Annotated in this window: 114 protein-coding genes and 3 tRNA genes (2 of these 117 only partly in view); 57 read left to right on the forward strand and 60 right to left on the reverse strand. The window is 65.2% G+C overall.

Annotated elements, in window-relative coordinates; genetic code table 11:
• Both groL and groES read right to left on the reverse strand, forming a co-directional pair.
• Positions 1 to 498 carry the 5' portion of a chaperonin GroEL gene (gene groL, locus ACQR50_RS14010; RefSeq protein ID WP_056431576.1) on the reverse strand. 1,143 nt of this gene lie to the left of the window's left edge, so only the first 498 of its 1,641 coding nucleotides appear in the window; it begins with the start codon at positions 496 to 498; the stop codon falls past the left edge of the window.
• Positions 499 to 551: 53 nt separating this feature from the next.
• A complete protein-coding gene (gene groES / locus ACQR50_RS14015; protein ID WP_007405746.1) occupies positions 552 to 839 on the reverse strand; it encodes a co-chaperone GroES in 288 nt (95 codons plus the stop codon).
• Positions 840 to 1,064: 225 nt separating this feature from the next.
• Between groES and sppA the strand changes: the two genes are divergently transcribed.
• The 6 genes from sppA (at position 1,065) to ACQR50_RS14045 (ending at position 7,923) form a co-directional block, all read left to right on the forward strand.
• Positions 1,065 to 3,026 (forward strand): signal peptide peptidase SppA, encoded by a 1,962-nt coding sequence (gene sppA, locus ACQR50_RS14020; protein WP_428968776.1) that lies wholly within the window; start codon positions 1,065 to 1,067, stop codon positions 3,024 to 3,026.
• A gap of 148 nt (positions 3,027 to 3,174) precedes the next feature.
• Entirely contained in the window at positions 3,175 to 3,765 is a 591-nt protein-coding gene (locus ACQR50_RS14025; protein ID WP_058745876.1) for a GNAT family N-acetyltransferase, read from the forward strand.
• A gap of 32 nt (positions 3,766 to 3,797) precedes the next feature.
• Positions 3,798 to 4,511 carry a GNAT family N-acetyltransferase gene (locus tag ACQR50_RS14030; RefSeq protein WP_428968777.1) on the forward strand — a complete coding sequence of 238 codons (714 nt, stop codon included), beginning with the start codon at positions 3,798 to 3,800 and terminating at the stop codon, positions 4,509 to 4,511.
• A gap of 106 nt (positions 4,512 to 4,617) precedes the next feature.
• A complete protein-coding gene (gene pgi, locus ACQR50_RS14035; protein ID WP_428968778.1) occupies positions 4,618 to 6,111 on the forward strand; it encodes a glucose-6-phosphate isomerase in 1,494 nt (497 codons plus the stop codon).
• A 139-nt stretch (positions 6,112 to 6,250) separates the two neighbouring features.
• On the forward strand, positions 6,251 to 7,600 hold the full coding sequence (gene gor / locus ACQR50_RS14040) for a glutathione-disulfide reductase (protein WP_428968779.1): 1,350 nt from the start codon (positions 6,251 to 6,253) through the stop codon (positions 7,598 to 7,600).
• A 158-nt stretch (positions 7,601 to 7,758) separates the two neighbouring features.
• On the forward strand, positions 7,759 to 7,923 hold the full coding sequence (locus ACQR50_RS14045) for a hypothetical protein (protein ID WP_156361023.1): 165 nt from the start codon (positions 7,759 to 7,761) through the stop codon (positions 7,921 to 7,923).
• 3 nt (positions 7,924 to 7,926) lie between these two features.
• Here the strand turns inward: ACQR50_RS14045 and ACQR50_RS14050 are convergent, their stop codons facing one another.
• The 7 genes from ACQR50_RS14050 to ptsP form a co-directional block, all read right to left on the reverse strand.
• Complete coding sequence (locus ACQR50_RS14050; protein ID WP_428968780.1) at positions 7,927 to 8,547, reverse strand: glutathione S-transferase family protein; 621 nt, start codon at positions 8,545 to 8,547, stop codon at positions 7,927 to 7,929.
• Between the two features lie 31 nt (positions 8,548 to 8,578).
• On the reverse strand, positions 8,579 to 9,475 hold the full coding sequence (locus ACQR50_RS14055; RefSeq protein ID WP_428968781.1) for a dienelactone hydrolase family protein: 897 nt from the start codon (positions 9,473 to 9,475) through the stop codon (positions 8,579 to 8,581).
• 456 nt (positions 9,476 to 9,931) lie between these two features.
• Positions 9,932 to 11,899 carry an ATP-dependent zinc metalloprotease FtsH gene (gene ftsH / locus ACQR50_RS14060; protein WP_076717328.1) on the reverse strand — a complete coding sequence of 656 codons (1,968 nt, stop codon included), beginning with the start codon at positions 11,897 to 11,899 and terminating at the stop codon, positions 9,932 to 9,934.
• Positions 11,900 to 12,117: 218 nt separating this feature from the next.
• Entirely contained in the window at positions 12,118 to 13,110 is a 993-nt protein-coding gene (gene tilS / locus ACQR50_RS14065) for a tRNA lysidine(34) synthetase TilS (RefSeq protein ID WP_428968782.1), read from the reverse strand.
• A gap of 205 nt (positions 13,111 to 13,315) precedes the next feature.
• Entirely contained in the window at positions 13,316 to 14,245 is a 930-nt protein-coding gene (locus tag ACQR50_RS14070; RefSeq protein ID WP_428968783.1) for a hypothetical protein, read from the reverse strand.
• Positions 14,246 to 14,333: 88 nt separating this feature from the next.
• Entirely contained in the window at positions 14,334 to 15,284 is a 951-nt protein-coding gene (locus ACQR50_RS14075) for a helix-turn-helix domain-containing protein (RefSeq protein ID WP_428968784.1), read from the reverse strand.
• Between the two features lie 91 nt (positions 15,285 to 15,375).
• Positions 15,376 to 17,649 carry a phosphoenolpyruvate--protein phosphotransferase gene (gene ptsP, locus ACQR50_RS14080; protein WP_428968785.1) on the reverse strand — a complete coding sequence of 758 codons (2,274 nt, stop codon included), beginning with the start codon at positions 17,647 to 17,649 and terminating at the stop codon, positions 15,376 to 15,378.
• Positions 17,650 to 17,826: 177 nt separating this feature from the next.
• Here ptsP and ACQR50_RS14085 point away from each other — a divergent pair, with 177 nt between their 5' ends.
• Positions 17,827 to 18,342 (forward strand): DUF4142 domain-containing protein, encoded by a 516-nt coding sequence (locus ACQR50_RS14085; protein WP_428968786.1) that lies wholly within the window; start codon positions 17,827 to 17,829, stop codon positions 18,340 to 18,342.
• 433 nt (positions 18,343 to 18,775) lie between these two features.
• Here ACQR50_RS14085 and ACQR50_RS14090 read toward each other — a convergent pair whose 3' ends face one another.
• The gene (locus ACQR50_RS14090) at positions 18,776 to 19,879 is read right to left on the reverse strand and encodes an RICIN domain-containing protein (RefSeq protein ID WP_428968787.1); all 1,104 of its coding nucleotides are present in this window, start codon (positions 19,877 to 19,879) and stop codon (positions 18,776 to 18,778) included.
• A 427-nt stretch (positions 19,880 to 20,306) separates the two neighbouring features.
• Between ACQR50_RS14090 and ACQR50_RS14095 the strand changes: the two genes are divergently transcribed.
• The 15 genes from ACQR50_RS14095 to ACQR50_RS14165 all read left to right on the forward strand — a co-directional run bounded on the left by ACQR50_RS14095 (position 20,307) and on the right by ACQR50_RS14165 (position 31,635).
• On the forward strand, positions 20,307 to 21,539 hold the full coding sequence (locus ACQR50_RS14095) for a tyrosine-type recombinase/integrase (RefSeq protein WP_428968788.1): 1,233 nt from the start codon (positions 20,307 to 20,309) through the stop codon (positions 21,537 to 21,539).
• Between the two features lie 26 nt (positions 21,540 to 21,565).
• Positions 21,566 to 22,228, forward strand: a complete 663-nt coding sequence (locus tag ACQR50_RS14100; RefSeq protein ID WP_428968789.1) for a hypothetical protein — start codon at positions 21,566 to 21,568, stop codon at positions 22,226 to 22,228.
• A 118-nt stretch (positions 22,229 to 22,346) separates the two neighbouring features.
• Positions 22,347 to 22,532, forward strand: a complete 186-nt coding sequence (locus tag ACQR50_RS14105; protein WP_230482321.1) for a hypothetical protein — start codon at positions 22,347 to 22,349, stop codon at positions 22,530 to 22,532.
• Positions 22,533 to 22,768: 236 nt separating this feature from the next.
• Positions 22,769 to 23,056: a hypothetical protein gene (locus ACQR50_RS14110; RefSeq protein ID WP_428968790.1), complete on the forward strand. Its 288-nt coding sequence runs from the start codon at positions 22,769 to 22,771 to the stop codon at positions 23,054 to 23,056.
• The gene (locus ACQR50_RS14115; RefSeq protein WP_428968791.1) at positions 23,053 to 23,319 is read left to right on the forward strand and encodes a hypothetical protein; all 267 of its coding nucleotides are present in this window, start codon (positions 23,053 to 23,055) and stop codon (positions 23,317 to 23,319) included. Before ACQR50_RS14110 ends, ACQR50_RS14115 begins: the two co-directional genes overlap by 4 nt.
• Positions 23,316 to 23,603 (forward strand): hypothetical protein, encoded by a 288-nt coding sequence (locus ACQR50_RS14120; RefSeq protein ID WP_428968792.1) that lies wholly within the window; start codon positions 23,316 to 23,318, stop codon positions 23,601 to 23,603. Before ACQR50_RS14115 ends, ACQR50_RS14120 begins: the two co-directional genes overlap by 4 nt.
• Complete coding sequence (locus ACQR50_RS14125; RefSeq protein WP_428968793.1) at positions 23,593 to 24,603, forward strand: DUF7146 domain-containing protein; 1,011 nt, start codon at positions 23,593 to 23,595, stop codon at positions 24,601 to 24,603. The genes ACQR50_RS14120 and ACQR50_RS14125 overlap by 11 nt, the downstream gene beginning before the upstream one ends.
• 11 nt (positions 24,604 to 24,614) lie before the next feature.
• Positions 24,615 to 26,129 carry an AAA family ATPase gene (locus tag ACQR50_RS14130; protein WP_428970709.1) on the forward strand — a complete coding sequence of 505 codons (1,515 nt, stop codon included), beginning with the start codon at positions 24,615 to 24,617 and terminating at the stop codon, positions 26,127 to 26,129.
• A 13-nt stretch (positions 26,130 to 26,142) separates the two neighbouring features.
• On the forward strand, positions 26,143 to 26,559 hold the full coding sequence (locus ACQR50_RS14135) for a hypothetical protein (protein ID WP_428968794.1): 417 nt from the start codon (positions 26,143 to 26,145) through the stop codon (positions 26,557 to 26,559).
• Positions 26,546 to 26,986, forward strand: a complete 441-nt coding sequence (locus ACQR50_RS14140) for a DUF5681 domain-containing protein (RefSeq protein WP_428968795.1) — start codon at positions 26,546 to 26,548, stop codon at positions 26,984 to 26,986. The genes ACQR50_RS14135 and ACQR50_RS14140 overlap by 14 nt, the downstream gene beginning before the upstream one ends.
• Complete coding sequence (locus ACQR50_RS14145; RefSeq protein WP_428968796.1) at positions 26,983 to 27,180, forward strand: hypothetical protein; 198 nt, start codon at positions 26,983 to 26,985, stop codon at positions 27,178 to 27,180. Before ACQR50_RS14140 ends, ACQR50_RS14145 begins: the two co-directional genes overlap by 4 nt.
• Before the next feature lie 401 nt (positions 27,181 to 27,581).
• Positions 27,582 to 28,040, forward strand: a complete 459-nt coding sequence (locus tag ACQR50_RS14150) for a hypothetical protein (protein ID WP_428968797.1) — start codon at positions 27,582 to 27,584, stop codon at positions 28,038 to 28,040.
• A complete protein-coding gene (locus tag ACQR50_RS14155; RefSeq protein WP_428968798.1) occupies positions 28,040 to 28,918 on the forward strand; it encodes a hypothetical protein in 879 nt (292 codons plus the stop codon). Before ACQR50_RS14150 ends, ACQR50_RS14155 begins: the two co-directional genes overlap by 1 nt.
• Before the next feature lie 2 nt (positions 28,919 to 28,920).
• Positions 28,921 to 30,975, forward strand: coding sequence for a hypothetical protein (locus tag ACQR50_RS14160; protein ID WP_428968799.1), 2,055 nt, complete (start codon positions 28,921 to 28,923; stop codon positions 30,973 to 30,975).
• 54 nt (positions 30,976 to 31,029) lie between these two features.
• A complete protein-coding gene (locus ACQR50_RS14165) occupies positions 31,030 to 31,635 on the forward strand; it encodes a hypothetical protein (RefSeq protein ID WP_428968800.1) in 606 nt (201 codons plus the stop codon).
• A 386-nt stretch (positions 31,636 to 32,021) separates the two neighbouring features.
• Here the strand turns inward: ACQR50_RS14165 and ACQR50_RS14170 are convergent, their stop codons facing one another.
• The 4 genes from ACQR50_RS14170 to ACQR50_RS14185 form a co-directional block, all read right to left on the reverse strand.
• The gene (locus ACQR50_RS14170; protein ID WP_428968801.1) at positions 32,022 to 33,047 is read right to left on the reverse strand and encodes an extracellular catalytic domain type 1 short-chain-length polyhydroxyalkanoate depolymerase; all 1,026 of its coding nucleotides are present in this window, start codon (positions 33,045 to 33,047) and stop codon (positions 32,022 to 32,024) included.
• Between the two features lie 238 nt (positions 33,048 to 33,285).
• Positions 33,286 to 33,687, reverse strand: a complete 402-nt coding sequence (locus ACQR50_RS14175) for a GNAT family N-acetyltransferase (protein ID WP_428968802.1) — start codon at positions 33,685 to 33,687, stop codon at positions 33,286 to 33,288.
• Between the two features lie 94 nt (positions 33,688 to 33,781).
• Entirely contained in the window at positions 33,782 to 35,746 is a 1,965-nt protein-coding gene (locus tag ACQR50_RS14180; RefSeq protein ID WP_428968803.1) for an ATP-binding protein, read from the reverse strand.
• Between the two features lie 222 nt (positions 35,747 to 35,968).
• Positions 35,969 to 36,217, reverse strand: a complete 249-nt coding sequence (locus tag ACQR50_RS14185; RefSeq protein ID WP_428968804.1) for a helix-turn-helix domain-containing protein — start codon at positions 36,215 to 36,217, stop codon at positions 35,969 to 35,971.
• Between the two features lie 159 nt (positions 36,218 to 36,376).
• Between ACQR50_RS14185 and ACQR50_RS14190 the strand changes: the two genes are divergently transcribed.
• The 8 genes from ACQR50_RS14190 to ACQR50_RS14225 are packed head-to-tail and all read left to right on the forward strand — an operon-like array spanning position 36,377 to position 39,470.
• A complete protein-coding gene (locus ACQR50_RS14190) occupies positions 36,377 to 36,589 on the forward strand; it encodes a hypothetical protein (protein WP_428968805.1) in 213 nt (70 codons plus the stop codon).
• Positions 36,590 to 36,591: 2 nt separating this feature from the next.
• Entirely contained in the window at positions 36,592 to 36,810 is a 219-nt protein-coding gene (locus ACQR50_RS14195; protein WP_428968806.1) for a hypothetical protein, read from the forward strand.
• Positions 36,811 to 36,813: 3 nt separating this feature from the next.
• A complete protein-coding gene (locus ACQR50_RS14200; RefSeq protein ID WP_428968807.1) occupies positions 36,814 to 37,437 on the forward strand; it encodes a hypothetical protein in 624 nt (207 codons plus the stop codon).
• Positions 37,438 to 37,440: 3 nt separating this feature from the next.
• Entirely contained in the window at positions 37,441 to 37,818 is a 378-nt protein-coding gene (locus ACQR50_RS14205) for a hypothetical protein (RefSeq protein WP_428968808.1), read from the forward strand.
• Between the two features lies 1 nt (position 37,819).
• A complete protein-coding gene (locus tag ACQR50_RS14210) occupies positions 37,820 to 38,383 on the forward strand; it encodes a hypothetical protein (RefSeq protein WP_428968809.1) in 564 nt (187 codons plus the stop codon).
• Position 38,384: 1 nt separating this feature from the next.
• Complete coding sequence (locus ACQR50_RS14215) at positions 38,385 to 38,615, forward strand: hypothetical protein (RefSeq protein ID WP_428968810.1); 231 nt, start codon at positions 38,385 to 38,387, stop codon at positions 38,613 to 38,615.
• Positions 38,612 to 38,881, forward strand: coding sequence for a hypothetical protein (locus ACQR50_RS14220; protein WP_428968811.1), 270 nt, complete (start codon positions 38,612 to 38,614; stop codon positions 38,879 to 38,881). Before ACQR50_RS14215 ends, ACQR50_RS14220 begins: the two co-directional genes overlap by 4 nt.
• Positions 38,865 to 39,470 (forward strand): hypothetical protein, encoded by a 606-nt coding sequence (locus ACQR50_RS14225; protein ID WP_428968812.1) that lies wholly within the window; start codon positions 38,865 to 38,867, stop codon positions 39,468 to 39,470. The genes ACQR50_RS14220 and ACQR50_RS14225 overlap by 17 nt, the downstream gene beginning before the upstream one ends.
• 222 nt (positions 39,471 to 39,692) lie before the next feature.
• Here the strand turns inward: ACQR50_RS14225 and ACQR50_RS14230 are convergent, their stop codons facing one another.
• On the reverse strand, positions 39,693 to 40,799 hold the full coding sequence (locus ACQR50_RS14230; protein ID WP_428968813.1) for a hypothetical protein: 1,107 nt from the start codon (positions 40,797 to 40,799) through the stop codon (positions 39,693 to 39,695).
• Between the two features lie 136 nt (positions 40,800 to 40,935).
• On the opposite strand from ACQR50_RS14230, the gene ACQR50_RS14235 reads away from it, so the two are divergent.
• The 3 genes from ACQR50_RS14235 to ACQR50_RS14245 are packed head-to-tail and all read left to right on the forward strand — an operon-like array spanning position 40,936 to position 42,895.
• Positions 40,936 to 41,199 carry a hypothetical protein gene (locus ACQR50_RS14235; protein ID WP_428968814.1) on the forward strand — a complete coding sequence of 88 codons (264 nt, stop codon included), beginning with the start codon at positions 40,936 to 40,938 and terminating at the stop codon, positions 41,197 to 41,199.
• On the forward strand, positions 41,196 to 41,630 hold the full coding sequence (locus tag ACQR50_RS14240) for a LexA family protein (protein WP_428968815.1): 435 nt from the start codon (positions 41,196 to 41,198) through the stop codon (positions 41,628 to 41,630). Before ACQR50_RS14235 ends, ACQR50_RS14240 begins: the two co-directional genes overlap by 4 nt.
• Entirely contained in the window at positions 41,627 to 42,895 is a 1,269-nt protein-coding gene (locus ACQR50_RS14245; protein ID WP_428968816.1) for a Y-family DNA polymerase, read from the forward strand. Before ACQR50_RS14240 ends, ACQR50_RS14245 begins: the two co-directional genes overlap by 4 nt.
• Before the next feature lie 456 nt (positions 42,896 to 43,351).
• On the opposite strand, the gene ACQR50_RS14250 is transcribed toward ACQR50_RS14245, so the two are convergent.
• The gene (locus ACQR50_RS14250) at positions 43,352 to 44,821 is read right to left on the reverse strand and encodes an SGNH/GDSL hydrolase family protein (protein ID WP_428968817.1); all 1,470 of its coding nucleotides are present in this window, start codon (positions 44,819 to 44,821) and stop codon (positions 43,352 to 43,354) included.
• A gap of 697 nt (positions 44,822 to 45,518) precedes the next feature.
• Here ACQR50_RS14250 and ACQR50_RS14255 point away from each other — a divergent pair.
• Positions 45,519 to 45,764 (forward strand): hypothetical protein, encoded by a 246-nt coding sequence (locus tag ACQR50_RS14255; protein ID WP_428968818.1) that lies wholly within the window; start codon positions 45,519 to 45,521, stop codon positions 45,762 to 45,764.
• Here the strand turns inward: ACQR50_RS14255 and ACQR50_RS14260 are convergent.
• From ACQR50_RS14260 to ACQR50_RS14270, 3 genes are all read right to left on the reverse strand, one after another.
• Positions 45,761 to 46,417, reverse strand: coding sequence for an SOS response-associated peptidase family protein (locus ACQR50_RS14260; RefSeq protein WP_428968819.1), 657 nt, complete (start codon positions 46,415 to 46,417; stop codon positions 45,761 to 45,763). The genes ACQR50_RS14255 and ACQR50_RS14260 overlap by 4 nt on opposite strands.
• Positions 46,418 to 46,537: 120 nt before the next feature.
• On the reverse strand, positions 46,538 to 48,358 hold the full coding sequence (locus ACQR50_RS14265; protein ID WP_428968820.1) for a methyl-accepting chemotaxis protein: 1,821 nt from the start codon (positions 48,356 to 48,358) through the stop codon (positions 46,538 to 46,540).
• A 522-nt stretch (positions 48,359 to 48,880) separates the two neighbouring features.
• Positions 48,881 to 49,795 (reverse strand): endonuclease/exonuclease/phosphatase family protein, encoded by a 915-nt coding sequence (locus tag ACQR50_RS14270; protein ID WP_428968821.1) that lies wholly within the window; start codon positions 49,793 to 49,795, stop codon positions 48,881 to 48,883.
• Positions 49,796 to 50,379: 584 nt separating this feature from the next.
• On the opposite strand from ACQR50_RS14270, the gene ACQR50_RS14275 reads away from it, so the two are divergent.
• Positions 50,380 to 50,634 carry a hypothetical protein gene (locus ACQR50_RS14275; protein WP_428968822.1) on the forward strand — a complete coding sequence of 85 codons (255 nt, stop codon included), beginning with the start codon at positions 50,380 to 50,382 and terminating at the stop codon, positions 50,632 to 50,634.
• 153 nt (positions 50,635 to 50,787) lie between these two features.
• On the opposite strand, the gene ACQR50_RS14280 is transcribed toward ACQR50_RS14275, so the two are convergent.
• The 3 genes from ACQR50_RS14280 to dapB all read right to left on the reverse strand — a co-directional run bounded on the left by ACQR50_RS14280 (position 50,788) and on the right by dapB (position 52,313).
• Positions 50,788 to 50,864: transfer RNA gene (locus ACQR50_RS14280), tRNA-Arg, on the reverse strand.
• 46 nt (positions 50,865 to 50,910) lie between these two features.
• Complete coding sequence (nth, locus tag ACQR50_RS14285; protein ID WP_428968823.1) at positions 50,911 to 51,579, reverse strand: endonuclease III; 669 nt, start codon at positions 51,577 to 51,579, stop codon at positions 50,911 to 50,913.
• 5 nt (positions 51,580 to 51,584) lie between these two features.
• Positions 51,585 to 52,313: a 4-hydroxy-tetrahydrodipicolinate reductase gene (dapB, locus tag ACQR50_RS14290; RefSeq protein ID WP_428968824.1), complete on the reverse strand. Its 729-nt coding sequence runs from the start codon at positions 52,311 to 52,313 to the stop codon at positions 51,585 to 51,587.
• 228 nt (positions 52,314 to 52,541) lie between these two features.
• On the opposite strand from dapB, the gene ACQR50_RS14295 reads away from it, so the two are divergent.
• Positions 52,542 to 53,192: a hypothetical protein gene (locus tag ACQR50_RS14295; RefSeq protein WP_240456540.1), complete on the forward strand. Its 651-nt coding sequence runs from the start codon at positions 52,542 to 52,544 to the stop codon at positions 53,190 to 53,192.
• A gap of 16 nt (positions 53,193 to 53,208) precedes the next feature.
• A complete protein-coding gene (locus tag ACQR50_RS14300; protein WP_428968825.1) occupies positions 53,209 to 53,910 on the forward strand; it encodes an NAD-dependent deacylase in 702 nt (233 codons plus the stop codon).
• Here the strand turns inward: ACQR50_RS14300 and ACQR50_RS14305 are convergent.
• Positions 53,900 to 54,691 carry a 3'(2'),5'-bisphosphate nucleotidase CysQ gene (locus ACQR50_RS14305; protein ID WP_184104764.1) on the reverse strand — a complete coding sequence of 264 codons (792 nt, stop codon included), beginning with the start codon at positions 54,689 to 54,691 and terminating at the stop codon, positions 53,900 to 53,902. The two genes, ACQR50_RS14300 and ACQR50_RS14305, sit on opposite strands and share 11 nt — an antisense overlap.
• The gene (locus ACQR50_RS14310; protein ID WP_428968826.1) at positions 54,678 to 56,024 is read right to left on the reverse strand and encodes a TldD/PmbA family protein; all 1,347 of its coding nucleotides are present in this window, start codon (positions 56,022 to 56,024) and stop codon (positions 54,678 to 54,680) included. The genes ACQR50_RS14305 and ACQR50_RS14310 overlap by 14 nt, the downstream gene beginning before the upstream one ends.
• Positions 56,025 to 56,161: 137 nt before the next feature.
• On the opposite strand from ACQR50_RS14310, the gene ACQR50_RS14315 reads away from it, so the two are divergent.
• Positions 56,162 to 56,368 carry a hypothetical protein gene (locus ACQR50_RS14315; protein WP_428968827.1) on the forward strand — a complete coding sequence of 69 codons (207 nt, stop codon included), beginning with the start codon at positions 56,162 to 56,164 and terminating at the stop codon, positions 56,366 to 56,368.
• A gap of 16 nt (positions 56,369 to 56,384) precedes the next feature.
• Here the strand turns inward: ACQR50_RS14315 and ACQR50_RS14320 are convergent, their stop codons facing one another.
• From ACQR50_RS14320 to ACQR50_RS14330, 3 genes are all read right to left on the reverse strand, one after another.
• Positions 56,385 to 56,693, reverse strand: coding sequence for a polyhydroxyalkanoic acid system family protein (locus tag ACQR50_RS14320; RefSeq protein ID WP_042484120.1), 309 nt, complete (start codon positions 56,691 to 56,693; stop codon positions 56,385 to 56,387).
• Between the two features lie 116 nt (positions 56,694 to 56,809).
• Positions 56,810 to 56,883 (reverse strand) — tRNA-Gly (locus tag ACQR50_RS14325).
• A gap of 43 nt (positions 56,884 to 56,926) precedes the next feature.
• Positions 56,927 to 57,012, reverse strand: a tRNA-Tyr gene (locus ACQR50_RS14330).
• A gap of 168 nt (positions 57,013 to 57,180) precedes the next feature.
• On the opposite strand from ACQR50_RS14330, the gene ACQR50_RS14335 reads away from it, so the two are divergent.
• Positions 57,181 to 58,791 (forward strand): M20/M25/M40 family metallo-hydrolase, encoded by a 1,611-nt coding sequence (locus ACQR50_RS14335; RefSeq protein WP_428970710.1) that lies wholly within the window; start codon positions 57,181 to 57,183, stop codon positions 58,789 to 58,791.
• Positions 58,791 to 59,534 carry a 23S rRNA (guanosine(2251)-2'-O)-methyltransferase RlmB gene (rlmB, locus tag ACQR50_RS14340; RefSeq protein WP_056437068.1) on the forward strand — a complete coding sequence of 248 codons (744 nt, stop codon included), beginning with the start codon at positions 58,791 to 58,793 and terminating at the stop codon, positions 59,532 to 59,534. Before ACQR50_RS14335 ends, rlmB begins: the two co-directional genes overlap by 1 nt.
• A 423-nt stretch (positions 59,535 to 59,957) precedes the next feature.
• Here rlmB and ACQR50_RS14345 read toward each other — a convergent pair whose 3' ends face one another.
• Positions 59,958 to 60,275 carry a 2Fe-2S iron-sulfur cluster-binding protein gene (locus ACQR50_RS14345; RefSeq protein WP_042484328.1) on the reverse strand — a complete coding sequence of 106 codons (318 nt, stop codon included), beginning with the start codon at positions 60,273 to 60,275 and terminating at the stop codon, positions 59,958 to 59,960.
• Between the two features lie 69 nt (positions 60,276 to 60,344).
• Between ACQR50_RS14345 and ACQR50_RS14350 the strand changes: the two genes are divergently transcribed.
• From ACQR50_RS14350 to uvrB, 5 genes are all read left to right on the forward strand, one after another.
• On the forward strand, positions 60,345 to 60,974 hold the full coding sequence (locus ACQR50_RS14350) for a DNA-3-methyladenine glycosylase family protein (RefSeq protein WP_428968828.1): 630 nt from the start codon (positions 60,345 to 60,347) through the stop codon (positions 60,972 to 60,974).
• Positions 60,975 to 61,181: 207 nt separating this feature from the next.
• Positions 61,182 to 61,634: a DUF2721 domain-containing protein gene (locus tag ACQR50_RS14355; RefSeq protein WP_428970711.1), complete on the forward strand. Its 453-nt coding sequence runs from the start codon at positions 61,182 to 61,184 to the stop codon at positions 61,632 to 61,634.
• Positions 61,631 to 62,029 carry a DUF4345 domain-containing protein gene (locus tag ACQR50_RS14360; RefSeq protein ID WP_428968829.1) on the forward strand — a complete coding sequence of 133 codons (399 nt, stop codon included), beginning with the start codon at positions 61,631 to 61,633 and terminating at the stop codon, positions 62,027 to 62,029. The genes ACQR50_RS14355 and ACQR50_RS14360 overlap by 4 nt, the downstream gene beginning before the upstream one ends.
• A 43-nt stretch (positions 62,030 to 62,072) precedes the next feature.
• On the forward strand, positions 62,073 to 63,239 hold the full coding sequence (locus ACQR50_RS14365; protein WP_428968830.1) for an MBL fold metallo-hydrolase: 1,167 nt from the start codon (positions 62,073 to 62,075) through the stop codon (positions 63,237 to 63,239).
• Positions 63,240 to 63,318: 79 nt separating this feature from the next.
• Complete coding sequence (gene uvrB, locus ACQR50_RS14370; RefSeq protein ID WP_056437052.1) at positions 63,319 to 65,511, forward strand: excinuclease ABC subunit UvrB; 2,193 nt, start codon at positions 63,319 to 63,321, stop codon at positions 65,509 to 65,511.
• Positions 65,512 to 65,697: 186 nt separating this feature from the next.
• On the opposite strand, the gene ACQR50_RS14375 is transcribed toward uvrB, so the two are convergent.
• Positions 65,698 to 66,069 (reverse strand): PRC-barrel domain-containing protein, encoded by a 372-nt coding sequence (locus tag ACQR50_RS14375; RefSeq protein ID WP_056437049.1) that lies wholly within the window; start codon positions 66,067 to 66,069, stop codon positions 65,698 to 65,700.
• 137 nt (positions 66,070 to 66,206) lie between these two features.
• Here ACQR50_RS14375 and ACQR50_RS14380 point away from each other — a divergent pair, with 137 nt between their 5' ends.
• The gene (locus ACQR50_RS14380; RefSeq protein ID WP_428968831.1) at positions 66,207 to 66,734 is read left to right on the forward strand and encodes a hypothetical protein; all 528 of its coding nucleotides are present in this window, start codon (positions 66,207 to 66,209) and stop codon (positions 66,732 to 66,734) included.
• 545 nt (positions 66,735 to 67,279) lie between these two features.
• Here the strand turns inward: ACQR50_RS14380 and ACQR50_RS14385 are convergent.
• The 4 genes from ACQR50_RS14385 to ruvB all read right to left on the reverse strand — a co-directional run bounded on the left by ACQR50_RS14385 (position 67,280) and on the right by ruvB (position 72,040).
• Entirely contained in the window at positions 67,280 to 68,539 is a 1,260-nt protein-coding gene (locus ACQR50_RS14385; RefSeq protein ID WP_428968832.1) for a hypothetical protein, read from the reverse strand.
• The gene (locus ACQR50_RS14390) at positions 68,539 to 69,273 is read right to left on the reverse strand and encodes a hypothetical protein (RefSeq protein WP_428968833.1); all 735 of its coding nucleotides are present in this window, start codon (positions 69,271 to 69,273) and stop codon (positions 68,539 to 68,541) included. Before ACQR50_RS14390 ends, ACQR50_RS14385 begins: the two co-directional genes overlap by 1 nt.
• A gap of 4 nt (positions 69,274 to 69,277) precedes the next feature.
• On the reverse strand, positions 69,278 to 70,492 hold the full coding sequence (locus ACQR50_RS14395) for a toxic anion resistance protein (protein WP_428968834.1): 1,215 nt from the start codon (positions 70,490 to 70,492) through the stop codon (positions 69,278 to 69,280).
• Between the two features lie 522 nt (positions 70,493 to 71,014).
• The gene (ruvB, locus tag ACQR50_RS14400; RefSeq protein WP_056437034.1) at positions 71,015 to 72,040 is read right to left on the reverse strand and encodes a Holliday junction branch migration DNA helicase RuvB; all 1,026 of its coding nucleotides are present in this window, start codon (positions 72,038 to 72,040) and stop codon (positions 71,015 to 71,017) included.
• Positions 72,041 to 72,195: 155 nt separating this feature from the next.
• Here ruvB and ACQR50_RS14405 point away from each other — a divergent pair, with 155 nt between their 5' ends.
• Positions 72,196 to 73,089 (forward strand): 2-hydroxyacid dehydrogenase, encoded by an 894-nt coding sequence (locus tag ACQR50_RS14405; protein ID WP_428968835.1) that lies wholly within the window; start codon positions 72,196 to 72,198, stop codon positions 73,087 to 73,089.
• Positions 73,090 to 73,206: 117 nt separating this feature from the next.
• On the opposite strand, the gene ruvA is transcribed toward ACQR50_RS14405, so the two are convergent.
• The 5 genes from ruvA to ACQR50_RS14430 all read right to left on the reverse strand — a co-directional run bounded on the left by ruvA (position 73,207) and on the right by ACQR50_RS14430 (position 77,458).
• Entirely contained in the window at positions 73,207 to 73,806 is a 600-nt protein-coding gene (ruvA, locus tag ACQR50_RS14410) for a Holliday junction branch migration protein RuvA (RefSeq protein WP_428968836.1), read from the reverse strand.
• Positions 73,803 to 75,380 carry a hypothetical protein gene (locus ACQR50_RS14415; RefSeq protein WP_428968837.1) on the reverse strand — a complete coding sequence of 526 codons (1,578 nt, stop codon included), beginning with the start codon at positions 75,378 to 75,380 and terminating at the stop codon, positions 73,803 to 73,805. Before ACQR50_RS14415 ends, ruvA begins: the two co-directional genes overlap by 4 nt.
• A 145-nt stretch (positions 75,381 to 75,525) precedes the next feature.
• Positions 75,526 to 76,044, reverse strand: a complete 519-nt coding sequence (ruvC, locus tag ACQR50_RS14420) for a crossover junction endodeoxyribonuclease RuvC (protein WP_058746350.1) — start codon at positions 76,042 to 76,044, stop codon at positions 75,526 to 75,528.
• Between the two features lie 103 nt (positions 76,045 to 76,147).
• A complete protein-coding gene (locus tag ACQR50_RS14425; protein WP_056437018.1) occupies positions 76,148 to 76,891 on the reverse strand; it encodes a YebC/PmpR family DNA-binding transcriptional regulator in 744 nt (247 codons plus the stop codon).
• A gap of 27 nt (positions 76,892 to 76,918) precedes the next feature.
• Complete coding sequence (locus ACQR50_RS14430) at positions 76,919 to 77,458, reverse strand: DUF1003 domain-containing protein (RefSeq protein WP_184104786.1); 540 nt, start codon at positions 77,456 to 77,458, stop codon at positions 76,919 to 76,921.
• A 69-nt stretch (positions 77,459 to 77,527) separates the two neighbouring features.
• On the opposite strand from ACQR50_RS14430, the gene ACQR50_RS14435 reads away from it, so the two are divergent.
• On the forward strand, positions 77,528 to 78,991 hold the full coding sequence (locus ACQR50_RS14435) for a helicase HerA domain-containing protein (protein WP_428968838.1): 1,464 nt from the start codon (positions 77,528 to 77,530) through the stop codon (positions 78,989 to 78,991).
• Between the two features lie 191 nt (positions 78,992 to 79,182).
• On the opposite strand, the gene ACQR50_RS14440 is transcribed toward ACQR50_RS14435, so the two are convergent.
• Both ACQR50_RS14440 and ACQR50_RS14445 read right to left on the reverse strand, forming a co-directional pair.
• On the reverse strand, positions 79,183 to 79,443 hold the full coding sequence (locus ACQR50_RS14440) for a DUF2312 domain-containing protein (RefSeq protein WP_037570224.1): 261 nt from the start codon (positions 79,441 to 79,443) through the stop codon (positions 79,183 to 79,185).
• 144 nt (positions 79,444 to 79,587) lie between these two features.
• Positions 79,588 to 79,890, reverse strand: coding sequence for a DUF1244 domain-containing protein (locus tag ACQR50_RS14445; protein ID WP_428968839.1), 303 nt, complete (start codon positions 79,888 to 79,890; stop codon positions 79,588 to 79,590).
• Between the two features lie 72 nt (positions 79,891 to 79,962).
• Between ACQR50_RS14445 and pyk the strand changes: the two genes are divergently transcribed.
• Together pyk and ACQR50_RS14455 are read left to right on the forward strand one after the other, a co-directional pair.
• Positions 79,963 to 81,432 carry a pyruvate kinase gene (pyk, locus tag ACQR50_RS14450; protein ID WP_428968840.1) on the forward strand — a complete coding sequence of 490 codons (1,470 nt, stop codon included), beginning with the start codon at positions 79,963 to 79,965 and terminating at the stop codon, positions 81,430 to 81,432.
• Positions 81,433 to 81,528: 96 nt separating this feature from the next.
• Positions 81,529 to 82,089 carry a GNAT family N-acetyltransferase gene (locus tag ACQR50_RS14455; RefSeq protein WP_428968841.1) on the forward strand — a complete coding sequence of 187 codons (561 nt, stop codon included), beginning with the start codon at positions 81,529 to 81,531 and terminating at the stop codon, positions 82,087 to 82,089.
• 153 nt (positions 82,090 to 82,242) lie between these two features.
• Here ACQR50_RS14455 and lpdA read toward each other — a convergent pair whose 3' ends face one another.
• The 10 genes from lpdA to phhA all read right to left on the reverse strand — a co-directional run bounded on the left by lpdA (position 82,243) and on the right by phhA (position 94,403).
• Positions 82,243 to 83,637 (reverse strand): dihydrolipoyl dehydrogenase, encoded by a 1,395-nt coding sequence (gene lpdA / locus ACQR50_RS14460; RefSeq protein ID WP_076717372.1) that lies wholly within the window; start codon positions 83,635 to 83,637, stop codon positions 82,243 to 82,245.
• Positions 83,638 to 83,745: 108 nt separating this feature from the next.
• The gene (gene odhB, locus ACQR50_RS14465) at positions 83,746 to 84,975 is read right to left on the reverse strand and encodes a 2-oxoglutarate dehydrogenase complex dihydrolipoyllysine-residue succinyltransferase (RefSeq protein WP_428968842.1); all 1,230 of its coding nucleotides are present in this window, start codon (positions 84,973 to 84,975) and stop codon (positions 83,746 to 83,748) included.
• A 112-nt stretch (positions 84,976 to 85,087) separates the two neighbouring features.
• Positions 85,088 to 88,066, reverse strand: coding sequence for a 2-oxoglutarate dehydrogenase E1 component (locus ACQR50_RS14470; protein WP_428968843.1), 2,979 nt, complete (start codon positions 88,064 to 88,066; stop codon positions 85,088 to 85,090).
• A gap of 130 nt (positions 88,067 to 88,196) precedes the next feature.
• Positions 88,197 to 89,081 (reverse strand): succinate--CoA ligase subunit alpha, encoded by an 885-nt coding sequence (sucD, locus tag ACQR50_RS14475; protein ID WP_042484035.1) that lies wholly within the window; start codon positions 89,079 to 89,081, stop codon positions 88,197 to 88,199.
• 79 nt (positions 89,082 to 89,160) lie between these two features.
• Complete coding sequence (locus tag ACQR50_RS14480) at positions 89,161 to 89,451, reverse strand: GIY-YIG nuclease family protein (protein ID WP_428968844.1); 291 nt, start codon at positions 89,449 to 89,451, stop codon at positions 89,161 to 89,163.
• An 88-nt stretch (positions 89,452 to 89,539) separates the two neighbouring features.
• The gene (gene mdh, locus ACQR50_RS14485; RefSeq protein ID WP_428968845.1) at positions 89,540 to 90,502 is read right to left on the reverse strand and encodes a malate dehydrogenase; all 963 of its coding nucleotides are present in this window, start codon (positions 90,500 to 90,502) and stop codon (positions 89,540 to 89,542) included.
• Between the two features lie 132 nt (positions 90,503 to 90,634).
• Positions 90,635 to 91,747: a cell division protein ZapE gene (gene zapE / locus ACQR50_RS14490; RefSeq protein ID WP_428968846.1), complete on the reverse strand. Its 1,113-nt coding sequence runs from the start codon at positions 91,745 to 91,747 to the stop codon at positions 90,635 to 90,637.
• Positions 91,748 to 91,966: 219 nt separating this feature from the next.
• Complete coding sequence (locus tag ACQR50_RS14495) at positions 91,967 to 92,746, reverse strand: succinate dehydrogenase iron-sulfur subunit (RefSeq protein ID WP_428968847.1); 780 nt, start codon at positions 92,744 to 92,746, stop codon at positions 91,967 to 91,969.
• Positions 92,747 to 92,856: 110 nt separating this feature from the next.
• A complete protein-coding gene (locus ACQR50_RS14500; protein ID WP_428968848.1) occupies positions 92,857 to 93,432 on the reverse strand; it encodes an ATP-dependent Clp protease proteolytic subunit in 576 nt (191 codons plus the stop codon).
• Between the two features lie 101 nt (positions 93,433 to 93,533).
• Positions 93,534 to 94,403, reverse strand: coding sequence for a phenylalanine 4-monooxygenase (gene phhA, locus ACQR50_RS14505; protein ID WP_428968849.1), 870 nt, complete (start codon positions 94,401 to 94,403; stop codon positions 93,534 to 93,536).
• 20 nt (positions 94,404 to 94,423) lie between these two features.
• Between phhA and ACQR50_RS14510 the strand changes: the two genes are divergently transcribed.
• Positions 94,424 to 95,113: a TIGR02117 family protein gene (locus tag ACQR50_RS14510; protein WP_428970712.1), complete on the forward strand. Its 690-nt coding sequence runs from the start codon at positions 94,424 to 94,426 to the stop codon at positions 95,111 to 95,113.
• Positions 95,101 to 95,814, forward strand: a complete 714-nt coding sequence (locus tag ACQR50_RS14515; protein WP_428968850.1) for an esterase/lipase family protein — start codon at positions 95,101 to 95,103, stop codon at positions 95,812 to 95,814. Before ACQR50_RS14510 ends, ACQR50_RS14515 begins: the two co-directional genes overlap by 13 nt.
• Here ACQR50_RS14515 and ACQR50_RS14520 read toward each other — a convergent pair.
• Positions 95,808 to 96,116: a hypothetical protein gene (locus ACQR50_RS14520; protein ID WP_428968851.1), complete on the reverse strand. Its 309-nt coding sequence runs from the start codon at positions 96,114 to 96,116 to the stop codon at positions 95,808 to 95,810. The two genes, ACQR50_RS14515 and ACQR50_RS14520, sit on opposite strands and share 7 nt — an antisense overlap.
• Positions 96,117 to 96,129: 13 nt before the next feature.
• Entirely contained in the window at positions 96,130 to 97,143 is a 1,014-nt protein-coding gene (locus tag ACQR50_RS14525) for a glycerophosphodiester phosphodiesterase (RefSeq protein ID WP_428970713.1), read from the reverse strand.
• A 114-nt stretch (positions 97,144 to 97,257) separates the two neighbouring features.
• Between ACQR50_RS14525 and ACQR50_RS14530 the strand changes: the two genes are divergently transcribed.
• From ACQR50_RS14530 to ACQR50_RS14550, 5 genes are read left to right on the forward strand one after another with little or no spacing between them, the layout of a single operon-like run.
• Positions 97,258 to 97,794: a 2Fe-2S iron-sulfur cluster-binding protein gene (locus ACQR50_RS14530; protein WP_428968852.1), complete on the forward strand. Its 537-nt coding sequence runs from the start codon at positions 97,258 to 97,260 to the stop codon at positions 97,792 to 97,794.
• The gene (locus ACQR50_RS14535) at positions 97,791 to 98,774 is read left to right on the forward strand and encodes an FAD binding domain-containing protein (RefSeq protein WP_428968853.1); all 984 of its coding nucleotides are present in this window, start codon (positions 97,791 to 97,793) and stop codon (positions 98,772 to 98,774) included. Before ACQR50_RS14530 ends, ACQR50_RS14535 begins: the two co-directional genes overlap by 4 nt.
• Positions 98,775 to 98,778: 4 nt before the next feature.
• Positions 98,779 to 101,016: a xanthine dehydrogenase family protein molybdopterin-binding subunit gene (locus ACQR50_RS14540; protein ID WP_428968854.1), complete on the forward strand. Its 2,238-nt coding sequence runs from the start codon at positions 98,779 to 98,781 to the stop codon at positions 101,014 to 101,016.
• Positions 101,016 to 101,939, forward strand: a complete 924-nt coding sequence (locus ACQR50_RS14545; protein ID WP_076717384.1) for an XdhC family protein — start codon at positions 101,016 to 101,018, stop codon at positions 101,937 to 101,939. Before ACQR50_RS14540 ends, ACQR50_RS14545 begins: the two co-directional genes overlap by 1 nt.
• A complete protein-coding gene (locus tag ACQR50_RS14550; protein WP_428968855.1) occupies positions 101,926 to 102,549 on the forward strand; it encodes a nucleotidyltransferase family protein in 624 nt (207 codons plus the stop codon). Before ACQR50_RS14545 ends, ACQR50_RS14550 begins: the two co-directional genes overlap by 14 nt.
• Here the strand turns inward: ACQR50_RS14550 and ACQR50_RS14555 are convergent.
• The 8 genes from ACQR50_RS14555 to ACQR50_RS14590 all read right to left on the reverse strand — a co-directional run.
• The gene (locus ACQR50_RS14555) at positions 102,518 to 103,723 is read right to left on the reverse strand and encodes an ABC transporter permease (RefSeq protein WP_428968856.1); all 1,206 of its coding nucleotides are present in this window, start codon (positions 103,721 to 103,723) and stop codon (positions 102,518 to 102,520) included. The genes ACQR50_RS14550 and ACQR50_RS14555 overlap by 32 nt on opposite strands.
• Positions 103,723 to 104,469, reverse strand: coding sequence for an ABC transporter ATP-binding protein (locus ACQR50_RS14560; RefSeq protein ID WP_428968857.1), 747 nt, complete (start codon positions 104,467 to 104,469; stop codon positions 103,723 to 103,725). The genes ACQR50_RS14555 and ACQR50_RS14560 overlap by 1 nt, the downstream gene beginning before the upstream one ends.
• Positions 104,459 to 105,847: an efflux RND transporter periplasmic adaptor subunit gene (locus ACQR50_RS14565; protein ID WP_428968858.1), complete on the reverse strand. Its 1,389-nt coding sequence runs from the start codon at positions 105,845 to 105,847 to the stop codon at positions 104,459 to 104,461. The genes ACQR50_RS14560 and ACQR50_RS14565 overlap by 11 nt, the downstream gene beginning before the upstream one ends.
• Complete coding sequence (locus tag ACQR50_RS14570; RefSeq protein ID WP_428968859.1) at positions 105,847 to 107,322, reverse strand: efflux transporter outer membrane subunit; 1,476 nt, start codon at positions 107,320 to 107,322, stop codon at positions 105,847 to 105,849. The genes ACQR50_RS14565 and ACQR50_RS14570 overlap by 1 nt, the downstream gene beginning before the upstream one ends.
• 267 nt (positions 107,323 to 107,589) lie before the next feature.
• A complete protein-coding gene (locus tag ACQR50_RS14575; protein ID WP_428968860.1) occupies positions 107,590 to 108,174 on the reverse strand; it encodes an ABC-type transport auxiliary lipoprotein family protein in 585 nt (194 codons plus the stop codon).
• 20 nt (positions 108,175 to 108,194) lie between these two features.
• Positions 108,195 to 109,157: an MlaD family protein gene (locus ACQR50_RS14580; protein ID WP_428968861.1), complete on the reverse strand. Its 963-nt coding sequence runs from the start codon at positions 109,155 to 109,157 to the stop codon at positions 108,195 to 108,197.
• Positions 109,157 to 110,074, reverse strand: a complete 918-nt coding sequence (locus ACQR50_RS14585) for an ABC transporter ATP-binding protein (protein WP_322538508.1) — start codon at positions 110,072 to 110,074, stop codon at positions 109,157 to 109,159. The genes ACQR50_RS14580 and ACQR50_RS14585 overlap by 1 nt, the downstream gene beginning before the upstream one ends.
• Positions 110,074 to 110,408: the final stretch of an ABC transporter permease gene (locus ACQR50_RS14590; protein ID WP_428968862.1), read on the reverse strand. It continues 772 nt past the right edge of the window; only the last 335 of its 1,107 coding nucleotides appear in the window; its start codon lies off the right edge, out of view — the gene reads right to left on this strand; its stop codon occupies positions 110,074 to 110,076. Before ACQR50_RS14590 ends, ACQR50_RS14585 begins: the two co-directional genes overlap by 1 nt.

Below are 110,408 nucleotides of genomic sequence, written 5' to 3' on the forward strand. Positions count from 1 at the left end.
CATGGCTTCGGCGATCTTCTCGCCGACTTCACGGTCGCCATTGGCCGAGATGATGCCGACCTGCGCCACTTCCGACGAACCCGACACGGGCTTCGAACGCGACTTGATGTCCTCGGTCACCTTGGCGACGGCGATGTCGATGCCGCGCTTCAGGTCCATCGGGTTCATGCCGGCCGCGACCGACTTCATGCCCTCGCGGACGATCGCCTGGGCCAGGACGGTCGCGGTGGTGGTGCCGTCACCGGCGATGTCGTTGGTCTTCGACGCCACTTCGCGCACCATCTGGGCGCCCATGTTCTCGAACTTGTCCTTCAGTTCGATTTCCTTGGCGACCGAAACGCCGTCCTTGGTGATGCGCGGGGCACCGAACGACTTGTCGATCACGACGTTGCGGCCCTTCGGGCCCAGCGTGACCTTAACGGCATCGGCGAGGATGTCGACGCCCTTCAGAATGCGCTCACGCGCGTCGCGCGAAAACTTGACTTCCTTGGCTGCCATGGTGGCTACCCTTTCAATAGAATGTCAGAAAAAACGGGAGGAAAACCGGTCGCTCAGCCGATGATGCCGAGGATATCCGATTCCTTCATGATGAGCAGGTCTTCACCGTTCACCTTGACCTCGGTGCCCGACCACTTGCCGAACAGAATGCGGTCGCCCGCCTTCACGTCGAGCGGCGTGACCTTGCCGTCTTCGGCCTTGGCACCGGTGCCGGCAGCGACGACCTCGCCCTCCTGGGGCTTTTCCTTGGCGGTATCCGGGATGATGATCCCGCCAGCCGTCTTTTCCTCGGCCTCGACGCGACGGACGAGAACGCGGTCGTGCAACGGACGAAAGTTCATTGCCATGTCCCTTTAATCTGGCGTGTTACACTTTTCTGGCACTCGAGCCATGCGAGTGCCAACGCGACCGGATATGTGAACGGGCATTCAGGCCGTCAACGCCCGTCGCCAAAAAATTTCGACGGGCCGTGGCAGGGGCGGGAACAAATTCCGGCGGCCTCGCTGCGTATTGGCCCGGTAATACGGACCATTGCCGAGCATCTCCCGCTGGAGTAGCGATAGGGGATGACCGACGCCCGCGCCGACGCAATTCCCCCCGCCTCTCCGCTCGACCAGGATTTCAGCCGACCGGGGCGCAAGCCCGGACGGCGCAGCGGCTGGCGGCTGGTACGCGGCGCCTGGCGACTGCTGGTCGGCATCAAGGATTTCCTGGTGCTGGCCGCGATGCTGTTGTTCTTCGGCCTGATATTCGCGGCGCTGAACGCCCGGCCGGGGACCAAGGCGATCACCGACGGCGCGCTGCTGTTGAAGCTGGACGGCCCGATCGTCGAGCAGCCCGAAACGGTCGCGCCGCTCGCCATGCTGTCGGGGCGCAGCGTGCCGCACGAATATCGCCTGCGCGATCTGGTCCGTGCGATCGATACCGCCAAGGACGATGGCCGCGTCAAGGTGCTGGTCCTCGATCTGGACGCGTTCGGCGGGGCCTATCCCGCGACCCTTCAGGAGGTCGGCGACGCGATCCAGCGTTTCCGCAAGGACGGCAAGCCGGTGCTGGCCTATGCCACCGCCTATACCGACGGCGCCTATCGCCTGGCCGCCAACGCCAGCGAGGTCTGGGTCAATCCGCTGGGCGGCACGCTGTTCACCGGGCCGGGCGGCAACCAGCTCTATTACAAGGGCCTGATCGACAAGCTGGGCGTCACCACCCATGTCTACCGCGTCGGCAAGTTCAAATCCTTCGTCGAGCCCTATATCCGCAGCGACCAGAGCCCCGATGCCCGCGCCGCGTCGCAGGCGCTGTACGGCACGCTGTTCGCCCAGTGGCGCGAAGCCGTGGCCAAGGCGCGGCCCAAGGCGCAGATCGACGCCTTCCTGACCCAGCCCGACCGCGCAGTGCTGGCGTCCAACGGCAGCATCGCCGATGCCAATCTGAAGGCCGGGCTGGTCGACAAGCTGGGCGACAAGCTGGCCTTCGGCAAGCGCGTGGCCGAGATTGCAGGCGCCGAGGCAAACAAGCCCGCAGGCTCGTTCCGCACCATCTCCTACGCCTCCTGGGTGCGCGCCAATCCGTTGCCGACCAAGGGCGATGCGATCGGCGTGCTGACCATCGCGGGCAATATCGTCGATGGCGAGGCCGGTCCCGGCACCGCCGCGGGCGAGACGGTGTCCAAGGCGCTGCTCGACGGGCTCGCCAAGAAGAACCTGAAGGCGCTGGTCGTGCGTGTCGATTCGCCGGGCGGCTCGGTGCTGGCCTCCGAACAGATTCGCCAGGCGATCCTGGAGGCCAAGCGGCAGAAGCTGCCCGTCATCGTCTCGATGGGCGGCCTGGCGGCGTCGGGCGGTTACTGGGTCTCGACCCCGGCCGACCTGATCTTCGCCGAGCCGGGCACGATCACCGGGTCGATCGGCATTTTCGGCATCATCCCGACCTTCGAGAATACGCTGGCCAAGATCGGCGTGACCACCGACGGGGTGAAGACCACGCCGCTGACCGGCCAGCCCGACGTGCTGGGCGGCACGACGCCGATGCTCGACACCATCCTCCAGGCGGGGATCGAGAATGGCTATCGCCAGTTCCTGACCCGCGTCGCTGAGGCGCGCCACATGACGCCCGAAAAGGTCGACACCATCGCGCAGGGTCGTGTGTGGGACGGTGGCACCGCGCGCCAGATCGGGCTGGTCGACCGCTTCGGCACCCTGTCCGACGCCATTGCCGAGGCCGCGCGCCGCGCCAAGCTGGACCCGGCCAAGGTCTATCCGGAATATCTGGAGAAGAAGCCGGGCTTCGCCGCGGTGCTGGCCGAAGGGTTCGACAGCGACGATGACGGCCAGCAGGGCGGCGACGTCTTCGCCATCGCGGCGGCCGAGCGCCGCGCCGTCGCGGCCCGCGCGCTGGGCGATGTCGCGCGGCTGGCGCGGGGCGGGTCGGTGCAGGCGAAGTGCCTGGAATGCGGTGCGCTGGGGCCCGTAGGCTCAGCCAGCGACGAGCGGCTGCTCGATCTGCTGATCGCGCGATTGGGACTCTGAGCTGATCCCCCCCCCCCCCCGTCCAGCCTGAGCCCTTCGGCTGGACGGAGGGAGGGGATGTGGCGCTCAAGGGCGCAGAACGTTGGCCCCTTCCGAACCGCACATCCCCGCGCTACGCAGGCCCATCGTTTCAGGAGACGCTGCCCCCATGATCGCCATCCGCGCCGCCCGCCCCGATGACGCCGCCGCCATCGCCGCCATCTATGCGCCGCATGTGCTGGCGGGCGTCGTCTCCTTCGAGACCCAGGCCCCCGACGCGGACACGATGCGCGCGCGGATGGAGGGGGCGGACGGCCTCTATCCCTGGATCGTCGCGACGCTGGCCGATGAAGAGGGCCGCGAAGACGCTGTGATCGGCTATGCCTATGCCGCGCGCTTCCGCGAGCGCGAGGCCTATCGCTGGGTCGTGGAGACGACCATCTATGTCGCCGACGTGTCGCAGCGTTCGGGCATCGGGCGGCTGTTGTACGAGGCGCTGGTGGACACGCTGACCGCGCAAGGCTTCACCCAGGCGATGGGCGTGATCGCGCTGCCCAATGACGGCTCGATCAAGCTGCACGAAGCCGTCGGCTTCCGCCGCGCGGGCGTCTTCCGCGAGGTCGGCCACAAGCATGGCCGCTGGATCGATGTCGGCTACTGGCAGCGCGAACTCGCCGAACCCGCCCCCCACCCCGCCGAACCGAAGCGCTTCGCCGATGTTGGCGTGGTGCGCGATCCGGTGGCGGTGAAGCATCGGTAGGGCCGACCCACGCCTGCGCGGAAGCTGACAGAATGACGGTCTTTTCGCCACGTATCCCTGAATATTGGCAGGCGCAGTTCGCAGGCGATGCGCTGGGTCCGGAAAGCTGTACGGTCAATCCTTCCCTGTCGCACAAGCGGCCTGCCATGATCCTGACAAGGGATGGTGCCCCCTCGCAGATGACGGTCCGTCCCGAACTTGCAGCGTGTCTTGGACAACTCACGCCGAAGTCCCCGTCGATCGAAGACCGGAGAGCAGCGCTGATCCGGTCCGGCATCGCCTTCCACGATCCCGACCATCTGTTCTACCTGCCCGAGGACGAGCCAATCCCCACGCCCGCGCGGTCGGCACGCAAGCTGACGCCGGACGACCGCAGCGCCTTCGACATCTTTCATCATGAAGCGCCCGAGACTGACCGCGAGGATGCGTTCGTCGAATGGGATCATTGGGCCGTCTTCGGCTGCTTCGATGGCGATCGGCTGATCAGCGCGGCCAGTGCGATGCTGTGGGAGAACAGCCCGTTTGCCGATCTGGGTGTCCTGACTCTGCCCGATGCGCGAGGCAAAGGTGCCGCCCGCGCCGTCGTTCTCGCGATGCTCGACTTTGTACGAGGTCAGGGCCTCGAACCGCAATATCGCTGCCAGATCAACAATATCGCGTCCGTCGCGCTGGCGAAAGCGTGCGGCCTGCGCCTCTATGGGCAATGGATCGTAGCCGCCGAACCGCCCTCTCCGTGCCATAGTTGAGCGGCCCGACACACAATACCAATCTAAGGCTTGGCTTTGCGCATCCGCTTTGGCTAACGCCGTAAGGGAAGCCCCCCGGGGCATGCGCAAGGAAGGAACAGGCATCATGGCTGCCGACTGGTCGACGATCGAATCGCTCCCGCAGACCCCGCTTCTCGATCTTTTCGCGAATGATCCCAATCGGCTGGCCTCGCTCAGCCTCGATGTGGCGGGTATCCATTTCGATTGGTCCAAGACCCATCTGACCCGCGAGGCCGTTACCGCCTTTGCCGAGCTCGCCAAGGCGAGCGGGCTGGCCGCCAAGCGCGACGCGCTGTTCGGGGGCGAGGTCGTCAACGTCACCGAAGGCCGCGCGGTCGAGCACACCGCCGAGCGTGGCGAGGGCAATCCCGAGAGCGTCGCCGTGGCGCGCCAGTCGCACGCCCGGATGCGCGCGCTGATCGACGCGATCGAGGCGGAAGCGCTCGGGCCGATCCGCCATGTCCTGCACATCGGCATCGGCGGCTCGGCGCTGGGGCCCGACCTGCTGGTCGACGCGCTGGGCCGCGACAGCGACCGGTATGACGTGGCGATCGTGTCGAACGTCGACGGCGTCGCCTTGGAGGAAGTGTTCAAGCGTTTCGACCCCGCCGCCACGCTGCTGGTCGTTGCATCCAAGACCTTCACCACCACCGAGACGATGCTGAACGCCACCTCGGCGCTCCAGTGGATGACCGAGAGCGGCGTCGAGGACCCGTATGGCAAGGTCATCGCGCTGACCGCCAATCCCGAAAAGGCGGTCGAATGGGGCGTGGACGAGACGCGCATCCTGCCGTTCGCCGAATCGGTCGGCGGCCGTTATTCGCTCTGGTCGACGATCGGCTTCCCGGCGGCGCTGGGCCTGGGTTGGGACGCGTTCGAGGAACTGCTGGAAGGCGCGGCCGAGATGGACCGTCATTTCCGCCTGACCGATCTGGCACAGAACGCCCCCGCGCTCGCCGCCTTTGCCGACCTTTATTACACCCAGGTCCGCCATGCCGAGACGCGCGCGCCCTTCGCCTATGACGAGCGTCTGCGCCTGCTCCCCTCCTATCTCCAGCAGCTGGAGATGGAGTCGAACGGCAAGGGCGTGACCGTCGACGGCCAGCCCGTCGGACGGCCGACCTCCGCGATCACCTGGGGCGGGGTCGGCACCGATGCGCAGCATGCGGTGTTCCAGCTGCTCCACCAGGGCACGCATCTCGTCCCCGTCGAGTTCATCGCGGTCATCGAGCCGGGCGATGTGCTGAGCGACGATCATCACCGCCAGCTGCTGCTAAACGCCTTTGCGCAGGGTGCGGCGCTGATGAAGGGCAAGAAGGTCGACGACCCCGCGCGCAGCTATTCGGGCGATCGTCCGTCCTCGACCATCCTGCTCGACACGCTCGACCCGCGCACGCTGGGCGCGCTGATCGCCTTTTACGAGCACCGCGTGTTCGTGAACGGCGTGCTGCTGGGCATCAACAGCTTCGATCAGTTCGGCGTCGAGCTGGGCAAGGAAATGGCCAAGGCCGCCGACCAGGGCGGGCAGGATTTCGATCCCTCGACCGAGGATCTGATCAAGCGGGCCTTTGGCGAATAACAATCCTCCCCTGTAAGGGGAGGAATTTTGAATTTCCGATCACTGTCAGGGGGACGCTGAACTTGGCTCGGCGTCCCCCGTTGTGCTTTTAGGCGGGCTGCACACCCGCGCTTTCTGAATTCCCGGAGAAACCGATCCCATGGCTGACTATGACTATGACCTGTTCGTCATCGGGGCGGGTTCGGGCGGCACGCGCGCCTCGCGGGTCGCGGCGGCGCATGGTGCGCGCGTGGCGGTGGCCGAGGAATATCGCGTCGGCGGCACCTGCGTCATTCGCGGCTGTGTCCCGAAGAAGCTGCTCGTCTATGGCGCGCATTTCGCCGAGGACCTGAAGGACGCCCGCCGCTTCGGCTGGCAGGTGCCGAGCGACTGCGAATTTTCGTGGGAGACGCTGCGCGACAATGTCCTGTCGGAGGTCGACCGGCTGAACGGTGCGTACAAGAAGACGCTGGAAAGCCACAATGTCGAGATCATCGACCAGCGTGCCGTCGTCACCGGCCCGAACAGCGTCCGCCTGGCCGACGGGACCGAGAAGACCGCCGAGCGTATCCTGATCGCGGTCGGCGCGCATCCGGCCGTTCCCTCCTGCCCCGGCCATGAGCATGGCATCACCTCCAACGAGGCGTTCCATCTCGACGCGATTCCCAAGCGCGTGCTGATTGCAGGTGCGGGCTATATCGCCAATGAGTTTGCGGGCGTGTTCCACCAGTTCGGCGCCCACGTCACGCTGATCAACCGCAGCAAGGATATCCTGCGCGGCTATGACCTGACGATCCGCGACCGGCTGCTCCAGATTTCGATGATGAAGGGCATCGAGTTCCGCTTCGACGCGACGTTCGAAGGGATCGAGAAGATGGACGATGGCTGCCTGGCGGTATCCATGTCCAACCACGAGCCGATGATCGTCGACCTGGTGATGTTCGCGACCGGCCGCCTGCCCAACACCCATGGCCTGGGGCTGGAGACGGCGGGCGTCGAGCTCGACGATCACGGTGCGATCAAGGTGGACGAGGACAATCGCTCGACTTGCCCCAGCATCTATGCGGTGGGCGACGTGACCAACCGGGTCCAGTTGACCCCCGTCGCGATCCGCGAGGGACAGGCCTTTGCCGATACGGTGTTCGGCAATAAGCCGACCCGCGTCGACTATGATTGCATCCCGGCCGCCGTGTTCAGCCATCCGCCGATGGCGGGCGTCGGCATGACCGAGGCACAGGCGAAGCAGACGCTGGGATCGGTGCGGGTCTATACCTCGGACTTCCGCCCGATGAAGAATGTGCTGGCAGGCCGTGAGGAGCGCGCACTCTACAAGATGGTGTGCGACGGCGACACGGGCCGCGTGGTCGGGCTGCACATGATCGGTCCCGACGTGCCCGAAATCCTCCAGGCCGCCGCCATCGCGGTGAAAGCCGGGCTGACCAAGGCGCAGTTCGACGCCACCGTCGCGCTGCATCCGACCATGTCGGAGGAACTGGTGCTGATGCGCTGAAGGCTCGACTGCCCCCCGGTGTCCCACCGGGGGGCAGTCCGTAAAAAGACTATTCGTGTTTACGTATCGCGCGAAACGTTATTGCGGTTTAGGATTATGTTCACGTCGAGTCGCTAGGACGTTGGAACAGAGGCGTTGCGGTGGAAATGGAACCGAAGATGAGTGAGCATGGCGTTACTTTCGAGCAGGTCATCGCCTTCGCAAAGGCCGCGATGGACGGTGCGGATGCGCTGAACCAGCCGCTGGCGGGCAACCACATCGCCGCCGGGCTCGAAATGCTGCGCAACGCCCATCAGCAGGCGGGAGCCGCCTCCTCGGTCTGATCGTCAGGCGTCTTCCGCGCTTTTGCCATCGTCCAGCGCGGTGGCTCGCCGATGCGCGGGACGATCCTGCAAGCGACCGATATAGGCCATGATCGCATCGGTCTTGGGGATCAGCCCGAACTGGGTGAACCACATCAACTGCGACCCCAGATAGACATCCGCCGCCGTGAAGCGCTCGCCGGTGATATAGGGATGCTCGGCCACCGCCGCGCCGACGACGCCCACGGCCCGGTCGAAATCGCCATAGCCCGCCATACGCTGTTGCTCGGCGGTCGGCTCCACGCCCATCGCGCGATTGGTGATCGCGGCCTCCAGCGGCCCCGCCGCGAAGAACAGCCAGCGATAATAACGCGCCTGCTCCTGCGGCAAGGGCGACAGTTCGGCATCGGGAAAGGCTTCGGCGAGATAGGCGCAGATCGCCGCCGTTTCCGTCACCACCTGGCCGCGATGGACGATGGCGGGCACCTTCATCATCGGATTGATCGCGTGATAGTCGGGCGCGATCATCGTCGTCCCGTAATCCAGCACGACCGTGTCATAGCTCGCCCCCGTCTCTTCCAGCATCCAGCGGGCGATGCGGCCCCGCGACTGGGGGTTGGTGTACAGCGTCAGGTCGGCGGTCATCAGGCTCTCCATGGCGGTGCGAGGGGCGAAATCAGGCGCGATCGAGATGGCGGTGCAGAAAGGCGATGGTCCGCGACCAGGCCTGGGCTGCCGCCGCCGCATTATAGCGCTCGGCGGAGCTGTCGTTGTTGAAGGCATGGTCGACGCCCGGATAGGTAAAGGCCTCGACCGGCCGCCCCGCCGCCTTCAACGCCGCGACCCAAGGCTCGCCGGTCGCGTTCACGCGCGCATCCTTGCCCGCATAATGCAGCATCAGCGGCGTCCGAACCTTCGCCGCTTCGCCGGGACTCGGTGCGGGGCCGTAATAGGCCACGCCCGCCGACAGCGCCGGGCCTGCCGCCACCGCCAGCCGGTTGACGAACGCCCCGCCCCAGCAAAAGCCGACCGCACCGACGCGGCCGGTGCCCGTCTTGTCGGTGGCGGCATGTCCCATCATCGCCCGCGCCTGGGCCAGCGCCAGATCATAGTCGAGCGTGGCGATCAGCGTTCGCGCGCGATCCTCGTCCGCCGGTGTGCCGCCCTGCGGAGCCAAGAGATCGGGCGCGATCGCGTGGAACCCGGCCAATGCCACGCGCCGCGCGACATCCTCGATATGCGGGGTAAGTCCGCGATTCTCATGGATGACCAGCACCGTGCCGAGCCGCTTCTTCACGCCCTTGGGACTGGCGAGATAGGCGGCCGAGCGCGCTCCCGCCTCCATCCCCTCGCGACGGTCGATACGCAGCCGGATATCATGGGGGTCGGTCTGCGCGGCAGCGGCGGGACTGGCGGAGATACCCAAGATCAGCGCCTCGGCGGCGGCAACCGATCCGGCCAGCGCGGTCATCTGGCGCAGGAGGGTGCGGCGGTCGTGATGCTCATGGGTGAAGGCGTCATAGATACGCACCGCGCGGTCGCGCAGCGATTCAGTCGGGGGGATATCGGTCATGCGGGCATCCTCCACTCCGGTCACGGGTCCGGCATCGGTACCGGTATCTTCGCGATTGTGGGGGGAGCTTAGTGGCGTGGCGGGACCGGGGCCAGGGTTGATTGTGCGGGGGCGGCTGGGCGTGGCCTTCACCTTCGGTCAGGCTGAACGGAATGGGGGGATGCGCACCCGGCGTTTCGTGAAGATATCGCCTAAGCTCTGATGAACTGAGATGGCCCCACCCCTCCCCTTCAGGGGAGGGGCAGGGGGTGGGGCGCTTCCGCAAGCCTGGCGTTCGTAGAGAGGCCCCACCCCAACCCCTCCCCTGAAGGGGAGGGGCTCGCGTCGACTTAATAGGTTGCCTCCTACTTTTGCCTCCGTTCGGGCTGAGCGAAGTCGAAGGCCACAGGACAACGCCTAAAACAAAAAGGCCGCCCCCTTATCAGGGACGGCCCTTTCGTCAGCCTAGCGGGAAGATCACGCCCCCAGCGGGCTCGGCGAACCGAACGGCCCGCTGCCGCGCCGCGTCTTCGGGATCGAGGTCCCCGCCTTGGCGATCGGCGTCGCCTTGGCCTTGGGGTCGTCGCGACCGATATCGTCGCCCGCGATCAGCTTCTTGATCTCGTCACCCGACAGCGTCTCATATTCGAGCAGCGCCCCGGCCAGCAGATGGAGCTGGTCGACATGCTCGGTCAGCACATGCTTGGCGCGATGCAGGCCGCCCTCGACGATCGACTTGATCTCGTCGTCGATCAGCTGCGCGGTCTGGTTGGACATACGCACCGGCTGGCTGGACGAATAGCCCAGGAAGCTCTCGCCTTCCGGCTGGGCGTACTCGACCGGGCCGACCTTGTCCGACATGCCCCACTTCGTGACCATGTCGCGGGCCAGGCCCGTGGCGTACTGGATGTCGCCGCTCGCACCGCTCGACACCTTGTCATAGCCGAAGATGATCTCTTCGGCGACACGACCGCCCATGGCCACGGCCAGGTTCGCGTACATCTTGTCGCGGTGATAGCTGTACGAGTCGCGTTCCGGCAGGCGCATCACCATGCCCAGCGCGCGACCGCGCGGGATGATCGTCGCCTTGTGGATCGGGTCCGACGCCGGTTCGTGCAGCGCGATGACCGCATGGCCCGCTTCGTGATAAGCGGTCATCCGCTTCTCGTCCTCGGTCATGACCATGGAGCGGCGTTCCGCGCCCATCATGACCTTGTCCTTGGCTTCCTCGAACTCGGCATTGGCGACCAGGCGCTTGCCCTTGCGCGCCGCCATCAGCGCGGCCTCGTTGACAAGGTTCGCCAGATCCGCGCCCGAGAAGCCCGGCGTACCGCGCGCGATGACGCGGGCGTCGACGTCGGGGGCCAGCGGCACCTTCTTCATATGGACTTCGAGGATCTTCACGCGGCCGTCGATATCGGGGCGCGGTACGACGACCTGGCGATCGAAGCGACCGGGGCGCAGCAGCGCGGGGTCGAGCACGTCGGGACGGTTGGTCGCGGCGATGATGATGATGCCTTCATTGGCCTCGAAACCATCCATCTCGACCAGCAGCTGGTTCAGCGTCTGCTCGCGCTCGTCATTGCCGTTGCCCAAGCCCGCACCGCGATGGCGGCCGACCGCATCGATTTCGTCGATGAAGACGATGCACGGCGCCGACTTCTTGGCCTGCTCGAACATGTCACGCACCCGGCTGGCACCGACGCCGACGAACATCTCGACGAAGTCCGAACCCGAAATGGTGAAAAAGGGCACGCCCGCTTCACCCGCGATGGCGCGGGCCAGCAGCGTCTTGCCGGTACCGGGCGAGCCGACCAGCAGCGCGCCCTTCGGGATCTTGCCGCCGAGCCGTGCGAACTTCGACGGGTCCTTCAGGAATTCGACGATTTCCTGCAGCTCTTCGCGTGCTTCGTCGATGCCGGCCACATCGTCGAACGTCACCTTGCCTTCCTTCTGGGTCAGCATGCGGGCGCGGCTCTTGCCGAAGCCCATCGCGCCGCTGGCACCGCCGCCCTTCTGCATCTGGCGCAGAACGAAGAAGGCGATACCGATGAACAGCAGGAACGGCAGCGAATTATAGAGCATCAGCATCCAGATGGACGGTCCTTCCTCGGTCTTCGCCGTGAAGGTCACGCCCTTTTCGCGCAGACGCGGGATCAGCTGCGAGTCGGGAACCGGGGTGGTGCGAAACTTCTCGCCCGAGGACAGCGTACCGGTGATCGACTCGCGCGAGATGGTCGCAGTCTTCACCGTGCCCTCGTCGACCTTGTCCAGGAAGGTCGAATATTCGATCTGATTGCCGCTCTGCGCCGAGGAACCCGCGCCCGACAGGCTGACGAACAGGGCGAGCGCCATCAGGATGCCCACCCAGATCAACAGGCTCTTCATCCAGGGGTTGCCGCCCCCATTGGGATCGGGGCTCTGCTGCTTGTCGTTGTCGTTCATCGGTGCCGGATACCTTTCAGTGCCAAGATAGGCATGACGAGGTTAATGGCAATGGAACAAGACCGATCAATGTGATCGGGGCGGAGGCAATCCTCCCCAAGCTCTGCTTGGGGAGGGGGACCATGCGCAGCATGGTGGAGGGGCGGAGCGACCCAGGCCCCTCCACCACCGCTTCGCGGCGGTCCCCCTCCCCGCGCTTCGCGCAGGGAGGAATGGGATCAGCCCGTCTTCCTCGGGGGGGCCGGGCGGAAGCGCCAGACGCCGGAGCGGACGCTGGCGATCACTCCGGCCTGGGTCGCGCGGCTGCCCTGCGACAACGCTTCCAGCAGCTTTTCGATATTGCTGCCTTCGCTCCACGCCGGGCTTTCGATCCCGGCGGCGACGCGGACCGTGCCGATCGCGCGGCGGGCCAGACGGCGGCCCAGCTCGCGCGGCAGGTCGGCCGCCTGGATCCGGACATTGTCGCCGTCGATCTGCGCGCGGTCCTGCCACAGCCAGTCGACCGTCGCGCGAAGGTCGGTATCCGCCTCGGCCAATTGCGCCGCCGCGCGGGCCAGTTGCGCCACGCCCAGCCACTCATGGCCGTCGAGCAATTGCCGAAAGCGCGTGCGGTCATGGCGCGGGTCGTGATTGGCGGGGTCGTCGACGAACGGAGCCTCGGCGCGGCGCACGATCCGGCGCAACTCGGCGCGCCGCCAATCGAGCAGCGGGCGCAGCACGACCATATCGGCGATCACCGTCCGCGCCCGCACGCCCGACAGGCCCGACAGCCCCGCCCCGCGCGCGGCGCGCATCAGGAAGGTCTCGGCCTGGTCGTCGGCATGATGCGCGGTCAGCAAGGCCGCCGCGCCGATCGCGCGAGCCTGTGCGGCGAGCAGGGCATAGCGCACCTCGCGCGCCTGGGACTGGATGCTCGCCCCGGTGATCGGCGTTTCCGGACGCAGGGCGTGGTGCGGCACGCCCAAATGGGCGCAATGATCGGCGACCATCCGCACCTCGTCCGCCGCTTCGGGCCGCAGGCCATGATCGACCGTCGCGACCGCGATCCGCCCCGGAAAGGCTGCCGCCGCCAGCGTCAGCATCGCCATGCTGTCGGGCCCGCCGGACACCGCCAGCAACAGCGGCGCCGCATCGGCATGGAGATCGTGAAGAAGCGTCAGATCGGCGACAAAGCGCGCAATCTGATCGTCGGCCGTGGCATCGGTGGCCATGATGCTCTCAAAACTGGTCAGGGATGCGCGCGCTCTGGCCCTTCCGCCGCACCAGTGCAAGAGGTTTTGCGTCCTGCTTCCTCCCCTGGAAGCGGAGAGGGACCAGCGAAGCTGGTGGAGGGGTGTAACCCTATCGAGAGCGGGACACCCCTCCGTCAGGCCTTCGGCCTGCCACCTCCCCTGCAAGGGGAGGAATAGATTTATACTACTGGCACTTCGCCGCGCTGCGGCCGCTGGCGATCTGGGCCTTCATCGCGGCGGACAGCTTGGCGCCGTACACGTCGCTCAACTCGTCATAGACCTTGCAGGCATCGGCCGCCTTGTTGAGCTTGGTCAGCGCCTGGCCGAGATAGAGCAGGCTGTCGGGCGCCCGCTCGCCGTCCGGGTATTTCTTGTAATTCTCATAAAAGGCCATCGACGCCAGGCTGGGCTTGCCGGAGTCGAGATAGGTGCGACCCAGCAGGTTCTGGGCGAAGCTGGCGCGGCGGCTCTTGGGATAGTCGGCGACCATCTTCTTCAGCGCGGCTTCCGCTTCCGGATAGCGCTTGGCCTGCCACAGGCGATAGCCATAGAGATAGGCATCCTCCGCCGGATCGCCGGTCGAGGGCTTGTCGACCGCGGCTGCCGGGGTCGAGGTCGCGGTATCGCCGGTGACCACCGAGGGGGCCGCCGGGGTCTTGGTCGGGCGCGTCGATCCGCTGGCGGCCGCGGGCGTGTCGAGCGGGGCGCTCTGCCCGACCGGGGCGATCGGCGCGGGGCCGGATTCCAGCGCCTTCAGCCGTGCCTCGGTGGCGCGCTTATAGGCGTCGAACTGGTCCTGAAGCTGGCGGGTGCGATACCCGTTCTGCTCGATCTGGCCGGTCAGTCCGGCCATCTGCTCCTCCAGCGAGGTCACGCGGGAGGTCAGGTCCGACAGCGCGCTGGAGGCGGGGACGCCCGGCGCCTGCGCCTGGGTCTGCGGCGCGGTGATCTCGGGCTGGACATAGCCGCCCGCGCCGTTCGGGAAGACCTTGCGCTGGACCGCGCGCATCTCGCTTTCCAGCTTGCCGACCCGGCCCTCGACATTGGATTGGGCGATGGCGGCGGTCGGCAGGATCATCACGGCCGCGACCCCGGCCAGCAACAGGTTACGCATCGGTTTCACCCCCCGGTGGGCTGATTATGAAAGGGACAGGGCCACCCTGCCCTGCCCCGGCTGTCTCCAGCCTGAAGATTTCCGCTTCTTACAGGTCCGCCGGTACGGTGGCGGCGGGCGAAGGCGAGGGCGCGGGCGCCGTCAGGGCGTTGCCGCCGGTCTCGCCGCTCGCAGCACGCGTCGAACGGCGCTCCGTCCGCTCGCGCAGCGGGGTACGCACGGTCGGCGTCGGCGCGGCGGCAGCGGCCGGAGCACCCGACAGCCGCGCGCCGATCGCCTGCGGATCGAGCCGCACGTCCTTGATCGCGCGCGAGCCATCGCCCAGCGGCGGAATGGGCTTGCCGTCCAGCGTCACGCTCAGCTTGTCGGGGCGACCGACATTCAGCAGCGGCCCCTTGGCGGTGGCGGGCACTTCATAGCTTTCGCCGGGCTTCAGCGTGCCCATCTTCAACGTGACATTGTCGGCGTCGTAGACGCGCAGCCACACCTCGCCATTGGCGGTCAGCACGACCTTGCCCGTCGTCACCGGCGTCGGGCTGGGGGCCGGCGTGGGTGCGGGCGCGGACGCATTGGTCAGCGGGGTCGCGGCGGGCACCTCCTGTGCGGTGCGGTCGCGGCGGAACAGATCGGTGCCATACCACAGCCCCGCGATGACGAGCAGCGCCAGCGCCAGGCCGACACCGACGATCGCCAGCCCGCGCGACGGCACGCGCGCCGGATCGGCAATATCCTGGGGTACATATTCGGTGACGCGGCGGCCCAGCCTGTCGACATCGGCGCGCACGGCCTGCGCGATCGCGACCTCGTCGGCACCGACCGCCCGGGCATAGGCCTTGGCGAAGCCGACCGCATAGGTGGCCGACGGCAGGCTCTGATAATCGGATGCCTCGATCGCCGCGAGATGGCGGCTGGGGATGCGCGTGCGCGCACCGATATCGCCCAGCGATAGCCCCTGCGCCTCGCGCGCCGTGCGCAGGACGTCACCGGCGCGGGCAGGTGCCGCCGGTGCGGCATCGTGGCCGGGATTGACCTCGTCCATTCTCAACTCCGAAGCGACCATGGCCCACCCCATGATCGCGGTCGTTCTTTCAGACGGCTGGGATCAAGTCAACGCGAACCCCTGGCCTGTATCAGGCCAATTCCACACCGTTCGTCGCAGCCCAGGCACCAAGCGCCCCACGCATGTCACGCACGGGATGCGCGAGCAGCCGGGCCATCTCGGCGGTGATCGCGTCCCGATCGAGCGAGCGGATCATCGCCTTCACCGGGCCGACCGCCGCCGGGGTGATCGACAGCCGGTCGATGCCCAGCCCGATCAGCGCCATCGCCTCCAGCGGACGCCCGCCCATCTCGCCGCAGACGCCGACCGGCACGCCCGCCTCACGCGCGGGTCCGACCACCCGCCGCAAGAAGCGCAGGATCGACGGGCTGAGCCAGTCATAGCGCTCGGCCAGCTTGGGGTTCGCGCGATCGGCAGCGAACAGGAACTGGGTCAGGTCGTTGGTGCCGATCGACAGGAAATCGACATTGGGCAGGATCAGGTCGAGCTGTTCCGCCAGCGCGGGCACCTCCAGCATCGCGCCGTAACGCACGTCGAGCGGCAGACGACGCCCGCGCGAGCCGAGCCAGGCCCGCTGCGCCTCGAACAGCGCCTTAGCCTCGTCGAACTCCCAGGCTTCGGACACCATCGGGAACATCACGTTCAGGGTGCGCCCCGACCCCGCCTCGATCAGCGCGCGGGCCTGCGCCTTCATCAGGCCGTCGCGCTCCAGCGCCAGGCGCAGCGCGCGCCAGCCCATGGCCGGGTTCTCCTCGTCGCCCGGATCGGTGTTGAGATAGGGCAGCGCCTTGTCGCCGCCGATGTCGATGGTGCGGAACACGACCGGCCGGTCGCCCGCCGCCTCCATCACGTCGCGGTACAGCCGCTGCTGCCGCTCGCGCTGCGGCAGGGTGGCGGAGACCAGGAACTGGAACTCGGTGCGGAACAGGCCGATACCGTCCGCCCCCGTCGTGTCGAGCGCGGCGGCGTCGTCGCGAAGCCCGGCATTGACCATCAGGGTGACACGGTGGCCGTCCCTGGTCACCGGCGGCACGTCGCGCAGCGCCGCAAAGGCCGCGCGGCGCTTCTGCCGCAGCTCCAGCTTGGCGTCGAACGCCTCCTCCATCGCCGACGAGGGCCGGACGAGCACGCTGCCCTCCGATACGTCGAGCAGCAACTGGTCGCCGTCCGCGATCTGGCGGCGCACGTCGCTGACCCGGCCCAGCACCGGCACGCCCATCGCCCGCGCGACGATGATGACATGCGCCGTCAGCGACCCTTCCTCCAGGATCACGCCCTTCAGCCGCCGCCGGTCATATTCCAGCAGCTCGGCCGGACCCAGGTTGCGCGCGATCAGGATCGTGTCCTGGCGCAGGCCCAGCTGCGCCGCCGTGCCCATCTGGCCCGACACGATGCGCAGCAGCCGGTTGGACAGGTCCTCCAGATCGTGCATCCGGTCGGCCAGCAACGGATCGTCGATCTGGCGCATCCGCTGGCGGGTGCGCTGCTGCACCCGCTCGATCGCCGCCTCGGCGGTCAGGCCGCTGTCGATCGCCTCGTTGATGCGGCGCGCCCAGCCCTCGTCATAGGCGAACATCTTGTAGGTTTCGATGACCTCGACATGCTCGCCCGCGACGCCGAACTCGGCCTCGCGCGCCATGCGGTCGATCTGTTCGCGCATCTTGTCGAACGCGGCATAGACGCGGCGGCGCTCGGCATCGATATCCTCGGCGACCGTATGTTCGACGACGATGCGCGGCTGGTGATAGACGGCAAAGCCGCTGCCCATGCCTTCGACCAGCTTCTGGCCCGACAGCCGGATCGTCGCGGTCATCTGCGGCCGCGTGCCCGCCGCCCCCGCCGCGTCGATCAGCCCGGCATTGGCGATCAGTTCGGACAGGACCATCGCAACGGTCTGCAGCGCCTCGATCTCGACATCGGCATATTTGCGCGGTTCACTATGCTGGACCGCCAGCACGCCCACCGCCCGCTCGCGCCGGATGATCGGCACGCCCGCAAAGCTGTGGAAACGATCCTCGCCGGTTTCGGGCTTGTAGGCGAAGTCCGGATGGCTCGCCGCTTCGTCCAGGTTCAGCACCTCGACATCCTCGGCGATGGTGCCGACCAGCCCCTCGCCCATCGCCAGCTTGGTGACGTGGACCGCCTCCTCGGCCAGGCCACGCGTTGCGAACAGTTCGAGCACCCCTTCGCGCAGCAGATAGATGGAGCAGACCTCGCTGCCGATCGCCTCGCCGATGATCTGGACCACCTGATTCAGCTTGGCTTGGGCGGGGGTGCGCGACGCCATCACGTCGTGCAGACGAACGAGGATCTCGCGGGCGGATGCGGCGGCCGAAACGGGCATGGGCATAGGGCTAACAGACGGAATGCGGCGGTGTCATGCGCTAATATTGCACAGGCGTGCCTTTTGGTGGCGCAACCGCCCGGAGCAACACGCTGATCTGCGTTATAACTCAATTGTTTATGAGGAACAGCGGACCAAATGGCAGGTTGGCTCCCACGTTCGTCACGGGAGAGCATCGTGCCTAAGATCCTATCCATCGCCCTTGTCCTGGGAATGGCCGCCGCGCCGGTCGCCGCACAGACACCGCCGCCCCCGCCTCCGGCCGCCGCCAAGGCGCAAGCGGCCGCCTATGTGAAGGCGGCGGGCATGAGCGACCTGTACGAAATCACCTCTAGCAAATTGGCGCTGCAAAAGTCGCGCAACGACGATGTCCGGCGATTCGCGCAGATGATGATCGACCATCACACCCAGACGACCGCCGCCACGGTCCGTGCCGCCCGACAGGACGGGTTGACCCCGACCCCGCCCCGGCTCGGTGGAGCGGAAGCCTCGATCGGCGAACTGCGCCGCGCCTCGGCCGACGCATTCGACCGGCTGTATATCGGCCAGCAGCTGCCCGCGCATCAGGCCGCGCTCGATCTGCATCAGAGCTTCGCCGCGAATGGCGACCGCCCGGCGCTGAAGGCCAGCGCGCAGGCCGCGGTGCCCATCGTCCAGCAGCATATCCAGATGCTGGAACAGATGCCGCGCTGAGGCGGCTCTTCCAGCTAAGGGAGCGGTTGCGAGCCGCAAGGCCGGACGTCGCATGGACCGGTATGGTATGTGCTCGCACCTGCGCTGGATCAGCCCTCGAAGCAGGATGGCATGACGAGAGTGCCCCACTTTGCCCCTCAGGGGGCCTGCGGAGATGCCACGCCATGTCATCCCGCTCGAAAGCGCTGACGGATCGTCCGGCTCCGTCGACCGGATCCAGCGCCCCGGCGGCGCTCGCCCATCAAGCAGGACAGGCATGGAAGGCAGGGAGGCCGACATGTCCTGCCACGCAAATCCCGGTCGACCTGGCGATCATGCAAACGACATTCATGAAAACAACCCGCCGGAGTAGGGACGAACTCCCCCGGCGGGCGGAATCATGGGAATGGGGTGGCATGGGGGTTGCGACCTGCGCCGCAGCCCCCGCCGTATATTAGCGCACCAGATGCCATTGCTGGTTCGGACGCCCCTCACAATCCCAGACGCGGATCGGCGCGCCGGTGCTGAGATTGCCGGCATTATCCAGGCACTTGGATGTCTGCCGGTTGCGCAGCTGGAACCAGCCGTCATCCGTCGGTAACACTTCCCATTGCTGACCATTGCCTTGTGAGCGAGGTGCCAGAGCGGTGGGGTCGCCATTGTTGGTATTGCCCAGCGAGTCGATCGCCCGGCCGTCCGCGCTGACCAGCTCGATATAGCCGTCGACATAGCGGACGTTCCAGACCAGCGTTGCGGCCGAACCGCTATTGGCGATCGGGCTGGCGCCGACCCCGTCCATCAGCAACTTGCTCGATCGATTGGCGAAACGCCGGTTGCCCGCGAACTGGGCCGCCGCATCGCCCAGCCCCATATCGGACAATTGCGAGGACACCAGTTGAACGTTGCGCTGGGTCTCGAAAAACTCGTCGTCGTAATTCAGGCCATAGGGCCAGAAATGGATACGGTCGCCCCACTGTACGGCGGCAGGACCATCGAACGCCTTGATCCGCGCATCGGTGACCGCCCCCGTCCAGCGGCCATCGACCATATAGCGATCCCACTCGCCATAGGTGCCCGAGCCGAGCCAGTGCGCCAATTCATGCAAGGCGACGCGCCGACCGATCGATCCGCCGAACTGGATACGCCAGCGATAATCGGCTTCCGCCGTAGGGGTTCCGACATGATAGGTCACACTGACATTGCCGGTATAACCGGCCAGCGTGTTGGTGTGGTTGATGGTCCAGTTCATCGCATCGGTGATGCGGGCGCGAATATCCTCGGACACTTCGGTGTCGAGCGACCAGGTCAGCTGGCCGATCTTGTAATATTCCAGGTCGGCCGGGGCAGCGGCAGTCGTACTGCCAGGGGTGGACGTGGCGGCAGCAGCGGGCGTCGTACTCGCACCGGTCGTGGAGGTGGCCGACGCCGTAGCGCCGGGGACGACCGAGATGGCCTTGGAAGCCCCCTCCCCCCCGCAGGATGCCAAGGCGGATGCCAGCGCACTGATACCCAATGTGACCGCAAGACGTGTTGATGGCGGCAGCATATCCTTTCGCATGTCACTCTCCCATTTTTATCACAGATCATGAACATATTTTCTTGAACCATTTTTGACATGTGGAAAATGAACCGCAGATGAAAGGTCCGACAATATCGCGGGCTGCTGTGCGATACCGATCGCCAGCGACACGGCGTCATGCACGGCGAGGAAAGACGGCGCGGCGAAAGACGGATCCTACCGGATCGCGCCAAGCGATTGTCAGGCAAGTAAAATCGCGCCGGCGTGCAAGGTGAAGCCGTTCGACGCGTGACAAGGATGGGAGAGCTGGCGCACCCGACAGGCATCTAACTATTTGACCGCCACCGTTCGTTCCCGACCGCTTCCCCTCTTATGGTGAGAACAGAGGAAGTCCATTTGTTCCGTAATCGTTCGTAGACGTTCGCTATAAGCCGCGATATGGTGAGGGAACGGTTGAGGGAGAATTATGGGCAAGCTGACAGCCCTGTCGGTCAAGAACGCCAAGCCGGGACGCCATGCTGACGGCGATGGCCTGTACCTGCTCGTCAAGCCGACCGGCGGGAAGTCCTGGTTGCTGCGCGTGCAGGTCGATGGGCAGCGGCGGGATATTGGCCTGGGTTCTATCGACACGTCCAGCCGCGTCGGAGGGGACCGAAACACCCCTCCCCCGATCGCCATCCCGATCCTGCATAAGAAGGTCCTGACGCTCAGCGAGGCGAGGGAGAAAGCCGGGCTGTTGCGCACGGCCGCCAAGTCCGGGCTGGATCCCATCGCTGAACGCGACCGCGAGCGCCGCAAGGTTCCGACATTCGAGGAAGCAGCAAAGGCGACTCACGAGGCGCTCAAAAGTGGCTGGGCAGAAAAGACCGCCACGATCTTCCTCAGCTCGCTGACCAACCACGCCTATCCGTCCTTGGGCAAGATGCGTGTCGATCAGATCGATGCCGAGCACATCCGGGACGCGGTAGCCCCCATCTGGATCAGCAAGCCGGACATGGCGCGCAAGGTGCGGTTCCGAATCAGCAAGGTGCTGGACTTCGCCAAGTCGAAGGGCTGGCGGAAAAGCGAGGCGCCGCGCCGGTCCGTGACCGTCGGCTTGGCCAAGCAGGCGGATGGCGGGAATTATGCCGCCATGCCCTATGAGCAGGTGCCTGCGCTGGTCGCGCAACTGAATGCCGGGGCACCGACCAAGGGGCGCCAGGCACTGTTGCTGGTGATCCTGACGGCGGCGCGATCGGGGGAGATTCGGTCAGCACGGCGCAAGCATTTCAACCTCGATAAAGCGGAATGGAACCGACCGCCCGAGGTGATGAAAACCAAGACGGCGCACAACGTGACGCTGAGCAAGCCCGCAGTGGCGTTGCTGAAGCAGATATTCGAGGAAGGCGGCCACGAGCCTGACGACCTCGTCTTCCCCAACCGTAAAGGTGAGCAGCTTTCCGATATGACGTTGAGCAAGGCCCTGCGTGATGCAGGACACGCCTATACCGTGCACGGTTTCCGCAGCTCGTTCCGGGACTGGGCAGCCGAGAAGATGCCCGAGGTGCCTGATGCGGTTGCTGAAGCCGCTCTGGCTCATGTCGTGCCGGACAAGGTGATCCGCGCATACAAGCGGGCTAAGTTTCTCGACATGCGACGCGACCTGCTGGAGGCTTGGGGGCAGTTCGTGGGGGACACCAGCGTTGGAACCGTCGCATGAGTCATCCGCCATTGGACCACGGGGCAATGCTGCAAGCCCTGGATCTATTCGTCAGCAGGACGAGCCATTTGCGAACAAACCCAGACGACGAAGAAGATTGGGCCCCAGTGATTGCTAGGGAAGCCCTGCAGCTTGCGGCGAAGCTATGCGGTGAACGGGTCTTGCGGCATGCCTATGGGCCGACGCCTGATCCGACTGATCGGCAAGCCGCACTATCAACAGCGTCAGATCGGCTTACCACCTTGTTCCATTTCTTCGCATCTTTAGAAGAAATAGGTTCAGGCTCGTCGGTTACCGATGTGTCGATCGAAGCCGCAAATGTAGCAGGCGGCGACTATCCTGTCTTATTTGCGCCTATAGATCCCCGCCAAGGCAAGAGGCGGAATAGTTATACGCGCGCCGTGTGGCAGCTTAGGGCCTTAGAATGGGATGCATATCTTGAGGGAGCAGGGATAAAAGGTGAGCCTCGACGGGAAATGGTAGCATCTGCTTTTGGTGTCACTTGGTCAGCCATTCAGAAGTGGCGAAGCCGTGACCTGCCCCCGATCTTCGGCGCCGATCTCCTAGATATGAAAATTGCTGCAGCAAAACTGGAAGGCAAAAACGATCTCTGGTTTACCGATCGCGGCTCAGACAATCGGCAGTTGCTGCACGATGGAGCGGCCTACAAGCGCGTCCTTGGCTTTTAGACGGTCCTGGCAGCGTGGACAAGAAAGCCATTTAATGTCCTTGGCAATTCACCCGTAAGGCCCGCTACTAATCCTGTTGCCCGCTGGTGTTCGCCAGCATCCATACGGAGGCAACGACATGGACGAACCTCTCTTTTCGGTAACCCAAGCCCGCCAAGACCTTGGCGGAATTGGTCGCACGAAGCTGTATCAGCTGGTTGCGCGAGGAGATCTCGAACTTCTGAAACTCGACGGCAAATCGGTCATCACGGGGCGCAGCGTACGCCGCTTCAAGGAAAAGCTGCTGACGCAGCTTGCCGCCTGATCACCGATGGCAACTGTAAAGGGGCGCTCGCACCCTATTAAGCGAGAAAGCCGCCCGGCTGGCACCGTGCGGCTTCCCAAAATTTGTCAGCTCAGCGGCGACGAATTTGAAAATAGCAGCTCTGCTCTGCAGCTTCAACGGCTCAATTCGGCGTTTGGCATCACTGGTCTGCGCGCCGAACTGATCGCGTCGCTCCATTGGGGCGCCCTTCCCTCTTACAATGAGGGGATGCGGTAATGCGCCAGACCGACACATCGGCCGCAGCATGGGCATCCATTGCGGACGCCGCCGGTCATCTCGAGCGCATCGTCATGAAGACGCTGCATGCCAATCCCGGCGGTCTGACCGTCGACGAAACATGCGCGGCCGCCGGGTATCCTCGATATTCGCTTCAACCACGCTTCACGGCCCTGAAGGACCGCAAGGCGATCTTCGACACTGGCTTGCGTCGTCGCAACGTCAGCGGCGCGAAGGCCATCGTCTGGCGGATCTCGGCCCTTGACCGAAAGGAACCGCAAGCATGAGCGGGTCCGAGGACAAAACCCTTTTCGTGCTGCTCCGGCAGGTCGACGGGCCGCGCTGGTGCGTCATCAGGCAGGTCTTGAGCGGCAAAAAATTGTCGTTCTTCGACCGGTTGGCAACGGCACGTCCTTACGGTGACGCGGCCCGCGTCGCTATCAACAGCGCGAAGAAGATGGGGCTCACTCTGGTCATCCAGGCGGATGGCCAAATGCCCCGTCGCTTCAACTATGTCACGGACGCAGTACGTCCCGGGGGTGTCGCATGAGCGCCTGTATCATTCCTATGCGCCTGCCCCGCCTCCCATACCGTGGGACAGTCTGCGTGATGGGGAGCAAGGTTACTGGCTTTCAGGTCGGGCACGAAAGTTCGTCCGGCGATAGCTGGGGCAATTTTTCGGGACCGTTCGCAGATGGTCGCGATGCGATCGCTGTGGCCTATGCCCTGAACCGCGACGTCTACCTCGGTGGCTGCGATGTCGAGATCTGCGACGACGCGCTTGCCGATCAACGCGCGTCAGCCAAGCTGATGGAGGATCAATATGAATTTTGATCCCAATCGCAACCATCGCCACCGTATGGAAGGTAACGAGCTGGCTCGCATTGTGAGCGGCATCCGCGACCGCTTTCCGTTGTCGGGTGTTGCTGCGAAAGCGGGCGTAAAGTTGCAGCGTGCAGGACGGGAATGGAAAGCATGCTGCCCGTTTCATCCTGACAGGACACCTTCGTTCACGATCTATCAGGACGATCGACGCGCCCATTGCTTCGGGTGTGGCTGGACCGGCGACGTCCTGGACTTCGTAAAGGCATCCTACAGGGTTTCGCTGATCGAGGCGATCGACATGCTCGACGGCGGCGTTTTGCGTGAACTCGAACAGCAGCGTGCTCCTGCCAAGGCGAAGTCCGATATGCGGGCTGTGGCTCAGCGGATCGTCGATGCATCTGTCTCGATCGATGGCACTCCGGCGGAAGCGTACCTCCGCTCGCGTGGCATCACAATGCCGCTGCCGCATACTCTGCGGTTCGCTCGCATCGCTCCCCCGAAGATCGACGGCAACGGCCTGTTGGCTGCGAACGGCCCCGCACCGCTTCCGGCGCTCGTCGCCATCGTCACCGACCCGGCCGGACAACTCGTCGGTGTACAGCGCACATATCTGACGGAGGGCGGGCGCAAGGCAGCCACCACGCCAACCGAGTCTGATCCGAGGCCGAAGGTGAAGTACAGCTTGGGTCACGTGATCGGTGGCGCCATCCAACTCGGGCCGCCCGCCGCCAGCATGCTCGTGACGGAAGGGCTTGAGGACGGTCTGACACTTGCCCAAGCGCTGGGGCGGTCTGTGTGGGTGGCGGCAGGCACTTCGATGATGCCGCAGATGACGTTCGCAGACGTGACGCGGGCGATCGTCATTGGTGCCGATGGCGATGCTGCTGGGTCCGTCGCGGCGGCCAAAGCGGCAGAGGCGTTCACCGCATCAGGCCTGGCGGTGCGGATCATGCGCCCGAACCCGCCGTACAAGGACTTCAACGATGAGTTGATGGGGGCGCGGTCATGAGCGCGGCATCCATGCAATCGCGGTTCGAAGACGCACACCCCTTTACGCCCGTACCATTCACCAACAATGGCCGCTCAGTCCAACCGGCCGTAGCCATCAAGGCCAGCCCGTTTCGCTGGCCCGATGCCCGAACGCTGCCCCGACGGCCATGGGTATGGGGCCGTTGGCTTCTGCGGGAGACCGTGACGGCGATTGTCGCTCCCGGTGGCGTCGGTAAGTCATCGTTCGTGGCGTCCATGATGCTCGCACTCGCTAGCGGGCGGCAAGACATTCTCGGCAAGACGAGCTGGGGCGGCCCAAAAACCGTCTGGTACTGGAACCTTGAGGACAGCCTCGGCGAACTCGAGATGCAGCTGACCGCCGCGGCGCTGTTCCACAACGTGTCAGCAGTGGAATGCGACTCCCGCATCTTCGTCGACAGTGGCCCCGAAGGTGCAGAGCTGTGCATCGCGCTCGAAGGCGAGGCCGGCTTCCAAGTGGCGGTACCCGTCGTCGACGCCTTGGTCGCCGAGCTTATTACCCGGAAGGTGGACGTGCTGGTGATCGACCCGTTCGTGTCGTCACACAGCGTCAACGAGAACGACAATGGCGCGATTGACGCTGTGGCCAAGACTTGGGCCCGCATCGCCAAGCGCGCGAACTGCGCAATCGTTCTCGTCCACCACAGCCGAAAGCTGGGCGGCGAGAAGGTGTCGGCGGAGTCCGCACGCGGCGGCAGTTCGCTGATCGCGGCGGCGCGTGTCACGCTCGTCCTCAACCGTATGGATTCACGAGAGGCGGAGCAATTTGGGATCACCGATGAAGGTGAGCGGCGGCGCCTGTTCACCGTGCAGGACGACAAATCGAACCGTGCACCAGCCGTAGACGCGGAATGGTTCAGAATTGCATCGCAAGATGTTGGCAATTCAACCGGTCCTGACGATCCCTATGGCGAGAAAGGTGACAACGTTGGTGTCGTGATCCGCTGGACGCCACCGGACGCTTTTGAGGGGCTGACGGCTGACCACCTACTGAAGGTACAGCGCCGTATCGACGGTGGGGCATGGAAGGAGAGCGTGCAGGCCAAGGACTGGGTCGGGTTTGCGGTTGCCGACGCCATCGGGCTCGACGCTAGCAAGGCCGACAACAGCGATCGCAAGCGCATCGGCCGTCTCATCCGCACTTGGATCTCCAACGGCGCCCTCGTCGTCGTCAACCGTCGTGACCCTGTGAAGCGGGAGGAAAAGCCCTTCGTTGAGGTTGGTCGGTGGGCAGACGACGCCTCCGCCCCACTTACTCAAGGTGGGGCGCATGAAGTGGGGCAAGGTGGGGCACCGCTACCGCCCCGCCCCACCTCCCCCCCTTTAGGGGAGGTGGGTGGGGCAGCCGGTGCAAAGGCCTGCGTGAAGGTGGGGCAGAGTGGGGCAGGCAGTGCTGAACCCCGGGTCGTCTTCCCCGCAGGCAATCCCGCCTTCCGGCCGATCCTCGCGCCTGGCGAGACGGGGCATGAGCCTCTGCCCAATGATCCATTCGAAGGAACTGACTAATGGAGCGCATGGCATGAACCGCTGGGAAACCCGGCTCAAGAAGCTGGAGGATATGCGTCCCGAAGGGACAGGCGTGTGGTATGGCCTCGTGCGGTACGCTCCGCCGGAGGGATCATCCGAATGGGTCACGCCAATGCTGGTACATCTCGGCTGGTCGCCTTCGACGTTTGCGATGATTGTCGTCGATGCGAATGACCCGACCAACGCCACGCCGGCCGCAGTCATCGCTCCGACTGCCTTTGACGAGATTAGCGAGCAGGACAGAACCCGCTATTTCGCTGCGGGCCGCGATCCTGGGCGCTGGTTCCTCGTCGTAACTGGCCGGGGAGCGCCTGACGCCATGCCAATGCATAACGGCAGCGCGGCCTTCATCAAGGATCTGCGGGATCAAATCGGCCGGTCGCAGGGAGGGTATTTTGGACAGTTCTGAGCCCCGTAATCTACCCGAAAATACGGGCGATGGGCGATTCAAGCCCGGCAACCCCGGCAAGCCGAGGGGCGCACGTCATCGTGTCACCCGCGCCATCGAGGCGCTGCTGGAGGGGCAGCACGAAGCCCTGACAAAGGCGGCAATCGACAAGGCGCTGGAGGGTGACACGGTTGCCCTTCGCCTGTGCCTGGATCGTCTTGCGCCACCCCGTCGAGACGCGCCGGTTAGCATTGATCTTCCGCCGGTGAAGACCGCTGCGGATGCCGTGTCAGCCTCTTCAGCGATCTTGGCGTCGGTGACCGCCGGGGACGTAACGCCGGATGAGGCTGGTCGCGTGATGGCCCTGCTGACCGCCCATAAGGCGATCGTCGAGACGGGCGATCTTGAGCAACGCATCGCAGCATTGGAAGAAAGGGGCAGGGCATGACACGCATCAGGGAACGTGTGGCACGACTGGAGGGCGCGCTGATCGGCGCAAGCCGGCTGATCGTGGCGCAATGTGGGGCGGCCCAGGACGTTGATGCGCTTTTGGCAGCGCATGGCGTCGAACCGGCGGCGGCGGATCTGCTGGTGATCGTCCGCAAGCCGAACTGCGACAGTGGGCGCGTTTCAGTCAGCTGATGGGTCGCTAAGCGCTAATAGGCGCTGCCCCCAGTCGAAGCCGCTGTCCCGTTCGCTGACCTTTCCCGCCCCGCCATTCCCCCGCGCGGTGCAACAGCCCATGTGCTTCAGCCCGCATGACAGTCCGACGAACGGTGCTCCGATCGTGGAAGCGCAGCGCCGCCGCTATCGTTGAATAACTTGGCATGGCGCCAGTCTCATCGAAGGTCGTCTGACAGTAATCCACCAGCTCGCGATAGCGGGGGACGGCGCGTTTCCTCAGCTTCGGCATCCGCCAGCGTTACGGGTGCCGCCTCGCTGCGGAATAGTGGGTGAAAAGGCTGACGCCCACTATTTCATGGGCGACCCAGCGCCATAGTCAAAAGCATCAATCGGGCCCGATGGCCTCCATCACATATTGGATGATGCCGATGACCGATCATGCGACGCCTGGACGCCCCGCTCCTCTTCAAATTGATGGCAAGGTCTTCTTCAGCAGCCAGCGCGAAGTCGATCAGTTTCTGGCACTAAACACGCATTCGACATCATGGCGTCCAGCCGGGGCAAAGCTCGCGGGCTTGGTCGATGCGATGTCTGCCGGAATGGCCGCCGATTGCCCGCACCGATCGGATTTGTCGCGTACGACTGAGGCCGTTGTTGCGTTGCATTCTCTAGCTGAGCGTGCGCTTGCCTCCGGACTCGATGGGTCGGCGGTAAACTTCTACGCACGTGCATTTGTACATCTTCGAGCGCTGGCTGCCGCAGGCTCAACTGGGGCTGACCGCCAGATCACGGCATGGTCGAGCGTCTTGGAGGGCGAAGGCATCCTCCGTGATGTTATTGCCGCCGCCGATCGCATCGCCAGCGGTGAGGCCCACTGATGGGCTTGCAGATCGACTGGAGCCTGCTGGGGCGCCCGACAGACATCGGCGGTGCTGCCTTGCAAGGGTATCAACAGGGGCGGGCCTCCGCCGCCTCCAACGCGCTCGCTCGTGATCCATACAACCGTGACGCGCTAAACGCTCTGTATGAAGTTGATCCGGCCAGGGCCGCTACGATGGAGAAGGCGGGGCAGGATCGCCTGACGTTCCAAAACAAGCAGGACACGGTCCGCCGTCAGAATGCTGCGCGTGGTATGATCCCGGACGTCCTCGCTGGCGTAGGTCTTGCCGATAGCGGACGCCACATGAACGCCCTTCCCGCGTCTGGTAACGTTACGCCCAGCGGCGAAGTGACGGTAACCGCACCCGTCAAACACAAGACCATAGCTGACCTCTACGCGCTCGATCCGGAATTGGCAGGAAGCCTGTCGACACAGATCGGATCGATGCAGGAAGCCCAGCGCAAGCAACTCCGGTTTGAGGCTGACACCCTTGCCGCCGCCGCGTTTGCTGCTCGCCAGGTTCCATATGCCAAGCGGCGGGACATTATCGACCAGCACCGTGCAGCGCTCACGCAGGCAGGCTTTACACAGGACGAGATCGACAATTTCGACCCATCAGACGAGGGGCTGGCTGGCGCGATCACCCAGTCACTGGGCGTCAAGGACGCGCTTTCCCAGCAGCTTGCCGAAAAGCGGTTCGATTGGCAACGCGAAGACGATCGCGTCGACAATGCCCGTGCCGCCCAGTCGGAGGGTCGGCAGGAATATTACCGCGCCCGCTCTGACCGGCGCGCACAGACCCGCTTCAACGAACGCGCCCTGGACCGTGCCGCGCTTGCCGGCGTCCGCACCGACACCTCCGATCTGGATTATTGAGTATGCCGCAGCAGCATCCCGTCACCAATCCGCGCATCGTCAAGCTGATGGAGCTTGAGGCGGCCGGTCGTATCAAGCCTGAGCATCAAACCGAACTCGACACCTATCGCAACCGTGGACTTGCACCCGCGTCCAAGCAGCCGACCGTCGAGCAGGGCAAGGCGGGGACCTTCTACCACCGCGCCAGCGGGGCTGACGCCGATTATCAGGCGACCAATAACGGCGAGGGCGTGGCTCCGCGCGGAATGGCGCGCCAGTGGCTGCATGACTCGTTTCCGGACCTTGAGAATACCTGGTTCAATGATGCGGATCGGCAGAAGGCGGACGCGGCGCAGCGGGACTTCATCGCGGCGACACTGCGCTATGAGTCGGGTGCGGCGGTCCCCCCGAGTGAATTCAGCAACCAGTATCGCACATTCTTTCCGATGCCTGGCGATGGCCCCGAGGTGATCGAACAGAAGCGGGCGCAACGGCAACGCGCGATCGAGGGCCTGAAGGTCAGCGCCGGCCCGGCCGCGACCGCACTTGATCGTCAGGGCAAGACATTCGAAGGCCTGAGTGCGGACAGCGTGACGGATTACGCCTTGGGTCTGCGCGACCGGAAGCCTGGAAAACCTCAGCGGCGTGACGACGGATCGATTGCCGTTCAGATGCCCGATGGAACGTTCAACACCTATCCGGACCAGGCTTCCTACGAACACGGCATGGCGGAAGACCAGCTCGCGGCGGCGTTCGGTGGCGATCGACATAGCGACGGGTATCGAGCGGCGTACAAGGCACGGTTCGGTGAAGAACCCGGGATCGTCGTCGACGTCGAAGGTGCGAGCGGACCGAAAACGATAGATGCCGGTGACGGTGCGTTCGGCTCCTTCTCTCGCGGTGTCGGGGACGCCGCGACGTTTGGTGGTCTCGATGAACTTGGCGGGGTCGCGGACACCCTCGCAGGCAGCGGGGGCGACGGCAGTTTTCTCGACCGATTGGGCCGCAACATTGACCGTAATCGCGCGATCATGGCGGGTGACGAGCAGAACCACTCCACGGCTCGCATCGGCGGCCAGTTGCTCGGGGGCCTCGCCATTCCGTTTGGTGCCGGCGCTCGCACGCCTTCTGCCCTTGCCCGTGTGGGTGCGCTGAGCGGCGGCGCCTATGGCTTCGGGTCAGGAGAGGGCGGCATCCTTGAGCGGGCACCTAGCGCATTGGCAGGCGCCGGACTCGGTGCCGTCGGGGGCTATGCGTTCGGAAAAGCCGCCCCTTACGTTGGCGACGCGCTGGCTCGTATCCGCCCTGGTTCGTCTTCGGCACGCACTGAAGCCCATGCATTGGCTGAAGCTGGTGCGCGCCAGGACGTACCCATGACCGCCGCCGATCTGCGGCCCGGCGCCCGTAACGCGTTGGCCTTCCTCGAAGCATCGCCCGGCGGCGCAGGCCCGGTACAGGACGCTTTGCGGTCAGGTAACGAAGCGCTGGAGGGTGCCGTAACACGCGTTGGAGGCGGTACCGCACAGACGCCCGAAAGCATGGGACTGACAATCCAGAATGCGGGTGCCCGCATGATAGACCGTACGCGGCAGATCAAGAACGACCTGTATGCCGATGCCGAGCGAATGGCCCCAACGACCACCGTGCGATCGCAATCGGCGCTTGATGCCATCGACGGCAATATTGCTGAGCTGTCCGAAACCCCCAACGCCAACCGTGGGCTTCTCAGCTTGTTGCAGGACATGCGCAACGATCTGGTAGTGCAGAATAGCAGTAATGGGCGATACACGCCGCGTCCCCTGTCCATCGCGGCCATCCGTAGTATGCGGACCGCGATGCGCGGTGAGATCGGCTCGCGCAACCTGACGATGACCGATGCCGAGCGGCGGGTAAGCCAGATCATCGATGCGGCGTCCTCGGACATCACCGACGCATTGAATCGTACCGACCCGCGCGCCGCCGCCGCGTATCGTCGTGCTGACCGCTATTATGCGCAGCGCCAGCAGTACATTAGGGACGTTGTTCAGCACTACACTGGCCCGCGCGACCGGCCTTATTCGGGCGAGCAGGCCTACTAGCGTGTCATGTCCTTGGCTGGGGAACGTGGCGACCGTGAGCGGCTTGCAGGCGTCATGCGGGGCCTGAGCCCGGACGAGCGCGCGGATGTGGCTTCGACGGTTGCGGCGAGCCTTGGCCGGCGCACAGCCGACGACGACTTTTCCCCGGCTCGTTTTGTTACCCAGGCACAAAAGATGCCGGCGGCGGCGCGTGAAGCGGTGTTCGGACGGGAGGGCGCCGATGCGATCAACGACCTGATCCATATCGCGACAGCCAAGCGGGACACAGCGAACAGCTTGAATCGATCGCGGTCTGGACAAGTGGCGAACTATGATCGCTTTCTGACTGGAGCATTCAGCCTTCTAGGCGCCGGCGGCGGCTATGCGGCCGGTGGGGTTGGTGGCGCTGCTGCGGGTACGGTGGCGGCAGCGGGCGTGAAATTCACCGGGCTCAATTTGACGGCACGCCTGCTGACCAATCCCCGCTTCGTCGAGTGGCTCGGTCGTGCGCCCAATCAGACCACGCCAGCGCAGATTACCGCGCATGTCCGTCGCCTTGGCAGTATCGCGGCTCGGAACCCCACCATCCGGGGAGAGCTATCTCAAGTCCAGCAACTTTTAGCCGCTGACGTGGGTCGTGCACGCGCCGAGGACGGCAACGACGAACGCCAGGAGCCATAGGCCTATCCACCGCCAACGTTTAGACGGCGTAAACCTATATACGGCGGCGCCAGCGGCAATGATGGGCCAAATTTGCACCTCGTAGATATAGCGATCGGTATAGCACCTGACAGTTCTCTTCGACGTTCAGTGCCTGCACAGCCGTGCGTCTACCGATCCTGTATCCTTATTAAGCGGCGCTTGCTCGAACCCTCAGCCGAGGCATGAAAGCCGCTTGATGGTCAGTCGCCCCCACAGCCGCCTAGCGATCGATCTGGTTGGGCGACAGCGGGGCTGCCGGACTTTGTGGCGCCGCAGGCTAGCGGTGGCGTCACCTGTAGGCGATGGTCATGAAGAGCGGCACCGCCTGATATAGCGACAGACGGTTCCATGCCGAGCGCGCGGCGTCATGGCTTCATGAGCCCGGCCGCCCTCAGCGCGTCATTGATCGTCGCCGTCGGATCGAAGCGCAACAAACGTGCCGACGACTGCCCCTGCGGTACGGTTGCGGCGATGTCGACATGCCGGGGCGGTGCTACCGCCGGTACGATCCCCCATGCCGCAGCAATCCGGTATGTAGAGGATATACCGACCTCGAGCATATGTGGACCCGGCATGCCACAGGCCTCATCGCCATCGGTAGCCAGTGGCGTCCCATGTCCCATGCCCGTGACGATATATTCTTCAATCACCACACGTCCGTCCCGGTTATGCCAGGTGCGGCGGCTGTGGGCATCGATCCGCTCGGTTACGTTTGGCTCGCCGACGCCGTGGATTCCGCGCCACTGGTCGACGATCAGCCCGGCGTTGACCGCGTCAACCGTGGGGTCTGCCGTGCCATGCCAGATCGAAACCGTTGGCCAAGGACCGCCATGCGCGGCTGCCATTCGCACACGATCGCTCAGGGTAGCGCGGTCGTGGCCGCGACCGCGCATGCGTTCGAGTGCTTCCGGCACGCTGTGAGCAGTGTCGAATGGCAGCCCCGCGATAATCGCGCCACCGGCAAAAAGCTCGGGATGACACGCCAGCATTGCGGACGTCATCGCGCCGCCCGCGGATAGGCCGGTGACGAAAACCCGTGCCGGATCAAGGCCAAAGCGCCCGACCGTCGCGATAACCATGTCACGGATCGACCCAACCTCGCCGCCGCCCCGCCGCGCATCCTCGGGCGAGAACCAGTTGAAACAGAGATTGGGGTTATTCGCGCGCTGCTGCTCCGGAAACAGAAGCGCGAAACCGAACCTGTCCGCCAGCGTCGACCAGCCCGAGCCATGATCATAGGAGGCGGCGGTCTGCGTGCATCCGTGCAGCACAACGACGAGCGGTGCACGGGTGGGTAGACCCTGCGGAATATGCAGATAACCCCGCAGAGCGCCGGGGTTAAGCCCAAAATCGTCCAAGGACGTGAGCGATGCCGCCCGCCGGTCTGTCATATCTCCGGAGGCCGCCAAGTTGCGGAGATGGGCGATGGTGTCGGATATTGAGCGCATAGCGGTGCCCCTTTTCGGCAGTGGGGGAGCACTGGATAGGCTATGCCTGCCGCACACATCCTATTGTGCATTGCAACATAACTGGTGCGCCCGGGCTCGCAGCGCAAGGCGTCCTCGGCACGGACCCTAGCCGCCCATTTAGCAGAACCGCCGACGTCGCCCCTGAGCGGATGGCCCTCAGCTAAAGGTCTCTACGGAAAAACAGCTCCGGCTCGCCTTGTGGCAACAGACCTACAATCTGTCCGGCAGCGATCCATCCCGTCCCATTTATGAGGGACAGCGCTGGCACGTTGGCCGCCCCCGACGAAATGTAGATTCGGCCGGTCAGCGTCGTACTCAGGGCGTGGACCAACGCCTGGGCGATCCCCCTGCGGCGGTAATCGTCATCGACGACCAGTTTGTTCACATAGTCCTTGCCGATGCACCCGCCATGCTGCCAAGCGAGGTATCCGACGACGGTCGCGTTCACCTCCGCCACCAGCATACGCCTTTCGACAATCTCATTGATGCGATCGCCCGAAAACGAGTCGAACTCCATCAATCGCGGCAGGTCGCGCGGCTCCCCGCGCCGGATAGCGACCATATGCAAGCCCCTCATATCGTTCGGCGAATTACGGCACAGCGGTTGAAGCGTTGCAAGTACAATGGTCGAGAAACCGAATGAGTCCCGTGGAGATTTAGTCGTTTGCCGCTATCATCTCGTTCACCTTGTTCGTCAGCGCATCGAGCGTGAACGGCTTGGTCAATAGCTCCATCCCTGGCTCCAGATGCCCGTTCCCCACTGCCGCATTCTCGGCATAGCCCGTGATGAACAGCACTTTCAGGCCTGGGCGCAACGATCGCCCAGCGTCGGCCACCTGTCGCCCGTTCATGCCATTGGGCAATCCGACATCCGTGATAAGCAGATCGATACGCGCACCGGACTGTAGCACTTTCAGCCCTGCGGCACCGTCAGCTGCCCCAATGACGGTGTAGCCCACCTCGTCGAGCACCTCGTTTACCAGATGCCGGATAGTCGCCTCATCGTCCACGATAAGGATCGTGCCGCTGCCGTGATCCGGCAATGCGGCCACCATCTCTTCTACGTCGTCTTCCGCATCCCCCACATAGCGCGGCAGGTAGATGCAGATGGTCGTCCCCATCCCCAGTTCGGAATATATGCGGACCTGCCCACCCGACTGCCTGGCGAAACCGTAGATCATCGAAAGGCCTAGGCCCGTCCCGTGCCCTAGAGGCTTGGTCGTGAAGAACGGCTCAAATGCACGATTGATCGTGTGCTGATCCATGCCGGACCCGGTGTCCGTAACGCAGATGGATAGGTACTGCCCTGGGGGCAGGTCCCGTTCCCTTGCGCTGCGATCATCCAGCCACTTGTTGGCCGTCTCGATCGTGAGCCGCCCTCCATCAGGCATGGCGTCGCGGGCATTGATGCATAGGTTCAGCAAAGCGTTTTCGAGCTGCCCTGCATCGATGCACGCCGTCCACAGCCCCCCGGCGCCAACCACTTCCATGCTGGTTTCCGGCCCCATCGTCCGGCGGAGCATGTCCTCTAAACCGTTGATCAGCCGATTGACGTCGGTGGGGCGCGGATCAAGGGTTTGGCGGCGGGAGAACGCCAGCAGGCGCTGAGTCAGCGAGGCTGCGCGACGGCCCGCACCTTGGGCCGCGAGAATGAAGCGATCCAGATCCTCCAATCGCCCTCGCGCAACGCGGTGCTGAAGGAGTTCGAGGTTGCCCATCATGCCGGTGAGCAGATTGTTGAAGTCATGGGCCAGGCCGCCCGTAAGCTGCCCTACCGCCTCCATCTTCTGCGCTTGGCGCAAGGCCTCTTCGGTTCGGTGCTGCTCCGTCAGATCGCGACCGATGATGTAGAAGAGGTCCGAACCCACATCTGGCACGGCTGTCCACATGATCGTGCGAAAACTGCCATCGCTAGCCAGCACCTGATCGACGAAGCCGGTGACCATCTCCCCCGCCGCCAGTTGTGCGACGACCCGAGCAGTTTCAGCGTGATCCGCCGCATCGACGAATTCGACAAAGGGTCGTGAGAGCAATTCAGCTTCTACCCAGCCCAATAGTCGCGTCCACGCCGGGTTCACCTGAACCAGATAGCCATCCAGTCGGGCGGTCGCCATCAGGTCGTTGGTCAGCTGCCACACCCGATCTCGCTCTGCGGTGCGTTCCTCCACCCGTTGTTCGAGAATCAGGTTCGCGGCCTTCAACTGGGCCTGGCTTTCCTTGAGGGCAGCATCTGCCAGCACGCGTGCAGTCGTCTCGTTGGTGAAAACGAACAGGCCCGCAATCTCACCTTCCGCGTCTAGGACACGGGAATAGGAGAAGGTGAACCACGTATCCGCTGCGCCGCGATCGGTGTCGAGCTTCCAAGGCAGATCGTTGAAGCGCTGGCTCCGTCCTGCAAAGGCTTCATCGATGATGGGCTTGGCCTGTTCCCAGGCATCCGACCATACGTCCTTGAACGGGGTGCCCATCGCCCAGTCGCGGCGCGGCCCCAGCAGCGGGATGTATGTGTCATTGAAGAAGAATGTCAGATCGTCCCGCCCCCATGCGAGGATCATCGATTCCGGGGAATTGAGCAGGAGGCTCAGAGCGACCTTTAATCCCTCAGGCCAGGTCTCGGGCATGCCGAGGGGATGTCCGGTCCAATCCCGTTCGAGGATCAGGCGAGCGGCTTCACCGCCGCCGGACAGAAAGCGTAACGAACGAGGGAGCGGAGAGTCAAATTGATCGGAGCGGGGCATGGAAGCGAAATACCTCAAGCGCCCCGGCGTTCAATTTCGCTAGATCAACTTTATGATAATGCTGTGAATGGGTTGTGCTCGACCAGCGTGGTTACGGCAGTCGACTTAGGTCGTTTCGGGCTTCGCCAAGCGGACTCCAACGCCGCCAGATGTCGATTTTTGATCTGCCCCGATTAGCGTGACGCCAGCGGAGGCCAGCGCGCTGGATAAGGCCTCGAGCGAATTGTACGCGATCGGATTGCCGCCCTCATAACGGCGCACTGTAGCAACGCCGATACCAGCTTGATCAGCAAGTTCTTGAGCGGACCAACCTAAAAGGGATCGTCCGGCTCGGCACTGCTCGACGGTCATCATGTGATATTTATTAGATCACTTTAAGCTTGATTGCTAGAAAAACTAGTGATATGAAAACTATCAGTCGGCCGAGACAGGGAATCCTACCTCCCCGCCCCGGCCTGACCAGAACCGATCACGGAAGGATCGAAAATGGCTTATTCCTCCATATCCTCTCGCATGCGTCCGGCCAAGCAGCGCTGGGAAGCCGGCCAGGTCGTCAACGTCGGCTTCATCAAGGACCTCGTCGTTAAGGCGCGCGTCCTGACCCCTGGTGACGGCCGTCCTGACATCTGGGCGCTGTGGCAGCCCTCCACTAACCGCTTCTACCAGTTCCAGCCCCATCTGGGCCTGACGCGGGTCGAGACCCTTGCTGAAGCGATGGAGGCCTGATCATGGCATTGAACAAGATCACGTCGCGTGCCGTCGATATGGCACGCCAACATCTGCGTACCGGCAACCCTGGCGCCTATGCCCGTTCGCTGGCCGGTGAACATCGCGCTACCAATGCTCGTCAGCAGCGCGCGATCGAAGCGGTGATCGCCGCCGACGCCTGCGAGCGCCTTTTCACCCGGCATCCGTCGAACGGCTGCCTGATGGCGCGGGAGGGCTAAACGATGGCTACCGAAACCACCCGTCGCGCCCTGTTCGGGGGCGCTGGCCTCGTCGCGCTTGCCGCCGCCGTCCCGGCTGTCGCATCTACCATGTCCACCAGCTCGGGCGTCAGCCCTGCCCTGGCCAAGCTGATCGCCGCTGCGGATGAAGCCAAGCGTCAATGCGACGACTTCGACACGGCCACCTATGACCCGCTGAAGGCGCGCACCGACGCACTGATCGACGCCGTCCCGCATGTGACGGTCGACATCCAGAACAGCCCCTTTTGGACCACGGCCGAATCCGCCGCTGTCAGCCTCGCTCGGGACATCGTGCGCGGCGATCCGGGCCGTCTCCATCCCAGCAGCGCGCAACTGCGTCGCCTTGTCGCAGCCGACCTGCACCGAACCCGCCAGGCACAGCGAATGAAGCGTCAGACCGGCCTGCAGGCCGCTTACGACCGCTCGAATGCGCTGGCTGACACCATGGCGACCACCGAATGGGATGTAGCGCTGTTCCCCTGCGAAACCGCCGCTGACCTTCACGCCAAGCTGGCTTTCATGATGACCCGGCAGATGGATGACGGCGTCGCAGTGCTCGACGTCCTGCTGCCTGATGCCGCCCGCATCGCGAACAAGGAGGGCTGATCCATGACGGACGTGATGACCCGTCCCGCAGTGTTGGATGGTGCCGAGCAGACGGTTACGCATCAGCATCTCGACCGATCCGCTTGGGAAGCAGCCACCACTAAGCTGCGAGCCGAACAGACACGCGACCGCGCGCTGGATGCCCGCCACAGTGAGGCGCAGGCGAATGGCACGCTGACCGAGGATCTGGAACAGGAATGGTCGGATAGCATCGAGCCGCTCGGCGAAGCGGAATGGGCGCTGTTCGCCACGAGCGCCCCGGATCTGGCGGCGCTCGACTGGAAGCTCAAACACCTCGCGGATCATGGCATGCTGGAAGAGCAGCACGTCGAACAGCTTCGCGCGGACATCGCGCGTCTCTCCAGCGTGGAGGGCCGCTGACATGTCGACCACCAGCGAAACCTTCTGCGCTCTGCTCGACGCGCACGATGATGCCGTTCATCGGTTCAACTCCCTGCCGGACGCCGCCGATGACACCCCTGAATACGAACAAGCGTCCCAGGCGATGTGCGAAGCCTCCGACCTCGCGGACAAGGCAGAGCCGACGTCCTGGCCGGAGTTCGCACGCCTGTTGAGCCATATGGCGAGCGGCGGACAGACCGGGATTGACGAGGACAACGCCAACCGGCTGATGCTCCATGCTCGCCGGCTGCTGGCGGCGCCTGAGGAACACCGCAGCGCTTGGATCGCCGTCCTGGCCGAATATCAGCGCCTCAAGGCCATATTCGACGACATGCCCCGCGGCACCGATGGCGAGGACGAAGCCAATGAAGCGTCCCTAGACGCGCTGGACACGCTGATCATCAACACCCCGGCGCCAGACTTTGACGCCCTGCTGCTCAAGATGGATGCGGCGCAGGAACGTTGCGAGGATATTCCCTTCAGCGAGGAATATGCGGCGGCCATCCGGGCCGACGTCGAACGCCTCAAGCAGGAGGTGCGCTGACATGGCCACCCTCCTCCACCCCGCCCCGTTTAACCCCACTGCTTGGCTCCACGCCCTCGTCCAGATCGGCGGCGGCTATGCGCTCACGTCCGACCGCAAGCTGTGGCTCGTCATTCAGGACTGCCCCGCCGATGACCTGACGCCGCTGATGGCGCAGATCGTCGGACATCCTGACCGAGCCGAGGCGGTGCGCCAGACCATCGAACAGCGGCACTATGGGGAGGCGGCATGATGGGACACGCTGCCGTCACCCCGCCACCCAGCGCCAACCGTGCAATGCCTTGGCGCCGATCGCGCCGCCGTCCCTGGCATCGGCTGGACCGGGTCGCATCGCCGCATGCCGTGCTGGCCACCATCCCTTCCCTGCCCCGTGCCGAACTGGCGCGGATCACCGAACGGCTGATCGACCGCATGGACGAGCTGGACGGGGACACGGACCTCGAGCCCGAGGATCTGGAAGAAGACGATCCCACGGAGGCGGATGACCTTCACTCCTGAACCGATCACGCCGCCGGGCCCGTCCCGGCACATGGAACACAGGCCCGTCGCTCGCGATCGTCGAGCGGCGGGCTCTCCGCGCGTGCACCGCTTCCGCGATAGCCTGGCGCTGTCCGAGCGCTTCGTAGACGCCGATTGGTGGATTCCGATGTACCGGCGCGCATTCCCGACGATGGTGTCAGCGGTGGCCGTCCGGGAAGACGGATGGGCGCAGCGAGGCGGGATAGATCGGCTACTGACCCTGTCCTGTGGGCGAACCTATACCGTCGACGAGAAGGTGCGGATGCACGACTGGCCAGATGTCTTGCTGGAGCGCTGGTCGGACGAAGCGCGTCGCGTGCCTGGGTGGATCCAGAAGCCGTTGGCGGCCGACTTCATCGGCTATGCCTATGCGCCCGCCGGGATGTGCCTGCTGCTACCTGTCGTGCCACTACAGCGCGCTTGGCGACAGCATGGGCGTAAGTGGATCAACCTTTACGGGACGCGGTCAGCGCAGAACCCCGGATATGTGTCGGTCGGAGTGCCTGTGCCGCGTCATGTGCTGATGCAGGCGATCATCGAGGCAATGGTGGTTTTGCAGGCAGCATAGCTCAGATATGCTCAGCGAGCGCTGATGAAGGGACGATCTTCGACCGTTACGTCAAACCCTTCGAAGCGTTCAGGGATCGAGGGGAGTTGCCCTCCATAAGTCCTGTCGACCCAGACCTTTAGGCCTGTGAATGTCGGGCTACGCCATGCCAGAACCGTAACCGCCGACAGAGGCAGCCCTAACACTGACTGTAATGCTCGGGCTGCCTGCTGCATATCCATATTATACGTTATGGCCACCAACCAAGGTGACTTTAAAGTGCGAAAGCACTTTATCGATAGGCAGCATGAACGTCAATTGCTGATCTCCCGAACCAGCAAATAACAAACCCACCGCAGAACGTTCGCCCGCTCCGTCCTCATGAACGATTAACGATCCGCTATCTCCACGATCGCTAAAGGGTTGCCCCAGCGCCCCCTGGATCGCAAAAACGTTATCGAAATAAATAATGCCACGGAATAGCGGCGTCTCCATTGCCACTGGTACAAATCCCACGGCCTGTGCGACGATTGTCCCCTTCGTATCCCCTGTAGTCCTGCCAATCTTTCTTACATTCATGCCGGGAACGGGTGGAACAGTGACCGTTGGAGTGTCGTATGCTGACCTTTGCATAGAGGACAGCACATCATGCCCCTTCAGTTTGAAGATAGCTGCATCGAGATTTTCAGTAACGTCAACGTTGTCAGGTATTCCTGACGTCCACGGCGCCACCGAGGCGTGGTGCCCAACAGTAAATGGGTCGTGGCCGTTCGGTCGCACATCCAAAAGCCCTGGCGCCATGATCGGAAAACTCACGTCAGTATATGAACACCCCCCGCTCACATGATTATTGGTTAAAGCAAAAATCTCACCTTTTTCGTCTTTAACCAGTGCCCCCAAAGTTCCTGCGGATACCGAATTAGCAACCGAAATTGAGGATCCGCAGGTATAGAACCCCTTGTGAAGAGCATGTGCAGAGGCTGGAACGCCACCGGATAGTGGCAGTCGAACCTGAGGTGGGTGGGATTTAATATACTTGAACTTGTGCCCACCGTCAGATTCGGAAGGCAGAGCTTCCAAATCTCGCTTTGTTAATTTTTGATGCGTTGCTACGACAATTTCATCTTTTTCCGGATTGATCCCGACGAAATTTATCTTTCTTTGGTTCAGTATGGCGATGGCCTGTTGTGGCTGACTTACCTCAGCTAGATCATCTAGGTCATCTTTTCGGTTTTCGTACAGGTCGTCAGGAGGCTGGTAAGTCAAGATGCCTTGCTCCGCCGCCCATGATTTGAATCGAAGCGCCACCTGTCGCAAATTGGAATCTACATCATTGACTGTTTTGGTCACTTATTAGCCTCCCGCCTTTTCGACAGTAGTGCATAGGGCAACCCGTGAGTCGAGGCCCATCTGCTATGAACTGCGCGGACCTCGAAGCGAGATCGCCTCTAGGTCCTTTTGGCCTCACGCGACGCATCAAGCGCACTTGACCTATGTTCCCTTTTCGTTCCAGCTAGGCCGGGTCACGAATCGCTGGAATATGAGCATGATGCAGCACGACCCCCGCCTGCGCGAAGCCGCGCGCGCTATCTATGAGGCTTGCTATCCCTCGGATGAATGGGCGCAGTTCGCGTTCGACGAGGCAGAGCGATACGGGACCGTGCATTACCGTCAGGCCGTGGATGGTGCGCTGGCGGCTCGCGCCTGTTTGGCTGCCGCTGGCGAACAGCTCGCGCTGCCCGTCACGTGACACTTCAGCCTGCGATGCGCCTGCATGACGTGCCGTTCGACCTTGTCCCGCGCGAGGTGCCATTCTTCCTGTGCCGGACGCCGGCGGGCTTCCCATCGCCTGCCCAGGACGACATGGAAGAACCGATCGATCTGGGAGCCTGGCTCGTCGAGCATCCGGCCGCCAGTTACATCATGCGGGTCGAGGGCGGATCCATGGCAGGCGCCGGGATCACCGATGGCGACCTGATCGTGGTCAACCGTGCCAAGCGAGCACGCACCGGTTCGATCGTCGTCGCGCTGGTCCATGGTGATCGCACGCTGAAGCGCCTGAAGCAGATGGACGGCCGCTATTGGCTTGTCCCGGAGGCGGATGGCTTTTCCCACATTCTCGTCGACGAATATGTCGAGATCTGGGGCGTCGTGGTGGGCGTGGCTCGCAAGGTCGTATGACCTCGCCAATCGCCCTGATCGACTGCAACAACTACTATGTCAGCTGTGAGCGAGCGTTCGACTCCAGCTTGGTGGGCGTGCCGGTCATCGTGCTGTCCAACAATGACGGCTGTGCGATCGCGCGCTCTGCCGAGGCGAAGGCGCTGGGCATTAAGATGGGCGATCCGGCCCATCACCTGCGCGACCTCATCCGACGGCATGGCATTCAGGTCCGATCGTCCAACTATACGCTCTATGGTGACATGCAGCGCCGTGTCCTGGCTGCCTGTCAGGCGTTCGTCCGAGACTTTGAGATATACTCGATCGACGAGATATTTCTCGACCTGGCCGGGTTCGATGACCGCGACTTGGTCGATCACGCCCATCGCCTCCGCGCTCAGGTTCTGCGCTGGACGACAATCCCCAATTGCGTCGGCATCGCGGATACCAAGACACTGGCCAAGCTGGCGAACGCCGCCGCGAAGAAGCAGCCGCGCTTCGGTGGCGTTGCCGACCTTCGAGATGAATGCCTCCGCCAGGACGTCATGCAGATTTTCCCCGTCAGTGACGTCTGGGGTGTCGGCAAGGCGACGGCGCTGAAGCTGGCAGCGCTGGGCGTCACCACCGCCGCCGGACTTCGAGATATGCCCATGAAGCAGGCCCGAGGCGTCGGCACGGTCGTCTTGGAGAGACTGGTCGCTGAGTTGCGCGGCATTCCCGCTGACGCCGTTGAGGCGGTCGAGCCGCAGCGCAAGGGCATGGCTGTCACGCGGTCCTTCGGGACGCCTGTGACTGAGTTCGACGCCCTGATGGGCGCGCTATCTCAATATGCGCTTCGGGCCGGGGAGAAGCTGCGCAATCACGGTCTCGTCGCGGGGCGGCTGACGGCGTTCTTCCATACCAACAAGCACAAGCCCGACCGCCCGCAATATGCCGGGTCCCGAGCGGTCGCACTGCATCCAATGACGAGTGATAGCCTGGAATTGATCGCCGCCGCCCGGCGGTGTGCAGAGCGAGCTTGGCGGGATGGATACGCCTATACAAAGGCAGGAATTCTGCTCGACGATCTGATGGCGGCGGATGATCGCCCCCGGACGCTATTCGAGGCCGATACGGAAAAGCGCGATCGTCTCATGGCTGCACTGGACGAGGTAAACGGGCGCTTCGGAACATTCACGGCCGTTACTGCCGGACAGGGCTTCAAACGGCAGTGGCGGCTTCGATCAGAAATGCGGTCGCCTGCATGGACGACGCGGATTGATGAGGTGCCGACGGTTCGGGCATGATGCACGGACGCTGTAACAAAACGTGTCGCGGGGACCCTGCCCCAGACTACACCGTTTCAACCGTCTCCAACCTACATTTGCTTGTACCCATCTGGGAGTGGTCGCATGAGACGCAGCACAGGATTCCTAGGCGTCGGTCTTATCGGCGCCGTCGTGTTGGGCGGCTCAATCGCTGGCGGGTACTTGGACCAGCGATACAACCCTCAAACCGCCGCCAAGTCGTCATTCGGACAGGGCGCATCGCCTGCGCAGGAAATGGAACGCCGGAGAGGCAGGGCTGCAACCGTTGCAATAGCCGAGGCCGCGGTCCGCTAAGTGAACTGGATAGCCTCGCCGCAGCAATGGGGCCTTGCCGCACTCGATTGAGATAGCGGCAGTCATTCTCAGAATTGTGCACGAGCTAGACACACACCGTCCGCCCGCCACCCCAATATGGAGCAGCGAGCGCTTACCGCTTCAACGAAGCTTTGCTTTGTCCGATTGGGGAATGGCTTTGACAATCGCAGTGACTGCGACGGCATAGGGGTGAACACCTTCAGGCGTCGGCTGGCTTGCCAGTACTGGCCACGTACCCGGTGCCGTGCTGTCATACCAGAATGGACGCGTGTCGATATAACCGGCGATGCGTCCCTCGGCCCCGGACTCCTTGTAGGCTTCGAGTTGATATTTAAAGCCGACGCCCCAGCCATTGGTCGGCGTGCCCCATTCATTGCCAGTTACGAGCGTCTGACCTGACCGGCTCATCCATAAATCGGTGCTCGTCGTACGCGGCAAAACACCTGTCGCCACGACGCGGATACCCGGATAGCGGGCGGTAAATCGGTCGATGAAACCGACATAATTCGCCTTCATGGTCGTGTATTTGGAGTTGAGGTCGTTCTGGCCGAGCTGGTCAATTAGTACCGTGAAGGGCAACGCTCGGCCCGTATTGAACTGAGCGGCCTGGTCCATCACCTGCCAGCGGAGCAATGCGCCGGTCGTCAATTCCAGTTGCGACTTCGCGCCCGGCATCCCGATCAGGAAGTGCGGCACACGTCCATAGGTCGAATCCGCAGTGTCCAGCCACTTGCGCAGCCAGCCCAAATTGCCGCGCGTATCGGCCTCCACCGCATATTCCTGGCGGGCTTCGCCGATGCTGTCCACGGCCCCCAAGACCACCGGGCGACCGTCCCAGCCTTTGGCAACGCACAGATCGGGGCCGTAATAGGCTGGCTGTGACTGGCCGCTACCCGTGTCCAGAGACGCGGTGCTGAAGTCGTTCGGCGTGTCGAGGTGCGCCGTGACGCTTGCCAGATCAGTCCCGCCCCAAACGCGCTCGCCCCTCCCGGCTTGGATGCGATAAACCGGAATCTGCTTTTCGCCTGCGGCGGTATGATAGGCGGTGGTCATGGCCACGTCGCTGTTCGCCGGAATGCCGCCCGCTAGGTCGATTGGATCCGTCCAGACGCCCGACGTGCCGCTGTCAATCGTCGTACCTGACGCGTTGTCGAACGTCGCACGGACCTTACTTGACCCGATCGACAGCCAGAAGCCGTCAAGGATTGTGGCATTACCCGGCAGGACTGACTCCTGTGGAGCATTGCCCCCTTCAGTCGATGCGAAGCCCGCGAAATGGCAGCGGACCGATGTCACTGCATTCTGCGGCGAACCGGCGATGATGCGCGTCATGACAAACGGCGTGTCGCTGCCAGCGGTTACAAGCGCGCCGCTCGGCATACGCAGGCGCGTGAAAGCGAACATATAACGATCGGGATTCCCCGCCGTCGGGGTTGGCGTAGCTGTGGGCGTGGGACTTGGCGTCGGGGTGGGAGTGGGCATGACGATCGGGAGACCGTCCGGCGCATTGAACGCGCCGTTCATGGCAACGGTACAACTGCCGATCATCAATGAAAGCGCAAGTGGAATGCTGGTCGCCGTCGTGCCCATGAATATTTCCCCCGAATCAACCCTGTTAAGTCGGCAACTGCATTCAGTTCGGGGGGCGGTGCAACGCAGATGGTCCGGACCAATTCTCAAATGAGGACAGTCGGCACGCCCATTCTCACGCGGCGTTGGCTCTCGCCGGAGAAAGGCGATTCGCCTTCATGCTCGGTCACTGTTTCAACAAAAAATCTCTAGATCGCCATCCAGTGAGACGAATTTGTACTCATCCCTAATAGTACAAGAGCAATGAATTCGCAAATATTCGAGAACTAGCCGACTCCACGGTTGATCATTCCAATCCCAAATGCAGATTTGAGTAAGCAACATTTTGTAATGTTAAAGGCAAATTATTGGCTGTCACCCCAGTTCACTTCATGTCAGTCTCCGCACGGCGCATCAAAGCGCAGATAAACGGGAGACGGCTCGAATGATTGCCTTTGCCCTTATTTTGTTGGCTGGAGCACCTGCTGCCGCACTCCAGCAGGACCCAGGCGACGTCCAGTGCACAAACGAGGTTATTCCGCCTTGGTGGAACGAGGCTGATAACGGCCCCTGGCCCTGCGAGGCAACGGGTTATCATCCGCCCGGTACACTTCCGCCCTGGGCAGTGCCAACCAACCGTTCCGATCACACCAGCGCACTGGCCATCGAGGACAGCGACACACCAACCGAAAAATAACCCGGTAGACGGAGTACGATAATGAAAGTGACATCCAGACGAATGCGCTTTGCAGCGCACCTCACCGCTGCATTTTTCGTTATCGGCGTGACCGGCGCGTCGTCACAGGCGATCGCCCAAGAGGACGACAATCCTTACGCCCATTGCCTGAGCCACTGCGATGATCTGACCGGCGACGTACGCGCGGCATGTCGAGCAGAATGCTTTGGCGACCCTTGGCCGGTTCCGCCTGGCAACCCAGGCGGTGGCGACGAGAAGCCGCATTAAGTTTCGAGCGCGGCGGGATGGCCCCCCGCCGCTTTTCTCGTCGGGAATACCGGCCCCAGCACCTTCATCCGATCGGCCGGGTACGGCCGCTGAAGTGCCACGACCTCTTCTGCCGGTGCGCGTAGCCAAGTCGTCACGTCATCCGGGTGCAGGACAGTAATCATCGCCTTTGGATGAATGGGCTCGACCAACTCGTTCGCGTCGCAGGTTACCATCGCGAACGATCGCCCCTCTACCGTCTGCTGCCAGAACCCCGCGACAGCGAATATCGGCTGATCGGTGACGCTGAACCACATCTCGCCTTTCAATGGCGGCTTGCCATCCCCCAGGTCGTGGCGGTCGGGGGTGAACTCGCAGAACTCTGTGAGCGGGATGATGCAGCGGTTCGCGGGATCAGCGGCTAGGCGGCGCCACTGCGGCAGCTCTAAGTTTCGCACATTGGTCATGGGATACGGGGCTTTTCCGCCCAGCACGTCCCAGGACATGACGTCCCAAGCGCGCTCGCCATCCTGTTCCCTGATCACATAGGATCTAGCCTTTGGGCGTAGTTCCTGTGGATGGAAGCGATTGTCGCGAGGCCGCTCCTCGAAGAGCTTGGCGGCCGATTGGAATATGGTCTGCGGCTCGCCATCAAATCGGGCTCGGTTACACATGTGCTCGACTGACCCTGGGTTACCGTAAGCTGCTTCAACGCTCTGCTAAGGGTCTGTTTCCGATGGGTTTAGGCTAACATGAGGCCCAGCAGCGCTGATGCCGCCGGGCCTCTAAGCTGTTCAAAATTCCGACCATTCCTCGGAAAATGCGGCGCTGCCTCCGGAGACCAGACGCATTGCAGGTTTCGGGGCCAGCCGAGTCCGTGAGCCAGTAGCTTGGGTCGCACGAATCTCCGACGCGCCAATCCGGAAGCGCGCGACATGTCCCGCCAGTTCGTCCGCCTTGTCCGTCAGTTCACGAGCCGCAGCAGTCGTTTCCTCAACCATAGCGGCGTTGCGCTGGGTTACTCCGTCCATCTCCTCGACCGCAACATTGACCTGACCCAAGCCACTAGCCTGCTGTTCCGCCGAGTTAGCCAAGCTATTGATCAGTGCCGTGATCTCCTGGACTCGACCGATGATCTGATCGAGCGAGCGCCCTGTCTCCGCCACCAGCTCAACACCCGCCCCGATCTGCTGATTGCTGGCCACGATTCGCGACTTTACGTCCTTGGCCGCATCCGCCGAACGCTGCGCCAGCGCCCGGACTTCGGAGGCGACGACAGCAAAGCCCTTGCCCGCGTCACCGGCACGTGCCGCCTCGACCCCGGCGTTTAGCGCCAACAGATTGGTCTGGAACGCGATGCCATCGATCACGCTGATTATTTCCGAGATCTCATGGCTGGACCGCTCGATACCGCTCATCGCCGCGACTGCATCGCGCACGACCTGCCCACCATTTTGCGCAGCGCTGCTGGCGTCTGCTGCCACCGTATCGGCACGTTTCGCGTCAGATGCCGAACGCCCGACCATGTCCGTGATCTGCTGCATTGAGGCGGCTGTCTCTTCCAAGCTAGCGGCCTGCTGTTCAGTGCGCTGAGACAAGTCCTCGGACGCTGAACGGATCTCTCCCGAGGCCGCACGAAGGCCTTCGGAAACACCGCTTACCGCGATCATCGCCTGCTCAACCTGAGCCATAGCGTTGTTGAAGTCGCTAGCCAGCGATGCAAAGGGTTCATCCAGCGCGACATCGATCCGGGCAGTCAGATCCCCGGCGGCCAGGGCCTGCATCCCCGTTCCGATCGTCGAGACGATGAGCGCCGCCTGTTCGTCTTTCTGTCTATCGGCCTGAGCGAGTTGATCACGTAGGGCAATGGCCGCACGCATCATTTCCCCAACCTCATCCCGAGCGCCGTTCGCAGGAATGGAGACGGTGCGCTCTCCTGCCGCCAGTTTGCCGAGCATACCGGTCATGGCGCCCACAGGGCGTGCGACAAGGCGAACCAGCAGAATCAGCATGGCAATGGCCAGCAGAGCAACCGCCAGCACCGTCCCAATCATGATCCTGTGACTGGTGACGTAGTTGGCCTCGGCCTCTTCAACCAGTGCATCAATCGCGCGGGATTGTTTGATACGCAGCGTATCAGCCGCCTTGTTGACGGTTACGAAATAGGGCCGCGCGATCCGAAAAAGCTCGATCGCCTTCGGTGAGCCCACCGCTGCCGCCTGCAATGTTTCCTTGGCGTGGGACTGATACTCAGCCCAGTCGCGGACGAAGGCATCAAGCGCGGATCGTGTCTCGTCGTTAGCCAGACGTGGACGAAGCCAGCGCGTCCGCTCCGCTATCTGATCCCGCAGTTCGTTCAGCCGCCGTTGCGCAACCGCACGATCTTCTGGCGTGACAGACAAAAGATGCTGCCCAACCGTCGCACGATACGTCGCGGTACTGGCGTTGATAACCGCGATCGCCTCCAACTGGGAGCGCTGCTCGCCGCCCAGATTAACCGCAACGTCCCGCATATCGCCCAAGCGAACGACGGCCAGTGCCGCTAGTCCCATGAGCGCGATCAGCAGAATGGAAAAGCATGCAATAAGCTTTCCCGAAATGCGGAGATTTTGCACGGAGGCAGTCCCTTCGATCCATTGGCGCCCCCCAGCGCAGGGCGGGCCAACTGCCTGCCTTCGAGTTAACTTTATGATATTGATCAGAGTTAATATGGATTAATTATACCATCACGGTGGCCGGTGCAGTTCGTCTGTCGAACATGTTGAGCGCGAGACACGCTAGCAGCCCCATTGCCAGCGGCAGGGGCGCAGATCTGAACCCAGTCCAGAACGCTGCACCACCTGCTGACCGACCAATTACTTGATCGGCTTGGCACCAGGCGTACCGCACTTCGCAAACTTGCCATTCGCGGCCTTACAGCGCGCAGCCTTCGGTGCGGCAGCCTCAGGACACTTTACGAATTTTCCCTTCGCATCGCGACATGGTGCAGCGATCGATGGCGTGGCGACGGCGATGAGCGAAAGAGCGGATGCGATAACGGCAAGCGAGCGCATTGGTCTTCTCCTGCCCGTGAGTCGGGCGGGCGGATGCTATGCCTCGTCGCGGACCTTCGCCAGAGGCGTTGCGGCTGCACAATCTCAACCGGCGATGAGCGCGCTAACCGGACAGTGATCGGACAGATGCTTTTGCCCAGGCGCATAGGTCGTCTCGGCAAATCCACTCGCCTGTCCCGCAGCCCGACGATCAAAGACGATGTGATCGATGAATGAGCGATACCGGGGATCGCACCGTGGCGTCACACCTTCATCAGCCAGCCGCAGATCGGCGTTGGCGGGATTGCCATCGTCCAGTTCGGTCCAGACTGCATCGCCGGGTTCAGCAAGACGACGATTCCAGTCCCCCAGGACGATAAAGCGTTCGGGCCCGACGGCCGCTCGGTCAATCCAATCCTCCAACACCGGCAACTGCTGTTGCAGGACGCCACAGGCCTGAGCGCGGTCGCCTTGAAAGCAGCCCGACTTTAGATGAACCGCCAGCAAACGTGTGGGCTGGTGGCCTGGCGCCCGCACACGAACGTCGACCCCCGAACGCAATTGCGGGTTGCCGAGCTGGAGCGCCGTGACATCCGGGTTGCGGTCGAACGCAATACCCTTCCTGATCGCGAAACCAACCGCCTGCCGGATGAATTGCTGCCCAGGCTGCTTGCCGCCGCAACTGCCAGATGCGGCACCCGGACGCTTCTCCATCACGATCGTGTAGCGGCTCGGGTTGAACACGCGCGCCGCCGCCGCTTCGTTCTCCGCCTCTTGGAAAGCGATCACGTCAGCATCGAGCGTATCCACGATCTGACGCATGGCTGCATAATCCGCGTCGGTTCGCGGCTCGCATCCTGCGCCGTCCTTCTCCGCCAAGAACTCCAGGTTCCAAGACGCCACCTTGAGTGGGTGAGTTGCAGTCGCTTCAATCTCGGCCTCTTGGGTAGGCGCTTGAGGGGCAACACACGATGCCAGACTGGTGAGCAGCGATGCGACGAGGACGAAGCGGAAGATCATGCCTGATGTGTGCCAAGGCATGCGCTTGGGTACAATGCCTTCAAAGCGGAGACGCGGAGGAATGCCGCCTGCAAAGGCAGTCTTGCTGGGACCAGCTCATTTTCTCTACGCCAGCAGGCGTTAGAACCAGCATGCGGTACCGGCCGTCTCGTTCGCCATGAGGCTAAATTGCGGCTCTTCGCTCCGTCCGTGCAGACGGGCATCACGGTTTGTTCTTGCCCACCTATCGGCGGCAAATGCCAACCGGATAGGCGAATCAAATTCTGATCACCTATGCCTGCTGATGCTGCAAAGCTCGTGTGATGGTTCGGAATGCATACACACACCGAACGCAAGCTTCACTTGCAAAGAATGGCGCATTTCCGCCACTCTGAGTGCGCCGGCATGCCGATCCCAAGCGACTAGTTTTTGATCCCATCCGATCCCATGAGCCAAGTCATTGACGAGTATCGTAATATTCGTAGTCGATCGGGATCACACAGCATGCAGACGTGGCCCACTAAGCGACTTGTTGTTCATCGTCGAACCGGCCTATGTTGCGCGCGTCGAAGAGCCCACCAGCCTCCCTGCTAGGAGTCTGGTACATGAAGGACATTCGGGAGCCATCTGACGCCCTTATCAAGCGGCACCCTCTCACCGTCACGGTGAAGGTGGCGCTTGCTATGATCGGCATCGGACGCACTCGCTTCTATGAATTGGTCGCGGTCGGTCAGATCACCACCGTCAAGATCGGCCGACGACGGCTGGTGCACGTGGAGTCGCTGCAGCGCTTGGCGGCTGAGGGCTATGCTGTGACGCCGCCATACATCCGCCCAGAGCAAATAGACCTCGACCTTTGACGTGGCGCGAGAGACTATCAGGCAAGGCCGTTTGACCGCACTGTTCGCCATCAATCGGCCGTAGTCGGAATCAAATGTGGGAACAGCAGAGGGAACGAGCTGCATCCGCAAGCGCAAAAACCCAGCAGATCCGGGCACTTGAGTGATCGTTGATGGCGCACCCGACAGGATTCGAACCTGTGGCCTCTGCCTTCGGAGGGCAGCGCTCTATCCAGCTGAGCTACGGGTGCGTGGGCTGGCCGACTAGCATCGCGGGGCACCCCGCGCCAGCCCTTTTTATGCGGCGGCCGCTTTTCCGCTCGTGGCGGCAGGGGCCGGGGTCTTGGGGCTATAGGCGCAGAGGTCCTCGACCGGGCAGCGCCAGCATTCGGGCCGCCGGGCCTTGCAGATATAGCGGCCGTGCAGGATCAGCCAGTGATGCGCGTGGAGCCTGAACGGCGCGGGCGTGGCCTTGTCCAGCTTCAGTTCGACCGCCAGCACCGTCTTGCCCTTGGCCAGACCGGTGCGGTTGCAGACACGGAAAATGTGCGTATCGACCGCGAAGGTCTCGTGCCCGAAGGCGGTGTTGAGCACGACATTGGCGGTCTTGCGCCCGACACCGGGCAGCCGCTCCAGCGCCGCGCGATCCTCGGGCACCTCGCCGCCATGATCGTCGACCAGCATCCGGGACAAGGCGATGACGTTCTTGGCCTTGGTGTTGAACAGGCCGATCGTCCTGATGTGCTGCTTCAGCCCTTCCTCGCCCAGGTCGAGCATCTTCTGCGGCGTGTCGACCTCGGCGAACAGGGCGCGCGTCGCCTTGTTGACGCCGATATCGGTCGCCTGCGCCGACAGGGCGACGGCGACGACCAGCGTATAGGGGTTGCGATATTCCAGCTCGGTCTCGGGATGCGGGTTCGCCTCCGCCAGCCGGTGGTAGAATTCGACGACGTCCGCCTTCTTCATGGCGCTTACAGCCCCAGCACGTCGCCCATGCGATAACGCCCCGGTGCCTGCCCCGCGAGCCACAGCGCCGCGCGCACGGCCCCGCGCGCGAAGATGGTGCGGTCCTGCGCGAAATGGCCCAGCGTCACCCGCTCGCCCTCGCCTGCGAAGATCACCTCATGGTCGCCGATCACCGAGCCGCCGCGCAAAGCCGCCAGGCCGATCGTCCCCTCGGTGCGCGCGCCGACCAGTCCGGCGCGGCCATCGACGCGCAGCTCGGACAGCGGATGCCCCCGCCCCGCCGCCGCCGCCTCGCCCAGCAGCAATGCGGTGCCCGACGGCGCGTCGACCTTGTGCCGATGATGCATCTCGGTGATCTCGATATCCCAGTCGGTGCCCAGCCGCGCCGCCGCCTCGCGCACCAGATTGGCGAGCAGCGTAATGCCGAGCGAGGTGTTGCCGGTCTGGAGCACCGCGATCTCGGTCGCCGCGGCGTCGATCGCGGCATGCTGCGCAGGGGAAAGGCCGGTGGTGCCGATCACGATGGGGGTGCGCGCCGCCCGTGCGGCCGCCAGATGCACGTCCAGCGCCCCCGCGATCGAGAAGTCGACCAGCACATCGGCGGCCTTGGCCAGCGCGTCCGGGTCGTCACGCGAATCGCAGCCACCCGCCAGCGTTGCGCCCTCACCCTCGATCAGGTCCGCGATCGCCCGGCCCATGCGCCCGGCGCTGCCGTAGATACCGATAGCGGTCATGCGGGGGGCTCCGAGGGATGAGAGGGAGGAGGTCGTCATGCCATGTTCCTTTACACAGGTTGTAGCCGGAGGAAACCGGGGCTCAGACGTGCTCTCTAACTACCGGTACACAGCTTCAAAGCATGGCTACAACGTCCGGGCTTTCGACGACTTCTTCCGCCATTCGCTCCATGTTAGAAAAATCGCCGGCGGGACCCGCCTTGCGCCGCCGTGTCGTCAGGAGACCGCATGATCGACCACCTCCGCCAATCCGGCCGCTTCTTTGCGATCATCTCCGCTATGCCATTTATGATGGGCTTCACGTCGGCTTGGCTGGCAGCGATCGGCTTTATCCTGTTCGTCTTCGGCTTGCCCGTGTTGATAGGCGTATTCGCAATCGGCGCAGCCGGCTATCTCGTTCAAGGCATACGCATCGCCCGACAGGCGAAATCTATGCGCGACCGTGCCATCGCGGCGCTTGCAGCACCCTTCATGATCGGCATGACCCTGGTCGTAGCGTGGCCATCGCTTGGTGCCGGAAACTTCATCGGCACCTGGACGCGGCTGATGGTCAATCGGGGTCATTATGAGGCCATCATAGAAAGGGCGAAACGCGGCCACCGCTCGCCAAGCACCGATTCATCTGCCGAGGTCGATGGGAGCATCGAATATGTCGTCGATGCCGGACCGCCGGTTCGGGTTGCCTTCAACCCCGAGGGTATGCTCGACAACTGGTCCGGAATCATCTTCGACCCAACGGGCGAAGTCATGCTGGCGAAAGGCTTTGACGGAAAGACCGGCAAGTTCGCGGCACCGGATCGCGTGACCAAATTGTTCGGTGGCGATCTGGTCGGATGCCGACACCTATGGGGCAACTATTATGATTGTTCGTTCACATGAACGCATTGATGATGCCATGACCGACCTCCAAAACATCGTCATCCTCACCGGCGCAGGCCTGTCCGCCGAGTCCGGTATCGCCACCTTTCGCGGGCCCGGCGGGCTATGGGAGGGGCACCGGGTCGAGGATGTCTGCACGCCCGAGGCGCTTGCTGCCGATCCTGAGCTTGTCCACCGCTTCTATGATCTGCGGCGGGCGGGGTTGGCCAGCGTCGAGCCCAATGCAGCACATGCGGCGCTGGCGCGGCTGGATCGGGAATGGTCGGGCGAGTTGCTGATCGTCACGCAGAATGTCGACGACCTGCACGAGCGGGCGGGGGCGAAGCGGATGCTGCATATGCATGGTGCGCTGAAGCAGGCCCTGTGCGCGGCATGTGGCGAGCGGTTCGACTGGGCGGACGACCTGCCGCCCGGCACGTCCTGTCCCGCCTGTGCCGCGCCGCGCTTGCGGCCCGACATCGTGTTCTTCGGTGAGATACCGTACCATATGGACCGGATCGAGGCGGCTTTGGCAAAGGCCGATCTGTTCGTGTCGATCGGCACCTCAGGCGCGGTCTATCCGGCCGCCGGGTTCGTTCGGCTGGCGAGCGCCTATGGCGCGGCGACGCTGGAGCTCAATCTCGAACGCTCGGAGGGCAGCGGCTGGTTCGAGGAAAGTCGCCTGGGCCCCGCCAGTCAGCTGGTACCCGAATGGGTGGAGCGGATGCTCAGCCGGTGACCGGCACGATGACCTCGCGGGCGCGCGGAGCCAGCCGCTCGACCGCCGGGTCCAGAAGGCCGCGCGCCGTCACCAGTACGCCGAAGGCGCGCGGGTCGGGCTTGTTGAAGAGCAGGGGCTGACCCAGCGCATCGGCGACCCCCGCCCCCGCCTCGGAGGCGATCAGCGCGGCGGCAGCGATGTCCCACTCATTGCCCCAGCGCAGCGTCGCAACCAGATCGGCCTCGTCGGCGGCGACCATGGCGATTCGCAAAGCGATCGAATTGGGCTTAAACACCGCGACCAGATCGCGGTCGGCCTTGGGCAGCGCATCGACGGGCACGCGCGCGCCGGGCATCTGGTGGCAATAGCCCGCACTGAGCGCGCTGCCGTTGCGAGTCGCGCCATGCCCCGCCTGGGCCAGCCACAGCTCGCCGCGCGCGGGCGCAGCCAGCACGCCGATCACCGGCACGCCGTCCTCGACCAGCGCGACCGAGACCGCCCAGCCCTCGCGCCCCCGGATATAGTCGCGCGTGCCGTCGATCGGGTCGACCACCCAGACCCGCCGCGCCGCCAGCCGGTCGGGCTTGTCCGCCGTCTCCTCCGACAGCCAGCCCGCATCGGGGATCAGCGCGTGGAGCCGCGCATAAAGCATCCGGTCGACGTCCAGATCGACCTCGCACACCGGGCTGCCCGGCGTCTTTTCCCATTGGCGGAAATCGGTGCGCCAGCGGGCGAGCGCCATCGCCGCCGCCTCGCGCGCCGCCGCCACGACAGCGGGGACCAGCTCAGCTGCTGGCAACCGTCATTCCATCGATGCGCAGGGTGGGCACATTGACGCCGTAGCGGAATTCCAGATCATTGGCCGGGGTCATGCCGAGGAACATATCCTTCAGATTGCCTGCCACGGTGAACTCCGCAACCGGCTCGGCGATCCGCCCGTTCACGATGCGAAAGCCCGCCGCGCCCCGGCTATAGTCGCCGGTGACGGGATTCACGCCGCTGCCGATCAGTTCGGTGACATAGACGCCGTCGGCGATATCGGCGATCAACGTATCCACCGGCACGCGGCCCGGCGCCATGAACAGGTTGCTGGTCGACACGCCCGGCCCGCCACCGGTGCCGCGCGCGGCATGGCCGGTCGGCTCCAGCCCCAGCTGCCGGGCCGAGGCGGAATCGAGCAGCCAGGTTTCCAGCACCCCGTCCTCGACGATGGCGGTCGGCGACACCGCCAGCCCTTCGCCGTCAAAGGGGCGCGAGCGCAGGCCGTGCGGGCGGTGGGGATCGTCCTCGATCCGGATGCCCGCCGCCATCACCCGCTCGCCCAGGCCATCGAGCAGGAAGCTGGTCCGCCGCGTGATCGCCGCCCCCGCGATCGCGGAGACGAGATGACCGACCAACGACGATCCGACACGCGGGTCATAGACGACCGGCATCGCGCCGCTGGCCAGCTTGCCGGGATTGAGCCGCGCCACGGTCCGCTCGCCCGCGCGGATACCGATCGCCTCGGGGCCTTCGAGCAGGCGGCGCAGGCGCGCGCCATGATGGGCATAGTCGCGCTGCATGTTCGCGCCCTCGCCCGCCACCACGCTGACCGACAGGCCGTAACCGGTGGCGGCATAGCCCGCCGCAAAGCCGTGGCTGGTCGCCAGCGCCGAGACGACCCGCGAGGCCGACGCCCCCGCCCCTTCCGAATTGGTCACGCCCGCGACGGCGCGCGCGGCCTCCTCGGCCTCCAGCGCGGCGGCGCGCAGGGCCTCGGGCGCAACCTCGCCGCCATCGTCCAGGTCGAGCATCGGCGGCGCGCCGTGCAACAGCCGCTCTTCGGGCGCGAGGCCGGCCCAGCGATCCTCGGGCGCCTCGCGCGCCATGGCGACGGCGCGCTCGACCGCGAGGGTCATCGCATCGCCCGACAGGTCCGAGGTCGAGACGCTGGCGGAACGCCGCCCGACGAACACGCGCAGGCCCAGTTCCTCGCTCTCCGACCGGCCGACATCCTCCAACGCGCCGAGGCGCACCGAGACTTCCAGCGCGGCGTCGGCGGCAAAGACCGCGTCGGCGGCGTCGGCTCCGGCGGCGCGGGCACGGGCAACGATGTCGGCGGCCCGGTCGCGGGCCTGTTCGGGGGTCAGCATGGGTCAGGACTTAAGGACGCTTGGTCGGGGATGCCAGTGTTTGTCGCATCGCCGTGACGAGTTCGGCGTCCTTGCCTTCGCTTCGGCCCGCCGCAGACCTTCGCTGAACCGTCCGGCGATCGGGACGTTGATACGCCATGTCCCCGCCGCCCCATCGACGCCCCGTTTGCCAGAAGGGAGTGCTGCGCCTGTCCGCCGGACGCGCGGTCGACCTGCGGCTGAAGCTGAACCTCACCAGCGGCGGACTGCTGGCGGTCGGCGGGCTCGTCTCGTCGATCCTGCTGTCGACGGCGGTGCTCGTCGGAGTCGCGACACGGCATTTGCCCCTTCGCGACCGCCCATAGGCGCAAGCGAGCGGGCTTACGCCTTGCTGAGCATCTTTTCGGCGCTGGTCTTCACGAACTCGCCGATCGGCCCGGCCATCATGGACAGCATCATCGGGATCGCCACCGTGCCGCGAAGCGCGGTGTCGGCGATTTCCATATCGGCCTTCACCGTCTGGCCCATGGCGATGATGGTCAGGATCAGGCGATCCTCGGCGGGCCATTCCGACGACACCTGGCCGCCACCGGGAATCTTCGCTTCCAGCTTGGGGAGCCCCTGCTCGATCCGGCGCCTTGCTTCGGCATGACCCAGAGAGTGGGGGATGTCGAAATTGACCGATGCCATCGAGCGAAACTCTCTTTCATTCGTGAAACGAGAATCGAGTGGCGTGGTTTGCCATGGCGGTCAAGACCAAGCGGTGAAATAATGTATCACACGCACTTGCCGAATATGTCGGGGACTGGAGCGGGTAACGGGAATCGAACCCGTGTATTCAGCTTGGAAGGCTGCTGCACTACCATTGTGCTATACCCGCTCAAGTCCAGCGCCGCTGATCGACCCTAGCCGATTGGCGGGGATGGTGGAAGGGACTGGATTCGAACCAGTGTACGCTCACGCGGGCAGATTTACAGTCTGCTGCCTTTAACCACTCGGCCACCCTTCCGGGGTGTCACTCCATCGGAGCGAGGCGCGCCCAATGCCGAAGCTTATCGGGCCTGTCAACGCCGATTTGTACGATTTTCGTCAGCCATGCCTGATCGGGTTGCTTGCATGTCGCGCAATCGGGACATAGCCTTTGACCCATTCGAGAGACACCGGGGAAAATATCATGATGCGCCCATCCTTGCTCGCCGCCGTCGCGGCGGCCGCGCTGTTGCCTGTCGCGATGGCGGACGCGCAGGATCGTAATGCCGCCAACCGGCTGATCGACGAGGGCATGAACCACAGCCAGGTCATGCAGACCGTGCAGCATCTGACCGACGTGATCGGCCCGCGCATGACCAACAGCCCGGCGATGCGCACCGCCGAGGGCTGGACCGCCGACCAGTTCGCCAAATGGGGATTGAAGAACGTTCATAAGGAGGGCTTCGCCTTCGGGCGCGGCTGGTCGATCGAGCGGGCCAGCGTGCGCATGGTGTCGCCCCGCCCGCTGCAGCTGACCGCGATCCCCATCGCTTGGACGCCCGGCACCAACGGCGCGGTGACCGCCCCCGTCATCGTCGCGCCGATGAAGCGCGAGCGCGATTTCGACAAGTGGCGCGGCCAGCTGCGCGGCAAGATCGTCATGGTGACGATGCCCGGCACCGGCGACGAGCAGACCAGCGCCCCCTTCCGTCGCCTGACCGGCGAGGACATCGCCAAGCTCGACGTCTATGTCCAGCCCGAGCACGACCCCGAAACCGCCGACCGCCGGTTGAAGCGGCTCGACTTCGCGCAGAAGCTGGATGCGTTCCTGAAGGCCGAGGGCGCGGTCGCCTATGTCACGCAAAGCTACCGCGACGGCAAGCTGGTGCACGGCGAAGGCTATCTGTTCGGGCGCGGCGAGACGCCCGCCGTTCCCGGCATCGAACTGGCCGCCGAGGATTATCGCCGCCTCGCGCGTCTGACCAAGACCGGCCCCGCCCCGACGATCGAGGTGCTGAGCGACGTCCGCTACGACGACAGCGACGTGAACGCCTACAACATCATCGCTGAAATCCCCGGCACCGATCCCAAGGCGGGCTATGTGATGGCGGGCGCGCATCTCGACAGCTGGGTCGCGGGCGACGGCGCCTCCGACAATGCGGCGGGCAGCGCGATGATCATGGAGGCCGCGCGCATCCTGGCCGCCACCGGCCAGCGCCCGAAGCGCACCATCCGCTTCGCGCTGTGGTCGGGCGAGGAGCAGGGGATCCTCGGCTCCATGGCCTATGTCGAACAGCATCTGGCGTCGCGCGGTCGCCCCGACGATGCGCCGCAATCGGGCCTGAAGCGCTATTATGGTTGGACCAACCGCTGGCCGATTAGCCCCAAGCCGGGTTACGGCGACCTGGCGGCCTATTTCAACATCGACAACGGCTCGGGCAAGCTGCGCGGCCTTTATGCCGAGAACAACCCGGCGGCGGTGCCGCTGCTGAAGGAATGGCTGTCGCCCTATGCGTCGCTGGGCGCGGGCAATGTCGTGCAGCGGACGACCGGCGGCACCGACCATGTCTTCATGCAGGCGGTCGGGGTGCAAGGCTTCCAGTTCATCCAGGACCCGCTGGATTATGGCACCCGCACGCACCACAGCTCGGCCGATACCTTCGATCATCTGAAGGCCGACGACATGCGCCAGGCCTCGGTCGTGCTCGCCGGGGTCTTGCTCGCGGCGGCGAATGCGGACAAGGCGTTGCCGCGCCCGCCGGTGCCGACGCAACCGGCGACGACCAGACCCTTTGACTTTACGGACAACGACGACTGATGGCACGCCGAGGACATCGCCCCAGCCAGGCTTCATCCAACCGCCCCCGCTTCTGGGGACGGCATGCGGTGACGGCGGCGCTCGCCAACCCCAACCGGACGGTGCGCAAGATCTGGGGCACGCGCGAGGCGCTGGCCGCGCTCGACCTGCCGCCGGTCCTGCCGGTCACCTTTGCCGACGTCGCCGATCTGGGCCGCCTGGTCCCCGCCGACGCGCCGCATCAGGGCCTGGTGGCCGAGGTTGATCCGCTGGAGGATATCTGGCTGGGCGACCTGCTGCACGAGGCGCAGGACAATCAGCGGCCGCTCGTCGTGCTGGACCAGGTGACCGACCCGCACAATGTCGGCGCGATCCTGCGCTCGGCCGCCGCCTTCGACGCGGTGGGCATCGTGACCCAGGACCGGCACGCGCCGCCCGAATCGGGCACGGTCGCCCGTTCGGCCAGCGGCGCGCTGGAGACGGTGCCGTGGGTGCGCGTGGTGAACCTGGCGCGCGCGCTGGAGGAAATCGCGGAAGCGGGCTTCTGGCGCATCGGCCTGACCGGCCATGCGAACCAGACGCTGGCGCAGGCGATGGGCACGCAGCGCATCTGCATCGTGCTGGGCGCCGAGGGCGAAGGCATGCGCCAGAATACCGAGGCGCATTGCGACGAACTCGCCAAGCTGCCCATCAGCCCGAAGGTGGAAAGCCTGAACGTCTCCAACGCGGCAGCGATCGCGCTGTATGCGGTAGCAGCGCGGTGATTTGCGGGGCGGCGGGGTTGGGCCCTGCCGCCGTCTTTTGCGTGCGGCGAGCGCCGGGCGTGCGCTTCGACTTCGCTCAGCGTGAACGGCTTTCGGTTCGCGTGGCCACCATTCCCTTCCTCCGTTCAGCCTGAGCGAAGTCGAAGGCCACGGGATTAAGGTTCGCGCGGAGGCGCGGAGGCGCGGAGGCGCGGAGATGGTGTATCTGGCCGCAAGGCCCCTCCATCCTCGCCAGCCGCCGCAAAAGTCTGCCGGTCGTGATAGCGGGCTCCGCTTGCCCCGCGCAGGACATCTCCGCGCCTCCGCGTCTCCGCGCGAACACAATTGGATGGCCGGAACGCCGCCCAACAGGACGGCACCTCTGCGCGCAAAAAAAGAGGCGGGGCCGAAACCCCGCCTCCGACGTTCCGACGCGATGCGCCGTCAGTCTTCCGCCGCGATCCTAACCCGCATCCCGTCCTGCGCCGCGCCGAAGGGCAGCTGGCACGACAGGCGCGAGGTCGCGTCGCGGTCGCTGGTCGAATCAAGCAGGTCGTCCTCGTCCGGGCCGAGCGCGGGCAGCGTGTCGGCAAAGGCCGGGTCGACATGCACATGGCAGGTCGCGCAGCTGCAACAGCCGCCGCACAGCGCCAGCAATTCGTCGACACCCGCATCGCGGATGACTTCCATGACCGACAGACCGGCCTCGCCGTCGATTTCGCGTTCTTCCCCGTCGCGGGTCACCACGATAAGCTTGGGCATGTCCATTCTCCTTGTCGGCCCTGTTGTTGGAAGCGGCTCTGCCGGGCCTGAACGCGCGGATCAAGCATCATGGGCCTGAGCGCCGAACAGATTCGCGAAAGCATGGATGCGCTCGCCGCCGCCGAGCCCGCCATCGCCGCCGCGCTGACCCGGATCGGCTACCCCGCGCCGCGCATCCGGGCGCGCGGTTACGCGACTTTGGTCCGCACCATATTGGGGCAGCAGGTGTCGGTCGCCTCGGCGGATGCGCATTGGCGGCGACTGAACGAACTGCTCGGCGATGCGAGCGATCCGACGCGGCTTCACGGCGTCACCGACGAGGAACTGCGCGGCGCAGGCATCTCGCGGCAAAAGGCAGGTTATCTGCGCAGCCTGGCGGAGGAAGTGACGAGCGGTCGCCTGAACCTGTCCGCGCTGCCCGAGGATGACGAGGAAGCGATCGCCAGGCTCGTTGCGGTCAAGGGCATCGGTCGCTGGTCGGCGGAGGTCTATCTGCTGTTCGCCGAAGGCCGCACTGATATCTGGCCCGCAGGCGACCTGGCCGTGCAGATCGAGATGGGCCGCATACTGGGCCATGACGCACGGCCATCGGAAAAGCTGGTCCGCGAATTGGCGGAGGCCTTTCGCCCGCACCGCAGCGCGCTCGCGATCTTCACCTGGCACCATTACGGCGCCGGAGCCGACGCCGCGCCGGTGTGACGGCGCCCCATTCCTCCCCTGCAAGGGGAGGGGGACCAGCCGCCGCAGGATGGTGGAGGGGTTTAACCGGCTGCGAAGGTTCTTCCTCTCACCCCGTGACACCCCTCCGTCAGGCCTTCGGCCTGCCACCTCCCCTTGCAGGGGAGGAATGTCTTGACCCCACTTCCCCCTTGCCCCGCCCGGCCCGACACGCCACCATTTCCGGCGATGCCCACCCTGCCCGCCGTCGCCACCATCGCCCAGACCATCCAGCTCTCGCTGGCGCCCGTCTTCATGCTCGCCGCGATCGGGCAATTGCTGAACGTGCTGGCCGGGCGGCTGGCGCGGGTCATCGACCGGGCGCGCGGGCTGGAGATGCTGGTCCACAAGGTCGATGACGAGCGCGAGCGGATGCGCCACAAATGGGAGCTGCGCCTGCTCGACCGGCGCATGTCGATCATCAACGCCGCGCTCTTCCTGGCGGTGTCGAGCGCGGTGATGGCCTGCATCGTCATCGCCGTGCTGTTCATCGCCAATATCGGCAAATTCCATATCGGCACCTGGATCGCACTGGCCTTCATCCTCTCGGTCAGCCTGCTGACGATGTGCCTGATCGCCTTCATGGTCGAGGTGCGCATCTCGCTGCGCGCGATCCATGTCCGCAAGGAAATCCTGGATTGAGCGTCACCCCGACCGAGCGGCGCGCCCTGCAGGCCGTCGTCGCCATCGCCTGTCTGGTGCCGCTGAGCATCGGCGGGATCAGCATCATACGCGGCCCCGGCTGGCTGGGGCATGCGCCCGCGATCCCCACCGATCTGGACAGCCAGTTCCGCTATGTCTCGGGCATCTTCTTCGCCCTTGGGCTCGCCTTCACGACCTGCGTGCCGGGTATCGAGCGCAAGGGCGCGCGGTTCCGCCTGCTCGGCCTGTTGGTGGTGGCGGGCGGACTGGCACGGCTGCTGTCCTGGGTGACGATCGGCGCCCCCTCCCCCGGGCATCGGCTGGGGCTGGTGATGGAACTGGGAGTCGTGCCGCTTCTTATGCTCTGGCAGGCCCGCATCGCGCGCGGTCGCTGACCGTCGGGAGCTTTGCGTTGCACTTTTCGAACCGGGCTCCGTCATGACCATCGTCCGGCCGATCGCCAAGGGGCTGGCGCTGATCCTGATCCTCGTCGGCCTGGCCGCGACGATCGTGCCGCATTATCTCGACCGGCTTTATTATGAGGGGCCGGACAGCGGCCATTATGACGGCGAGCGTTTCTTCAATCCCGATGGCGATGCCGACACCATGCGGATGCCGACGCGCGGCGGACGCGGCGGCTTTCTGTGGCGACAACTGACAGGCGATGACGGCCGCCCCGCCTGGCCCGAGACGGTAGCGGTCCAGCCCACCCGCCCCGAGGCGCGTGTCGCGGGGCAGCGCATGGTCGCGACCTGGATCGGCCATGCGACCATGCTGGTCCAGACCCAGGGGCTGAACATCCTGACCGACCCCGTCTACGCCGAGCGCGCAGGCCCCTTCGGCTTCGGCCCGAAGCGGGTGGCGCGGCCCGGCGTGGCGCTGGACGACCTGCCCCGGATCGACCTGATCCTGATCAGCCACAATCATTACGACCATCTGGACCAGGCGACATTGCGCAAGCTCTGGCAGCGCGACCGGCCGCTGGTCGTCACCAGCCTGGGCAATGACAGCGTGATCGGCCAGGTCGGCGTGCCCGCCACCGCGCTCGACTGGGGCCGGGAAAAGCTTGTCCGACCGGGCGTCTCGGTCGCCGTCACGCGCAACCATCACTGGGGCAGCCGCTGGTTCGCCGACCGCAACCGGGCGCTGTGGTCCAGCTTCGTGGTGAAGCTGCCCGGCGGCAATATCTTCTTCGCAGGCGATACCGGCATGGGCGACGGGCGCTGGCCCGAGGAGGCGGCGGAACTCGGCCCGGTGCGGCTGGCGCTGCTGCCGATCGGGGCGTTCCGCTTCGCGCCCGGGCAGATGGCGTCGGGCAGCCATGTCGGGCCGCCGCAAGCGGTGCAGATTTTCGAGCGGCTGGGCGCGGCGACGGCGATCCCCATCCATTGGGGCACATTCCGCCTGTCCTATGAGGGCTATGACACGCCGCCCAAGCTGCTGGATGCCGCCATGCGGTGTTCGGGCGCGCGGGGGCGGTTTGCCCCGGTTCGACTGGGGCAGCCGGTGGAGGTCGGTCCGTTCCGGGCCGGGGGCACACAAAGGACCAGCGATGCGGCGATGCGGACCTGTCTCGACACACCGCAGGTTCGGGCTTTGCGATAAAGCGGATTCCCTTGGCCTTCGCCACACCCAACATCACGACCACTGGAACAAAAGCGCAACTGGACCCATATTCCCTTTCATGGCGATCCAGATCCGCACCACCCTCGACGAGCCCGAAACCGGGGTCAGCTTCATCCCCCACCGCCCGTCGCGTCCCGAAAAGGCGGAAGGCGGCAAGCGCTTCGAACTCGTCACCGAATATACCGCCAGCGGCGACCAGCCCGCCGCGATCCAGGAACTGACGGCGGCAGCCCGCGCAGGCGACAAGGATCAGGTGCTGCTGGGCGTCACCGGATCGGGCAAGACCTTCACCATGGCCAAGGTGATCGAGGAATTGCAGCGCCCCGCCCTGATCCTCGCGCCCAACAAGATCCTGGCGGCGCAGTTGTACGGGGAGTTCAAGAACTTCTTCCCTAACAATGCGGTCGAATATTTCGTCAGCTATTACGACTATTATCAGCCCGAGGCCTATGTGCCGCGGTCCGACACGTACATCGAGAAGGAAAGCTCGATCAACGAGTCGATCGACCGGATGCGCCACTCGGCAACCCGTGCGCTGCTGGAGCGCGACGACGTCATCATCGTCGCCTCGGTGTCGTGCCTCTATGGTATCGGCTCGGTCGAAACCTATTCGGCGATGATCTTCGACCTGAAAAAGGGCCAGAGCGTCGACCAGCGCGAGATCATCCGCAAGCTCGTCGCGCTCCAGTACAAGCGCAACGACGCCGCCTTCATGCGCGGCAATTTCCGGGTGCGCGGCGACAATCTGGAAATCTTCCCCTCGCACTATGAGGACTCGGCCTGGCGCGTGTCCTTTTTCGGTGACGAGATCGAGGAGATCGTCGAGTTCGATCCGCTGACCGGCAAGAAGGTCGCCAGCCTCAACTCGGTGCGCATCTATGCCAACAGCCACTATGTGACGCCGGGCCCGACGATGAAGCAGGCGGTCGAGGCGATCAAGTTCGAGCTGACCGAGCGGCTGAAGGAATTGGAGATCGAGGGCAAGCTGCTGGAGCGGCAGCGGCTGGAGCAGCGCACCAATTTCGACCTGGAGATGATCGCGGCGACCGGCAGCTGCAACGGTATCGAAAATTACAGCCGCTTCCTGACCGGCCGCCTACCCGGCGAGCCGCCGCCCACGCTGTTCGAGTATCTGCCGGAAAACGCGGTGCTGTTCGTCGACGAGAGCCATGTTACCATCGGCCAGATCAACGGCATGTCGCGCGGCGACCATCGCCGCAAGATCACGCTGGCCGAATATGGCTTTCGCCTGCCCTCGGCGATCGACAACCGGCCGCTGCGCTTCAACGAATGGGACGCGATGCGCCCGCAGACGGTCAGCGTCTCGGCCACCCCCGGCAACTGGGAGATGGAGCAGACCGGCGGCGTCTTCGTCGAACAGGTCATTCGCCCCACCGGCCTGATCGACCCGCCGGTCGAGATAAAGCCGGTCGAGGAACAGGTGCAGGACCTGATCATCGAGGCACGCAAGACGACCGAACTCGGTTACCGTACCCTCGTCACCACGCTGACCAAGCGCATGGCGGAGGACCTGACCGAATATATGCATGAGGCGGGGATCAAGGTCCGCTACATGCACTCCGACGTCGAGACGCTGGAGCGTATCGAGCTGATCCGCGACTTGCGGCTGGGCGTGTATGACGTGCTGATCGGCATCAACCTGCTGCGCGAGGGATTGGACATTCCCGAATGCGGGCTGGTTGCGATCCTCGACGCCGACAAGGAAGGATTTTTGCGGTCCGAAACCTCGCTGATCCAGACGATCGGGCGCGCGGCCCGCAACGTCGATGGTCGCGTGATCCTATACGCCGACCGGATCACCGGATCGATGGAGCGCGCCATGCTGGAAACCTCGCGGCGTCGCGAGAAGCAGATGGCGTACAACACCGAACACGGCATCACACCGCAGACGATCCGCCGCCAGATCGGCGACATCATCGCGCATGTGGCGTCGGGCGATCAGGTGACGGTGCCGATCGACGAGGACCGCCCGCACATGGTCGGCCATAACTTGCGCGCCTATATCGAGGAACTCGAGAAGAAGATGCGAAAGGCCGCCGCCGACCTCGAATTCGAGGAAGCGGGCCGGTTGCGGGATGAAATCCGCCAGTTGGAAAATGAGGAACTGGGCCTGCCGGTGCACGAGCAGAAGGCCCCGATCATGGGCCGCTCCAACGAGGGCAAGCCGGGCACGCGCAAGACGCGGTTCGGGAAGAGCAAGAAATTCGCCAGCGGTCGGAAGGCGAATTGATCATTGGGGTTTGCGTTGCTTGGAGGGAGCCCTCCCCCATCCCCTCCCGCCTGCGGGAGGGGCGTGTCCGTGGCAGCGGCAAGAACTTCTCAGACGTAGCGCTTTAGCGCTCGCCCAGTCACGCTCCCCTCCCGCGGGCGGGAGGGGATGGGGGAGGGCCAGCCGCAAAGACCACCCTCTGAAATCTCACCCCAAATCCAAATTCTCCGTCCCCACCCCATAATAGCCCGCAACCCGATCGGCATAAGCCTGATCGAACACCGGCGCATTGTTGGACCAGCTCGGCCCGCCTTCCAGCAGGCGACGGTCGACGGTGATGACATACTGGTCGCCCACCGGATCGAACTGGAGCAGGCTGAACGGCACCGGATAGAAGCTCTTGCCCATGCCCAGGAACCCGCCCAATGCCAGCACGGCATGGGTCGCGCGGCCCGAGCGCTTGTGGACCATGAAGGAATAGACGCTGCCGATTGCATCGCCATCGCGGCTTTCGAGCTTCAGCGTGCCCGAGACGGTGGACTGAACCAGGATCAGGGTCGGCGTGTCGTGTTCGGCCATATTAACCTCCGTTTAGCCGGATGAACCGCCGGAGCCGGAGCCGGTTCCGATCAGGGTTCCGATGCCCGCCGCATCCGCACGTCCCGTCGCAGCGCGGGGTTGAGCATCCGGGGCCCCTCCCGCATAGGCTGGATGCGATGCGTCGCCTGTCCCTTGCTTCCCTCGCCCCGATTGTCGGGGCCGCCGCCCTGTCGGGCTGTATCCCCGCCGCCCCGCGCCCCGAGGCCACGCCGCCGGTTCGCCAGGCCGCCCGCCCTGCCCCGCCCGCGCCGCGCCCGGTGCTGGGGAGCGACTGGCGCGACTGGCCGCTGACGCCCGGCGACTGGCGGTATCAGCGCGCCACGCAGGGATCGGTCGCGATATTCGGCACGGGCGGCGTCACGCGCCTGACCCTGGCCTGCGATCCGCGCACCCGCCAGATCCGCCTCGGCCGCCCCGCCTCGGTCGCGGGTGCGGTCACGATCCGCACCTCCAGCACGACTCGAAGTCTGACCGCCCATGCGGTCGCGGGCGGAGCGGAGCTGTCGCTGCCGGTCGCCGATCCGCTGCTGGATGCCATGGCGTTCAGCCGGGGACGGTTCACCATCGAGCAGAGCGGCCAGGTGCCGCTGGTCATCCCCGCCTATGCGGAGATCGGACGCGTGATCGAGGATTGCCGGGGCTGAGTCCCGCAATTTGGCGGGCGCAGGATGCTCGGCCAAAGATCGTCGCATTACAAGTCTTGTTTATTGGCGTTCGCCTACGCACATTGGCGTTGCGCACTTTGAAAGGGCGCATTGGCTTTAACTAGCGAAAGGAGGTGATCCGATGTCTCATGGTTCAGCAAGGGGGTCGGTTCAGTTCGTTCGGGGGGCCGGTCTCTGATATCGATAGGCGCGGTTCGGGGGGTATTTTCCCCCAATCAACGGTCGCGCCTGATGTCATGAGGCCCGCATGGTCTCCCGGGCTGGAGCTCTCCGGCCGCTGACCATGTTTAGGGGTTGCCGGGGCCGTCGGATGACGTCCCGGCAGCCCTTTTCATTTGTGGGATAGGCTGTTCGCCGCAAGTGCCGGAGGTCATGAACTCCTTCCTCCCCTGCAAGGCGAGGTGGCAGGCCATAGGCCTGACGGAGGGGTGTCACCGCCGCTACGGCGCGCCCCCTCTCCATCGGTTACCCCCTCCACCATGCTGCGCATGGTCCCCCTCCCCTGCACGGGGAAGAAAGCAGGGTCAGGGTGTGGTAGATGCCGGGTCCTGCATCGCCAGCCGCAGGGGCTTGTCGCCGGGCACCAGCAGGACGGGCACATCCTTGCCCGCCTGGACCAGCACCTGATCAACCGGAATCGCATCGTCGCTCTCGCCCGCGATGAATGCCTGCACCAGCCGCTCGCCCTTTTGCGGCACGAAGCCCGCCGGGATCGCCATCGGTTTGCGCCCCATCGCCAGCCAGTCGGGGCGACCCTTCACCATGCGCGTGGCCGGATGATAGACCTGCAGATCGACCGCACCGGCATATTGGCCGACCGTCATAGGACGGTCGCCGTCGAACAGTACGACCGAGCGGCCGGATGCCTTGGCCGCCAAAACCCGGCGCGCCAGGCCATTATAGCCGCTGGCGCTCTGCCCCAGCGTGACCTGGTCGATGGTCAGCGGGTCGATGCCGGTCTTGGCCTTCAGCAGAGCCGCCATCCAGCTTTGCTTGGCGTTGCCGGAGCCGTCGATCGGCTCCTCGGCGACGTGGCTGTGGCCGACATAGACGAACATCTTGGCCTTGGGATTGGCGGCCAGCACCTTGGCCAAGCTGCTGGACTGCGCCTCCTCGCGCCGGGCGATGCTCTCGGCGCGGCTCAGGCCTTTGCCGCTTCCCATCTCTTCATAGGCCACGGGACGAAAGCCCATGGCGAGCGACTGCCGGACGAAGTCACCGAACACCGGGTCCTGGGTATAATGCCCCGAGCTGTGGACTGGAAAGCCATCCTTCGCCAACCGAGCCATCGGCGCCTGATCGTCCGTGTTCCAGAAGGTTTCCGCCGCGAGCAGCGAATAGCCCAGCGGACGCAAGGCCCGCGCAACTTCCAGCGCAAAGGCGCGATCGCGCGGCAGGCCATGATTTTCGTTGAGGATAACCACCCGAGTCTTGGCCGCCCGCGCGACGATCTCCGTGATCGCATCGCGCGGCGTGGCGGCGACCATACGCTCGGCGGCCGCCTTGGCCTCAGGTCCGTCCGACGGTTGCGGCTCGGGACCTGCGGGCTCGGCCGTCATCCGCGTCTGCGCCTCTCGCCACTGGCTATAGAAGATACCGGGCTTTGGCTTGCCTGCCGCGTCAAAGGCCAGCGGCCGCAATATGTCCGCCGCGTCGAGATAGCGGCCGACCTTCAGCTGATCCAGCGATACGTTGATCGCGTCCCAGTCCGCCTTGCTCGGCCCATCCTGCGCCATCGCAACGGTGGAGAGCATCATCGTCACCACCACCGCCGCGCTCCGCATCAGTCCGCCCTTTCCTCGCGATATTTCATTTCCAGAAATCGCCCGCGCGTCGACAGGCTGTCAAGATCGGCTTGCGCCAGCCGCTGGGTCATGTCGCCGATTTCCTGTTCGATCAGCTTCAGACCATCGACCAACTGCGCATCCGGCGTCCGCCCATTGCGTTCGACCCGGCGGAGCGGCTCGGGCACGCGTTCGTAATCGCGCAGAAAGGCGGGGAGCTGCTCGCCGATCAGGCGGCGGACCTCCATCGCCTCGGGCGTCTCGTTGTCGACGCCCGCCAGCTGCGGCGAGAGCGTATCGAGCCGCAGCCCGATCCGGTCGACCAGCTGCACGGCGGGTGCGGGCAGCAGCGGCCGCTGCGCCTCCAGCCAGCGTTCGGTCTGGGCGGGCAGCGCCTTGATATCGACCTGCGCCAGCTTGGCCGGGGTCGGCGCGCGCGGGGCGGGCGCGAGTGCGATGGCGAGCGTCGCCGCCAGCATCAGCATCATCGCCGCCAACGCGCCGAAAATACCTATGCCGCCGGGCAGGATCAGGCCCGTCACCATCGCCGCCATCAGAATGACGCCGTTGGCGAAGGCGATCATCGCAAGCCGCCGCAACGCAGAGCGCGTCTTGCGCCGGGTGCGCTTGATCGTGGCCTCCGCCTGGCCCCGATAATCCTGCGAGATGCGCGCCATCACTTCGCGCGCACGCTCGATCTGGGCATCGACCTCGTTCGAGCGGGGGGTGGTCACGGGATTACAGCGCCTCCAGCTTGAACGACGACGCGGCCGACCCGCTGGTCAGCTGCGGATTCTGCGCGCCCTCGGCACGGGCGATATAGCCCTTCGACTTCTCGACCTCGTTGCCCAGCGTCGTGACCGTCGTCTTCATCGAATCGAGCGCCTTCAGCTTGAAGCTGTCGATCGCGTCCATCGTGTCATAGATGTTCTGGAACGCGCGTTGCAGCGTCTCCAGCGGAATGGTCGAGGCCGCCGCCTGCTCGTGAATCTGCGCGGTCTGGCTGCGCAGCAGCTTGCCGGTCGAATCGATGATGTTGGCGGTCGTGGTATTGAGCGCGGTGATCTGGTCGAGCACCAGCTTCTGGTTGGCCAGCGCCTGTGCCACGGTGACGGCGGTGCGCAGGGCCGAGACGGTGGTGGTCGAGGCGCGGTCGACGCCCTTTACCAGCTCGACATTGTTCTTCTTGACCAGATCGAGCGCCAGATAGCCCTGCACCGTCACCGCCATCTGGGTCAGCAGGTCCTGGGTCCGCTGGCGGGTATAGAACAGCGCGGTCTCCCGGATCGCCTTGGCCTTGGCGGGGTCGGTATGATCCAGCTCGTTGGCCGTATCCTCCAGCTTCGCGTCCATCGTCTTGGACAGATGGATCATCTGTTCCAGCCGCCCCATGGCCGACCACAGATTCGCGCGCTCGGTATCGATCGCGGCATTGTCCATCAGCAGTTCGTCGCGGCCCGAGGACAGGCTCTTCAGGATCGCCGCGATATGCGTCTGCGAAGAACGATAGCCGTCGAAATAGTCGCGCATCTTGTTGCCGAAGGGCAGGATGCCGAGCAGCTTGCGCGGCGCGGAGAGATTGCCCTGGCGACCGGGATCGAGACTTTCGACGACGCGGCGCAGCTCGGTTAGGTTCTTGCCCACCCCCGTCTCGCCATCCATCGCCTTGACCGGGCGATCGAGGAAGCGGTTGGACTGGCTGGCCGCCTCGCGGATTTCCTTCTGGCCCATCGCCGTGATCGCATCGACGCGGCGGCCGAATTCGGGGCTGTTCACGTCCTGCGCGATCAGCTCGGCGACGAAGCCGTCGACCTTCTGCTCCAGCTGGGTGCGCGTCTTGTCGTCGACGGGCACCAGCCCGGCGGCCTGGGCGGGCGCCACCGTCGGCACGGGATCGGGCGGCGTCAGCGTCAGCCCCTTTTCCTGGGTCACGGTATCGGCGGTCGTGGCCATTCTCAAACTCTCCAAATACGCATCCATAGTGTGGAGGGGATGGTCGCCGGGTTCAAGTGTATTATCGGGGTAATACTATGCGCAGGGGCAGCGTCGAACTTTCCTCCCCTTGCAGGGGAGGTGGCAGGCCAAAGGCCTGACGGAGGGGTGTCGCGCTATCGAAAGAAAGACACCCCTCCGACGCGCTGACGCGCGCCACCTCCCCTACAAGGGAAGGAATAGATTGGAAATTGATCGTCCTTCGTGCGCAACCGAAGCCAAAGGGGTTCGTTACCCCGGCTCGGCCTTGCGTCTGCGCACGGTTCGGTCATCCCCAAAACTCATGGCTTCCGCGCTTTCGCGTGGGGAATCATGCGGTTATGGGCCGTGATCTTTTGCCGAACAAAGATGCCGGGCCGAACGCAGCATAGAGAGACACCCACCTGGCCCCTATCGGTCTTTCGACCGGCGGGGGTCCGTTTTCAGCGCGATACCATTCCTCGTTCGGCCTGAGCGAAGACGGGGGCCTCGCCCTACGCCCGATCAGGCGTCGAACAGTCCGTCCTGCGATCCGACCGGCGGGTTCAGCCCCAGATGCTTCCAGCCACCGGGGTTGAGGATACGCCCCCGTGCGGTGCGGGCGAGCAGCCCGAGCTGGATCAGGAACGGCTCGATCACCTCCTCGATCGTGTCGCGCGGTTCGGACAGACCGGCTGCGAGCGTCTCCACGCCGACAGGCCCGCCGCGATAGACGTCGGCGATCATCGTGAGATAGCGGCGGTCCATCGCGTCCAGCCCCAGCGCATCGACCTCCAGCCGATTGAGCGCCTGGTCGGCGGCGGCGGCATGGACGATCTCATGCCCCGCCACGCTGGCGAAGTCGCGCACCCGGCGCAGCAGCCGCCCGGCGATACGCGGCGTGCCCCGCGAGCGCCGCGCGACCTCGACCGCGCCGTCCTCGGCAATGGGCAGGTCGAGCAGCCGCGCGGCGCGGGTGACGACGCGGGTCAGTTCCTCGACCGTGTAGAATTGCAGGCGGACCGGAATGCCGAAACGATCGCGCAAGGGCGTGGTCAGCAATCCCTGGCGCGTCGTCGCACCGACCAGCGTGAAGCGCGGCAGGTCGATCCGCACCGAACGCGCCGACGGTCCCTCGCCGATCATCAGGTCGAGGACCCGGTCCTCCATCGCGGGATACAGGACTTCCTCGACCGCCGGTTGCAGGCGGTGGATTTCGTCGATGAACAGGACGTCGCCGTCCTCCAGATTGGTCAGCAGCGCGGCGAGGTCACCCGACTTGGCGATCACCGGGCCGGAGGTCGCGCGGAAACCCACACCCATCTCGCGCGCGATGATCTGCGCCAGCGTCGTCTTGCCCAGCCCCGGCGGGCCGAAGAACAGCACATGGTCCAGCGCATCGCCGCGCCCGCGCGCCGCCTGGATGAAGACACGTAAGTTGTCGCGCGCCGCCTGCTGCCCGACGAATTCGTCCAGGCTTTTGGGGCGAAGCGCGGCGTCGACATCCTCGGGACGGCGGCTGGCGGATAACAGGCGGTCTTGGTCGGTCACGAGGTCAGCCCTAGCGGTTGCGGGGCATGGCTGTCGAGAAGCTCCGCGAACATTGCACGAACATAGCAGGCTATGCGCGGCCGGGACAATCGCCCGTGCGACGGCTTAACCCCGGATAGCGGACTCGCGGACGGAAACGCGCTACACCGGGGGTCATGCCGCACGACCTCTTCCTGGCTACCGCCGTCTCGCCCGCCCTGGAGCTGCTGCTCGCCGAACGCTTTACGCTGCACCGCGATGTGCCGCCGCCGACCACCAAAGCAATCGTCGGCGGTGGGCAGATGACGGTCGACACCGCACTGCTGGACCGGCTGCCCGAACTCGAGATTATCGCGATCCACGGCGTCGGCCATGACGGGATCGATCATGACGCGGTCGCGGCGCGGGGTATCCGCATCGCGATCACCGCCGACATATTGACCGAGGATGTCGCCGATCAGGCGATCGCCCTGTGGCTGGCCGTCGACCGGCGGATCGCGGCGAACGACCGGGCAATGCGGATGGGCAACTGGACCGTGCCGCTGGGTCGGCGTGCCAGCGGGCGGCGGATCGGCATTTTTGGGCTGGGCCGGATCGGACAGGCGATTGCCAAAAGGGCGGAGCCGTTCGGTGGCGAGATCCTCTACACGGCGCGGTCACAGAAGCCGGTGGCTTGGCGCTTCGTGCCCGATCTGGCGACGCTGGCGGCGGAAAGCGACGTGCTGTTCCTCGCCGCGCCGGGCGGGGACGAGACGCGGCGGGTGGTCGATGCCGGTGTGCTCGATCGGCTGGGGGCGGACGGCGTGCTGGTCAATGTGGCGCGCGGCAGCCTGGTGGATGAAGACGCGCTGATCGCGGCGTTGGAGTCGCATCGTATCGCGGGGGCGGGGCTGGACGTGTTCGCCGACGAACCCGACGTGCCCTATGCGCTACGCCGGATGAACCATGTCGTCCTCGCCCCGCATCAGGGGAGCGCGACGCGGGAGGGGCGTGCGGCGATGGCGACAATGGTGGTGGAGAACCTGGAGGCGCATTTTGCCGGGCGTGAGGTGCCGGGGCTGTTGGCGTGATGGCTTCCCTTGGCCTTCGACTTCGCTCAGGCTGAACGGGGTTTGGGGGCGGGTCCGATCTACAACAGCCGTTCAGGCTGAGCGAAGTCGAAGCCCATGGGACACCCCCGCCCCGCGCTACTTCGCCGCCTTGCGCAAGGCCAACCGCACCAGCGCATCGAGCGACGCCCCGGCCCCCAATTCCTCTTCCGCCGCCGCCACGGCCGCATTGGCCTCGGCGGGCCGGAAGCCCAGGTTGAGCAGCGCCGACACCGCATCCGCGCCGGCCCCGGCCGAGGCGGCCACCTCGCCGCCCGAACCGGGCGCGAGCACGATACCGCCGACCTTGTCCTTCAATTCCATCACGATCCGCTGGGCGAGCTTCGGCCCCACGCCGTTCGCCCGCGCGACCATCGCCTTGTCGCCGCTGGCGATCGCCCGCATCAGATCGGCGGGCTCCAGCGCGGACAGGATCGCCAGCGCCACGCGCGAGCCCACCCCCTGCACGCCGGTCAGCAACCGGAACCAGTCGCGCTCGTCCGCGCTGGCGAAACCCACCAGCCGGATCGAATCCTCGGACACCAGCATTTCGGTATGCAGCATCGCCGCCTCGCCCACCGGCCCGATGGACGACAAGGTGCGCGCCGACGCGCCGACCAGATAGCCGACCCCCCCGACATCGATCACCGCATGGTCGATGCCGGTGGAGTCCAAACGTCCCTTGAGATGCGCGATCATGCCCCTTCGTTAAAAGAACTCTCCGTCGTCGTCATCCCGTCTTGCGAGCCGTCCACGCCGGAAGGCCCCGCATTGGGCAGATAGGTCCAAGCGCGACCGGGCAGATTGTCACGGCAGACCGGCGCCTGTTGGAACAGGCTGCGATAGGTGGCGAGGTCTCCGATACCCGTGGCTACGGCCCATAGCCCGATCTGCGAGTCCAGGCGCGACAGGCCAGCGGCGTAGAGCCGATCGAAAATCGCTGCACAGAACTGATCGGCGGCACGCACCGTTTCGTCCGTTTGGGATTTGGCTGGTGACGAATTCTTGTTTTCTTCGAAGGAAGCTTCGGCCTGTTGCACATCCTCGTCCTTGATGAGGATGAGTTGCTTGGACAGCGCCAGGAACCACTCCTGCTCGCTTAGATACTGGCGGACATTCTTGCCGACACCCAATCGGAAATTCAGAACCTGACTGGGACTGACGCGCTCGGCCAGTTGATCAACCGCATATTTATATTGATCACTCTGGAAACCCGGACGACCATGCAACTTCTTGAAGTCCGTCCGATAGATCAATGCTTTCAGATTGTCAGAGGCGGGTATTATTTCGTTTCTCGCGCTACCCTTTTGGCAGGCGTTCATCACGTCGAAGACCGACACACGCGGGCAGGTCATGCTGATCCGAAACACCATCCGGCGGTTGCTGCCAGTCTGGTTCTCCGGAAAACTCGCTATTCCCCAGCGTGAAGTACGAATTTTTTCGGGGAGATACACGATGACGGCGATCGACGCGCCAGGATACCATTCGCTCATCAATCGCCCGGCCGAAACGGTCTCGGTAATCGATGTGGAAAGCAGGCGGGAAAGGGCGACGTCATAGGCCGACGACACGCGCTGGACCTGTTCGCGATTGATGGCGGTCAACAGGGAGCCCCCCGGCGCGGCGATCGCAAGCGAATCGCGAAGCGTCGACAGGACGATTCCGGTCGGCTGGATGTCCACCTCGTCGGCGATGCGCCCCGTCGCCTCGATCGTGACGCTGGAATTGGCGGACAAGCGGACATCGGGAAGCGCCATATCCGACCCGGTCAGCGTGGTGACGAAAGCCTCGCCCTGACGACCGCGCCCGTTATAATCAACCGCGACCAACGGCACGTTGAACTCGATATCGGGGTCGCGCATCCGGATGCGTACCGACATGACCACCCCGCGCGACCGTCCCATGAAGAAGCGACTGAACCCGCTGTGCCGCTCTCGCTTATAATCGCGAACATATCCGCCGTCGTCGACCAGTTCGACAACCCAGCGGCCGTAAAGGTCGTTGAGGTGGTAGAAGCTCCTGTTATCGACCTTCGCCTGCCAGCATTCATGAACCCCGATCACTTCGCTCAGCCGGCGACCGTCCGGAATTTGGTCAAGCCCTTGACCTCCCTTGTCGCCGCCGCTGCAATTGAAGGGCCGGTCGTCGTCACCATCGTCTTGCTCGGTCTGTACAGCGGTTCCCGAGGTCCCGGATATGATCACCGCTTCGGCAGGCATGGGCATCGTGACGAACGCAAGAATCGCGGATGTGGTGAATAGGCGGCGCTTCATGGCTTGGCTCCCCGTCGAACAGACAAACGCAACGCCACGACAGGCCCGCCCCCTTAGGAGCGAGCGTCATCGATGATGCCGTGAGAAGATCGTCAGCGTAAGCGGGGCGCAGGCATATCCGGTCCGTTTCGGACCCACTCGCAGATCAGATCGCGCTGTTGCGCCGCTCCATCGCCCTTGCACTCGCCAGATGATGCGCGTGGGTGATCGCCACCGCCAAGGCGTCCGCAGCATCCGGGCCGGTCAGCTTTACGCCGGGCAGCAGATGCCCGACCATGGCCTGGACCTGTTTCTTGTCCGCGCCGCCGGTGCCGACGGTCGCCTTCTTGACGATGCTGGGGTGATATTCGCCGACGATCAGCCCGGCCTGCGCCGCCGACAGCAGGACGATGCCGCGCGCCTGGCCCAGCTTCAGCGTGGACTGGGCATTGCTGTTGCCCAGCACCTCTTCCACCGCCGCGCCGTCGGGCTGTTGCTGGCGGATCACGTCGTAGAGCGCGGCGTGCAGGTTCGCGAGGCGCCGGGGAAGCGGCATCGACGGCTCGGTCTTGATCTGGCCGTTGGCGACGTGGCGCAGCCGGTTGCCCTCCACCGCGATCACCCCCCAGCCGGTGGTGCCGAGGCCGGGGTCGAGCCCGAGGATGATCGCGGGGGGTGGGGTCATTTCAGGCTTTCCGGAGGGGTTCGCATGCACCGCCCTGCCCCTCCACCACACGGCCGTGCCGCACGGTCCCCCTCCCCAAGCCAAGCTTGGGGAGGATTTGGGGTCAGGCCAGCTTTTCCATCACTTCGTCGGAGACTTCGTAATTGCCCCAGACGGTCTGGACGTCGTCGTCATCGTCCAGCGTGTCGATCAGCTTGAACAACGTCGCCGCCGCCGCTTCGTCGACCGAGACCATGGTCTGCGGACGCCAGGCGAGCTTGGCGCCTTCCGCCTCGCCCAGCACCGGCTCCAGCGCCTTGGCGACTTCGTGCAGATCGCCCTGCGCGGTCCAGATCTCGTGGCCGTCTTCCGACGAGGTCACGTCCTCCGCCCCGGCTTCCAGCGCGGCCTCGAACACCTTCTCGGCGTCACCGGCGCTGGCGGGATAGTTGATCAGGCCCATCCGGTCGAAGCCGTGGCTGACCGAGCCGCCCGCGCCCAGATTGCCGCCATTCTTCGACACCGCGGTGCGCACGTTCGTCGCGGTGCGGTTGCGATTGTCGGTCAGCGCCTCGATGATCAGGCTGACACCGCCGGGGCCGAAGCCCTCATAGCGGACCTCTTCGTAATTCTCCCCGTCGCCGCGCGAGGCCTTGTCGATCGCGCGCGCGATATTGTCCTTGGGCATCGAGGCCGCCTTGGCGGCGTTGACGGCGGCGCGCAGACGCGGGTTCATGTCCGGGTCGGGCGTGCCCATCTTCGCCGCCACGGTGATTTCGCGGGAAAGCTTGGAAAATGCTGCCGAGCGCTTCTTATCCTGCGCGCCCTTGCGGTGCATGATGTTCTTGAATTTGCTGTGGCCTGCCATCGGTGCCTCTTGAGATGATCGGGCTCTTTACGACTGCCCAAGGGCCTTTGCCAACCCGTCGATCTTCGCCTCCAGCGTATCGAGCCGTTCGGTGACGGCGTTGTCCAGCTTGTGGTGCAGCCGCAATATGTCGATCTCGGCGCGTAAATTGGTGCGATAGTCGAGGCTGGCGGCCAGCCGGTCCTTCGCCGATTGCCGGTTCTGGCTCATCATGATGACCGGCGCCTGGATCGCCGCCAGCGTCGAGAGCATCAGGTTCAGGAAGATGTACGGGTACGGATCGAACGCCATGCCGAAATGGCTGAGCACGTCCGAATTGAGCAGCATCCACCCCAGCAGGATCACCGAAAAGGTGATGATGAAGCCCCAGCTTCCCCCGACCGCCGCCACCCGGTCCGCCAGCTTCTCGCCCCAGGTCGAGGTCTCGTCCGCGACATCGGCGGCATCGCGTGCACTGAGCTGGCCCGACTCGATATCGGCGATGACCTGGGCTTCCTCCTCGTCCAGTTCGTGCGCGGGCTTGCCCAGCGTGCGGCGGGCGATTTCGGCAGCGGTCGACAGGGCCATGGGCTTGGCGCTCCTCGTGAGGAATCAAATGCCTTGCTCCTTGGGGCGTTGATCGGCCAAACGCCAGTCATGACGGTACGCGTGGATATGGGAACCGATGAGCGCGGCTCGTCGGTGCCGATCGATCTTGAGGAACTGCTGGCGACCCGCCTGCTGGTGCAGGGCAATTCGGGGTCGGGAAAGTCGCATCTGCTGCGCCGCCTGCTGGAAAAGTCGGCGGGCCAGGTGCAACAGGTGATCATCGATCCCGAGGGCGATTTCGTCACCCTGTCCAAGGCTTACGGCCATGTCGTGATCGAGGCGGGCGACTATGCCGAGCGCGAGGTCGGGCGCTTCGCCTCGCGGATTCGCGAACACCGCGCCTCGGTGGTCCTCAGCCTGGAAGGGCTGGAGATCGAAGGCCAGATGCGCTGCGCCGCAACGTTCCTCAACGCCTTGTTCGACGCCCCGCGCGAGCATTGGTATCCCGCGCTGGTCGTGGTCGACGAGGCACAGCTTTTCGCCCCCACGACGGGGGGCGAAGTGACCGAGGAGGTTCGTCGCGCATCGCTGTCCGCGATGACCAACCTGATGTGTCGCGGGCGTAAGCGCGGGCTGGCGGGGGTGATCGCGACCCAGCGACTCGCCAAGCTCGCCAAGAATGTTGCGGCGGAGGCGTCCAACTTCCTGATGGGCCGCACCTTCCTCGACATCGACATGGCGCGCGCCGCCGATCTGCTCGGCATGGAGCGGCGGCAGGCCGATTCGATCCGCGATCTGGCGCGCGGCACCTTCCTGGCACTCGGCCCCGCCGTTTCGCGGCGGCCGATCACGGTGAAGATCGGCGCGGTCGAGACCTCGGCGCGGTCGGGCAGTCCCAAGCTAACCCCCCTGCCCGACGCCCCGCCGCCCGACTTGCAGGAACTGCTCTTCGCGCCGGTCGAGGAAGCGCCGACCCTGCCCATGACCTTCGACCCGCGCCCGCGCCGCGTGCCCGCCGAGGAACTGATGGCCGATCTCGGCCGCCCGCCCTTGCCGACCACCGCCGCGCCGCCCGCGCCGGAAATGGACGAGGTCGAGGTCGAGGCGATCTATGAACAGGTGCTGCGCGCGATCGTCGAGGACCCCGAATCGACCTTCCGCCCCGCCTCGGTCCTGTTCCAGGATTTCCAGGTGCGCTGCCGGATGGCAGGGCTGGCCCGACCGCCGCTCGACCTGAACGGCTTCGCCCGTCGCCTGTCCTGCGCGCGGGCGGGGATTTTCGACGTCAACGATCCCGACTGGCAGGAAGCCCTGGCACTGGCCGCGATGCTGCCCGACGACATGCTGGGCGCGTTCCTGCTGGTCGCGCGTGCGGCGCGGGAAGGGTTGCCCTGCCCGCCGGATACCAAGATTGCCGAGACGTACGGGACCAGCTCGCTGGGCCGGGTAAAGCGGCTGATCGCCTATATCGAGAGCCGCGACCTGTTCGTGTGCCGCACCGACCTGACGGGCAAGCGCTCGATCACAATTCCCCGGCTGGGCTGGACGACCCAGGCGGCGGAGATGGGGTGAGGTTTCCCTTGGCCTTCGACTTCGCTCAGGCGGAACGGAGGTTGGGCTGAATTTTGCCAGGCAAACCTCTCCCACGCCCCGTTCAGCCTGAGCGAAATCGAAGGCCACACCCAACCGCCCGCCACAAACAAAAAAGGGCGACGGAGCCACCAGCCCCGCCGCCCTTCGCATATCCAAACCCGAAACCGGGATCAGATCATGCCCAGCGCCTTCATATACACTTCGAGGATGGCTTCCTCTTCCTGATACTCTTCGCGCTTCTTCTTGCGGATCGCCATGATCTTCTTGATCGCCTTCGGATCATAGCCGCGCGCCTTGGCTTCGGCGAAGACATCCTTGATGTCGTCCGAAATGCCCTTCTTCTCTTCTTCCAGCCGCTCGGCCCGCTCGATCAGCAGGCGCAGCTCGTCGGCCGTGACATTGCCGCTGCTGTCGAAATTCTCGTCCGCCATGGTCTTCTAACCTTCTTGAAATCCTGTCCGCTCCCAGGAATCCGCCGCCACGACACGGGCCCCGCCCATGGGCAAGGTCGGTCCGGCGCGGATGTCGGGATCGGGGGCGGTCTAGGCGCTTCCGCGCCGTCGCTCAAGCGGGGGTTAACGGTTCTTCTTCACACTCTCGGCCATACGCGCCAGCTGCTCCGGCGTCGCTTCGGCCTGATGATCGGCCTTCCACTGGTCATAGGGCATGCCGTAGATCGCGGCCCGCGCGGTGGCTTTGTCCACTCCGGCGGCCTCGCCCACCCAGTCGGACAGGCAGTTGCGGCAAAAGCCCGCCAGCCCCATCAGGTCGACATTCTGCGCATCGGTCCGATGACGCAAGTGCATCACCAAACGACGAAAAGCCGCTGCGGCCGCCGCGTCATCGATTGCATTCAACGCATCCAGCGTATCGCTCATATTCGTCGCTCCTAGGTTGATCGTAACGCATTAGGCTTTAGGACACTGGCCGCAAAGAAGCAGGATGTGAACATGACCAAGGCCCTCCCACCTCGTTCGCGCAAAGTCCGCGTCCTCGCCACGCTCGGCCCGGCCAGCAGCGATCCCGAGACGATCGCCACCCTGTTTCAGGCTGGCGCCGACGCCTTCCGAATCAATATGAGCCATGGCGATCAGCAATCGAAGATTCCGCTGATCCAGGCGATCCGGGGCCTGGAGGAGCGGTTCGGCCGCCCGACCACGATCCTTGCCGATCTTCAGGGCCCGAAGCTGCGCGTCGGCAAGTTCGCCGAGGGCAAGATCATGCTGGAAACCGGCAGCACCTTCATCCTCGATCGCGATCCGACGCCGGGCGACGCGACCCGTGTCGAGCTGCCGCACAAGGAAATCTTTGCCGCGATCGAACCGGGTGCGCGCCTGCTGCTCGACGACGGCAAGCTGGTGCTGCGCGTCGCCTTCCATGACGCGGACAAGATCACCACGCTGGTCGAGGTCGGCGGTGCGCTGTCGAACAACAAGGGGCTGAACGTCCCCGACGTCGTGCTGCCCATGGCCGCGCTGACCGAGAAGGACCGTTCGGACCTCGCCTTTGCGGTCGAACAGGGCGTGGACTGGATCGCCCTGTCCTTCGTCCAGCGCCCTGAGGACCTGATGGAGGCGCGCGGCCTGATCAAGGGACGCGCCGCGCTTCTCGCCAAGATCGAGAAGCCGCAGGCGATCGACCGCCTGGAGGAGATCGTCGAGCAGTGCGACGGCGTGATGGTCGCGCGCGGCGACCTGGGCGTCGAACTGCCGCCCCAGGCGGTGCCGCCGCTCCAGAAGCGCATCGTCGAGGTGTCGCGCCGCATGGGCCGCCCGGTGGTGGTCGCGACGCAGATGCTCGAATCGATGATCCAGAGCCCCTCGCCCACCCGCGCCGAAGTGTCGGACGTGGCGACCGCCATATACGACGGCGCCGACGCGATCATGCTGTCGGCCGAGTCGGCGGCGGGGTCCTGGCCGGTCGAGTCGGTCGCGATGATGAACGCGATCGGCGTGTCGGTGGAAAACGACCCCGGCCATGGCGACCGCGTCCACTTCACCGCGATGACCCCCGATCCGACCACCGCCGACGCACTGGCCGAGGCGGCGGCCCGGATCACCGACACCGTGTCGGCCAAGGCGATCATCTGCTTCACCACCAGCGGCTCGACCGCGCGCCGCATCGCGCGCGAGCGTCCCTCGGTGCCGCTGCTGGTCCTGACGCCGCAGCTGGAGACGGCCCGTCGCCTGGGCCTGCTCTGGGGCGCCCACGCGGTCCACACCCGCGATGTAGAATCCTTCGAGGAAATGGTCGCCAAGTCCAAGCGCATGGCGCTGCGCCACGGCATCGCCGAGGCGGGCAACCAGGTCGTGCTGATGGCGGGCGTCCCCTTCCGCACGCCGGGGTCGACCAACGTGCTGCACGTCACCCGCATCATGGGCGACGAACTGGCCAATTATGGGGATCGCAGCGAGGCGTAAGCCTTTCGTCAGGAACAGGAAGGGCGGCGGCGCGAAAGCGTTGGCCGCCTTTTTTGTGTCCGGTGCCGATGCCATGAACTTTCGGTGGGCAAGACCATGATCCCTTATCTCGATAGCCGCCCCGACCTCGCCACCACCCGCCTGTCGCTGCGGCGTCCGACCGAGCATGATGGGGAGGCGATCATCTCCATCGTCGGGGACTGGGACGTCGCACGCCGTCTGGCCCGCGTGCCGCACCCTTATGGGCCGGATGATGTGCGCTTCTTTCTGGAGCGGGTCGTGCCCGCCGAATGGGTCTGGGCGATCACGCTGCGGGGCGAGGACCGGCTGATCGGTGCGGTCGGCCTGACCCCGGAGGAGGAGACGGCAGAGCTGGGCTATTGGCTGTCCCCGGCCCATTGGGGACGGGGAATAGCGACCGAAGCAGCGCGGGTGGTCGTGGATTTTGGATTCGAGCATGTTGGGCTTGCTCGCCTGACCTCCGGCTATTTCGAGGACAATCCTGCGTCGGGTCGAGTGCTTACCAAGCTCGGTTTTGTCGAGGCGGGCCGCGTCATGCGCCCCTGCGTCGCCGTCGGCGGCGAAGTTCCGTCCGTGCGGATGAGCCTGGAGCTCTTTTCCTCCCCTGCAAAGGGAGGTGGCGGGCCGAAGGCCTGACGGAGGGGTGTCGCGCTATCGAGAGTGGGATACCCCTCCACCATGCCGCGCATGATCGCCCTCCCCTTGCAGGGGAGGAATTCGAGAGGCCCATGACAAAAGGGGCGGGCACCTCGCGATGCCCGCCCCCTTCGTTCGTCCGGCGATAGCCGATCAGATGTGGATCGGCTTGCCCTGCACCGCCATGGCGGCTTCCTTGAGCGCCTCGGCATGGGTCGGGTGGGCGTGGCAGGTATAGGCGATGTCTTCCGACGTCGCGCCGAACTCCATCGCCTGCGCGGCCTGCGCGATCATCGTGCCCGCGAGCGAGGAGATGATCCACACGCCCAGCACGCGGTCGGTCTTGGCGTCGGCGATGACCTTCACGAAGCCGTCGGTGTCGCGGTTGGTCTTGGCGCGGCTGTTCGCCATGAAGGGGAACTTGCCGACCTTGACCTCGCCACGCTCCTTGGCCGCTTCTTCCGACAGGCCGACACCGGCGATTTCGGGCATGGTGTAGACCACGCTGGGGATGACGTCGTGGTTCACGATGCCGGTCTGGCCCGCGATGTTCTCCGCCACCGCGACGCCTTCGTCCTCGGCCTTGTGCGCGAGCATCAGGCCCGGTGCCACGTCGCCGATCGCCCAGACGCCGTCGACATTGGTCGCGAAGTCATGGTCGATCTCGACCTGGCCACGGCCGTTCAGCTTCACGCCGGCGGCTTCGAGGTTCAGCCCGTCGGTGTTGGGCTTGCGGCCGATCGCGACCAGCACGGCGTCGGCCGACAGCGTTTCCGCCGCACCGCCCGCCGCCGGTTCGACCGACACGGTCGCGCGGTCGCCCTCGACGGTGACGCCGGTCACCTTGGTCGAGGTCTTCAGCTCCATGCCCTGCTTCTTGAACAGCTTGGCCGATTCCTTGCGGACCTCACCATCGAAGCCCGGCAGAATCTGGTCGAGATATTCGACGACCGTGACCTTGGCCCCCAGACGACGCCAGACCGAGCCCAGCTCCAGCCCGATCACGCCGCCGCCGATGACGACCAGATGCTCCGGCACCTTCGGCAGCGCCAGCGCGCCGGTCGAGTCGACGACGACCTTCTGGTCGATTGCGACGCCCGGCAGCGGGGTCACGACCGAGCCGGTCGCGATCACGATGTCGCGTGCGGTGACGGTCTGGTCGCCGACCTTGACCGTGCTCGAATCCTGGAACGCGGCCTTGCCCTTCAGCCAGGTGACCTTGTTCTTCTTGAACAGATATTCGATGCCGCCGGTCAGTTCGCCGACCGCCTTGGCCTTTTCGGCGTGCATCTGGTCGAGGTTGAGCTTGGCGCCCTCGATCTCGACACCGAACTTGGCCAGCGCCCCGTGGCTCGCTTCCTCGAACAGCTCGGACGCGTGGAGCAGCGCCTTGGACGGGATGCAGCCGACATTGAGGCAGGTGCCGCCCAGCGTCTCGCGCGCTTCGGCGCATGCGGTCTTCAGGCCCAGCTGCGCCGCGCGGATCGCCGCGACATAGCCGCCGGGGCCAGCGCCGATCACCAGGACGTCATAGTCATACTCAGCCATTTGTCTCTCCCGTTCCCCGGTTCAGGGGTCCAGCCTGCGGGCGCACCCGCCTGTCACAGCAAGGACGGACCCTCGACCGTTCGAGGGCCCGTATAGATCACAAAGCGATCAGAGGTCGATCAGGATGCGGGTCGGATCCTGGATCGCGTTCTTCAGCGCGACGAGGAAGGTCACCGCCTCGCGGCCGTCGATGATGCGGTGGTCATAGGACAGCGCCAGGTACATCATCGGGCGGATGACGATCTGGCCGTCGACGACCACGGGACGCTCCTCGATGCGGTGGAGGCCCAGCACCGCCGACTGGGGCGGGTTGATGATCGGGGTCGACATCAGCGAGCCGAACACGCCGCCGTTCGAGATGGTGAAGGTACCGCCCTTCATCTCGTCCATCTTCAGCGTGCCGTCCTTGGCGCGCTTGCCGAAGTCGCCGATCGTCTTTTCGATGCCCGCGACCGTCAGATCCTGCGCATCGCGGATGACCGGCACGACCAGGCCGTTCGGCGCCGAGACGGCGACCGAGATGTCGGCATAATCGTGATAGACGATCTCATCGCCCTCGATCGAGGCGTTGACCGAAGGAATGTCCTTCAGCGCCATCGTCGCGGCCTTCACGAAGAAGCCCATGAAGCCCAGGCGGACGCCGTGCTTCTTCTCGAACAGGTCCTTATACTTGGCGCGCGCCTCGATCACGGCGGTCATGTCGACGTCGTTGAACGTCGTCAGCATCGCGGCGGTGTTCTGCGCTTCCTTCAGGCGCTTGGCGATCGTCTGACGCAGGCGCGTCATCTTCACGCGCTCTTCCTTGCGCGCCGAACCGGCGGGGGCAGCGGCCGGAGCAGCGGCGGCAGGCGCCGGTGCGCTCGACTTGTTGGCGGCGGCGGCGGCGACATCTTCCTTGGTGATGCGGCCGTCCTTGCCGGTGCCCTTGATCGTCGCGGGGTCGAGGCCATGCTCGAGCACCGCACGACGCACCGACGGCGACAATGCTGCGGGCGAGTCGCTCGATTCGTCAGCGGCGGCCGGGGCCGCAGCGGGAGCCGCCGCCGCCGGAGCAGCGGTTGCGGCAGGCGTCGCCGCTTCGGTCTTGGCCGGGGCCGAGCCACCGGCCTCGACGGTCGCCAGCATCGCGCCGACCTGAACCGTGTCGCCGACCTTCACGGCATGCTCACCCATGACACCCGCCACCGGCGAGGGCACTTCGACCGAGACCTTGTCGGTCTCCAGGCTCGCGATCGGCTCGTCAACCGCCACCGCGTCACCCGGCTGCTTCAGCCATTCGCCCAGCGTCGCCTCGGAGATCGATTCGCCCAGTACCGGGACCAGAACTTCAGTCGCCATTTCCATTTCCTCCGCCCGGTCCATCGACCGGGGCTCTTACGCGGGCGGGCAAAACGCCCGCGCCAGATTTCATCCCTCCCCGGCTCGGTCACGAACCGGGGAACTCGGTAAGTCAGTCCGCGGCCGCCGTGGTCGGCTTGGCGGTGGTGTTGCTGCCCTCGGCGCGCGTCCGGCGGATTTCCTCGCGGACATTATGGCCCAGCGCATCGGCGACCAGCGCGCCTTGCTCGGCGGTGTGGCGCTTCATCAGGCCGGTGGCGGGCGAAGCCGCCGCCGCACGACCCGCGTAACGCGCCCGCTTCACGCTCGCACCGGCGGCCGCCAGCGACTCCTCGATCAGCGGCTCGACGAAGAACCAGTAACCGTTGTTCTTCGGCTCTTCCTGCGCCCAGACCACGTCCTGCAGGTTTGGCATGCGCGCGATCCGCTTGGCGAGCGCATCGCTCGGGAACGGATAGAGCTGCTCGACGCGCACGATCTGGGTCGTGGTGTCGCCCGCCGCGTCGCGTGCCTCGATCAGGTCATAGGCGACCTTGCCGGTGCACAGGACCAGCCGCGTCGTGGCCTCGTCGGCGGCACCATTGGTGTCCGACAGCAGGCGACGGAAGTGGCTCTCGCCCTGGAAGTCCTCGGCCTTCGACACCGCCAGCTTGTGACGCAGCAGCGACTTGGGCGTCATCACGATCAGGGGCTTGCGGAAATTGCGGTGCATCTGGCGGCGCAACAGGTGGAAATAGTTGGCCGGGGTGGTGCAGTTCGCAACCTGGATATTGTCGTTGGCGCAGGACTGGAGGAAGCGCTCGGGACGGGCCGACGAGTGCTCCGGACCCTGCCCTTCATAGCCGTGCGGCAGCAGCATCACCAGGCCGTTGGCCCGCAGCCACTTGGACTCGCCCGACGTGATGAACTGGTCGATCATGATCTGCGCGCCGTTGACGAAGTCGCCGAACTGCGCCTCCCACATGACCAGCGTCTTCGGGTCGGCCAGCGCATAGCCGTACTCGAAGCCGAGCACGCCATATTCGGACAGCGGGCTATCCAGCACTTCGAAGCTGCCATGCTCGACGGTCTTGAGCGGCACATATTTGTGCTCGTCGGTCTGGTCGACCCAGACCGCGTGACGCTGCGAGAAGGTGCCGCGACCCGAATCCTGGCCCGACAGACGGACGCCGTAACCTTCCGACAGCAGAGAACCGAAGGCCAAGGCCTCGCCGGTCGCCCAGTCGAAATTCTCGCCGGTGGCGAACATCTGGCGCTTGGCGTCGAGCACGCGGTTCAGCGTCTTGTGGACCTGAAGCCCCTCGGGGATCGTGGTCAGCGTGCGACCGATCGCGTCGAACAGCTTCTTGTCGAGACCGGTCTCCACGTTGCGGCGACCCTGATCGGTCTCCTTCGGCGCCGACAGACCCGACCAGCGACCAGCGAACCAGTCGGCCTTGTTGGGCTTGTAGCTCTGGCCCGCCTCGAACTCGCCTTCGCAGCGGGTGGTGTACTGCTTGATGTTCTCGTCGACCCAGGCCTGATCGACCACACCCTCGGACACAAGGCGCTTCGCATAGGTCTCGGCGACACCGGGGTGCGAGCGGATCTTGTTGTACATCAGCGGCTGGGTGAAGCCCGGCTCGTCGCCTTCGTTATGACCGAAGCGGCGATAGCACCACATGTCGATCACGATGTCGCGGTGGAACTTCTGGCGGAACTCGATCGCCATCTTGGTGGCGAAGGTCACCGCCTCGGGATCGTCGCCATTGACGTGGAAGACCGGCGCCTGGACGCCCTTGGCCACATCCGACGGATAGGGCGAGGAGCGCGCGAACTGCGGCGAGGTGGTGAAGCCCACCTGGTTGTTGATGATGAAGTGGACGCAACCACCCGTGTTGTAACCACGAATGCCGGAGAAGCCGAGGCACTCCCAGACGATGCCCTGGCCCGCAAAGGCGGCGTCGCCATGGATCAGCACCGGGACGGAAGCCGAGTGATCGGTCAGGTCGTCGGCGATCGTCTGGATCGCGCGGGTCTTGCCCAGCACGACCGGGTTCACCGCCTCGAGGTGCGAGGGATTGGCGACCAGCGACATATGGACCTTGTGGCCGTCGAACTCACGATCGGTCGAGGTGCCCAGGTGATACTTCACGTCGCCCGAACCGCCGATATCATCGGGGTTGGCCGAACCGCCGGCGAATTCGTGGAAGATCACGCGCAGCGGCTTGGCCATGACATTGGCCAGCACGTTCAGGCGGCCGCGATGCGCCATGCCGAACACGATCTCGCGTACGCCCATCTGGCCACCATATTTGATGACCGACTCGAGCGCGGGGATCATCGACTCGCCGCCGTCCAGGCCGAAGCGCTTGGTGCCGACATATTTCTTGCCGAGGAACTTTTCCCACTGCTCGGCCTCGATGACCTTGTTCAGGATCGCCTTCTTGCCATCGACGGTGAAGTCGATCGCCTTGTCCTGGCCTTCCATCCGGTCCTGGAGGAAGCGGCGCTCCTCCACGTCCGCGATGTGCATATATTCCAGGCCGATATTGCCGCAGTAATTCTTGCGCAGCGTGTCGACCAGCTCGCGAACGGTCGCCCATTCGAAGCCCATCGTGCCGCCGAGATAGACCTTGCGATCGATATCGGCGTCGGTGAAGCCGTGATATTCGGTCTTCAGATCTTCCGGCAGCTCGCGCAGGCCCGACAGGCCCAGCGGGTCGAGGTTCGCCGCAAGGTGGCCGCGCACGCGATAGGTGCGGATCAGCAGCTGGGCGCGAATCGCGTCACCCGCCGCCTTGACGATGTCGGCGGTCGAAGGGGCCGCGGCGGCGGCGGCCGGAGCGGGCTTGCCACCCTTGGCGGGCTTGGGGGCCGGTTCCATCTGGGTCGGGTCGAGGCCCGCCGTCAGATCGTCGGTCGAGGTCAGCGGCCAGCGCTTGTTCTGCCAGCTGGGGGCGCCCACGCCCTGCTCCAGACCCTCGAAGAAGGCCCGCCAGCCCGCATCGACCGACGACTGGTCGGCCTGATACTTGGCGTAGAGCGTTTCGATGAAGGCGGGGCTGACGCCCGCCGCGATGTCGCTGAATTCCTGGCCTTCGTAGCCCATGAGACGCTTCCTCGACCGCCCGTCTTCTTCATGATCGCCACCCCGGCACATCCGCCTGGGGTCCGCAGCCGCGAGCGGCCCGCCTGCCGCCACGGACCCCGGCGGTTGTGCCGGGGTGACGCGATACGCCTTACTTGTTCAGCACCGACAGCAGCGTCGAGCCGAGCTCCGACGGGCTGGCCGCGACCTTGATCCCGGCCGCTTCCATCGCCGCGATCTTGTCCTCGGCGCCGCCCTGGCCGCCCGACACGATCGCACCGGCATGGCCCATGCGACGGCCCGGAGGCGCGGTGCGGCCCGCGATGAAGCCGGCCATCGGCTTGCTGCGACCGCGCTTGGCTTCATCACGCAGGAACTGCGCGGCTTCTTCTTCCGCCGAGCCGCCGATCTCGCCGATCATGATGATCGACTGGGTCTCGTCATCGGCCAGGAACAGCTCGAGCACGTCGATGAAGTTGGTGCCGTTGACGGGATCGCCGCCGATGCCGACCGCGGTCGTCTGACCCAGGCCCGCGTTCGAGGTCTGGAACACCGCCTCATAGGTCAGCGTGCCCGAGCGCGACACGACGCCGACCGAGCCCTTCTTGAAGATCGAACCCGGCATGATGCCGATCTTGCACTCGCCCGGCGTCAGCACGCCCGGGCAGTTCGGACCGATCAGGCGCGACTTCGAACCCGACAGGGCGCGCTTCACCTTGACCATGTCGAGGACCGGAATGCCCTCGGTGATCGCGACGATCAGCGGGATTTCCGCGTCGATCGCTTCCAGGATCGAGTCGGCCGCGAAGGGCGGCGGCACATAGATGACCGAGGCGTCGGCACCCGTCTTCGACTTGGCTTCGGCGACGGTGTTGAAGACCGGCAGGCCGATATGCTCGGTGCCGCCCTTGCCCGGCGTCACGCCGCCGACCATCTGCGTGCCGTACGCCAGCGCCTGCTGGGTGTGGAACGTGCCGGTTTCACCCGTCATGCCCTGGGTGATGACCTTGGTGTTCTTGTTGACGAGGATGCTCATCTTAGCTCCCAACTCCCTTGTGTCCCCGCGAAGGCGGGGACCCAGTCCTGGGCTCCAGCCTGTGCAGGAGCACGATCGCTCAAAACAATGACTCGTACAGGTCGAGCCAATTCGGATTTTTCTCTTCGATCAGTCGCAGCTTCCATTCCCGGTTCCATTTCTTGAGTTGGCGTTCGCGAAGCCGCGCACCGTCCAATTCGTCATGGGCTTCGTACCAGACCAGAAACCTGCAACCGTATTTCTTGGTGAACCCGTCAATCAGGGCGTTGCGGTGCTGATAGGCCCGCTTCGCAAGATCGCTCGTGACACCGATATATATCGTTCCATTCAATCGGCTCGCCATGATGTAGACGTAGCCGGCCTTGGTCATCCCTAGGCCCCTTGTGCTCCCGCGAAGGCGGGAGCCCAGTACTGGGTCCCCGCCTTCGCGGGGACACAATGGACCTTAGGACACACGATCAGTTCAGCGTGCTATCGATACCCTTGCAGGCGACGAGCAGTTCCTTGACCGCGTCGACCGAGACCTGAAGGTTGGCCTTCGCCTCGTCCGACAGCTTGACCTCGACGACCTTCTCGACGCCGTTCGCGCCGATCACGACGGGGACGCCGACATAGAGGTTGTCGATGCCATACTCACCCGACAGGTGCGCCGCGGCAGGCAGGATGCGCTTCTGGTCGTACAGATACGCCTCGGCCATCGCGATGCCGCTGGTGGCGGGCGCATAGTAGGCAGAGCCGGTCTTGAGCAGCGCGACGATCTCGCCGCCGCCGCCGCGGGTGCGCTTGATGATCTCGTCGACCTTTTCCTTGGTCGAGAAGCCCATTTCGATCAGGTCGCTGACCGGGATGCCGCTGACGGTCGAATATTCGAGGACCGGGACCATCGTGTCGCCGTGGCCGCCGAGCACGAAGGTGTTCACGTCCTTCACCGACACGCCGAACTCCTCGGCGAGGAAGTGCGAGAAGCGCGCCGAGTCGAGCACGCCCGCCATGCCGACGACCTTGTTCGCGGGCAGACCCGAGAATTCGCGCAGCGCCCAGACCATCGCGTCGAGCGGGTTGGTGATGCAGATCACGAAGGCGTCGGGCGCGTTGGCGGCGATACCCTCGCCGACCGCCTTCATCACCTTCAGGTTGATGCCGAGCAGGTCGTCGCGGCTCATGCCGGGCTTGCGCGCGACACCGGCGGTGACGATGATCACATCGGCGCCCGCGATATCGGCGTAGTCGTTGGAACCCTTGATATTCGCGTCGAAGCCTTCGACCGGGCCGCACTGCGACAGGTCGAGCGCCTTGCCCTGCGGAACACCCTCGACGACGTCGAACAGGACGATATCGCCCAGCCCCTTGAGCGCGGCGAGGTGCGCCAGCGTGCCGCCGATATTACCGGCGCCGATCAGCGCGATCTTCTTGCGAGCCATTCCAATCCTACTCCGTAGTGGACGTACGTGATTGGTCACGCGGCCTACGCCTATTGCGGCGTCGGGGCAACCGTTATTCCACAGAGTTTAAGATTTTAAACGATAATGGTTCGCAATTGCATTAAGGGTTGATTAAGCCCCTTCCGAGCCATGGCCCTGGGCCAGATACTCCTCGGACCGCATCTCTTCCAACCGGCTGATCGTACGCTCGAACTCGAAGCGGCCATCGCCGGTTTCATAGAGTTCGGCGGGCTGGGCGTCGGCTGCGGCGAGCAGCTTCACCTTGTGTTCGTAGAGCGCGTCGATCAGCTGGACGAAGCGCGCCGCCTCGTTGCGGTTCTCCGGCCCCAGCTTGGGGATGCCGACCAGGATGACGGTGTGGAAACGCCGCGCGACCGCCAGATAGTCCGCCGCCCCCCGCGCCTCGCCGCACAGCCGCTTGAACGAGAAGACCGCGACGCCCTTCAGCGCCTTGGGGACATGCAGCACGCGCCCGCCGACCTTCAGATCCTCGGAGGGTACGTGCGCGGCATCCTCGACCGGATAGTCGGTCAGGCGGAAGAACGCCGCCGACAGCGTCATCGTCGCCTTCGGCCCATTGGGCACCAACCACGTGTCCAGCCGCCCCAGCCGGTCGCGCCGATAGTCGGTAGGGCCGTTCAGCGCCAGCACGTCCAGCCGCGCCTCGATCAGCGCGATGAAGGGCAGGAAATGCTCGCGATTAAGCCCGTTCTTGTAGAGGTCCCTGGGCGGCCGGTTGGAGGTGGTGACGATCGTCACCCCGGCCTCGATCAGCGCGGTGAACAGCCGTGACAGGATCATCGCGTCGGGGCTGTTGGTCACCATCATCTCGTCGAACGCCAGCAGCCGAACTTCCTCGGCAAGGGCTGCGGCAACGGGGGCGATCGGGTCGCCCGCCTGTTTGGCGCGCTCGGTGGCGATGCGGGCGTGCACCTCCAGCATGAATTCGGCGAAGTGGACGCGGCGCTTGGCTTCGACCGCCACATGGTCGAAGAACAGGTCCATCAGCATCGACTTGCCGCGCCCGACATCGCCCCAGAGGTAGACGCCCTTGGGGGCAGGCGCCCCCTTGCCCGTCAGGCGGGCAAAAAGGCCGGTCTTGCGCGGGGTTTCCAGCTCGGTCGCGAGGGTTTCGAGTCGCGCGGCGGCGGCGGCCTGTTCGGGATCTGGGCGAAGCTCTTCGGCGGAGACCAGGCGGCGATAGGCGTTGAGGATGTCGGGCATGTTGGGGGCGATGTCTGCCCTGGGGTGGCTGGCGTCAACCCCTCTCCACCCTCACCCTTCCCACCCGCTTGCAGCGGGCGGGCCCCTTCCCTCTCCCATCGGGAGAGGGAGGGAGGCGCGTCAGCGCCGAAAGGGTGAGGGTGTTTGGCGGACCAGATAGAATGGAAAAAGGGGGCCGTTTCCGACCCCCCTTTTCCGTTTTCATCGAAAGCAACCGGATCAGATGACCCGCTCGGCTTCCATCTTCTTGATCTCGGCGATCGCCTTGGCCGGGTTCAGACCCTTGGGGCAGACATTCGCGCAATTCATGATCGTGTGGCAGCGATACAGGCGGAAGGGATCCTCCAGCTCGTCCATACGCTCGCCGGTCATCTCGTCGCGGCTGTCGGCCAGCCAGCGATAGGCCTGAAGCAGGATCGCCGGGCCGAGGAACTTGTCGCTGTTCCACCAATAGCTGGGGCACGAGGTCGAGCAGCAGGCGCACAGGATGCACTCGTACAGACCGTCCAGCTTGGCCCGGTCGTCCGGCGACTGGAGCCGCTCCTTGCCCGAGGGGGCAGGCGACACGGTCTGCAGCCACGGTTTGATCGAGGCGTACTGCGCATAGAAATGGGTGAAGTCGGGGACCAGGTCCTTGACCACGTCCATATGCGGCAAGGGCGTGATCTGGACCGTGCCCTTCACATCCTCGATCGCGGTGGTGCAGGCCAGGCCGTTGCGGCCGTCGATGTTCATCGCGCATGACCCGCAAATGCCCTCGCGGCACGAACGGCGGAAGGTCAGCGAGCTGTCCTGCTCGGCCTTCATCTTGATCAGCGCGTCGAGCACCATCGGGCCGCACTCGTCCAGATCGACCTCGAACGTGTCGTAGCGCGGGTTCTGACCCGAATCGGGGTCGTAGCGATAGACCTTGAACTTTTTCAGGCGGCCGCCGGTGGTCGCCTGGTGCGTTTCGCCCTTCTTGATGACGCTGTTCTTCGGCAGGGCAAATTCGGCCATGGTCTCTAACCCGCTGGATGGGCCGGTCCCGGGACCGGCAAAGGATTAGCAGAGCCGATACATGACAGGGCCGGTTGTCGCAAATGTCTTCGCGCGATTTAGGCGCGCAGTCAGATCACATCAAGGACCAGCCCCAGGTCGCGCGCTTCCTCGGCGTCGATATACCAGTTGCTGGTCGCCTTTTCGCGCAACGTCTCGAACGACACCTGCGAACCGTTGACGATGGCGCGGAAGCCCTCTTCCTGGATCAGGACCGACTGCTCGATCTCATGCAGCTTGGCCTTCAGGATCGCGGGCAGGCTGGTGAGCGGGCCGGTCAGCTCGATCGAACCCGACATCTGCCGCTCGTGCAGCATCAGCCGGGTGCCGCGCGTCAGGAACCGCGTCTCGACCGGAAAGGCCGACATGAAGGTCGCCCCCGCCGAATAGACCGCGACCTTGCCCAAGAACAGCGTCTCGCGCCCGGTATAGTCGCGCAGCAGCCGGATCGAATCGCCCATGGCCCGCGCCATCTCCGGATCGCCGCCCAGCGTGGTGATCGACACGACCAGCGGGCCCTCGGTCGGCGCGGCGGCAAGCTGGTCCTTGAAACCGGCATACATCGCCTCGTCCACCGTGCCGTAAAGCTGGACATGGGGCTGGGCGAGCAACGGGTATTTCACCGCTCTGTTGGGCTGGTCATGCATGACATGGCGAACCGGGGTTGCGGGATAAGGTTCCGGTTCGGCGGTTCCAGCGTGGCCTTCGACTTCGCTCCGGCTGCGCGAAGTCGAAGGCCAGGAAAAACCTACCCCAGCTTTCCCTTCGCATAATCCTGCGTCCCCCGCGTCACCACCTCATCCCCGTCGACGATCGCCGCCACGGGAATATCGGGCAACGCCTTGATTGCCTCGTAGAGCGGCGCGAAGTCCGTCTCCAACGTCGTGCGCAACAGGTCCTCGTAACTCGGGATCACGAAATAATTCTGCTGGAAATCGTCGATCCGATATTCCGTCCGCATCACGCGGGCGAGGTCGAAGCCGATCCGGTTCGGGCTCGGGTCCTCCAGCGCGAAGCGGCTTTCCGAATAGCTCGACACGATCCCCGCGCCGTAGATGCGCAGGTCGCCATCCTCGCGCACCAGTCCGAACTCGACCGTATACCAGTAGAGCCGCCCCAGATATTTCAGCGCGTCCATGCCGAGCGCCCGCTGCCCGCCGCGCCCATAAGCGGCAAGATAATCGGCGAAGACCGGGTCGGCGAGCATCGGCACATGGCCGAACACATCATGAAAGACGTCCGGCTCTTGCAGATAGTCGAGCTGCTCGGGCCGCCGGATGAAATTGCCCGCGACGAAGCGGCGATTGGCCATATGGTCGAAAAACACGTCGTCGGGTACCAGCCCGGGCACCGCCACGACCTGCCACCCGGTGAGCTTCATCAGCCGTTCGGACAGTTCCTCGAAATCGGGAATGCCCGGCCGCGACAGCTTGAGCACGTCCAGGCCGCGCAGATAGGCCTCCGACGCGCGGCCCGGCAGCAGCCTGGACTGGCGCGCGAACAGCGTATCCCAGGTCGCGTGTTCCTCTGCGGTGTAATGCTCCCATCCTTGCGGAATGGTCCAGTCTGCGGAGGCTCCCTCGGGCGGGGCGGCGAGAACATGGGTATCCTGTGCCATTCGCAGAGCCTATCATGATGATGGTGACAAATGAAACCATATCGTGGCGACGGCTGGGGCGCGTTGCAAGGGGGGCGCTGGCCGCTATCGGCCTGATCCTGCTGGCCTATCTGGGCATGGGGCTGGCACTCGGGGCGATCCCGCGGACGACCGCGCCGATGCCCGAGGCGGGCGCGGATGCCGTCACCATCTTCGTCGAGTCGAGCGCGATCCACACCGCGATCATCGTACCCAAACAGGCGGCGGGGATGGACTGGCGCGACTGGGCACTGCCGCAGGACCTGCGCGACCCGCGCTATGCCGGGTTTCCCTTCCTCGCCATCGGCTGGGGCGAGGCGGGTTTCTTTCGCGAGACGCCGCACTGGCGTGACGTGAAGCCGAGCACGATCCTGCACGCCGCGCTGGGCAGCGACCGGACGCTGATCCATGTCGACCATCTGCCGCTGCCCCATGCGAATGGCGACGATGTACGGGCGATCCGCCTGTCGCCCGCGGCCTATCGCCACCTGATCGCCTTCATCCAGGCGAGTTGGCGGCGCGGTGGCCCGCACTATCCCGGCTATGACGTGTATGACGCCTTTTATCAGGCGAGCGGGCGGTACAGCGCGGTCCATACCTGCAACAGCTGGACCGGCGATGCACTGGCGGCGGCGGGGGTGCGGATGGGGTGGTGGACGCCCTTTGCCTGGACGGTGACGTGGTGGCTGTGATCCCGCCGCCGTCCAAGACGCTCTGGGCCGCCGAATTGCCGCGCGCGCTGTGGATGGGCGCGACCTGGTGGCGGCACCGCGCCTTGCTGACCGCCGCGCCGGAGGGAGACGGGCGGACGGTGATGGTGCTGCCCGGCCTGTTCAACACCGACGGGTCGAACATCGTGCTGCGCCGCTATCTGGCCACCAAGGGCTACCGCGTTCATGGCTGGGGGCTGGGCCGCAACCGTGGGGTGCGCAGCGTCGGGGCGGAGGCCGAACGACTGATCGCCCGCCTCGAGTCGCTATCTGATCAGGGGCCGGTGACGCTGATCGGTATCAGTCTGGGCGGGATCATGGCGCGGATGGCGGCGCAGGCCCGCCCCGATCTGGTCGCGGGCGTCATCACCATCGCTTCGCCCTATGCCGGGCCACCCCGCGCGACCAATGTCTGGCGGGCGTTCGAGCGGCTGACCGGCGAGCGGGTGGACGACCCGGCGGTGATCGCGCGCTCGACGGCGATTGCCGGTCCGCTGCCCTGCCCTTCCGCCGCGATCTGGAGCCGGAACGACGGGCTGGTCGCAGGCACGATCTGTCGCGACGACACGACCCCGGCGGTCGAGGTACGTTCCAGCCATTTATGGGTTCAGCACCGGCCGCAGGTGCTGGTAGCGGTGGCGACCATCCTCGCCGGATGGCCGCCGCCCGTCAGCGATCAATAGCCGGCGCGATAGCCGTCATAGCCCTGTTGGCTGGGCTGGCCCTGCGGGTTCTGCTGGCATTGCTCCGGATGCTTGCGGCACTGCTTCTCATATTCGCGACGCTCGCGGCCTTCGCGCGCTTCCTTCTTGCGCATCTTGCGGCCGTAATTGCGGTCGGCCTCGTCCTGGCTGGTCGTGGTCCAGTCGACCACCTGCCCCGCCGCCTGGAAGGGAGCCTTCACCACGCTGGCGACCGTCTTGACGCAGCCTCCGGCGGCCAGCGGCAGGGTCAGGACGGCGAGTTTCAGGACGAGGTTACGCATGGTCTTGGGTCTTTCAGCGGGCGCGCAGATAAGCGTTGCGCGTGTCTACCCCGATTTGCGGGAAATCGGTGAAGAAACCGTCGATGCCCTGGCCCAGCGCGGCGCGAATTTCGCCCGCGACATCGCCATGCGCCTTGGGATCGGCGCCCCTGCGAAAGCCAGCCCGCACGAACTGGTTTTCCGCGCGATAGGTCCAGGGGTGGACGCGAAGGCCCGCCGCATGGGCGTCGGCGACCAGGGACGAAGGCGCATCGCCGTTCCACAGCATCGCCTTGTCCGGCCCGATACCCCAGGCATAGGTCGCGACCTGCTTCATGCCCTCGGGCGTCATCATCGCGGCATAGCTGGGCGCGGCATTGTCCGCCGGAGCGCCGTCGCCCGCGACCAGCTGGATCAGGCGGATGCCGGTCATGGTCTTGAGGTGCTTGAGGTTGTTCACCTCGAACGACTGGATGAAGACCGGCGCATCGGCCGTCTTCCAGCCCGCCTTGTCCAGCGCGGCAATTAGCGGGGCGTCGGTGCCCTTGCCGATTCCGGCGAAATAGGTCGGATGCTTGGTCTCGGGATAGATGGCAATGGTGCGCCCGGTCTCCCTTGACCGGGTCTTCGCCAGCGCGATGATCTCCTCCAGCGTCGGAATCTCGAACTGCCCGTCATAGGCGGTCGAGCGCAGTTGCGGCAGGCGTTCGCGGGCGCGGAGCGTCTTCAACTCGGCGAGCGTGAAGTCCTCGGTGAACCAGCCGGTCTCGGCCTGGCCGTCGATCGTCTTGGTCGTCTTGCGATCGGCGAACTCCGGATGGGCGGCGACGTCGGTCGTGCCCGAAATCTCGTTCTCGTGTCGCGCGACGAGATGGCCGTCCCTGGTCGGCACCAGATCGGGCTCGATCACGTCCGCGCCTTCGCGGATCGCAAGATCATAAGCGGCCAGCGTGTGTTCGGGGCGCTGCCCGCTGGCCCCGCGATGCGCGATGACGATCGGGGACGAAAGGGGGGGCGAGGAAAGCGGCTTGGGGGCGTCGGCGGACATGGCCTCACCCTGCCCCATGACGAGCGCGGCGGCAATGAGAGTGGTTCGCAACGGGAAACGCAGGGAATTCATGGCGTTTGTTCATCCATTCCTAATCCCAAAGGGGATGCGCCCGTGCATTTCACAATCAATGGTCAATCGCATGACATCGAGGTCGATGTCCGAACCTCCCTCCTCGACCTGTGTCGCGAGCATCTGGGCCTGACCGGCTCGAAAAAGGGCTGCGACCATGGCCAGTGCGGCGCGTGCACGATGTTGGTCAACGGACGCCGCGTGAACAGCTGCCTGACGCTGGCCGTGATGCATCAGGATGACGAGATCACCACCATCGAGGGATTGGGCCAGCCGGGCAACCTCCACCCGCTTCAGGACGCCTTTGTCCGCCACGACGGTTTCCAGTGTGGATATTGCACGCCGGGACAAATCTGTTCGGCAGTCGGCATGATGGACGAGGTGAAGAAGGGCTGGCCCAGCCACGTCACCGAAGATTTGGGCGCGGCCGAACTGACGGTGGAGGAAATCTCCGAGCGGATGAGCGGCAATTTGTGCCGCTGCGCCGCCTATCCCAACATCGTCGATGCGATCCGCGACGCGGCGGGCCTGGGCGACCGCAATCCCAATGAAGACGTGGGTAAGGAGGTCGCGGCATGAAGCCGTTCGACTATGCCCGCGCCGACTCGGTCGCGACCGCTACCCGTGAAGGAGCCGTGCCGGGCGCACGCTTCATCGCGGGGGGCACCAACCTGCTCGACCTGATGAAATTGCAGGTCGAGACGCCCGAGACGCTGATCGACATCAGCCGCCTGGCCCTGACGGAGATCGAGGAGCGCGAGGATGGCGGCCTGACCATCGGTGCGCTGGTGCCCAATAGCGACCTTGCCGCCGATGCCCGCGTGATCGAGCGCTATCCGGTGCTGTCGCGCGCCTTGCTGGCCGGAGCTTCGGGGCAATTGCGCAACAAGGCGTCGACCGGGGGCAATCTTCTCCAGCGCACGCGCTGCTATTATTTCTACGACCCCGCCACCCCGTGCAACAAGCGCGAGCCCGGCAGCGGCTGTTCGGCGATCGGCGGCGAGAACCGCATCCTGGCGATCCTCGGCACCTCGGACCAGTGCATCGCGACGCACCCCAGCGACATGGCCGTCGCCATGCGTGCGCTGGAGGCGGTGATCGTCACGCAAAAGCCCGATGGCGACCGCCGCCGGATCGCGATCGGCGACTTTTACCGCCTGCCCGGAGCCACGCCGGAGATCGAGAATGTGCTGGAGCCGGGCGAGCTGATTACCCATGTCGAACTGCCCCCCGCGCCCGCAGGTCGCCAGACCTATCGCAAGGTGCGCGACCGGGCGTCCTATGCCTTTGCGCTGGTCTCGGTCGCCGGGATCGTCGCGGTCGAGGGCGGCAAGATCGCCTCGGCGCGCCTCGCCTTTGGCGGGCTCGGTCCGATGCCGTGGCGCAACGAGGCGGTGGAGGCCGCGCTGGTCGGACAGGAGCCGACCGACGCCGCCTTCCACGCCGCCGCCGACGCGCTGCTGGCGGACGCCAGGGGCTATGGCTCGAACGACTTCAAGATTCCGCTGACGCGTCGCACCCTGGTCGCGACGCTCCGTGAACTGACGCAGGAGGGCTGATCCCATGTTCGGATTCGGCAAGGACGACACGAACGCGCTGACCATGAATCAGCCGCATCCCGACAGCCTGCTCGACACGGGCGTGCAGGGGGTGATTTCCAAACCGCTCGACCGCGTGGACGGCCCGAAAAAGGTGACGGGCACCGCCACCTATGCGGCCGAGTACGCCATCGAAAACGTCGCGCATGGCGTGCTGGTCAGCGCGACCAAGGGCCATGCCAGGATCAAGGCAATCCACGCCGATGCGGTCAAGGCCATCCCCGGCGTCATCGACGTCATCACCGACTACGACACCTTCATCCGCAATTCGCAGCAGGGCGGCGAGACGAGCGCACCGACCCAAGGCGTGCGCACCATCGACTATTTCGGCGAGATCATCGCGATCGTCGTCGCCGAGAGTTTCGAAGTGGCGCGTGACGCGGCCAAGCAATTGAAGGTCGACTATGAACCGCTAGACGGCACGTTCGACTATGAGGCGAACAAGGGCGAAGCCGAGCCTGCGCCCGATGGCCTGATCAAGGGCCATTATGACCAGGGCGATTTCGACAAGGCGTTCGAGAATGCGCCCGTCAAGGTCGACGTGACCTATACCACCCCCAGCCAGAACTCGGCGGCGATGGAGCCCCATGCCTCGATTGCGGTCTGGGAGGATGGCGCGCTGACGCTCTACGGCGCGTACCAGATGCCGACCTCCGACGCGCAGCAACTGGCCAAGGCGCTGGGCGTCGCGCAGTCCAAGGTGCGGATCATCTCGCGCTATATCGGCGGCGGCTTCGGGTCGAAGCTGGGCATCGCGCCCGAGAGCGTCGCCGCCGCCATCGCCGCCAAGCAGCTGGGCCGCCCGGTCAAGGCGGTGATGCTGCGCCAGCAGGTGTTCGACGCCACCGTCCGCCGCTCCAATACCGAACAGCGGATGCGCCTCGGTGCCGAAGCGGGCGGCCGAATCGTGGCGCTAGGCCATGAATCCATCACCTCCAACCTGCCCGACGAGGATTTCTTCGAACCCGTCGGGATCGGTACGCACTTCCTCTATGGCGGTGAGAATCGGCGGATCAATCACGACGTGGTCCGGCTGAACTGGACGCTGTCGGGCTCGATGCGCGCGCCCGGCGAAGCGGTCGGCATGGTCGGCATGGAATGCGCCATGGACGAGCTGGCCGAAGCCATCGGCATGGACCCCATCGCCCTGCGCAAGGTCAACGACCCCCAGCAGGACCCGGAATTGAAGGTCCCCTATTCCTCGCGCAACCTGACGCGTTCGCTGGAGGAAGGCGCGAAGCATTTCGGCTGGGACCAGCGCCAGGCACCGGGCCAGCGGCGCGAGGGCGACTGGCTGATCGGCATGGGCGTCGCCGCCGCCTGCCGCTCGAACCAGTTACAACAGTCCGCCGCCAAGGTCGAACTCCACCCGGACGGCAGCGCGACGGTATCCTCCGCGATGACCGATATTGGCACGGGCAGCTATACCATCATGGCGCAGATCGCTGCCGAGATCCTGGGCCTGCCGGTCGAGAAGGTGACCATGTCGTTGGGCGACACCAACGATCCCCCTGCCGCCGGTTCGGGCGGGTCCTGGGGTGCGGCGTCGGCTGGTTCGGCGGTGTATCTCGCGGCCGAGCGCGTGCGCGAGAGGCTGGCCAAGGCGATGGACGTGAAGCCCGACGACCTGACGCTCAAGGACGGCATGGCGATCGGCGACAACCGCTCGGTGCCGCTGGCCGAACTGGTCGGCAAGGACGGCCTGTCCGCCATCGGCGAGATCAAGCCGGGCCAGCAGGAAAAGCAGTTCAACCAGGCCAGCTACGGCGCGCATTTCGCCGAGGTCGGGGTGAACGTCGTCACCGGCGAGGTGCGCGTCCGGCGGATGCTGGGCGTGTTCGCGGCGGGGCGCGTGCTCAACGCCAAGACGGCGCGCTCGCAATGCCTGGGCGGCATGACCTTCGGCATCGGCACCGCGCTGACCGAGGATCTGATCCACGATCCGCGCACCGGCAAGCTGGTCAACCACGACCTGGCCGAATATCATGTGCCGGTGAACGCCGATGTGCCCCAGCTGGAAGTCCATTTCCTCGACGAGCGGGACATCCATGCCAACCCGATCCATGCCAAGGGGATCGGCGAGCTGGGCATTTCCGGCGCGGCCCCGGCCGTGGTCAACGCCATCTACAACGCCACCGGCGTGCGGGTGCGCGAGATGCCGGTGACGCTCGACAAGCTGCTCGATCATCTTCCGGCGCTTTGATGAGCGACCATGACAGCGTCCTCGCCGCCGCAAGGGAATGGCGGGGCGAGCCGATGGCGATCGCGACGGTGGTGTCGACCTGGGGGTCGGCACCACGCCCGCGCGGCAGCCATATGCTGGTCCATGCCGATGGCCGGTTCGAAGGATCGGTGTCGGGCGGCTGTGTCGAGAACGACATCCTCCACACCGCCGCCGAAGTCATCGCGGGCGCGCCGTTCCAGGTGAAGCGCTACGGCGTGGCGGACGCCTCGGCCTGGGAAGTCGGCCTGCCCTGCGGCGGCGAGATCGCGGTGATGGTGCAGCCGGTGTCGGCGGACGGCTTCGACCCCGAACTCTTTGACCGGATCGCCGAGGCGCGCGAGCGGGGCCAGGCGCTGACCGTCACCACGGACCTGACCAGCGGCCATTCGGACCTGCGCCCGATCGAGACGGGGGAGGTCTTCGCCAACCGCTACGACCCGCCGCGCCGGTTGCTGATCGTCGGCGCGGTGCAGATCGCCCAGTCTCTCGCGCAACTCGCGCAGACTTTGGGCATCGCCACGGTCGTCATCGACCCGCGTGCCCGCTTCCTGACCGAGGAACGCTTTCCCGGCGTCACGCTGGACGACCGTTGGCCCGACGAGGCGGTGGCGGCCTATGCCCCCGGCCCGGCGACCGCCGTGGTAACGCTGAGCCACGACACCAAGATCGACGACCCCGCATTGGTCGCCGCGCTCGCCAGCGACACCGCCTATGTCGGCGCCTTGGGCAGTCGGCGCAGCCATGCCGCACGACGCGAGCGGCTGGCGGCGATGGGTGTCGCCGCAGAAGCGATCGACCGGATCGACGGTCCGGTCGGGCTGGATATCGGCGCGATCGGCCCTTCCGAAATCGCCCTGTCGATCGCAGCCGCCATGATCGGAGCCTTTCATGATCGACCCTGAAAATGTCGCCCTGGTCCTGCTGGCGGCGGGCCGGTCGAGCCGCTTCGGCATGGAGAACAAGCTGGAAGCCGAGTTTCTCGGCAAGCCGGTCGGCTTTCACGTCACCACCGCGTTGGAGAGCATCCCCTTTGCCGAGCGGATCGTGGTGACGGACGGATGCCAGCTCGACTTCGCGTCACGCGGCTATCGCGTCATCCACAACGCCGAGGTCGGTCGCGGCATGTCCCACTCGCTGCATCTGGGCGTGCGCGAGGCGATGACGTCGTCGCCCCAGGCGATCCTGATCGCCCTGGCCGATATGCCGCGCGTGACGGCGGCGCACATCTATCGCCTGTTCGATGCGTTCGAGGGACCGGATTCGGTGGTGGTGTCGAGCAATGGCGAACACCCCACTCCGCCGGGCATCTTCGGCGCGGGCCGGTTCGACGCGTTGCTCACTCTGCAAGGCGACGAGGGCGGTCGCAAGCTGGTCGCGGGCGGACGGCATGTCGTGACCACGCCTGCCGAGCTGATCGACATCGATACGCCCGAGGATCTGGAACGCCTTCGCCAGCTCGTCCACGCCCCCGAGCGGACGATCACTCGTGGCGAAGCGCGTCGATCGGATTGAGCGCCGCCGCCCGCCGCGCCGGGAAGTAACCGAACACCACCCCGATCACCGCCGAAATGGCAAAGGCGATGATGTTGATCTGAGGGTCGAAGGTCCAGGGCACCTGCATCACCGGCACGAGCAGAGCGATGATGGCCTGCGCCAGGATCAGGCCGATGATCCCGCCCAGGCAGGACAGCACCACCGCCTCGACCAGGAACTGCATCAGCACCTCGCGCGCGACCGCGCCGATGGCCAGGCGGATGCCGATCTCGCGCGTCCGCTCGGTCACGGACACCAGCATGATGTTCATGATGCCGATGCCGCCGACGACCAGGCTGATCGCCGCCACCGCCGCGACAATGCGGGTCAGCATGGTCGTCGTGCTGGTCAGCGTGTCGCTGATCTGCTTGGTGTCGAAGATGTTGAAGTCGTCGTCCTTGCCGCCGCTGATGTTGCGCCGTTCGCGAAGCAGATCGGTGAGCGACGATTGCACCGCCGAGGTCGAATAGGCCTGATCGACACCGACCAGCATCAGGCGGATGTCGCGGCTGCCGGTGAAGCGGCGCTGGACCGCCTTGATCGGCATGAGCACCACGTCGTCCTGATCGCCGAAGCCCCCCTGCCCGCGTGTCGTCAGCACGCCGATCACGTCGCAGCTGATCGCCCCGATACGGAAGCGCTTGCCGACCGCATCGGTGTTGCGGAACAGGTTCTGGCGGACGGTATTGCCGATGATGCACACCGCCTTGCCCGCTGCCTGCTCGGCCGGGGTCCAGGTTCGGCCCGAGGCCAGCGGCCAGGGCTGGACGGTGAAATAGGCGAGCGTCGTACCGGTGACGGTCGTCGACCAGTTCGCGCCCTCGTAGATGCCGGTCGCGGTCGTCTGCGCCTGAGGCGCCACCGCAGTGACGCCCGCGATCTGGTCGGCGATCGCCTCGACATCCTCGGGCTTGAAGTCGGGCGGACGCGGGCCGCCGCCGCCGCGTCCGAAGCCCTGGCCGGGGCGGACCTGAAGGATGTTGGTGCCCAGCGACGAGATCGACTGCTGCACGGCCGCCGTCGTCGCCTTGCCCAGCGTCACCATGGTCACGACCGCGCCGACGCCGATGATGATGCCCAACGTCGTCAGGAACGAGCGCAGCACATGCCGCCGGATCGAGCGGATGGCGAGGATGAGCGTGGTGCCGAACATCAGTTCCCATCCCTTTCGAACGGGGCCATTTCCGGCACGTCGCCCGGCCGGTGCTGCGCCTCGATCCGATCGACCAGCCCGTCCTTGAAGTGGATGACCGTGCGCGCGAACGCGGCCATGTCCGGTTCGTGCGTGACCATCAGCACGGTGATGTTGCTGTCCCGGTTGAGCCCGGTCAGCAACTCCATGATCTCGACCGAGCGTTCGGAATCGAGATTGCCGGTCGGCTCGTCGGCAAGAAGCACGTCGGGGCTGGTAACGATGGCGCGCGCGATCGCCACGCGCTGCTGCTGCCCGCCCGACAGCTCGGCGGGGGTATGATCCCACCATTTGTCGAGGCCCACCTTTTCCAGCGCCGCCATGCCCAGATCGCGCCGGGTCCTTTTGTCCTCACCGCGATAGAGCAGCGGCAGCTCGACATTCTCCAGCGCGGTGGTGCGCGACAACAGGTTGAAGCCCTGGAACACGAAACCCAGATAGCGCCGCCGCAGCATGGCGCGCTGGTCGCGGTCCAGCGTCTCGACATGATGGCCGCGGAACAGGAAATTTCCGCCGCTCGGCACGTCCAGACAGCCCAATATGTTCATCGTCGTCGACTTGCCCGACCCCGAAGGCCCCATTACGGCGACGAAATCGCCCGCCGCGATGTCCAGGTCGACGCCCTTCAGCGCCTGGAACTGGGTCGCCCCCATGCCATAGGTCTTGGTGACGCCGCGAAGCTGGATGAGCGGGGCGTCAGCGGCCACCGCCGCCCCCGCCCTGCTGGCCGCCACCCTGACGCCGCTGGCCACCGCCACGGGGCGCGGCGCTCTCGCCACCCGCAAGCTGGCCGGTGATGACCTGCATGCCGGGCTTCAGGCCGCCCGACAGCACCTCGGTCATCGAACCATTGGTGTCGCCGGTGACGATCTGGATCGGCTGCGGCTTGCCGTCGTCGCCCCGGACATAGACGGTCTGGGTCGCGCCGCGCTGAACCGTGGCGGTGCGCGCGGCGCGGTCCCGGCGCGGACGGAAGGTCAGCGAGCCCGCAATGCCGCCGCCGCCCGCTTGCGCGCCGTCGGACGGCTTGAAGCGCAGCGCCGCGTTGGGGATCAGCATGACGTTCTTCTTGTCCGACGTCACGATATCGGCGGTGGCGGTCATGCCGGGGCGCAGTTGCAGGTCTGGATTGCCCACCGTCAGATCGGCGGCATAGCTGACCACCTGCCCCGTGGTCGAGGCGGCGCTGGTGGTCGAGGACGCGGACGAGGTCGCCGCGCTGACCGTCAGGTTCGACCCCAGATCGACGCGGGTGATCGTCGCGGGGAAGGTGCGGCCCGGAAAGGCGTCGACGGTGAAATTGGCCTTCTGTCCGACCTTCACCTCGCCGACATCGGCCTCGTCGATCGCGACCTCCAGCTTCATCTTGGTCAGGTCTTCGGCGATGACGAACAGGGTCGGCGTGTTGAACGACGCCGCGACCGTCTGGCCCGGATCGACCTGTCGCGCCAGCACCACGCCGGACACGGGCGAGCGGATGATCGCACGCTGGCGCTGGGTCTGCGACTGCGCCAGCTGGGCGCGGGCGGCGGTGACATTGGCCTCCGCGACGCGCAGCGCCGCGACCGCGCGCTGGGCATCGGCACGCCCCGCCTGAAGTTCGGTGGCCGAGGGCACACGGCCGTTCGACAGCTTGTAGACCTGTTCCAGTCGCGCCAGCTGCGCCTGCGCTTCCGACACGGTCGCGCGCGCCTGCGCCACCTGTGCGACATTGGCGGCCAGCGTCGCCTGGGCGGCACGGATCTGGTCGTCGATCTGTTCGGGATCGATCAGCGCCAGCGCCTCGCCCGCCTTCACCCGGTCGTTCACATCGACCACGACCTTCGTCACCAGACCCGACAGCTGCGAGCCGACTGTCACCTGGTTGGTCGGCGCCAGCTTGCCGGTGGCCGAGACGGTCACGGTCAGGTCGCCGCGCGTGACCGGGGCGGTCGCGAAGCCCGCTTCCTTCGATCCGCCGAAACAGCTTTTCAGCAGCAGCGCGAGCAGCACCACGCCGACGATCACCACGCCCCACTGTACCCATTTGCGCCAGCGCGGCTGTGGCTTCACGCCCAGGAAATCGTCGAGAGTCTGGTCGGCCATCAGCGGTTGTCCGGGGTTGTGGCGAGGCGCGGCGGCGCTTCGGGGGTGGTCGTGTCGTCCCATCCGCCGCCCAGCGCGGCGAACAGCGCGACTTGCGCGGTCGCGGCGTCGGACCGGGCCTGAACCAGCCCGTTCTGTGCGTTCAGGAACGCCGCCTCCTGTTGCGACAGGGTGGTGAAATCGGTCAGGCCCGAGCGATATTGGCTGCGCGCCAGGATCGCCGAGTTGCGCGCGGCGTCGAGCTGGATGGCGAATTGCCGCTCGCGCTCGCGCGCAGTGTTGAGCGCGACGATCGCGTTCTCGACATCCTCCAGCGCGAGCAGGACGGTGCCCTGATAGGCGGCATAGCTCTGGTCGGCGAGCGCCTGGGCATTGCGCACCTGGCTGCGCAGCCGCCCGCCGTTGAAGATCGCCTGGGTCAGGCCCGCAAACAGGCTGCCGGTGATCGCGTCGCCCAGCGAACCGATGCTGGTCGCCGCCGTGTTGATGTTCCCGGAAATGGCGAGCGCCGGATAGAGTGCGGCCTGGGCCACGCCGATCCGCGCGGTGGCGGCGGCCAGATTGCGCTCGGCCGCGCGGACATCGGGGCGGCGGCGCAGGATATCGGCGGGAATGCCGGTTCCGATGACGGCGGGGCCGGTCGGGATCGGCCTCACCGCCGCCAGCCGCGCCTTGACCGCGCCGGGTGCCTGGCCGGTCAGCACGCCCAGCCGCGACACGGCGGCATTATATTGCTGTTCGATCGACGGAATGGTCGCGGCGGTCTGGGCCCGCTGGCCACGCGCCTGTTCGGCGTCGAGCGAGGAGACGAGGCCCGCCTGCACCCGGAACCCGGCAATCTCCAGATTGTCATCCTGCAACGACAGGCTCGCCCGTGCATTGGCCAGCTGCGCCTGGTAGGCCCGCGCCAGCATGTAGTTGCGCGCCAGTTCGCTCTCGACGGTCAGCAGCGTGGCGGCATAGCTGAACCCCGCGCCCTCATAGGTCGCCTGGGTTGCCTCCACCGTGCGGCGGACTTCGCCGAACAGGCCGACCTGATAGCTGGCCGACAGTCCCACGGTGAAGCTGTTGCTGCCGCCCCCGCCGGTATCGACGACGGTGCCGTCGGGCAGCGTGAAGCTGCGCCCGCCGCCGCGCAGATTCTCGTTGCGCTGATAGCCGGTCGAGCCGGAGACATTGGGCAGCAGCGACGCGCGGCTCTGGATCAGGCTTTCGCGCGCCTGGCGCAGCCGGGCGATCGCCTGCACCACATCGGTATTGGCGACCACCGCCTGTTCGACAAGCTCGGTGAGCAACGGATCGTCGAACGACCGCCACCACCGGGTCAGGTCCTGCGCCTGCGCATTGGCGGCGGGCACCGACCAGATGGCGGGCACCCCCAGCGCTTGTGGAGCGGCGGGGCGGTAATCGGGGCCGACCGTACAGCCGGACAAGGCGGCGGTGACGAGAAGAAGGACGCGGGCGCGAGGCTTCATGGCCCGGAACGTGCCGTGCCGTTACGGCCCCGTCCAGTGTGTTTATGTCGCAAATTGTGACGGATGCGGCAGATTGCCGCCATCCCGTGCGACACGTTTCGGCAGGGTGAAAGTTCCGCTGAAATTCAAAAATCCTCCCCGGTACGGGGAGGTGGCAGGGCGCAAGCCCTGACGGAGGGGGGCTTCCACAAAGGTCATCCCTCGCGGCGATCCCCCTCCACCATGCTACGCACGGTCCCCCTCCCCGCTAGCGGGGAGGATCAGCTCTTACCGCCCTACCCAGTCGGACACCTGCTGCGCGACCTGGTTCGCCGCCTGGTTCAGCGCCGGGCCGACACTCTCATTATCGATCTTGCCGACCGGCACCCGCGCCTCGAAACGGCGCTTTTCGATGTTCGTCTGGCCGTCGCGTTGCAGCGTGGCGTCGAACACCACCGCCGCGTCACGTCGCGTGGCGTCCATGCCGAACTGGCGCAGCTCGCCGCCCAGACGGTCGCCCGGATCGCCGATGGAATCGCGCGGCGACAGGACGATGCGCCCCGCCCGCGCGGTCAGCGTGTCGGCCATCAGCCGGGCGAACAGCCGCGTCGGCGGCTCGGCCCATTGGGCGTCCTTCACATAGGCGATGCTGGTCGGATTCTCCTGCACCGGCACGCGCGCGGTCGCCAGTTCCTGTGGCGAGGACGGCACCTGGATGGTGATCGACTTGCCCGGTCCCGAATCCTGCGTCTGCCCCACGCTCGGCGCCGACTGTGCCTGGAGCGTCAGCAGCGAGGGCGGCGGCTTGGCGCCGAAGCTGATGCAGCCGGCGAGCGGAAGCGATGCGAGCATCACGATCAGCGGAGTCTTCATGACGGTCCTCATCGGCATCCTCACTTGCCCTTATAGTCCGGCAGCTTCTGCTGCCCGATCAGCGACCCTGCGCCCTGCTGGTCGACCTTTTCGGCGACCGCCGACAGCGACTGGGTCATCACGCGCAAATCCTTCACCAGACGATCCACCTCGGGCACGGTCTGCTTCGAGAAGGTCTGCAGGCCCGGCCGCGCATCGCCGATCGCCGAGTTCAGCGTGTCGGCGCTCTTCTGTGCCGAGGCGATGGTGCGGTTCAGATTGGCGATGGTCGGCTTCACGTCCTCGGCCAGTATGCCGTTGGTGGTCGCCGCCAGCTGGCCGATCGACTGCGCCGCGTCACCTGCCTGCTGGATCGCCACGCGGGTCTGGGCCAGCGTCGCGGCGATCTCCGGCCCGCGATCGGCGAGCGCATCGGTCAGGCGGTTTGTATTGTCCAATATGCCCGCGATCGACGCCTGGTTGCGATCCGACAACAGGCCAGTCAGCCGCTCGGTCAGCGTCGACAGCCGCTCCAGCAGCTGCGGCGCGGAGTTCAGGATTGCGCCGATGCCGCCCTGCTTTGTCGGAATGACCGGCACGCCATAGGGGCAGACCGTCTTGTTTTCCGGCTGCGGACAGGTGATCGGCGGCGCACCCTTGCGGGCGCCGTCCAGCGAGATGGTGCTGGTGCCGGTGAAGCTGGCCGAGATCGAAGCGGTCGTCCCCTGCAGGATCGGCGTCTGTTCGTTGACCGCGACGCGGACCCGCACGAATTGCGGATCGGGCCGCCACAGCGCGATTTCCTTCACCTGACCCGAAGGCACGCCCGAATAGGTGACCGCCGACCCCTTGGCCAGGCCGTCCACCGACTGGCGGAAGAAGATGTCATATTCCTTCTCCGACGTGCCGCCCAGACGGGCGATCCAGACGGTGAAGATGGCCAGCACTGCGAGCAGGATCAGCACGACAGAGCCGACAAGGACGTGGTTCGAACGGGTTTCCATCAGCGTGTCCCTGCTTCGCCTCTCGCATGGGCATCGGCCGCATTACCCTGGGACCGCTGTCCCGTGGCATGGGCGTCGACTTCGGTGGGGTGGCGCGCGGCATCGGCCTCGGCCGAACGGGGGCGGATGTCCGCCACCTCGTCCTTGGCGGCGACGGCGGCACGGCCGCGCGGTCCCTTGAAATATTCCTCGATCCACGGATGGTCGAGCGCGATCAACTCGTCGATCGTACCGACGGCGATCACCTTCTTGTCGGCCAGCACCGCCACCCGGTCGCAGATCGCATAAAGCGTATCGAGATCATGGGTGATGAGGAAGACGGTCAGCCCCAGCGTCTTCTGGAGCGACGCGATCAGCTGGTCGAACGCCGCCGCACCGATGGGGTCGAGACCCGCCGTCGGCTCGTCGAGAAACAGGAGTTCGGGGTCGAGCGCCAGCGCACGCGCCAGCCCTGCCCGCTTCTTCATGCCGCCCGACAGCTCGGCCGGATATTTCGGCCCGGCGTCGGCGGGCAGGCCGGTCATCACGACCTTGTAGGACGCGATCTCGTCCATCAGCGCCGGAGGCAGGTCGCGGTAGAATTCGCGAAGCGGCACCGCGACATTTTCGGCCACGGTCAGCGTCGAGAACAGCGCGCCGCCCTGGAACAGCACGCCCCAGCGTTTGCGCACATCGACCGCCTCGGTCGCCTCGCGGCCGATGGTCGGCTCGCCGAACACGGTGATCTCGCCCGCATCGGGGGTCTGGAGACCGATGATCGTGCGCATCAGCACCGACTTGCCGGTGCCCGACCCGCCGACCACGCCCAGAATCTCGCCCTTGCGCACGTCGAGGTCGAGGCCGTCATGGATGACCTGCTCGCCGAAGCTGTTGCGCAGGCCCCGGACCTGGATCAGATGTTCGTCCTGCTCGGCCATCAATCCCATCCGATCCAGGTGAAGAAGACCGCGAAAAAGGCGTCGAGCACGATCACCAGGAAGATCGCCTGCACCACCGCGGCGGTGGTGCGCAGGCCGACCTGCTCGGCATCCGACTTGACCTGCATGCCCTGGAAACAGCCCGCGATCGCGATGATCGCGCCGAACACCGGGGCCTTGATCAGGCCGACATAGAGGTCGGTGATCGGCACGACTTCGCGGATGCGCGCGATGAAGGTGACGGGCGGAATACCCAGCGACACCGCCGCCAGGAAACAGCCGCCGATCATCGCGATCAACGACGAATAGAAACCGAGCAGCGGCATCAGCGTGA

The sequence above is a fragment of the Sphingomonas sp. Xoc002 genome, from assembly GCF_050408055.1.
GTDB classification, from domain to species: Bacteria; Pseudomonadota; Alphaproteobacteria; order Sphingomonadales; family Sphingomonadaceae; genus Sphingomonas; species Sphingomonas yabuuchiae.

Excerpts from the sequence above, each read along its gene's own strand:
- groES (WP_007405746.1), bottom strand. The coding sequence starts at position 839 with ATGAACTTTCGTCCGTTGCACGACCGCGTTCTCGTCCGTCGCGTCGAG.
- sppA (WP_428968776.1), top strand. The coding sequence starts at position 1,065 with ATGACCGACGCCCGCGCCGACGCAATTCCCCCCGCCTCTCCGCTCGAC.
- ACQR50_RS14025 (WP_058745876.1), top strand. The coding sequence starts at position 3,175 with ATGATCGCCATCCGCGCCGCCCGCCCCGATGACGCCGCCGCCATCGCC.
- ACQR50_RS14030 (WP_428968777.1), top strand. The coding sequence starts at position 3,798 with ATGACGGTCTTTTCGCCACGTATCCCTGAATATTGGCAGGCGCAGTTC.
- pgi (WP_428968778.1), top strand. The coding sequence starts at position 4,618 with ATGGCTGCCGACTGGTCGACGATCGAATCGCTCCCGCAGACCCCGCTT.
- gor (WP_428968779.1), top strand. The coding sequence starts at position 6,251 with ATGGCTGACTATGACTATGACCTGTTCGTCATCGGGGCGGGTTCGGGC.
- ACQR50_RS14045 (WP_156361023.1), top strand. The coding sequence starts at position 7,759 with ATGAGTGAGCATGGCGTTACTTTCGAGCAGGTCATCGCCTTCGCAAAG.
- ACQR50_RS14050 (WP_428968780.1), bottom strand. The coding sequence starts at position 8,547 with ATGACCGCCGACCTGACGCTGTACACCAACCCCCAGTCGCGGGGCCGC.
- ACQR50_RS14055 (WP_428968781.1), bottom strand. The coding sequence starts at position 9,475 with ATGACCGATATCCCCCCGACTGAATCGCTGCGCGACCGCGCGGTGCGT.
- ftsH (WP_076717328.1), bottom strand. The coding sequence starts at position 11,899 with ATGAACGACAACGACAAGCAGCAGAGCCCCGATCCCAATGGGGGCGGC.
- tilS (WP_428968782.1), bottom strand. The coding sequence starts at position 13,110 with ATGGCCACCGATGCCACGGCCGACGATCAGATTGCGCGCTTTGTCGCC.
- ACQR50_RS14070 (WP_428968783.1), bottom strand. The coding sequence starts at position 14,245 with ATGCGTAACCTGTTGCTGGCCGGGGTCGCGGCCGTGATGATCCTGCCG.
- ACQR50_RS14075 (WP_428968784.1), bottom strand. The coding sequence starts at position 15,284 with ATGGACGAGGTCAATCCCGGCCACGATGCCGCACCGGCGGCACCTGCC.
- ptsP (WP_428968785.1), bottom strand. The coding sequence starts at position 17,649 with ATGCCCGTTTCGGCCGCCGCATCCGCCCGCGAGATCCTCGTTCGTCTG.
- ACQR50_RS14090 (WP_428968787.1), bottom strand. The coding sequence starts at position 19,879 with ATGCGAAAGGATATGCTGCCGCCATCAACACGTCTTGCGGTCACATTG.
- ACQR50_RS14095 (WP_428968788.1), top strand. The coding sequence starts at position 20,307 with ATGGGCAAGCTGACAGCCCTGTCGGTCAAGAACGCCAAGCCGGGACGC.
- ACQR50_RS14100 (WP_428968789.1), top strand. The coding sequence starts at position 21,566 with ATGCTGCAAGCCCTGGATCTATTCGTCAGCAGGACGAGCCATTTGCGA.
- ACQR50_RS14105 (WP_230482321.1), top strand. The coding sequence starts at position 22,347 with ATGGACGAACCTCTCTTTTCGGTAACCCAAGCCCGCCAAGACCTTGGC.
- ACQR50_RS14110 (WP_428968790.1), top strand. The coding sequence starts at position 22,769 with ATGCGCCAGACCGACACATCGGCCGCAGCATGGGCATCCATTGCGGAC.
- ACQR50_RS14115 (WP_428968791.1), top strand. The coding sequence starts at position 23,053 with ATGAGCGGGTCCGAGGACAAAACCCTTTTCGTGCTGCTCCGGCAGGTC.
- ACQR50_RS14120 (WP_428968792.1), top strand. The coding sequence starts at position 23,316 with ATGAGCGCCTGTATCATTCCTATGCGCCTGCCCCGCCTCCCATACCGT.
- ACQR50_RS14125 (WP_428968793.1), top strand. The coding sequence starts at position 23,593 with ATGAATTTTGATCCCAATCGCAACCATCGCCACCGTATGGAAGGTAAC.
- ACQR50_RS14130 (WP_428970709.1), top strand. The coding sequence starts at position 24,615 with ATGCAATCGCGGTTCGAAGACGCACACCCCTTTACGCCCGTACCATTC.
- ACQR50_RS14135 (WP_428968794.1), top strand. The coding sequence starts at position 26,143 with ATGAACCGCTGGGAAACCCGGCTCAAGAAGCTGGAGGATATGCGTCCC.
- ACQR50_RS14145 (WP_428968796.1), top strand. The coding sequence starts at position 26,983 with ATGACACGCATCAGGGAACGTGTGGCACGACTGGAGGGCGCGCTGATC.
- ACQR50_RS14150 (WP_428968797.1), top strand. The coding sequence starts at position 27,582 with ATGATGCCGATGACCGATCATGCGACGCCTGGACGCCCCGCTCCTCTT.
- ACQR50_RS14155 (WP_428968798.1), top strand. The coding sequence starts at position 28,040 with ATGGGCTTGCAGATCGACTGGAGCCTGCTGGGGCGCCCGACAGACATC.
- ACQR50_RS14160 (WP_428968799.1), top strand. The coding sequence starts at position 28,921 with ATGCCGCAGCAGCATCCCGTCACCAATCCGCGCATCGTCAAGCTGATG.
- ACQR50_RS14165 (WP_428968800.1), top strand. The coding sequence starts at position 31,030 with ATGCGGGGCCTGAGCCCGGACGAGCGCGCGGATGTGGCTTCGACGGTT.
- ACQR50_RS14170 (WP_428968801.1), bottom strand. The coding sequence starts at position 33,047 with ATGACAGACCGGCGGGCGGCATCGCTCACGTCCTTGGACGATTTTGGG.
- ACQR50_RS14175 (WP_428968802.1), bottom strand. The coding sequence starts at position 33,687 with ATGGTCGCTATCCGGCGCGGGGAGCCGCGCGACCTGCCGCGATTGATG.
- ACQR50_RS14180 (WP_428968803.1), bottom strand. The coding sequence starts at position 35,746 with ATGCCCGAGACCTGGCCTGAGGGATTAAAGGTCGCTCTGAGCCTCCTG.
- ACQR50_RS14185 (WP_428968804.1), bottom strand. The coding sequence starts at position 36,217 with ATGATGACCGTCGAGCAGTGCCGAGCCGGACGATCCCTTTTAGGTTGG.
- ACQR50_RS14190 (WP_428968805.1), top strand. The coding sequence starts at position 36,377 with ATGCGTCCGGCCAAGCAGCGCTGGGAAGCCGGCCAGGTCGTCAACGTC.
- ACQR50_RS14195 (WP_428968806.1), top strand. The coding sequence starts at position 36,592 with ATGGCATTGAACAAGATCACGTCGCGTGCCGTCGATATGGCACGCCAA.
- ACQR50_RS14200 (WP_428968807.1), top strand. The coding sequence starts at position 36,814 with ATGGCTACCGAAACCACCCGTCGCGCCCTGTTCGGGGGCGCTGGCCTC.
- ACQR50_RS14205 (WP_428968808.1), top strand. The coding sequence starts at position 37,441 with ATGACGGACGTGATGACCCGTCCCGCAGTGTTGGATGGTGCCGAGCAG.
- ACQR50_RS14210 (WP_428968809.1), top strand. The coding sequence starts at position 37,820 with ATGTCGACCACCAGCGAAACCTTCTGCGCTCTGCTCGACGCGCACGAT.
- ACQR50_RS14215 (WP_428968810.1), top strand. The coding sequence starts at position 38,385 with ATGGCCACCCTCCTCCACCCCGCCCCGTTTAACCCCACTGCTTGGCTC.
- ACQR50_RS14220 (WP_428968811.1), top strand. The coding sequence starts at position 38,612 with ATGATGGGACACGCTGCCGTCACCCCGCCACCCAGCGCCAACCGTGCA.
- ACQR50_RS14225 (WP_428968812.1), top strand. The coding sequence starts at position 38,865 with ATGACCTTCACTCCTGAACCGATCACGCCGCCGGGCCCGTCCCGGCAC.
- ACQR50_RS14245 (WP_428968816.1), top strand. The coding sequence starts at position 41,627 with ATGACCTCGCCAATCGCCCTGATCGACTGCAACAACTACTATGTCAGC.
- ACQR50_RS14250 (WP_428968817.1), bottom strand. The coding sequence starts at position 44,821 with ATGGGCACGACGGCGACCAGCATTCCACTTGCGCTTTCATTGATGATC.
- ACQR50_RS14255 (WP_428968818.1), top strand. The coding sequence starts at position 45,519 with ATGAAAGTGACATCCAGACGAATGCGCTTTGCAGCGCACCTCACCGCT.
- ACQR50_RS14260 (WP_428968819.1), bottom strand. The coding sequence starts at position 46,417 with ATGTGTAACCGAGCCCGATTTGATGGCGAGCCGCAGACCATATTCCAA.
- ACQR50_RS14270 (WP_428968821.1), bottom strand. The coding sequence starts at position 49,795 with ATGATCTTCCGCTTCGTCCTCGTCGCATCGCTGCTCACCAGTCTGGCA.
- ACQR50_RS14275 (WP_428968822.1), top strand. The coding sequence starts at position 50,380 with ATGAAGGACATTCGGGAGCCATCTGACGCCCTTATCAAGCGGCACCCT.
- nth (WP_428968823.1), bottom strand. The coding sequence starts at position 51,579 with ATGAAGAAGGCGGACGTCGTCGAATTCTACCACCGGCTGGCGGAGGCG.
- dapB (WP_428968824.1), bottom strand. The coding sequence starts at position 52,313 with ATGACCGCTATCGGTATCTACGGCAGCGCCGGGCGCATGGGCCGGGCG.
- ACQR50_RS14295 (WP_240456540.1), top strand. The coding sequence starts at position 52,542 with ATGATCGACCACCTCCGCCAATCCGGCCGCTTCTTTGCGATCATCTCC.
- ACQR50_RS14300 (WP_428968825.1), top strand. The coding sequence starts at position 53,209 with ATGACCGACCTCCAAAACATCGTCATCCTCACCGGCGCAGGCCTGTCC.
- ACQR50_RS14310 (WP_428968826.1), bottom strand. The coding sequence starts at position 56,024 with ATGCTGACCCCCGAACAGGCCCGCGACCGGGCCGCCGACATCGTTGCC.
- ACQR50_RS14315 (WP_428968827.1), top strand. The coding sequence starts at position 56,162 with ATGTCCCCGCCGCCCCATCGACGCCCCGTTTGCCAGAAGGGAGTGCTG.
- ACQR50_RS14320 (WP_042484120.1), bottom strand. The coding sequence starts at position 56,693 with ATGGCATCGGTCAATTTCGACATCCCCCACTCTCTGGGTCATGCCGAA.
- ACQR50_RS14335 (WP_428970710.1), top strand. The coding sequence starts at position 57,181 with ATGCGCCCATCCTTGCTCGCCGCCGTCGCGGCGGCCGCGCTGTTGCCT.
- rlmB (WP_056437068.1), top strand. The coding sequence starts at position 58,791 with ATGGCACGCCGAGGACATCGCCCCAGCCAGGCTTCATCCAACCGCCCC.
- ACQR50_RS14345 (WP_042484328.1), bottom strand. The coding sequence starts at position 60,275 with ATGCCCAAGCTTATCGTGGTGACCCGCGACGGGGAAGAACGCGAAATC.
- ACQR50_RS14350 (WP_428968828.1), top strand. The coding sequence starts at position 60,345 with ATGGGCCTGAGCGCCGAACAGATTCGCGAAAGCATGGATGCGCTCGCC.
- ACQR50_RS14355 (WP_428970711.1), top strand. The coding sequence starts at position 61,182 with ATGCCCACCCTGCCCGCCGTCGCCACCATCGCCCAGACCATCCAGCTC.
- ACQR50_RS14365 (WP_428968830.1), top strand. The coding sequence starts at position 62,073 with ATGACCATCGTCCGGCCGATCGCCAAGGGGCTGGCGCTGATCCTGATC.
- uvrB (WP_056437052.1), top strand. The coding sequence starts at position 63,319 with ATGGCGATCCAGATCCGCACCACCCTCGACGAGCCCGAAACCGGGGTC.
- ACQR50_RS14375 (WP_056437049.1), bottom strand. The coding sequence starts at position 66,069 with ATGGCCGAACACGACACGCCGACCCTGATCCTGGTTCAGTCCACCGTC.
- ACQR50_RS14380 (WP_428968831.1), top strand. The coding sequence starts at position 66,207 with ATGCGTCGCCTGTCCCTTGCTTCCCTCGCCCCGATTGTCGGGGCCGCC.
- ACQR50_RS14385 (WP_428968832.1), bottom strand. The coding sequence starts at position 68,539 with ATGCGGAGCGCGGCGGTGGTGGTGACGATGATGCTCTCCACCGTTGCG.
- ACQR50_RS14395 (WP_428968834.1), bottom strand. The coding sequence starts at position 70,492 with ATGGCCACGACCGCCGATACCGTGACCCAGGAAAAGGGGCTGACGCTG.
- ACQR50_RS14405 (WP_428968835.1), top strand. The coding sequence starts at position 72,196 with ATGCCGCACGACCTCTTCCTGGCTACCGCCGTCTCGCCCGCCCTGGAG.
- ruvA (WP_428968836.1), bottom strand. The coding sequence starts at position 73,806 with ATGATCGCGCATCTCAAGGGACGTTTGGACTCCACCGGCATCGACCAT.
- ACQR50_RS14415 (WP_428968837.1), bottom strand. The coding sequence starts at position 75,380 with ATGAAGCGCCGCCTATTCACCACATCCGCGATTCTTGCGTTCGTCACG.
- ruvC (WP_058746350.1), bottom strand. The coding sequence starts at position 76,044 with ATGACCCCACCCCCCGCGATCATCCTCGGGCTCGACCCCGGCCTCGGC.
- ACQR50_RS14425 (WP_056437018.1), bottom strand. The coding sequence starts at position 76,891 with ATGGCAGGCCACAGCAAATTCAAGAACATCATGCACCGCAAGGGCGCG.
- ACQR50_RS14430 (WP_184104786.1), bottom strand. The coding sequence starts at position 77,458 with ATGGCCCTGTCGACCGCTGCCGAAATCGCCCGCCGCACGCTGGGCAAG.
- ACQR50_RS14435 (WP_428968838.1), top strand. The coding sequence starts at position 77,528 with ATGACGGTACGCGTGGATATGGGAACCGATGAGCGCGGCTCGTCGGTG.
- ACQR50_RS14440 (WP_037570224.1), bottom strand. The coding sequence starts at position 79,443 with ATGGCGGACGAGAATTTCGACAGCAGCGGCAATGTCACGGCCGACGAG.
- ACQR50_RS14445 (WP_428968839.1), bottom strand. The coding sequence starts at position 79,890 with ATGAGCGATACGCTGGATGCGTTGAATGCAATCGATGACGCGGCGGCC.
- pyk (WP_428968840.1), top strand. The coding sequence starts at position 79,963 with ATGACCAAGGCCCTCCCACCTCGTTCGCGCAAAGTCCGCGTCCTCGCC.
- ACQR50_RS14455 (WP_428968841.1), top strand. The coding sequence starts at position 81,529 with ATGATCCCTTATCTCGATAGCCGCCCCGACCTCGCCACCACCCGCCTG.
- lpdA (WP_076717372.1), bottom strand. The coding sequence starts at position 83,637 with ATGGCTGAGTATGACTATGACGTCCTGGTGATCGGCGCTGGCCCCGGC.
- odhB (WP_428968842.1), bottom strand. The coding sequence starts at position 84,975 with ATGGCGACTGAAGTTCTGGTCCCGGTACTGGGCGAATCGATCTCCGAG.
- ACQR50_RS14470 (WP_428968843.1), bottom strand. The coding sequence starts at position 88,066 with ATGGGCTACGAAGGCCAGGAATTCAGCGACATCGCGGCGGGCGTCAGC.
- sucD (WP_042484035.1), bottom strand. The coding sequence starts at position 89,081 with ATGAGCATCCTCGTCAACAAGAACACCAAGGTCATCACCCAGGGCATG.
- ACQR50_RS14480 (WP_428968844.1), bottom strand. The coding sequence starts at position 89,451 with ATGACCAAGGCCGGCTACGTCTACATCATGGCGAGCCGATTGAATGGA.
- mdh (WP_428968845.1), bottom strand. The coding sequence starts at position 90,502 with ATGGCTCGCAAGAAGATCGCGCTGATCGGCGCCGGTAATATCGGCGGC.
- zapE (WP_428968846.1), bottom strand. The coding sequence starts at position 91,747 with ATGCCCGACATCCTCAACGCCTATCGCCGCCTGGTCTCCGCCGAAGAG.
- ACQR50_RS14495 (WP_428968847.1), bottom strand. The coding sequence starts at position 92,746 with ATGGCCGAATTTGCCCTGCCGAAGAACAGCGTCATCAAGAAGGGCGAA.
- ACQR50_RS14500 (WP_428968848.1), bottom strand. The coding sequence starts at position 93,432 with ATGCATGACCAGCCCAACAGAGCGGTGAAATACCCGTTGCTCGCCCAG.
- phhA (WP_428968849.1), bottom strand. The coding sequence starts at position 94,403 with ATGGCACAGGATACCCATGTTCTCGCCGCCCCGCCCGAGGGAGCCTCC.
- ACQR50_RS14510 (WP_428970712.1), top strand. The coding sequence starts at position 94,424 with ATGGTGACAAATGAAACCATATCGTGGCGACGGCTGGGGCGCGTTGCA.
- ACQR50_RS14520 (WP_428968851.1), bottom strand. The coding sequence starts at position 96,116 with ATGCGTAACCTCGTCCTGAAACTCGCCGTCCTGACCCTGCCGCTGGCC.
- ACQR50_RS14525 (WP_428970713.1), bottom strand. The coding sequence starts at position 97,143 with ATGTCCGCCGACGCCCCCAAGCCGCTTTCCTCGCCCCCCCTTTCGTCC.
- ACQR50_RS14535 (WP_428968853.1), top strand. The coding sequence starts at position 97,791 with ATGAAGCCGTTCGACTATGCCCGCGCCGACTCGGTCGCGACCGCTACC.
- ACQR50_RS14540 (WP_428968854.1), top strand. The coding sequence starts at position 98,779 with ATGTTCGGATTCGGCAAGGACGACACGAACGCGCTGACCATGAATCAG.
- ACQR50_RS14545 (WP_076717384.1), top strand. The coding sequence starts at position 101,016 with ATGAGCGACCATGACAGCGTCCTCGCCGCCGCAAGGGAATGGCGGGGC.
- ACQR50_RS14550 (WP_428968855.1), top strand. The coding sequence starts at position 101,926 with ATGATCGACCCTGAAAATGTCGCCCTGGTCCTGCTGGCGGCGGGCCGG.
- ACQR50_RS14555 (WP_428968856.1), bottom strand. The coding sequence starts at position 103,723 with ATGTTCGGCACCACGCTCATCCTCGCCATCCGCTCGATCCGGCGGCAT.
- ACQR50_RS14565 (WP_428968858.1), bottom strand. The coding sequence starts at position 105,847 with ATGGCCGACCAGACTCTCGACGATTTCCTGGGCGTGAAGCCACAGCCG.
- ACQR50_RS14570 (WP_428968859.1), bottom strand. The coding sequence starts at position 107,322 with ATGAAGCCTCGCGCCCGCGTCCTTCTTCTCGTCACCGCCGCCTTGTCC.
- ACQR50_RS14575 (WP_428968860.1), bottom strand. The coding sequence starts at position 108,174 with ATGAAGACTCCGCTGATCGTGATGCTCGCATCGCTTCCGCTCGCCGGC.
- ACQR50_RS14580 (WP_428968861.1), bottom strand. The coding sequence starts at position 109,157 with ATGGAAACCCGTTCGAACCACGTCCTTGTCGGCTCTGTCGTGCTGATC.
- ACQR50_RS14585 (WP_322538508.1), bottom strand. The coding sequence starts at position 110,074 with ATGGCCGAGCAGGACGAACATCTGATCCAGGTCCGGGGCCTGCGCAAC.